At 72.1% G+C, this 113475-nt stretch carries 110 protein-coding genes (2 of these 110 cut by a window edge); 60 read left to right on the forward strand and 50 right to left on the reverse strand.

Annotation, left to right across the window (positions count from 1 at the left end; genetic code table 11):
* Positions 1-339 precede the first annotated feature (339 nt).
* A complete protein-coding gene (locus F4692_RS07555; protein WP_179619085.1) occupies positions 340-1161 on the forward strand; it encodes a calcium-binding protein in 822 nt (273 codons plus the stop codon).
* Positions 1162-1332: 171 nt separating this feature from the next.
* Here F4692_RS07555 and F4692_RS07560 read toward each other — a convergent pair whose 3' ends face one another.
* Positions 1333-1821: an ATP-dependent zinc protease family protein gene (locus F4692_RS07560; protein WP_179619086.1), complete on the reverse strand. Its 489-nt coding sequence runs from the start codon at positions 1819-1821 to the stop codon at positions 1333-1335.
* A 41-nt stretch (positions 1822-1862) separates the two neighbouring features.
* On the opposite strand from F4692_RS07560, the gene F4692_RS07565 reads away from it, so the two are divergent.
* Positions 1863-3053 carry a RimK family alpha-L-glutamate ligase gene (locus F4692_RS07565; protein WP_179619087.1) on the forward strand — a complete coding sequence of 397 codons (1191 nt, stop codon included), beginning with the start codon at positions 1863-1865 and terminating at the stop codon, positions 3051-3053.
* 3 nt (positions 3054-3056) lie between these two features.
* On the forward strand, positions 3057-3683 hold the full coding sequence (locus F4692_RS07570) for a hypothetical protein (protein ID WP_179619088.1): 627 nt from the start codon (positions 3057-3059) through the stop codon (positions 3681-3683).
* Positions 3684-3992: 309 nt separating this feature from the next.
* Here F4692_RS07570 and F4692_RS07575 read toward each other — a convergent pair whose 3' ends face one another.
* The 3 genes from F4692_RS07575 to F4692_RS07585 form a co-directional block, all read right to left on the reverse strand.
* Entirely contained in the window at positions 3993-5714 is a 1722-nt protein-coding gene (locus tag F4692_RS07575; protein WP_179619089.1) for a hypothetical protein, read from the reverse strand.
* A gap of 177 nt (positions 5715-5891) precedes the next feature.
* Positions 5892-6308: a hypothetical protein gene (locus tag F4692_RS07580; protein ID WP_179619090.1), complete on the reverse strand. Its 417-nt coding sequence runs from the start codon at positions 6306-6308 to the stop codon at positions 5892-5894.
* Positions 6305-6664 carry a hypothetical protein gene (locus F4692_RS07585; protein WP_179619091.1) on the reverse strand — a complete coding sequence of 120 codons (360 nt, stop codon included), beginning with the start codon at positions 6662-6664 and terminating at the stop codon, positions 6305-6307. The genes F4692_RS07580 and F4692_RS07585 overlap by 4 nt, the downstream gene beginning before the upstream one ends.
* Before the next feature lie 102 nt (positions 6665-6766).
* Here F4692_RS07585 and F4692_RS07590 point away from each other — a divergent pair, with 102 nt between their 5' ends.
* Genes F4692_RS07590 through F4692_RS07600 form a run of 3 tightly spaced genes read left to right on the forward strand, consistent with a single transcriptional unit; the run spans position 6767 to position 9521 of the window.
* A complete protein-coding gene (locus tag F4692_RS07590; protein ID WP_179619092.1) occupies positions 6767-7366 on the forward strand; it encodes a DUF4956 domain-containing protein in 600 nt (199 codons plus the stop codon).
* Positions 7363-8142 carry a VTC domain-containing protein gene (locus tag F4692_RS07595; protein WP_179619093.1) on the forward strand — a complete coding sequence of 260 codons (780 nt, stop codon included), beginning with the start codon at positions 7363-7365 and terminating at the stop codon, positions 8140-8142. Before F4692_RS07590 ends, F4692_RS07595 begins: the two co-directional genes overlap by 4 nt.
* Positions 8139-9521: a CotH kinase family protein gene (locus F4692_RS07600; RefSeq protein ID WP_179619094.1), complete on the forward strand. Its 1383-nt coding sequence runs from the start codon at positions 8139-8141 to the stop codon at positions 9519-9521. The genes F4692_RS07595 and F4692_RS07600 overlap by 4 nt, the downstream gene beginning before the upstream one ends.
* Here F4692_RS07600 and F4692_RS07605 read toward each other — a convergent pair.
* From F4692_RS07605 to F4692_RS07625, 5 genes are read right to left on the reverse strand one after another with little or no spacing between them, the layout of a single operon-like run.
* Positions 9511-10221: an EcsC family protein gene (locus F4692_RS07605; RefSeq protein ID WP_179619095.1), complete on the reverse strand. Its 711-nt coding sequence runs from the start codon at positions 10219-10221 to the stop codon at positions 9511-9513. The genes F4692_RS07600 and F4692_RS07605 overlap by 11 nt on opposite strands.
* A 58-nt stretch (positions 10222-10279) precedes the next feature.
* Positions 10280-12592, reverse strand: a complete 2313-nt coding sequence (locus tag F4692_RS07610) for a heavy metal translocating P-type ATPase (protein WP_179619096.1) — start codon at positions 12590-12592, stop codon at positions 10280-10282.
* A complete protein-coding gene (locus tag F4692_RS07615) occupies positions 12582-13517 on the reverse strand; it encodes a hypothetical protein (protein ID WP_179619097.1) in 936 nt (311 codons plus the stop codon). Before F4692_RS07615 ends, F4692_RS07610 begins: the two co-directional genes overlap by 11 nt.
* Positions 13514-13717 (reverse strand): heavy-metal-associated domain-containing protein, encoded by a 204-nt coding sequence (locus tag F4692_RS07620; protein WP_179619098.1) that lies wholly within the window; start codon positions 13715-13717, stop codon positions 13514-13516. Before F4692_RS07620 ends, F4692_RS07615 begins: the two co-directional genes overlap by 4 nt.
* A gap of 34 nt (positions 13718-13751) precedes the next feature.
* Positions 13752-14054, reverse strand: coding sequence for a metal-sensitive transcriptional regulator (locus F4692_RS07625; RefSeq protein WP_179619099.1), 303 nt, complete (start codon positions 14052-14054; stop codon positions 13752-13754).
* 187 nt (positions 14055-14241) lie between these two features.
* Between F4692_RS07625 and F4692_RS07630 the strand changes: the two genes are divergently transcribed.
* Positions 14242-14886 carry a response regulator transcription factor gene (locus tag F4692_RS07630; RefSeq protein WP_179619100.1) on the forward strand — a complete coding sequence of 215 codons (645 nt, stop codon included), beginning with the start codon at positions 14242-14244 and terminating at the stop codon, positions 14884-14886.
* Here the strand turns inward: F4692_RS07630 and F4692_RS07635 are convergent.
* Positions 14846-15646: a glycerophosphodiester phosphodiesterase family protein gene (locus F4692_RS07635; protein WP_218858357.1), complete on the reverse strand. Its 801-nt coding sequence runs from the start codon at positions 15644-15646 to the stop codon at positions 14846-14848. The genes F4692_RS07630 and F4692_RS07635 overlap by 41 nt on opposite strands.
* A 125-nt stretch (positions 15647-15771) precedes the next feature.
* The gene (locus F4692_RS07640; RefSeq protein WP_179619101.1) at positions 15772-16158 is read right to left on the reverse strand and encodes a tetratricopeptide repeat protein; all 387 of its coding nucleotides are present in this window, start codon (positions 16156-16158) and stop codon (positions 15772-15774) included.
* A gap of 146 nt (positions 16159-16304) precedes the next feature.
* Between F4692_RS07640 and F4692_RS07645 the strand changes: the two genes are divergently transcribed.
* From F4692_RS07645 to F4692_RS07655, 3 genes are all read left to right on the forward strand, one after another.
* Positions 16305-17477, forward strand: coding sequence for an LLM class flavin-dependent oxidoreductase (locus tag F4692_RS07645; RefSeq protein WP_179619102.1), 1173 nt, complete (start codon positions 16305-16307; stop codon positions 17475-17477).
* The gene (locus F4692_RS07650; protein ID WP_179619103.1) at positions 17474-18133 is read left to right on the forward strand and encodes an FMN reductase; all 660 of its coding nucleotides are present in this window, start codon (positions 17474-17476) and stop codon (positions 18131-18133) included. Before F4692_RS07645 ends, F4692_RS07650 begins: the two co-directional genes overlap by 4 nt.
* A gap of 167 nt (positions 18134-18300) precedes the next feature.
* Entirely contained in the window at positions 18301-20028 is a 1728-nt protein-coding gene (locus F4692_RS07655; protein WP_179619104.1) for a tetratricopeptide repeat protein, read from the forward strand.
* Here F4692_RS07655 and F4692_RS07660 read toward each other — a convergent pair.
* Positions 19983-20615 carry a metallophosphoesterase gene (locus tag F4692_RS07660; RefSeq protein WP_179619105.1) on the reverse strand — a complete coding sequence of 211 codons (633 nt, stop codon included), beginning with the start codon at positions 20613-20615 and terminating at the stop codon, positions 19983-19985. The genes F4692_RS07655 and F4692_RS07660 overlap by 46 nt on opposite strands.
* Before the next feature lie 1118 nt (positions 20616-21733).
* Between F4692_RS07660 and F4692_RS07665 the strand changes: the two genes are divergently transcribed.
* A complete protein-coding gene (locus F4692_RS07665; protein ID WP_179619106.1) occupies positions 21734-22396 on the forward strand; it encodes a hypothetical protein in 663 nt (220 codons plus the stop codon).
* A 232-nt stretch (positions 22397-22628) separates the two neighbouring features.
* Here the strand turns inward: F4692_RS07665 and F4692_RS07670 are convergent, their stop codons facing one another.
* From F4692_RS07670 to F4692_RS21760, 3 genes are all read right to left on the reverse strand, one after another.
* Positions 22629-23183 carry a hypothetical protein gene (locus F4692_RS07670; RefSeq protein ID WP_179619107.1) on the reverse strand — a complete coding sequence of 185 codons (555 nt, stop codon included), beginning with the start codon at positions 23181-23183 and terminating at the stop codon, positions 22629-22631.
* A gap of 136 nt (positions 23184-23319) precedes the next feature.
* Entirely contained in the window at positions 23320-24012 is a 693-nt protein-coding gene (locus F4692_RS07675) for a TIGR02391 family protein (protein ID WP_179619108.1), read from the reverse strand.
* The gene (locus F4692_RS21760) at positions 24009-24449 is read right to left on the reverse strand and encodes a toll/interleukin-1 receptor domain-containing protein (protein WP_308645210.1); all 441 of its coding nucleotides are present in this window, start codon (positions 24447-24449) and stop codon (positions 24009-24011) included. Before F4692_RS21760 ends, F4692_RS07675 begins: the two co-directional genes overlap by 4 nt.
* Before the next feature lie 602 nt (positions 24450-25051).
* Here F4692_RS21760 and F4692_RS07685 point away from each other — a divergent pair.
* The 3 genes from F4692_RS07685 (at position 25052) to F4692_RS07695 (ending at position 27461) form a co-directional block, all read left to right on the forward strand.
* Positions 25052-26437 (forward strand): HNH endonuclease signature motif containing protein, encoded by a 1386-nt coding sequence (locus F4692_RS07685; RefSeq protein WP_179619110.1) that lies wholly within the window; start codon positions 25052-25054, stop codon positions 26435-26437.
* The gene (locus tag F4692_RS07690) at positions 26430-26801 is read left to right on the forward strand and encodes a PRC-barrel domain containing protein (RefSeq protein ID WP_179619111.1); all 372 of its coding nucleotides are present in this window, start codon (positions 26430-26432) and stop codon (positions 26799-26801) included. The genes F4692_RS07685 and F4692_RS07690 overlap by 8 nt, the downstream gene beginning before the upstream one ends.
* Positions 26802-26924: 123 nt before the next feature.
* A complete protein-coding gene (locus F4692_RS07695; protein ID WP_179619112.1) occupies positions 26925-27461 on the forward strand; it encodes a VOC family protein in 537 nt (178 codons plus the stop codon).
* Between the two features lie 13 nt (positions 27462-27474).
* On the opposite strand, the gene F4692_RS07700 is transcribed toward F4692_RS07695, so the two are convergent.
* Positions 27475-30186: an ATP-binding protein gene (locus tag F4692_RS07700; RefSeq protein ID WP_218858358.1), complete on the reverse strand. Its 2712-nt coding sequence runs from the start codon at positions 30184-30186 to the stop codon at positions 27475-27477.
* Between the two features lie 202 nt (positions 30187-30388).
* Here F4692_RS07700 and F4692_RS07705 point away from each other — a divergent pair, with 202 nt between their 5' ends.
* Complete coding sequence (locus F4692_RS07705; RefSeq protein ID WP_179619113.1) at positions 30389-31246, forward strand: class I SAM-dependent methyltransferase; 858 nt, start codon at positions 30389-30391, stop codon at positions 31244-31246.
* Between the two features lie 28 nt (positions 31247-31274).
* On the opposite strand, the gene F4692_RS07710 is transcribed toward F4692_RS07705, so the two are convergent.
* Genes F4692_RS07710 through F4692_RS07720 form a run of 3 tightly spaced genes read right to left on the reverse strand, consistent with a single transcriptional unit; the run spans position 31275 to position 34140 of the window.
* Positions 31275-31913 carry a hypothetical protein gene (locus F4692_RS07710; RefSeq protein ID WP_218858359.1) on the reverse strand — a complete coding sequence of 213 codons (639 nt, stop codon included), beginning with the start codon at positions 31911-31913 and terminating at the stop codon, positions 31275-31277.
* A 12-nt stretch (positions 31914-31925) separates the two neighbouring features.
* Complete coding sequence (locus tag F4692_RS07715; protein ID WP_179619114.1) at positions 31926-33449, reverse strand: SDR family NAD(P)-dependent oxidoreductase; 1524 nt, start codon at positions 33447-33449, stop codon at positions 31926-31928.
* 40 nt (positions 33450-33489) lie between these two features.
* Positions 33490-34140, reverse strand: coding sequence for a response regulator transcription factor (locus F4692_RS07720; protein ID WP_179619115.1), 651 nt, complete (start codon positions 34138-34140; stop codon positions 33490-33492).
* A gap of 63 nt (positions 34141-34203) precedes the next feature.
* Here F4692_RS07720 and F4692_RS07725 point away from each other — a divergent pair, with 63 nt between their 5' ends.
* From F4692_RS07725 to F4692_RS07740, 4 genes are read left to right on the forward strand one after another with little or no spacing between them, the layout of a single operon-like run.
* The gene (locus F4692_RS07725) at positions 34204-35091 is read left to right on the forward strand and encodes an ABC transporter ATP-binding protein (RefSeq protein WP_308645211.1); all 888 of its coding nucleotides are present in this window, start codon (positions 34204-34206) and stop codon (positions 35089-35091) included.
* Positions 35088-35726 (forward strand): ABC transporter ATP-binding protein, encoded by a 639-nt coding sequence (locus tag F4692_RS07730; protein WP_179619117.1) that lies wholly within the window; start codon positions 35088-35090, stop codon positions 35724-35726. The genes F4692_RS07725 and F4692_RS07730 overlap by 4 nt, the downstream gene beginning before the upstream one ends.
* 56 nt (positions 35727-35782) lie before the next feature.
* Positions 35783-38080, forward strand: coding sequence for a hypothetical protein (locus F4692_RS07735; RefSeq protein WP_179619118.1), 2298 nt, complete (start codon positions 35783-35785; stop codon positions 38078-38080).
* Positions 38077-41166: an FtsX-like permease family protein gene (locus F4692_RS07740; protein ID WP_179619119.1), complete on the forward strand. Its 3090-nt coding sequence runs from the start codon at positions 38077-38079 to the stop codon at positions 41164-41166. Before F4692_RS07735 ends, F4692_RS07740 begins: the two co-directional genes overlap by 4 nt.
* Before the next feature lie 6 nt (positions 41167-41172).
* Here F4692_RS07740 and F4692_RS07745 read toward each other — a convergent pair whose 3' ends face one another.
* The 3 genes from F4692_RS07745 to F4692_RS07755 form a co-directional block, all read right to left on the reverse strand.
* Entirely contained in the window at positions 41173-41961 is a 789-nt protein-coding gene (locus F4692_RS07745; protein WP_179619120.1) for a response regulator transcription factor, read from the reverse strand.
* 189 nt (positions 41962-42150) lie between these two features.
* Complete coding sequence (locus tag F4692_RS07750; RefSeq protein ID WP_179619121.1) at positions 42151-42987, reverse strand: response regulator transcription factor; 837 nt, start codon at positions 42985-42987, stop codon at positions 42151-42153.
* Between the two features lie 192 nt (positions 42988-43179).
* The gene (locus tag F4692_RS07755; protein ID WP_179619122.1) at positions 43180-44088 is read right to left on the reverse strand and encodes a GNAT family N-acetyltransferase; all 909 of its coding nucleotides are present in this window, start codon (positions 44086-44088) and stop codon (positions 43180-43182) included.
* Positions 44089-44181: 93 nt separating this feature from the next.
* On the opposite strand from F4692_RS07755, the gene F4692_RS07760 reads away from it, so the two are divergent.
* Positions 44182-45936 (forward strand): DEAD/DEAH box helicase, encoded by a 1755-nt coding sequence (locus F4692_RS07760; RefSeq protein ID WP_308645212.1) that lies wholly within the window; start codon positions 44182-44184, stop codon positions 45934-45936.
* 108 nt (positions 45937-46044) lie between these two features.
* Here F4692_RS07760 and F4692_RS07765 read toward each other — a convergent pair whose 3' ends face one another.
* Positions 46045-46614 (reverse strand): YceI family protein, encoded by a 570-nt coding sequence (locus F4692_RS07765; RefSeq protein WP_179619124.1) that lies wholly within the window; start codon positions 46612-46614, stop codon positions 46045-46047.
* Between the two features lie 172 nt (positions 46615-46786).
* The gene (locus tag F4692_RS21065) at positions 46787-46912 is read right to left on the reverse strand and encodes a hypothetical protein (protein ID WP_257029728.1); all 126 of its coding nucleotides are present in this window, start codon (positions 46910-46912) and stop codon (positions 46787-46789) included.
* A 247-nt stretch (positions 46913-47159) separates the two neighbouring features.
* On the opposite strand from F4692_RS21065, the gene F4692_RS07770 reads away from it, so the two are divergent.
* Together F4692_RS07770 and glmS are read left to right on the forward strand one after the other, a co-directional pair.
* On the forward strand, positions 47160-47420 hold the full coding sequence (locus tag F4692_RS07770) for a hypothetical protein (protein ID WP_308645213.1): 261 nt from the start codon (positions 47160-47162) through the stop codon (positions 47418-47420).
* A gap of 15 nt (positions 47421-47435) precedes the next feature.
* A complete protein-coding gene (gene glmS, locus F4692_RS07775; RefSeq protein ID WP_179619125.1) occupies positions 47436-49259 on the forward strand; it encodes a glutamine--fructose-6-phosphate transaminase (isomerizing) in 1824 nt (607 codons plus the stop codon).
* A gap of 158 nt (positions 49260-49417) precedes the next feature.
* Here glmS and F4692_RS07780 read toward each other — a convergent pair whose 3' ends face one another.
* Positions 49418-50959 (reverse strand): glycerol-3-phosphate dehydrogenase/oxidase, encoded by a 1542-nt coding sequence (locus tag F4692_RS07780; RefSeq protein ID WP_179619126.1) that lies wholly within the window; start codon positions 50957-50959, stop codon positions 49418-49420.
* Entirely contained in the window at positions 50959-51549 is a 591-nt protein-coding gene (locus F4692_RS07785) for a TetR/AcrR family transcriptional regulator (protein WP_179619127.1), read from the reverse strand. Before F4692_RS07785 ends, F4692_RS07780 begins: the two co-directional genes overlap by 1 nt.
* Before the next feature lie 17 nt (positions 51550-51566).
* On the opposite strand from F4692_RS07785, the gene F4692_RS07790 reads away from it, so the two are divergent.
* The gene (locus tag F4692_RS07790; protein ID WP_257029730.1) at positions 51567-53150 is read left to right on the forward strand and encodes an FAD-binding oxidoreductase; all 1584 of its coding nucleotides are present in this window, start codon (positions 51567-51569) and stop codon (positions 53148-53150) included.
* A gap of 68 nt (positions 53151-53218) precedes the next feature.
* Here the strand turns inward: F4692_RS07790 and F4692_RS07795 are convergent, their stop codons facing one another.
* Positions 53219-53911 (reverse strand): pirin family protein, encoded by a 693-nt coding sequence (locus tag F4692_RS07795; protein WP_179619128.1) that lies wholly within the window; start codon positions 53909-53911, stop codon positions 53219-53221.
* 18 nt (positions 53912-53929) lie between these two features.
* On the opposite strand from F4692_RS07795, the gene F4692_RS07800 reads away from it, so the two are divergent.
* The 7 genes from F4692_RS07800 to F4692_RS07830 all read left to right on the forward strand — a co-directional run bounded on the left by F4692_RS07800 (position 53930) and on the right by F4692_RS07830 (position 61195).
* Positions 53930-55279: a GH1 family beta-glucosidase gene (locus F4692_RS07800; RefSeq protein WP_179619129.1), complete on the forward strand. Its 1350-nt coding sequence runs from the start codon at positions 53930-53932 to the stop codon at positions 55277-55279.
* Positions 55280-55395: 116 nt separating this feature from the next.
* Positions 55396-55539 (forward strand): GIY-YIG nuclease family protein, encoded by a 144-nt coding sequence (locus tag F4692_RS21070; protein ID WP_179619130.1) that lies wholly within the window; start codon positions 55396-55398, stop codon positions 55537-55539.
* A gap of 36 nt (positions 55540-55575) precedes the next feature.
* Positions 55576-55713, forward strand: a complete 138-nt coding sequence (locus F4692_RS21075) for a hypothetical protein (RefSeq protein ID WP_179619131.1) — start codon at positions 55576-55578, stop codon at positions 55711-55713.
* A gap of 108 nt (positions 55714-55821) precedes the next feature.
* Positions 55822-56865 (forward strand): sulfotransferase family protein, encoded by a 1044-nt coding sequence (locus tag F4692_RS07815; protein WP_218858361.1) that lies wholly within the window; start codon positions 55822-55824, stop codon positions 56863-56865.
* The gene (locus tag F4692_RS07820) at positions 56865-57818 is read left to right on the forward strand and encodes a glycosyltransferase family 2 protein (protein ID WP_179619132.1); all 954 of its coding nucleotides are present in this window, start codon (positions 56865-56867) and stop codon (positions 57816-57818) included. Before F4692_RS07815 ends, F4692_RS07820 begins: the two co-directional genes overlap by 1 nt.
* Positions 57815-59614 carry a glycosyltransferase family A protein gene (locus tag F4692_RS07825; protein WP_179619133.1) on the forward strand — a complete coding sequence of 600 codons (1800 nt, stop codon included), beginning with the start codon at positions 57815-57817 and terminating at the stop codon, positions 59612-59614. Before F4692_RS07820 ends, F4692_RS07825 begins: the two co-directional genes overlap by 4 nt.
* A gap of 3 nt (positions 59615-59617) precedes the next feature.
* A complete protein-coding gene (locus F4692_RS07830) occupies positions 59618-61195 on the forward strand; it encodes a glycosyltransferase family 2 protein (RefSeq protein ID WP_179619134.1) in 1578 nt (525 codons plus the stop codon).
* Positions 61196-61231: 36 nt separating this feature from the next.
* Here F4692_RS07830 and F4692_RS07835 read toward each other — a convergent pair whose 3' ends face one another.
* The 5 genes from F4692_RS07835 to F4692_RS07855 form a co-directional block, all read right to left on the reverse strand.
* The gene (locus F4692_RS07835) at positions 61232-62404 is read right to left on the reverse strand and encodes a nucleotide sugar dehydrogenase (protein WP_179619135.1); all 1173 of its coding nucleotides are present in this window, start codon (positions 62402-62404) and stop codon (positions 61232-61234) included.
* A gap of 84 nt (positions 62405-62488) precedes the next feature.
* Positions 62489-63511 carry a hypothetical protein gene (locus tag F4692_RS07840; protein ID WP_179619136.1) on the reverse strand — a complete coding sequence of 341 codons (1023 nt, stop codon included), beginning with the start codon at positions 63509-63511 and terminating at the stop codon, positions 62489-62491.
* The gene (locus F4692_RS07845) at positions 63484-64974 is read right to left on the reverse strand and encodes a WXG100-like domain-containing protein (RefSeq protein WP_179619137.1); all 1491 of its coding nucleotides are present in this window, start codon (positions 64972-64974) and stop codon (positions 63484-63486) included. Before F4692_RS07845 ends, F4692_RS07840 begins: the two co-directional genes overlap by 28 nt.
* The gene (locus F4692_RS07850) at positions 64958-65242 is read right to left on the reverse strand and encodes a hypothetical protein (RefSeq protein ID WP_179619138.1); all 285 of its coding nucleotides are present in this window, start codon (positions 65240-65242) and stop codon (positions 64958-64960) included. The genes F4692_RS07845 and F4692_RS07850 overlap by 17 nt, the downstream gene beginning before the upstream one ends.
* Before the next feature lie 78 nt (positions 65243-65320).
* Positions 65321-66055 (reverse strand): hypothetical protein, encoded by a 735-nt coding sequence (locus tag F4692_RS07855; RefSeq protein ID WP_179619139.1) that lies wholly within the window; start codon positions 66053-66055, stop codon positions 65321-65323.
* A 161-nt stretch (positions 66056-66216) separates the two neighbouring features.
* On the opposite strand from F4692_RS07855, the gene F4692_RS21080 reads away from it, so the two are divergent.
* Positions 66217-66348, forward strand: a complete 132-nt coding sequence (locus F4692_RS21080; protein ID WP_257029731.1) for a hypothetical protein — start codon at positions 66217-66219, stop codon at positions 66346-66348.
* Positions 66349-66351: 3 nt separating this feature from the next.
* On the opposite strand, the gene F4692_RS07860 is transcribed toward F4692_RS21080, so the two are convergent.
* Positions 66352-66948, reverse strand: coding sequence for a DUF998 domain-containing protein (locus F4692_RS07860; protein WP_179619140.1), 597 nt, complete (start codon positions 66946-66948; stop codon positions 66352-66354).
* Positions 66949-67018: 70 nt separating this feature from the next.
* Between F4692_RS07860 and F4692_RS21085 the strand changes: the two genes are divergently transcribed.
* The gene (locus tag F4692_RS21085) at positions 67019-67147 is read left to right on the forward strand and encodes a hypothetical protein (protein WP_257029732.1); all 129 of its coding nucleotides are present in this window, start codon (positions 67019-67021) and stop codon (positions 67145-67147) included.
* Positions 67148-67178: 31 nt separating this feature from the next.
* Positions 67179-68186 carry a beta-ketoacyl-ACP synthase III gene (locus tag F4692_RS07865; RefSeq protein ID WP_179619141.1) on the forward strand — a complete coding sequence of 336 codons (1008 nt, stop codon included), beginning with the start codon at positions 67179-67181 and terminating at the stop codon, positions 68184-68186.
* A gap of 887 nt (positions 68187-69073) precedes the next feature.
* Here the strand turns inward: F4692_RS07865 and F4692_RS07870 are convergent.
* Genes F4692_RS07870 through F4692_RS07880 form a run of 3 tightly spaced genes read right to left on the reverse strand, consistent with a single transcriptional unit; the run spans position 69074 to position 72380 of the window.
* Positions 69074-69820 carry an alpha/beta fold hydrolase gene (locus F4692_RS07870; RefSeq protein WP_179619142.1) on the reverse strand — a complete coding sequence of 249 codons (747 nt, stop codon included), beginning with the start codon at positions 69818-69820 and terminating at the stop codon, positions 69074-69076.
* Entirely contained in the window at positions 69817-71829 is a 2013-nt protein-coding gene (locus tag F4692_RS07875; RefSeq protein WP_179619143.1) for an NADPH-dependent 2,4-dienoyl-CoA reductase, read from the reverse strand. Before F4692_RS07875 ends, F4692_RS07870 begins: the two co-directional genes overlap by 4 nt.
* A complete protein-coding gene (locus F4692_RS07880) occupies positions 71826-72380 on the reverse strand; it encodes a PadR family transcriptional regulator (RefSeq protein ID WP_179619144.1) in 555 nt (184 codons plus the stop codon). The genes F4692_RS07875 and F4692_RS07880 overlap by 4 nt, the downstream gene beginning before the upstream one ends.
* A gap of 128 nt (positions 72381-72508) precedes the next feature.
* Here F4692_RS07880 and F4692_RS07885 point away from each other — a divergent pair, with 128 nt between their 5' ends.
* From F4692_RS07885 to F4692_RS07915, 7 genes are all read left to right on the forward strand, one after another.
* Entirely contained in the window at positions 72509-73678 is a 1170-nt protein-coding gene (locus tag F4692_RS07885; protein ID WP_306457369.1) for a CaiB/BaiF CoA transferase family protein, read from the forward strand.
* Between the two features lie 42 nt (positions 73679-73720).
* Positions 73721-75169 (forward strand): flavin-containing monooxygenase, encoded by a 1449-nt coding sequence (locus tag F4692_RS07890; protein ID WP_179619145.1) that lies wholly within the window; start codon positions 73721-73723, stop codon positions 75167-75169.
* A gap of 199 nt (positions 75170-75368) precedes the next feature.
* Positions 75369-76649: an ABC transporter substrate-binding protein gene (locus tag F4692_RS07895; RefSeq protein ID WP_218858362.1), complete on the forward strand. Its 1281-nt coding sequence runs from the start codon at positions 75369-75371 to the stop codon at positions 76647-76649.
* Positions 76650-76684: 35 nt separating this feature from the next.
* On the forward strand, positions 76685-77695 hold the full coding sequence (locus F4692_RS07900) for a carbohydrate ABC transporter permease (RefSeq protein WP_308645214.1): 1011 nt from the start codon (positions 76685-76687) through the stop codon (positions 77693-77695).
* Positions 77692-78510, forward strand: a complete 819-nt coding sequence (locus F4692_RS07905; protein ID WP_179619146.1) for a carbohydrate ABC transporter permease — start codon at positions 77692-77694, stop codon at positions 78508-78510. Before F4692_RS07900 ends, F4692_RS07905 begins: the two co-directional genes overlap by 4 nt.
* A complete protein-coding gene (locus F4692_RS07910) occupies positions 78507-79985 on the forward strand; it encodes a GH1 family beta-glucosidase (RefSeq protein ID WP_179619147.1) in 1479 nt (492 codons plus the stop codon). Before F4692_RS07905 ends, F4692_RS07910 begins: the two co-directional genes overlap by 4 nt.
* Positions 79986-79995: 10 nt before the next feature.
* Positions 79996-81030, forward strand: coding sequence for a LacI family DNA-binding transcriptional regulator (locus tag F4692_RS07915; RefSeq protein ID WP_179619148.1), 1035 nt, complete (start codon positions 79996-79998; stop codon positions 81028-81030).
* Between the two features lie 5 nt (positions 81031-81035).
* Here F4692_RS07915 and F4692_RS07920 read toward each other — a convergent pair whose 3' ends face one another.
* Genes F4692_RS07920 through F4692_RS07930 form a run of 3 tightly spaced genes read right to left on the reverse strand, consistent with a single transcriptional unit; the run spans position 81036 to position 82926 of the window.
* Positions 81036-81437 (reverse strand): arsenate reductase ArsC, encoded by a 402-nt coding sequence (locus F4692_RS07920; RefSeq protein WP_179619149.1) that lies wholly within the window; start codon positions 81435-81437, stop codon positions 81036-81038.
* Complete coding sequence (arsB, locus tag F4692_RS07925; RefSeq protein WP_179619150.1) at positions 81434-82528, reverse strand: ACR3 family arsenite efflux transporter; 1095 nt, start codon at positions 82526-82528, stop codon at positions 81434-81436. Before arsB ends, F4692_RS07920 begins: the two co-directional genes overlap by 4 nt.
* The gene (locus F4692_RS07930; RefSeq protein ID WP_179619151.1) at positions 82525-82926 is read right to left on the reverse strand and encodes an ArsR/SmtB family transcription factor; all 402 of its coding nucleotides are present in this window, start codon (positions 82924-82926) and stop codon (positions 82525-82527) included. Before F4692_RS07930 ends, arsB begins: the two co-directional genes overlap by 4 nt.
* Positions 82927-82957: 31 nt before the next feature.
* On the opposite strand from F4692_RS07930, the gene F4692_RS07935 reads away from it, so the two are divergent.
* From F4692_RS07935 to F4692_RS07955, 5 genes are all read left to right on the forward strand, one after another.
* Positions 82958-83383, forward strand: a complete 426-nt coding sequence (locus F4692_RS07935; RefSeq protein WP_179619152.1) for an ArsI/CadI family heavy metal resistance metalloenzyme — start codon at positions 82958-82960, stop codon at positions 83381-83383.
* A 214-nt stretch (positions 83384-83597) separates the two neighbouring features.
* Positions 83598-85115, forward strand: a complete 1518-nt coding sequence (locus F4692_RS07940; RefSeq protein ID WP_179619153.1) for a DEAD/DEAH box helicase — start codon at positions 83598-83600, stop codon at positions 85113-85115.
* 153 nt (positions 85116-85268) lie between these two features.
* The gene (locus tag F4692_RS07945) at positions 85269-86342 is read left to right on the forward strand and encodes an LLM class flavin-dependent oxidoreductase (RefSeq protein ID WP_179619154.1); all 1074 of its coding nucleotides are present in this window, start codon (positions 85269-85271) and stop codon (positions 86340-86342) included.
* Positions 86343-86384: 42 nt separating this feature from the next.
* Positions 86385-87533 carry a glutamate--cysteine ligase gene (locus F4692_RS07950; protein ID WP_179619155.1) on the forward strand — a complete coding sequence of 383 codons (1149 nt, stop codon included), beginning with the start codon at positions 86385-86387 and terminating at the stop codon, positions 87531-87533.
* 10 nt (positions 87534-87543) lie between these two features.
* Entirely contained in the window at positions 87544-88230 is a 687-nt protein-coding gene (locus F4692_RS07955) for a CPBP family intramembrane glutamic endopeptidase (RefSeq protein WP_179619156.1), read from the forward strand.
* Here F4692_RS07955 and F4692_RS07960 read toward each other — a convergent pair.
* The 3 genes from F4692_RS07960 to F4692_RS07970 form a co-directional block, all read right to left on the reverse strand.
* A complete protein-coding gene (locus F4692_RS07960; protein WP_179619157.1) occupies positions 88227-89117 on the reverse strand; it encodes an NAD(P)H-binding protein in 891 nt (296 codons plus the stop codon). The two genes, F4692_RS07955 and F4692_RS07960, sit on opposite strands and share 4 nt — an antisense overlap.
* A gap of 35 nt (positions 89118-89152) precedes the next feature.
* Positions 89153-90481, reverse strand: a complete 1329-nt coding sequence (locus F4692_RS07965; protein WP_179619158.1) for a cation:proton antiporter — start codon at positions 90479-90481, stop codon at positions 89153-89155.
* A gap of 88 nt (positions 90482-90569) precedes the next feature.
* Entirely contained in the window at positions 90570-91154 is a 585-nt protein-coding gene (locus F4692_RS07970) for a helix-turn-helix domain-containing protein (RefSeq protein WP_257029733.1), read from the reverse strand.
* Positions 91155-91223: 69 nt separating this feature from the next.
* Between F4692_RS07970 and F4692_RS07975 the strand changes: the two genes are divergently transcribed.
* The 5 genes from F4692_RS07975 to F4692_RS07995 all read left to right on the forward strand — a co-directional run bounded on the left by F4692_RS07975 (position 91224) and on the right by F4692_RS07995 (position 97705).
* The gene (locus tag F4692_RS07975; RefSeq protein ID WP_179619160.1) at positions 91224-92435 is read left to right on the forward strand and encodes an acetyl-CoA C-acetyltransferase; all 1212 of its coding nucleotides are present in this window, start codon (positions 91224-91226) and stop codon (positions 92433-92435) included.
* A gap of 111 nt (positions 92436-92546) precedes the next feature.
* The gene (locus F4692_RS07980; protein ID WP_179619161.1) at positions 92547-94769 is read left to right on the forward strand and encodes a 3-hydroxyacyl-CoA dehydrogenase NAD-binding domain-containing protein; all 2223 of its coding nucleotides are present in this window, start codon (positions 92547-92549) and stop codon (positions 94767-94769) included.
* An 80-nt stretch (positions 94770-94849) separates the two neighbouring features.
* Positions 94850-95548, forward strand: a complete 699-nt coding sequence (locus F4692_RS07985; protein WP_179619162.1) for an ABC transporter ATP-binding protein — start codon at positions 94850-94852, stop codon at positions 95546-95548.
* Positions 95532-97118 (forward strand): hypothetical protein, encoded by a 1587-nt coding sequence (locus F4692_RS07990; protein ID WP_179619163.1) that lies wholly within the window; start codon positions 95532-95534, stop codon positions 97116-97118. Before F4692_RS07985 ends, F4692_RS07990 begins: the two co-directional genes overlap by 17 nt.
* Before the next feature lie 53 nt (positions 97119-97171).
* Complete coding sequence (locus F4692_RS07995) at positions 97172-97705, forward strand: DUF6199 family natural product biosynthesis protein (protein WP_179619164.1); 534 nt, start codon at positions 97172-97174, stop codon at positions 97703-97705.
* Between the two features lie 27 nt (positions 97706-97732).
* Here the strand turns inward: F4692_RS07995 and F4692_RS08000 are convergent, their stop codons facing one another.
* Complete coding sequence (locus F4692_RS08000; protein ID WP_179619165.1) at positions 97733-98188, reverse strand: DUF4282 domain-containing protein; 456 nt, start codon at positions 98186-98188, stop codon at positions 97733-97735.
* 130 nt (positions 98189-98318) lie between these two features.
* Here F4692_RS08000 and F4692_RS08005 point away from each other — a divergent pair, with 130 nt between their 5' ends.
* From F4692_RS08005 to F4692_RS08050, 10 genes are read left to right on the forward strand one after another with little or no spacing between them, the layout of a single operon-like run.
* Positions 98319-99008 (forward strand): TetR/AcrR family transcriptional regulator, encoded by a 690-nt coding sequence (locus F4692_RS08005; RefSeq protein ID WP_308645215.1) that lies wholly within the window; start codon positions 98319-98321, stop codon positions 99006-99008.
* The gene (locus tag F4692_RS08010) at positions 99005-99784 is read left to right on the forward strand and encodes a TIGR03084 family metal-binding protein (protein ID WP_179619166.1); all 780 of its coding nucleotides are present in this window, start codon (positions 99005-99007) and stop codon (positions 99782-99784) included. The genes F4692_RS08005 and F4692_RS08010 overlap by 4 nt, the downstream gene beginning before the upstream one ends.
* Positions 99781-101520 carry an acyclic terpene utilization AtuA family protein gene (locus F4692_RS08015; protein ID WP_179619167.1) on the forward strand — a complete coding sequence of 580 codons (1740 nt, stop codon included), beginning with the start codon at positions 99781-99783 and terminating at the stop codon, positions 101518-101520. Before F4692_RS08010 ends, F4692_RS08015 begins: the two co-directional genes overlap by 4 nt.
* Positions 101517-102695 carry an acyl-CoA dehydrogenase family protein gene (locus tag F4692_RS08020; RefSeq protein ID WP_179619168.1) on the forward strand — a complete coding sequence of 393 codons (1179 nt, stop codon included), beginning with the start codon at positions 101517-101519 and terminating at the stop codon, positions 102693-102695. Before F4692_RS08015 ends, F4692_RS08020 begins: the two co-directional genes overlap by 4 nt.
* 31 nt (positions 102696-102726) lie before the next feature.
* Positions 102727-103197, forward strand: coding sequence for an SRPBCC family protein (locus F4692_RS08025; RefSeq protein WP_179619169.1), 471 nt, complete (start codon positions 102727-102729; stop codon positions 103195-103197).
* Positions 103198-103211: 14 nt separating this feature from the next.
* Positions 103212-104834, forward strand: coding sequence for an acyl-CoA carboxylase subunit beta (locus F4692_RS08030; protein ID WP_179620400.1), 1623 nt, complete (start codon positions 103212-103214; stop codon positions 104832-104834).
* A gap of 8 nt (positions 104835-104842) precedes the next feature.
* The gene (locus F4692_RS08035; protein WP_257029734.1) at positions 104843-106837 is read left to right on the forward strand and encodes an ATP-binding protein; all 1995 of its coding nucleotides are present in this window, start codon (positions 104843-104845) and stop codon (positions 106835-106837) included.
* 1 nt (position 106838) lies between these two features.
* Complete coding sequence (locus tag F4692_RS08040) at positions 106839-107999, forward strand: acyl-CoA dehydrogenase family protein (protein ID WP_179619171.1); 1161 nt, start codon at positions 106839-106841, stop codon at positions 107997-107999.
* 47 nt (positions 108000-108046) lie between these two features.
* Complete coding sequence (locus F4692_RS08045) at positions 108047-108424, forward strand: MmcQ/YjbR family DNA-binding protein (RefSeq protein WP_179619172.1); 378 nt, start codon at positions 108047-108049, stop codon at positions 108422-108424.
* Positions 108421-109575, forward strand: coding sequence for a heparan-alpha-glucosaminide N-acetyltransferase domain-containing protein (locus tag F4692_RS08050; protein ID WP_179619173.1), 1155 nt, complete (start codon positions 108421-108423; stop codon positions 109573-109575). Before F4692_RS08045 ends, F4692_RS08050 begins: the two co-directional genes overlap by 4 nt.
* On the opposite strand, the gene F4692_RS08055 is transcribed toward F4692_RS08050, so the two are convergent.
* A complete protein-coding gene (locus F4692_RS08055; protein WP_179619174.1) occupies positions 109533-110012 on the reverse strand; it encodes a cupin domain-containing protein in 480 nt (159 codons plus the stop codon). The genes F4692_RS08050 and F4692_RS08055 overlap by 43 nt on opposite strands.
* A gap of 7 nt (positions 110013-110019) precedes the next feature.
* Positions 110020-110481: a VOC family protein gene (locus F4692_RS08060; RefSeq protein WP_179619175.1), complete on the reverse strand. Its 462-nt coding sequence runs from the start codon at positions 110479-110481 to the stop codon at positions 110020-110022.
* Between the two features lie 10 nt (positions 110482-110491).
* Positions 110492-110938, reverse strand: coding sequence for a helix-turn-helix domain-containing protein (locus F4692_RS08065; protein ID WP_179619176.1), 447 nt, complete (start codon positions 110936-110938; stop codon positions 110492-110494).
* Between the two features lie 58 nt (positions 110939-110996).
* Positions 110997-112046, reverse strand: a complete 1050-nt coding sequence (locus F4692_RS08070; RefSeq protein WP_179619177.1) for a hypothetical protein — start codon at positions 112044-112046, stop codon at positions 110997-110999.
* 10 nt (positions 112047-112056) lie between these two features.
* A complete protein-coding gene (locus tag F4692_RS08075) occupies positions 112057-112632 on the reverse strand; it encodes an RNA polymerase sigma factor (protein WP_218858364.1) in 576 nt (191 codons plus the stop codon).
* 61 nt (positions 112633-112693) lie between these two features.
* On the reverse strand, positions 112694-113475 hold the 3' portion of the coding sequence (locus F4692_RS08080) for a DUF1295 domain-containing protein (protein WP_308645216.1). It continues 1 nt past the right edge of the window; the window shows 782 of its 783 coding nt (coding positions 2-783); its start codon straddles the right edge of the window (only 2 of its three bases are visible, at positions 113474-113475); it ends in the stop codon at positions 112694-112696.
* Positions 113473-113475, reverse strand: partial view of an SAM-dependent methyltransferase gene (locus F4692_RS21550; RefSeq protein WP_179619178.1) — the end only. 1308 nt of this gene lie beyond the right edge of the window; only the last 3 of its 1311 coding nucleotides appear in the window; its start codon lies off the right edge, out of view; its stop codon occupies positions 113473-113475. Before F4692_RS21550 ends, F4692_RS08080 begins: the two co-directional genes overlap by 4 nt.

Raw genomic sequence — 113475 nt, forward strand, 5'->3', positions numbered from 1 at the left:
GTTCCTTAGACAGCTCCACTCCACGCCCGGAGGTCTTCGCCTTCCAAGCTCATTCAGATCGTGTCGTCACACGATCTCGACCAACGTGCCCGATCGGTACACCTAGTGGCGGGCGTACGGCGCGCACGTGCGGAGGACGTGGCCCCTGGATCGATCGGATCCGGGCCGGGACCGCCACACGTGTCCGCGACATGGCCCTCGACGGTCGCGGTGAAGGGCAGCTTCTCGGACACGTGTGCGCATCTCCGCTGGATCTGGCACGTCCGGTGACGCAGCCCCGGCTCGGGTGGGCCCGGCGGCGTCCACCATGGACGCCCGCTCTCGGACCGGAGGACTCCCATGCGACCGCTGCCGCTCCTCGCGACCGGCCTAGCCGCCGGCCTGTGCGCCGCGCTGCTGCCTGCCACCCTGCTGCCCGCCGCCGCGCCGGCGTACGCCGAGGGGGAGACCTGCCTGGGGCGGCTCGCGACGGCCGTCGGCACGCCGGGCCAGCCGGAGCTGGTCGGCACCGAGGGGGACGACGTCGTGGTCACCGACGGCGCCGGCAGCGTCGCCACCCTGGGCGGGGACGACTGGGTCTGCGTGACCGACGTCCCCGGCGCCCCCGGGCGGACGATCTCGGTCGACACCGGCGAGGGGGACGACGCCCTGCTCGTCGAGCGGGTCGAGTGGCTCGGTGCGTCGCGGAGCTCGTACGTCGGCGGTCCCGGCAGCGACCTCTTGGCGCTCTGGGCCGGGGCGCGCCTCGACCTCGACCTCGCGTCGGGGGAGATGGTCACCAGGCGCTCGGGCCGGGACGTCCGGACGACCGTGGGCGGCTTCGACTCGACCTTCGTGGTGGCCACCGACCTCGCGCTGCACGGCACGCGGAGGGCGGACGACCTCCGGTTCCAGGCCTGCAGGGCCACGGTGCGCGGCCTCGCGGGGTCGGACGTCATCGCGCAGAACACCCTCGGCACGACCTTCCCGCAGCGGTTGCGCTGCCATCAGCGCGAGCGGAGCTTCCGTCTCCTCGGCGGCGGCGGTCACGACATCGTGCGGGGCGGCTCGGGCCCTGACCTGCTCGTCGGCGGCCCCGGCCGCGACGTCGTCTCCGGCAACAGCGGCCGCGACCGCTGCAGCGGGGAGAAGCTCAAGGCCTGCGAGGTCCGCCTGCGCTGACCGAGCGGCTCGCGCCGCACGTGCGGCGGGTTCGGCCCCTGGTGCGGCATGTCGAGGGCCATCACCGCCGCACGTGCGTACACGTGTCCACGATGCCGCCCTCGATCCGGGCGTCCGGGGGCAACATCTCGGACACGTGTGGATCCGGGGACCGGGACGAGCCCCGAGGCGCTACTTGCCCCAGTTCTTCTTCCGCACCGCCCGCCGCGGCTTCCCGCCGGCGTACGACCTCGATGCGTCGACGAGGAACCCGCGCTCGAGCGCCTCGCGGCCGATGAGCATCCGGAAGCCCATCTCGTCGCGGTTGCTCAGCGTCATCACGGTCGTGATGGTGCGCCCGGCGAGCGTGACGTCGAGCGCGACGGCGTACCTCTTCTCGACCTGGCCGTTGCTCGAGCGCACCTCGCGCACGTCGAGCACGGGCAGGCTGAGCTCGGCGTGGTCGTCGTCGGAGCGCTGCCAGGGGTGGATCGAGAAGCGCACCCAGTCGCGGCCGTCCTGCTCGAAGACCTCCAGGTCGAAGGCGTGGATGGACGACGACCGGGCGCCGGTGTCGATCTTGGCCTTCACCCACGGCACGTCGGCCTGGGGGATCGCGACCCACTCGCGCCAGCCGAGGACGACCTGCTCGGCGTCGGGCTGCTGCGGGTCGGTGGACACGCGCCCATCTTGGCAGGTGGGGCGTGCTTGTATGTGACCCCATGAAGCTCGCCATCCTGTCTCGGGCGCCCCGGTCCTACAGCACGCAACGGCTGCGCACCGCCGCCCTCGACCGCGGCCACGACGTCAAGGTGCTCAACACGCTGCGCTTCGGCATCGACCTCTCGGGCGACGAGCCCGACCTGCTGTTCCGCGGCAAGCAGCTCTCGACGTACGACGCGGTGCTGCCGCGCATCGGCAACTCGATCACCTACTTCGGCACCGCCGTGGTGCGGCAGTTCGAGCAGATGGACGTCTACACGCCCAACACCAGCTACGGCATCGCCAACAGCCGCGACAAGCTGCGGGCCACGCAGATCCTGTCGCGCCACGGCATCCCGATGCCGGCGACGACCTTCGTGCGCGACCGCGCCGACGTGATCCCGGCGATCGAGCGCGTCGGTGGGGCGCCGGTCGTCATCAAGCTGCTCGAGGGCACCCAGGGCATCGGCGTGATCCTCGCGCCGACCATCAAGGTCGCCGAGGCGATCATCGAGACGCTGCAGAGCACCCGGCAGAACGTCCTCATCCAGCGCTTCGTCAAGGAGAGCAAGGGCCGCGACATCCGCGCCCTCGTCGTCGGCGACCGTGTCGTGGCGGCGATGCGCCGGGTCGCGCAGGGCGACGAGTTCCGCTCCAACGTCCACCGCGGCGGCAGCGTCGAGCCCGTCGAGCTCGACGAGGAGTTCGAGCGCGTGGCCGTCCGGTCCGCCCAGATCATGGGCCTGCGCGTCGCCGGTGTCGACATGCTCGAGGGCCGCAAGGGCCCGCAGGTGATGGAGGTGAACTCCTCACCCGGCCTCGAGGGCATCGAGGCGGCGACCAAGCTCGACGTCGCCGGTGCGATCGTCGACTACATCGACAACCAGGTCGCCTTCCCCGACATCGACGTACGCCAGCGCCTCACCGTCTCGACCGGGTACGGCGTGGCCGAGATCGCGGTCCACGACGGCTCCGACATGGTCGGCAAGAAGCTCGGCGACTCCGGCCTCGACGAGCGCGACATCACCGTCCTGACGCTGCACCGCGGGCCGCAGGTGATCCCCAACCCGCGCAACAAGACCGTGCTCGAGGCCGAGGACCGGCTGCTGTGCTTCGGCAAGCTCGAGGAGATGCGCTCGATGATCCCGGACCGGAAGCAGAAGCGTGTGCGCAGGCTGATGAAGAAGCACCTGCCGCCAGAGAGCTCGTAGGGGATGGCCCTCCTCGACGCCGACGCCGGCCTCCTCGTCACCGCTGCCCCCGGCACCGCCAGCACCGCACTGCGCGAGGCTCTCCTCGCCCGCCCGTCCGTCACCGAGGTCCCGGCGAGCGGTGAGGTCCGCGCGGCCGGGATCGACGTCAAGCACGCGACCGTGGCCGAGCTGGTCCGCGCCGGCTTCGTCGAGGCGGACCACGGCCGGCGCATCGTGACGACGACGCGCAACCCGTTCGACTTCTACGTCGCCGAGTACGAGCGCACCCGACGTCGGTGGGTGCACGAGCTGCCGGACCCGGAGTCGTGGGTGCACCAGACGCCCGGTGCGGTCGCGCGCATCGTGGACGCGGTGACGCTCGACTTCGACGCCTGGATTGCGAAGGTCCTCGCCGAGCCGGGACCGCGGCGGATCAACCGCGGCCACGTCGACGAGGCCGACGTCGTGCTGCGGATGGAGCACCTCGAGCACGACCTGCGCGAGCTCGCCGGCGTCGACGTCGCCGTCCCCGCGACCAACGTGACGGACCGGGAGCGGGCGTACTGGCGGGCGTACGACGTCGCGAGCCGCAGGCTCGTCGAGGCCGCACACGCGGACGACCTGGCGCGGTTCGGCTACGTGTTCTGATGAGGACAAGGAGGATGCCACTCCTGCTCCTCTCAGCAGACATGCGGCGTCCGTGCACGGCCTCCGTCTAGGAGCGGCCCCGTCGGGCAAGTCGGCGCCACCGGTGCATCCAGCCGCCTGAGGCAGCAAGGTCATCACGAAATGCGCCAGACGTGATGAACTTGATCATCGGCTCGATACTCCCCGCTGGCAGCGAGGGGAATGGTCGCGGGTCCATGAGCGGCGGCATGGACCACTCGCCGATGGACTCATCTCCCTCGGTCGGCTCCGGGAACTCTGCCCGCGGCGATCGTTCAGAGGTCATCCCGCTCAATCCTCGTCGCTCGGATCGTCTTGACCGATGATCATCCCGTAGATCAACGACCTGCGTCCCCACGAGAAGAGCAGGGCGAAGGTGTTGCAGATCGAAAGGATGAGAAGTAGCGCCCACCCTCCTTCGAGCCCGATGAGAGCAAGGTCCTGCACCTGGCCCCCCAACCACCCGGAGCTCGCGAACACGCGGCTTGGGAAGCCTGACATGACGCCTCCGAGCGACAACCCCAGTGCGCCGAGTGCGGCGGCCGTCGAGATGACGGCAGTGATGATGTTGCCGAGTCTCGCGCCGAGGATTCCCCCCGCCACGATGGTTTCCCGCTGTAGTCCCAACCACGAGCTGGCGGCGATGGGTGCTGAGAGGAGCACGGACATCAGGTCGGCATCCGAGGCCGTCGCATCCTGGTTGGCGATCACATAACCGGCGCCCGCGATGAGGATGGTGCTGGCGATGGCCACGACGGCCGCGTCGCCGACCGAGCCCGGTGTCCGCTCGAAGAACGTGAGGCTGGCGGACAATCGGTCTTGCTGGATCCTGCTCGTGCCCCCACGGATGTAGACGTGGGCATAGCGCTGGCCCCGTCGCCTTCTGAGCCGGACGTAATCCCCGTGCTGCCCGACCACGAACTGTTCGGTCTTCGAGGTGTCCTCGGACCGCACGATCCCATGCCTGGCCAGGTAGGTGTTTCGCGGACCCATGAACTCCATGTGATAGCTCGACGTCCGGGCAGCGTTCTGCAAACTGATCGTGTAGGAGTTCGGCCGAACTCCCAAGAGTGATCGCATATGTCCCAGGATCGCCGTCGTCGAACCGAAACCAGACGGCGTCTGCAAGTCATGGATCCGGCGGTAGCTGACCGAGATCGAGTAAGGCCCCTTGTCGCTCACTCCGGCCGGGATCATGACGATTTGGCAATAGTGGCGTGAGAGCAGGTCGACGATGGCCACCACGACGTCCGCCATGAGCACGTTTCCAAGGTCAGTCCGCATGGTTGAAAGCCAGGCCGCTCGATCGTTCATCTCGCGCCGCACTGTGTGTTGGTCGTTCTGCGCCTTTCGGGTGGCGGGACGTGCCAGAGCAGCCATCACCAGGCGGCGGTGGTTGTCGCGGTAGGAGCGGGCAGCGGATGGTCCGCATGCAGAAACGAGGCGGTCCAAGACGGCGGCGATCAGCGCGAGGCCGTCCTTGAATCCGAGGAGGGGAAGGTCTGTCCCGTCCTGACCGGACACTCGCAGGTCGTCGATGAGACGGCCCTTCTTCAAGACGTTGATCGGAACATACGTGTCGACGGACGACTGGCCACTACGTCGAGCGAGGTGAGCCGTGCTCTGGAACTCGAGTGCACGCGTTGCGGGCGAGATCCGTTCATGCAGGCGTGAGATGACGTGCTGCGGGGCGAGGAGACATTCGACGAAGAACGCGACCTGCTCGTCTCGAAGTTGGGGTGCCATCAAGTCGTCCACGTCGCTGTCGGTGGCAGCGTGCGGCGACGGCGAGACGGGCCGGTCCGCGGGAGGCTTCCTGATCCTCATCTCCCTGACCGTCACGGGGATGGCTACCCCGTACGCGAGCAGCCCGGCGGCAAGGAGTCCCCACGCAACAACGGACACGTCGAGCGCCGCCGCAATCGTCAGTGAGCCGAGAAGCAACACAAACCCCGCCACCACCAAGATGCCGTGCACGCGCTGCAGATGTGACCAGCTCACTACCTTCTTCACGACTTCGTCTCCGCCCCGTGCGCCGTCGACGGTCAGCTCATCACCTCTCGTGCCGGAGGCGCGGCATGCTCAGTCTCACCGAGCGCTGTGGGCGCCGTCGTCAAAGGTTGCGTCAAGATGTCGTCGATCCGCGACGCCACCCAGGGGTGCCGCGCACCACCATGAGGCTCTGTTCGGCTACGCGTTCTGAGGGCGCGTCCGCCACAGCCACGCCAACCCCACGAACGGCAGCACGAGCGGCAGCCAGCCGTACCCCGCCCCGTAGTCGGACCACACGGTCGCGTCGGGGAAGTACTCGGGGTCGAGGAGGGTGAGCGTGCCGACGGTGAGCACGCCGACGAGCTCGAAGCCGACGGCGGCCCAGGCGAGGCGGCGGGGCGAGGGGCCGACCTCGGCGAGGCCGAGGGTGGCGGCGACGTAGACGAGGGCGGCGACGGCGGAGAGGGCGTACGCGAGGGGGGCCTCGGACGCCTTCGTGCCGAGCTGGACGAGGGAGCGGGCGGTGGCGGCGAGGGCGAAGACGCCGTAGACGGCGATCAGGGCGCGACCGAGCCCGGACCGGGTCGAGGCGGAGCGGGTCGGACGGTCGCTCACGAGGGCCACACCTGCATCACCCGGACGACGACGAAGGCCTGCGCCAGCCCGGCCACGAGCAGCACGGCGGTCGCGCCTCGGCTCTGCTCGGCGAGCGACCAGACGAATCCGGCCGGCAGCAGGACGAGGCCGGCGACGAGGTAGCCGAAGAGCGTCACGAGCGCGCCGCCGTGCAGGTCGACGCCGCCGACCTGCACGGCGGCGACCACGAGCGTGACCAGTGTCGCGGCCTCGATGACGGCGGCGAAGCCGAGCAGGCCCCAGTCGGGCGTGCGGTCGAGCACGACGTAGACAGCGACGACGGCGGCGAAGAGCAGCGAGCCGACGAGCAGCACGAGGGGCAGGGATCCGTCCACGAGGGTCGATTGTCCCAGAGCCCACCGCACGCGCCGCACCCACAGGCCAGCCACAGGATCGCGGCAGGTGGACGACAGGTGAACGGGCGAGCGTACGTCCCCATGAACCCCACCTACCTGCTCGCCGCCGTCGACGTCGTCGCCGTGCTGGTGCTCGCCCTGGCCGTCTACTACCCACGCCATCGTCGAGCCGACCTGGTGACCGCCTTCGTGGCGGTGAACGTGGGCGTCCTCGCCGTGACGATCGTGCTCGCCAGCAGCGCCGCGACGGTGGGGCTCGGACTTGGGCTCTTCGGCGTCCTCTCGATCATCCGGCTGCGCTCCGACGAGCTCGGGCAGCACGAGATCGCGTACTACTTCGCCGCCCTCGCCATCGGTCTCCTCGGCGGCCTCGGCACGAGCGACGTGGCTCTCTCGATCTCGCTGATGGCGGGCCTGGTGCTGGTGCTCGCCCTCGCCGACAGCCGCCTGCTGCACGCCACCGGCCTGCGCCAGACCGTCGTCCTCGACTCCGCCGTCACCGACGAGACGGACCTCGTCGCCCGCCTCGAGCTGCTCCTCGACGCGCGGGTCACCCGCGTCACGCCGATCCGCGTCGACCTGGTGAACGACACGACGACCATCGAGGTCCACTACGCCCACGCGTCGGCGCCGGCCATCCCGCAGGCGGAGCGCCGCCAGGAGCCGGCGGTCACGCGATGACGGGCACAACCGCCGTCGACGACCTCCCGTCCGTCACCCTCGCCGAGCTCAACGGCGCCGCAGAGCTGCTCACCCGCGTCGACCGGAAGTACGTGATCGCGGCCGACGAGCTCGACGCTGTGGTCATCGGCGTCGACGGGCTGCGGGTCCTGGAGATCGATGGTCGCCGCACCTCGCGCTACGAGTCGACCTACCTCGACACCGTCGGGCTCGACAGCTGGGCCGCCGCCGCGCACCGCCGGCGCCGGCGCTGGAAGGTCCGCACCCGGACGTACGCGGACAGCGGCGAGCGCTGGCTGGAGGTGAAGACCCGCGGGCTGCGCGGAACGACCGTCAAGGAGCGGCTGCCCCACGACGGCTCGCACATCGACGGTCCGGCGGAGGCGTGGGTACGCGACCGGCTCGCCGCGGCGTACGTCCGCGACGTCGACCCCTCCGGCCTCGTCGCGACGCTCCACACCAGCTACCGGCGTACCACCCTGCTCCTCGCCGCCGGCGCCGGCCGCGCGAGCGTCGACCGCGACCTGCGCTGGGTCTCCGGCTACGGCACCGCCGAGGTCCGCGACGTGCTCGTCGTCGAGACCAAGTCGGGCACGCCCCGACCCGGGTCGCTCGACCGGCGCCTGTGGGAGCTGGGCCACCGGCCGGTCCGCATCTCCAAGTACGGCACCGGGCTGGCCCTCCTGACCCCCGACCTCCAGCGCAACCGCTGGCACCGCGTCACCTCGCAGCACCTCGCCGGCCACCTCACCCTCGACGAAGGAGTCCTCGCATGAGCAACCCCGCCCACCGGATCGCCACCCTCGCCGTCCTCGCCTCGCTGACCCTCGGCGGCTGTGCCGTCGGTACGTCCGACGAGCCAGGGGTCACGACCTCGGGCGTCACCTCCGCGAGCCGGGAGGTCGCCGAGGGCTCGGGCGTGTGGGACGAGTCCGAGGTGCACGACATCGCGGTCGACGTCGACCAGGACGCGTTCGCCGCGATGGTCGACACCTACCAGCAGACCGAGGAGAAGGAGTGGCTGGAGGCCACGGTGACGATCGACGGCGAGGAGTTCGAGGGCGCGGGCATCCGGCTCAAGGGCAACTCCTCCCTGCGCGGGGTCAGCGACGACAGCGACCCGACCGACCTGCCGTGGCTGATCCGGCTCGACACGTTCGTCGACGACCAGTCCCTCGACGGCTGGAGCGAGCTGGTCGTGCGCTCGAGCTCCAGCGAGACCGCCCTCAACGAGGCCGTCGCGCTCGACCTGCTCGCCGAGGCGGGGCTCGCCAGCGAGCACGCCGTCGCGTCGTCCTTCAGCGTCAACGGCGCCGACGCCAGGCTGCGGCTCGTCGTCCAGAACCTCGACGAGGACTGGGAGGCGGAGAACTTCTCCACCGAGGGGCTGCTCTACAAGGCGGAGGCCGGCGGGGACTGGTCCTACCGCGGTGACAACCCGGACGCCTACACCGACGTCTTCGACCAGGAGACCGGCGACGACGACCTCACCCCGCTCATGGACTTCCTCGACTTCCTCAACAACAGCAGCGACGAGGACTTCGCGGCCGAGCTGCCCGAGCGACTCGACGTGCAGGCGTTCGCCCGCTACCTCGCCTTCGAGGAGCTCGTCGACAACTTCGACGACATCGACGGGCCCGGCAACAACGCGTTCCTGCGCTGGGACGCCGAGAGTGGCGGCTTCACGGTCGTCGCGTGGGACCACAACCTCGCGTTCGGCGGCGGCGGCCGCGGGGGCTTCGGCGGCTTCGGCGGCGGCGGAGACTTCCCCGAGGGCGAGCGGCCCGAGGGCGAGCGTCCCGAGGGCGTGCCGACCGACGTCCCGGAGGGCGAGCGTCCCGAGGGCGCGCCGACCGACTTCCCGGAGGCGGAGCGTCCCGACGTCGGCGAGGGCGGGCCCGGCGGCGGAGGCCGGGGCGGCGACCTCGGCGGACGCTCCAACGTGCTCGTCGAGCGCTTCACCGCGGTCGAGGAGTGGGCCGACCTCGTCGAGGAGCAGAAGGCCGTCCTGGCGGCGGACCTCTACGACAGCGGCTACGCCGGTGAGGTCCTCGACCGGTGGGTCGCCGTCCTCACAGAGCAGGCCGGCGACCTGGTGGACGCCGACACCGTGCAGACCGAGGCCGACGCCATCCGGGACAAGCTCACGGCGTGACGGCGGGGAACTCCTTCATCGCCTGGTCGGCGATCTTCTTCATCATGAACCCGTCGATCCCGCCGCCGACGACACCGCCGGCGAGGGGGAGGCCGCGGCCGAAGCGGGAGAGGACCTTCTCGCTCACCCCGCGCATCAGCCGGAACCCGACGGCCTTGTTGACGACCATCAGCGCGGCGGGCGGCAGGCCGCGCAGGGCGTACGTCGTCACCGTGCTGCCCGCCGACGTCATGCCGACCTTCTTGAGCACCTCGTCTGAGTCCGAGCCGACGAGGGTGAGCAGCACGGCCGTGCGGACGCGCTCGTCGTCGAGGTCGTAGCCGCGCAGGCTGGCGATGCCGCCGACCATGCGGGTGGCCTGGAGGTAGAACTCCGCGACGTTGACCGGCAGCGACACCGGCATCGTGACGAAGCCGCCGAGACCGGTCAGGAACCCGCCGGCCGCGCCGCCGAGCGTGCTGCGCCGCGCGATGGCCGCGATGGCCTTCTCGGGGTCGCCTCCGGCCTTGGCCAGGGCCTCGTCGGCGGCCGTACGCACCGGGCTGAGCGGCCCGCGCCCGTCGAGCCCGACGTCGAGCAGCATGTCGACGAGCCGGTCGATCGCGCCGGGGTCGGGACGCGGGTCCTCCGCCGCCTCGAGCGCGGACTTGGTCGTGGCGGCCTCGCGGCGGCCCGCGGGGAGGAGGTCCTTGAGTCCCATGGCCACACAGTAGGAGCGCCGCCCCAGCGCACGCTCCCCCCGCAGCGGTGTAGCGGGGTCACACCGCGGAGCGGAAGCCCCGCAGCCGCAGGCTGTTGGTCACGACGAACACGCTGGAGAACGCCATCGCCGCGCCCGCGAGCATCGGGTTGAGCAGTCCGGCCGCGGCGAGCGGCAGGGCCGCGACGTTGTAGGCGAACGCCCAGAACAGGTTGCCCTTGATCGTCGCGAGGGTGCGGCGGGAGAGCCGGATCGCGTCGACCGCGACGAGCAGGTCGCCGCGCACGAGCGTCAGGTCGCCGGCCTCGATCGCGACGTCGGTGCCGGTGCCCATCGCGAGGCCCAGGTCGGCCTGGGCGAGCGCGGCCGCGTCGTTGACGCCGTCGCCGACCATCGCCACGACCTTCCCCGCGGCCTGAAGCCGTTGCACCTCGGCGACCTTGTCGGCAGGCAGGACGTCCGCGACGACGGTGTCGATGCCGACCTGGGCGGCGACGTGGCGTGCCGCGGCCTCGTTGTCGCCGGTGAGCAGGATCGGCTCGAGACCGAGGTCGCGCAGCCGACGGACCGCCTCGGCGGACGTCGGCTTCACCGTGTCGCCGACGACGACCACGCCCCGCGCCTGTCCGTCCCAGCCGACAGCGACGGGCGTACGCCCCTCGTCCCGGGCGCGCTCGACCGCGGCAGCCAGCGACTCCGGCAGGTGCTGCGACCAGTCGGCCAGCAGGCTCGGCCGTCCGACGACGACCGCGTGCCCGTCGACGACGCCCTCGACGCCGAGGCCCTCGCGGTTGGCGAACCCCTCCACGTCGGGTATCTGGGGACGTTCTGGTCGGGCTCCGGGCTCGATCCCGTCCATTTCGTCCCTAGATACCGAGGAAGGCGATGACGCGGCGATCGCCCGCCCGATCGGGTGCTCGGAGGCCGACTCGAGCGCGGCGGCGAGACGGCGTACGTCCTCGACCGACTCGCCCTCGGCGGCGACGACCTCGTGCACGGTCATCTCCCCGGTCGTCACCGTCCCGGTCTTGTCGAGCACGATCGTGTCGACGCGGCGGGTGGACTCGAGGACCTCCGGACCCTTGATGAGGATGCCGAGCTGGGCGCCGCGGCCGGTCCCGACCATGAGGGCGGTCGGCGTGGCCAGGCCGAGGGCGCAGGGGCAGGCGATGATGAGGACGGCCACCGCGGCGGTGAAGGCGGCGGTGGCGCCGCCGCCGGCCCCGAGCCAGAAGCCCAGCGTGGCGACGGACAGGCCGATGACGACCGGCACGAAGACGCCGGAGACCCTATCGGCGAGGCGCTGCACCTCGGCCTTGCCGTTCTGAGCGTCCTCGACGAGTCGGGCCATCCGGGCGAGCTGCGTGTCGGCGCCGACGCGGGTGGCGCGTACGACGAGCCGCCCGCCGGCGTTGACGGTCGCGCCGACGACGGCGTCGCCGGGGCGTACCTCCACGGGGACGGACTCGCCGGTCAGCATCGACGCGTCGACCGCGGAGCTGCCCTCGACGACCTCGCCGTCGGTGGCGACCTTCTCGCCGGGGCGTACGACGAACAGGTCGCCGACGACCAGCTGGTCGATCGGGACCCGCACCTCGCTCCGCCCGCCGGAGGCGTCGTCGCGCAGGACGGCGACGTCGCGGGCTCCGAGCTCCATGAGGGCGCGGAGCGCGGCACCGGCGCGCCGCTTGGACCGGTGCTCGAGCCAGCGCCCGGCGAGCAGGAACGTCGTCACGCCGGCCGCGGCCTCGAGGTAGATGTTGCCCGCGCCGTCGGTGCGGTCGATCGAGATCCGGAACGGGTGGGTCATGCCGGGCTCGCCCGCGGTGCCGAGGAAGAGGGCCCACAGCGACCAGCCGAAGGCCGCCAGCACGCCGACCGAGACCAGCGTGTCCATGGTGGTCGCGCCGTGGCGGAGGTTGGTCCACGCGGCGCGGTGGAAGGGCCAGGCGCCCCACACCACGACGGGCGCGGCGAGCACGAGCGAGGCCCACTGCCAGTAGGTGAACTGCCAGGCGGTGACCATCCCCATCGCGATGACCGGCACGCTGAGCACCGCGCTGACGAGCAGGCGCTGGCGCAGCGGGTCGGGCTCGGGCGCGTCGTCCGGCGTGCCCGGGCCGTCCGCGGACGGGGGCGTCGGCAGCGCGGCGGCGTAGCCGGCGGCCTCGACGGTGGCGAGCAGGTCGTCGGTCGAGACCGTGCCGGGGTAGCTCACCTTCGCCTTCTCGGTGGCGTAGTTGACCGTGGCCGTCACGCCGCCGAGCTTGTTGAGCTTGCGCTCGATGCGGTTGGCGCACGACGCGCAGGTCATGCCGGTGATGGCGAGCTCGACGTCGGTGGTCGCGCCGGTGGTCGCGTCAGTGCTCATGGCTGCCCTCCTCGTGGTCGCCGGCCGGGACGCCGCCGGAGTCGACGGCGAACTCGGCGGTGCGGACGGTGCCGCGGTGCTGGAAGTCGAGGTAGAGCCGGTACGCCCCGGGCGTGGGGAACGCGGTCGCGAAGTCGATCCCCGGACCGGGCCCGCCCGCCTCGGGGTGGACGTGGAGGTAGCCCAGGTCGCCGGCCCGGATCGCGACGAGGTGACCGAAGGCGCCGAGGTAGGGCTCGAGGTCGGTGACCGGCTCGCCGTCGAGCTCGATGCGCGTCGTGAGCACCGTGGTGGCCCCCGGCGCGGTGTCGCCCTCGAGGGTGACGGTGTAGGTCCCCTGCCCGGTGCGGACGGTCGCGGTGCGGGTCTCGGTGACGGCCTCGGCCGGTGCGAACTCGCCCGCGACCGCCAGGTCGTCGGCGAGGGTGACGCCCTCCCAGCCGGCGGGCGTGAAGTCGGCGATCACCCGCCACGTGCCGGGCGTCAGGCGTACGTCCACCGACCAGGTGCCGCTCGCGCGGTCGAGGGTCGGGTGGACGTGCTGGAAGCCGGTGAGGTCGCGGCGGACCACGACGAGGTGCAGGTCCTTCTCGTGCTCCTCGGTGTAGTCGAGGAGCCGACGCCCGCTGGAGGTGAGGACCTGGAAGTCGAGACGCGTACGCCCGGCGCGCGGGGTGTGGTCGGCCAGCGCGAGGGTGAACCCGTCGGCCTGCGCGGTGAGGCCCGAGACGTCGGCGACCTCGGAGGCGTGCGCGTCGGGGCCGGTCGTCCCGTTCAAGCGCTCGAGTCGGTGCCCTGAGTGCTCGCTAGCGCTCGCAGGCAGGTCACCGATCTCAGGTCCCACCAGGCGCCCCCCGCCCCAGGCGACCGCGAACGCGGCGGCCAGGGCCGCGGCGAACGCGGCGACGCGCTCAGGGGTGCTCATGCCATCGCGTAGCCGGCCTCCTCGACGGCGGCCCGGACGGCCGACTCGTCGAGCGGGGTCGTGCTGGTGACGGTGACGGCTCCGGTCTCGACGACGACGGCGACGTCCTCGACGCCCGCGATCTCGGAGATCTCCTCGGTGACCGACGCGGCGCAGTGCCCGCAGGTCATGCCGGTGACGGTGTAGGTGGTGGTGGTCATGGGTGGGTCTCCCTCTGGCGTGTGACGGGAACGGTCAGGACCTCACGAGGCGGGCGATCGCCTCGGAGGCCTCCTTGAGCTTCTGCTCCTGCTCGGCCCCGCCCTGGCGGGCGGCGTCGACGACGCAGTGCGCCATGTGGTCGTCGAGCAGCGACAGCGCGAGGGCCTGCAGCGCCTTAGTGGCCGCCGAGACCTGGGTGAGGATGTCGATGCAGTACTTCTCCTCCTCGACCATGCGCTGGATGCCGCGCACCTGGCCCTCGATCCGACGCAGTCGCTTGAGGTGGGCCTGGACCGCCGCGTCGTTGCCCTCGAGGTGGCCGTGCTGCTCGCTCATGCGGCAATGATACCCCTAGGGGGTATACGTTGCCGGGCGAGGCTCACCCCTGCGGGTGAAATGTGGTGGTGCTGGCACCACCTCGACCGGGTTTCGGACTCCCGGGGGTACTGTCGCGAGTGACGGTCGGGGGGTCGTCGAGGAGCGGGTGGTCCGCTCCTCCTTGACGACGTGTGGGGACCGACACATGGACATCCGTATTGCGCTGCTCGGCGGCGACGAGCTGGTCAGGCGGGGCCTCGACAGCATGCTCCGCACCCTCGGTGGCTTCGAGCTCGGCTCGGTGAAGGACCGCGAGCGTGCACCCATCGACATCGCCCTCGTGGAGACGTACGGCTCCGCTCGCGGCGACATGACGCTGCAGCGCGCCGTGTCCGACCCGCACATCCGGCGGGTGGCGGTCTACACCTGGAACCACCACCCCGGCCTGGCGCACGAGTCGCTCGGCAACGGCGTCACCGGCTACCTCGCCAAGGGCCTCAGCGCCGCCCAGCTCGGCCGCGCGCTGCGTGCCATCCACGTGGGCGAGGTCGTCGTGTCTCCGGTGCTGCCCGCGCTGCCGACCAAGGAGCTCCGCTCCACCACCGAGCTCGACCTGCTGACGGTGCGCGAGCGGGAGACGCTCGCACACATCGCCACCGGCAAGAGCAACGACGAGATCGCCCGCCAGATGCAGATCTCGCTCAACTCGGTGAAGTCCTACATCCGCAACGCCTATCGCAAGACGGGCGTGCAGAGCCGGAGCCAGGCCGTCCTCTGGGCGGTCTCCCACGGCCTGGGCGCGGAGGCCCTCACCGGGGTGCCGGCTGGGGCCGGCAGCCCCCGCGCCTGACCTGGGGCGTCCACTGGTCCCGCGCGATCAGCACCTCGCGCAGCACGTCGGGCCGGTCGGTGATGATGCCGTCGACCCCCATGTCGAGCAGGCTGCGCATGGTCGCCGGGTCGTCGACGGTCCACACCACGACCCGGATGCCGAGCTCGTGCGCCCGCGCGATCACCCGCTCGGAGTGGATCGGCAGCCGGCCGAGCCGCAACGGCACGTGCGCGAAGGCGCCTCCGGTGACCCCGAGCGGGCGTACGCCCCCGCGTGAGCACGCGATCAGTGCGGTGAGCGAGCGCCAGCCGAGGGCGGTGGTCACCCCGGGTGCCTCGTCCTGGAGGCGCCGCAGCCACCGGCTCCACGCCCCGGCCACGAGGACCCGCTCCGCCCAGCCCGGGTGGGCGCGCAGCAGCCGCGCCATGGGCCCGATCGACGCCTCGTCCTTGAGGTCGATCGCGAACCGGGCCCGGGGGAAGGCGGCCATGGCCTCGGTCAGTGTCGGGACCTGGTCGGTGCCGCCCACGCGCAGCCGGCGCAGGTCCGCGAGGTCGAGGTCGGCCACCCTGCCAGGGTGACCGGTCAGCCGCGCGAGGGTCGCGTCGTGGAAGCAGACCACGTGGCCGTCGCGGGTCGTGTGCACGTCGGTCTCGAGATAGGTGAGGCCGAGCGAGGTGGCGCGCCCGAAGGCGGCCAGCGTGTTCTCCGGGGCGAGCCCCATGCCCCCGCGGTGCGCGATGGCGAGCGGGCCGGTGTGGTCGCCGTAGCTGGTCACGACGTCAGGATGGGTGCTTCCGCCGGGGCTTGTCGCGCCCGGACGGCGCCGTGGAGCGACTGTTCACCGAGGCTTCTCGTGCGCGTGCGGAGGACGTCGGTCCACGTCCTCCGCACACGCAGTGATCAGCTCCGGTAGCCGCCCAGCAGCTCGGCGAGCCGCAGGTGCGGCCGCGCCTCGTCCTTGCGCCCCTGGCGCTGGAGGGAGCGCCCGAGCAGCAGGTGGGCGTACGGCTCGTTGGGGTCGTGCTCGAGCAGCTCGGTCGCGACCCGGATCGCGCCGTCGAGCTGCGCGGAGTGGAAGAGCGAGCGCGCCAGCAGCAGGCGTACGTCGGTCAGCTCGTGCACCACGTCGCCCGGGTCCTCGAGCAGCTCGGTCAGCATCACGGCCGCCTCGCGGTAGGCGCGCTCCTCGAAGAGCGCCTGCGCCCGCACCCACCGGTCGTGGGTGGAGTCCTGGAGCAGCCCCGCGTGCCCGCGCAGCAGGTCCTCGAAGGGGGTGAAGTCGATCATTCGTCGCTCCTCTCGGGCGGTTCCTGTCTCCGAGCGTGCGCCCGGACGTCGGTGCAACGTGGGAGGGGGTGCGGCGATTCCGCGGAATACTGGGACCACCATCCCCGTTGGAGGTCGTACAACCTTCAACCACATCGGAGGACACCATGCAGTTCGGCATCTTCAGCGTCGGCGACATCACGCCCGACCCGACCACCGGCTCGGTGCTGTCGGAGGGTGAGCGCATCGCCTACATGACGCGCCTCGCGCTCAAGGCGGAGGAGGTCGGACTCGACGTCTTCGCGACCGGCGAGCACCACAACCCGCCGTTCGTCGTCTCCTCGCCGACCACCCACCTCGGCTTCATCGCCGCCCAGACGGAGAAGCTGCTGCTCTCCACGAGCACCACGCTCATCACCACCAACGACCCCGTGAAGATCGCCGAGGACTACGCCTTCCTCCAGCACCTCTCCGGCGGTCGTGTCGACCTGATGATGGGCCGCGGCAACACCGGTCCGGTCTACCCCTGGTTCGGCAAGGACATCCGTGACGGCATCAAGCTCGCGGTGGAGAACTACCACCTGCTCCGCAAGCTCTGGCGCGAGCCGGTCGTCAACTGGCAGGGACAGTTCCGCACCCCGCTGCAGGGCTACACCTCGACGCCGGCGCCGCTCGACGGCACGCCGCCCTTCGTCTGGCACGGCTCGATCCGCAGCAGCGAGATCGCCGAGCAGGCCGCCTACTACGGCGACGGCTTCTTCCACAACCACATCTTCTGGAACAAGGAGCACACCGAGCAGATGGTGCGCCTCTACCGCCAGCGCTTCGAGTTCTACGGCCACGGCGCCGCCGACCAGGCCTACGTCGGGCTGGGCGGGCAGGTCTTCATGGCCTCGAGCGAGGCCGAGGCCAAGCGGGTCTTCCGCCCCTACTTCGACAACGCCCCGGTCTACGGCCACGGTCCGTCGCTGGAGGACTTCTCGCAGATGACGCCGCTGACCGTCGGCACCACCGAGCAGGTCATCGAGCGCACGCTCGGCTTTGCCGACTACGTCGGTGACTACCAGCGCCAGCTCTTCCTCCTCGACCACGCGGGGCTGCCGGAGTCGCTGGTGATGGAGCAGCTCGAGATGCTCGGCACCGAGGTCGTGCCCGTGCTCCGCACGGAGTTCGAGCGCCGTCGCCCGGCCCACGTGCCGAGCGACCCGCCCACCCACGCCTCGATGGTGGCCGCCGGTCCGGACGCTGCGTTCCACCTCATCGAGCCTGCCCGCGAGCGGGTCGAGGCGATGCAGGCCGAGGCGCAGGCCCAGCAGCAGGCCGCCGGGGCCACGGCATGACCCGTCGGATCGTGGTCGTGACGGCGGGACTGACCGTCCCGTCGTCCACCCGGCTCCTCGCCGACCAGCTCGCCGAGGCCACCACGGCCCAGGTGACGGCCCGCGGTGAGGGGCTCGACGTCCAGTTCGTCGAGCTCCGCGAGATCGCCGGCGAGCTCGCGCAGTTCATGGTCACCGGTGGCGTCCCCACGCCCCGGCTGACCGAGCTGCGCGAGCAGGTCGCCTCCGCCGACGGGCTGGTCGCGGTGACCCCGGTCTTCAACGGGAGCTACAGCGGGCTGTTCAAGATGTTCTTCGACGCCCTCGACAAGGACTCACTGACCGGTACGCCCGTGCTGGTCGCCGCGACCGCCGGGTCCGCCCGGCACTCGCTGGTGCTCGACCACGCGCTGCGGCCGCTCTTCGCCTACCTGCGCGCGATCGTCGTTCCCACGGGCGTGTTCGCGGCGACCGAGGACTTCGGCAGCCTCGGCCTCGCGGACCGGATCACCCGCGCCGCGGCCGAGCTCGCCGCGCTGGTGCTGAGCCAGGGTGGCTACGGCGTCGGCGGGTTCGCCCCCGACCTCGCCGCCCGGCCCCGGCGTACGTCCGGCAACGACGTCGCCGAGGTGACCCCCTTCGGGGACCTGCTGCGGGGGCACACCGGCAACGACTAGAGCCGGGGGAGGGACGCCGTGGTGGGGTAGGGGTTTGTCGAGGTGGTGCGAACCGCCCACTATGACGCGACGAACGCGAACTGATGATCGGCATCAGCCTTCGCGGTCGTCAGGCGTCTGCCGTGCCCTAATCTGTGCCGGTGTCTTCAGCGCTTACGGGGTATCGCGTGTTCCTGGCCTCACCGGGCGGCCTTGAGGAGGAACGTCGCGCCGTGCGCGACGAGATCGAACGTTTCAACCAAGACTTCATGCACGAGGCGCTGGCGGCGTTCTCCGCTGAAGGCTGGGAGAGAGTGCCTGGCGGCAAGCGTCGGGCCCAAGAACTGATCAACGAACAGCTGCGCCAATGCGACTTCATGGTTTTGATGCTCTGGAACCGGTGGGGCACTGCGCCAGACGTCGAGGGCCCCCACACGTCTGGAACAGAGGAAGAGTTTCGTCTTGCAAGCCAGTTGATCGAGTCTGCCGATCATCCCATGCGCGACGCGCTTATCGTCTTCAAGGGAGTTCCAGAGGCGCAGTTGAGCGACCCCGGTGACCAGCTCAAACGAGTACTCGCCTTCAAGAAGGAGTTGGAAGAATCGAAGGATTGGCTTTACAAGACCTTCGATTCGGTGGACGAGTTGCGCAGCGAGGTCCGCTCTCGGCTGCTGTCGTGGGCCAAGCTCACGAGCGGTGATGAGACTTCCACTCGCGAGCCGGAGACCGCCCAAGATGTTTCACATCAGTCGAACGGTGGCGGTACAGAAGACGAGCCTCCAGCCGACATGCTGGGGCGCGCGGAATCGTTCGCAGCACGTGGACTCGTGACGCAGGCCGAAGCTGCCTATGCCGGAGCGATTGCAGACGACGACGTAGACGCCTTAGAGAGTTACGCCAGATTCTTGAGGAGGATCGGGAGGCCGAGCAGATCCTTGGAGATCGGAAAACGGACGATTGAGGTTCTTGCTCAGCGCCCGGACACCCCCGAAACCTCTATACGCACGTCAGGGGTGATGGCCAGCATTGGCATCACACAACGAAAGCTCGGGAGGCTTCGCGAGTCCCGCTACTCGCTCACCGAGGCTGTGCAAGCAATTCGCGGAACGACAGAATCTGAAGTCCGATCGCTCGCCTATGCACTCGACAACTTGGGGATCACTGCGATGCGTAGCGGCGACTTGCCTTCGGCGCGCGAGGCATTCCAGCGGTCGCTCGAATTGCGATCACGCGTGAGTGACGCTCGAGGTAGGGCCGAGACCCTGCTGAACCTGGCGCGCTTGGATCGGCGCGTTGGCGACGGCGCTGAGGCTTCGCGGCGTTGCGACGAGGCCCTAGCGTTGCTAGACGCCGAGGAACACAGGGGAACCTACGCCGCGGCATACGCCCTGCTTGGTGAGCTCCGCGAGGCGGCGGGCGATCTGTCGGGGGCGGAAGCGGCCTTCAAGGAGGCCCTTGCGAGCAACGAAGCGTCGGGCCATCCCGCAAGCATTGCGCTCTCCGTGCTGCAACTCGCTCGATTGTTGTTGGCGAAGGGGGACGTCATAGAAGCGAAGCGCTTGGCTGAGCGAGCCAACGACGAGAACACCCACGCAGCCAACCGCGAGGGCGTTGTTGCCAGTCAGCATCTGCTTGGGCGGGTGGCTCTTGCCGGGGGCCGCATCGGTGAGTCAATAGGCCTGCTTCAAGATTGCGTCGTTGCGTACACGCAGATAGGCAATCCCACTGGAGAAGCCTGGGCCAGCTTGCACCTCGGCGAGGCCCTCCGGGCCGCGGGTCTCGAGGCCGAAGCCCAAGAGTCGGTCCGTCGTTCGAGTGTCATTGCGGAGGCCACAGAGAATGCGGCGCTACGTGCGTCGATAGCCGAGTTTCATGATCGTGAGCTTGATACGACCTCGCCTACCTCAGACACCTGAACGTAAGTTCGGTCTGGCACAAAGAGGGCGGTCAGTCTCCCGTTAGGCAACGTTCCACAGCCCGTGTCGATCGCGGCATGACGTTCGCCGATCCACGGAGCACCGCTGCGCTGCGGTTGATGGCCATACACGTGATAGTCAGATGCGGGCGCGTCAGTGGGGCGGTCGTTCGGTCGATGGGTCACCAGCAAGCCGCCGCCGCGGAAGTGCGGCGTCATACTCTTGAGAAATTGGCGATGTTCGTAGGGCACGGCCGCGCGCAGTGCCTCAAGAACGTCTCCGGTCGGCGTGGGTACGTACGAGCGCACCGTCGCAGCACCGCCAATACGCAAGAAGGGCGAGAGCGGACCTGCCTCAAGCGCATTTTGAAAAGCCAGGTCATGATTGCCAGCCACAAAGACCGACTGATGACGGCCCGAGAGCTTAACCAGCAGATCGATTACTCGAGAACTGTCTGGACCCCTATTCACATAATCGCCGACGAAAACGTACTTGCTCACGCGGCCCTCGAGGCACTGCAATAGCGCGTCCAGGGCCAGCGCATTGCCGTGGATGTCACCGATCACTGCCAGTTCGTACTCATTCATAGCAGGACCTTTGGCAGCTCGGAATAATCCAACGAATCGCCGTCCTCGTCTGCTGCACGTATAGCCAGCGTGGCCAGATTTCGATCTGAGTTCCAGAAGCCTATTGCGAGCGACTCAAGTGAATCGAATCCATGATCTGGAAGTGGCCCTACGATTGCCACGAGCCTCGCTGTGATTTCTTCGAGCAGTTCGTAGGTAGGCGGGCTTGTTAGCCGCGGATCCGATGCCAACAGGGTCGTCAGGCGAGGCTCGCCGTAAAGCGCGGCCAACTCCCGCACGGAAAAGCATGTCCGACCTCGCTTCATTGCGCTGGCGTAGACGGCGGTCCGAAGGAGGTACCGCGCGAGTCGTACCAACCCGGCCGCGTGGGCTCGACTCTCCGAAATCGGCTGGTTCAGAATCGTTGCGTAGCGTCGCACGCGGACGAGCAACTCCAGAGGATCGGCCGGCGCCAGGTCCTCGATGATTGCACTGAGACTACGCTCGGATTCTAAGAGAATCCGTCCATCTCGTTTCAGATGGGTGCCAAAAAGGGTCGTGCTGGCGCTCCGCAATTGCTCGGGTGTGTAGGAGCTCACGGAGGCTAAACCGGTTTTGAAGGTTGGAGAGTTCCAATCCGTAGTTAGTCGCAACAGATCAAAGTCGGAACTAGGTACGAAGTCCCCCCGTGCGCGACTCCCATAGAGAAGCAGGCCAGACGTCTGGTCGCCGATGCGGTCTAGGACGCTCGCGATGTCGCGTGGCGGCAAGTCCAGAGTAGCGAGCGCGTCGCCCAAAGCGTCCCGGCTGAGATCCACGCTCCGCAGCGTATCTGCTAGCACCGACAGGTCCCCCTTCCCTCTGAAGCCCTCGGTTCAACCCCAGCCGGGCTCAACAGTTCCGAACCGCAGACCGCCGTGTCGAGCACCCGCGTCCCTTCGCCGCGAGCCGGGGGCATCGGTTCAATCGTCCAGCGCGAGCGTCAATCGCTCTGGATCAGGTGCACCTCATCGTCGGATGGGTGGAAAGGCGTAGTCCCAGCCTCGAAGGGGAGGGTGGCGCATAGCTGGTCTCATCGGCACCGCTGTAGGAGCCGCTCGACCGCCTCGCGCAAACGAGGACTGGCCTAACCTCAGTGCATGCTCGCCGCCACGATCGTGCTCGTTGTTGTCACCGCCATCTACGCCTTCCTGACCTACCGAATCGCGAAGGCAACTGAGACCGCTACGGGGCACGCGAAGGATTCTGCTGAGGCCTCGGCGCGAGCGGCAGCCGTCGCCATGGCCGGTTTGACAATTTCTTTCGGCCTCAGGCCCCAGTACCGCTTCGAAACTGGATCCGAAGAGCATAAGAGACTCTTGGAACATCGAACTCTGAACCTGGGTGTGCGGCTCACGAACCACGGAGCGAACGTCCACATCCACGATGTGACGCTTGTGACCTATTACCGAGCGACTGCGAGCGGCCCGCCGCGCAATGAGGTTGCAGCGGAGGGCCCGACAATGGAATCTCTCGTGCACGAAGGAACCAAGGAGCCGCCGCTGCCTCTCTTTAGGGGCGACTACCGGGACTATTGGTCTCCGACGACATGGGTGCCGCTGAGGTACGTGGCTGGGCTCCTGGTGGAGGTTTCATACTCGCTCGATGGCGACGACGCCATGACTCGTCGGGTCGAGTGGGCCGGCATCTGGGGCGATGACTTTGATTTCCTGGGAAGCGACCCCAAGCGGTCTGAACGCGAGATAAGTAGGACGGCCAACTACAGCACGATAGTGCCGTCAGGAGAGTCGAGACACTGGTGACTACCGGCGGACGACGCCCCGTTCGTCTGGGGGCTCGTCGACAGCGGCTAGTTCACCCTCGACGAACACGACTGCCCAGAGCATGCGGGCCCTCCACGACTACTACGCACAACCGGCACCCGCTCGGGCGATCGGCGGGTGGCTTTCACTCCTCAACCTCACGTCACCAACAATGGTTTTCTCTGGTCGATCGTTGGCAAGCTCGTGGCCAGTAGCCCACGCCGCCGCGATCTCACTCCGGCGCGGCAGCGTTCGCCAATCTCGCCAAACGGTCCCTGACCCGTTCGATGTCGTGCTCACCGAGGCCGAGCGACAAGAAGACCTGTCCCGCGAGGCCGTACGCCTGTACGCTCGCGGCTTGAAAGATCTCCGTCGCGCGATCCAGGTCGTCGACCATTGCTTGCATTCCGTCGGCGGATCCGAAACCCAGGCCGTTTTTGCGGAACCAACCATGAGCCAGACGGTTTCGGACGCCCAGCGCGTCTTTGAGTAAGTTGTCGAGGGGCGTAGTGAGCCCCGGGTTCTCGCGCAAGCGCGCAAGTAGTTGCCCAGCCGTGCGACGGTAGAGCTCATCCACGAGCTCGTTGAACGCGTTTGCGCCGTCACGCGTCTGCGCCTGAGCGTGCTGAGCTGTCACGCTCGCCGTGATCAGGGTGATCATCCCGTGCTCGAAGGCATGGGCGTGAAACATGGCAAGGCCGTACCTCGCGTACACCTCCTTCTCGCGCGAGTCATCATCGGGCAGGTCGGCAATGCGGTCGAAGCCGCCTGAACGTTCTGCGTCCATAAGCGCATGGTGCCCGACCGCCGGCCAACTACTCGACATGGGTCAAACCGCCGCTTGCTGGCCCCCGACTGGCTGGACATACACGACTTGGGGTTGCGCGTCCCTGCCCGTCAAGACCCGCGTGAGGCGTGTGCCGCTATACGGCCGGCGGCGTCCGCTGAAGCAACCTCAGCAGCAAGTCCGCAAGGAGGACTGCCTCAGCAGCTACTGCTGGATCGTCGTAGGTCACCGTGCGGTGGCTGGAGGGGTTCTTGAATACCCCTATTGCGCCTGCAAAGAGCGAGCTCAGCGCGTCCTGTTCGCCAGCCTCGGCCTGCGCGTCGGACAACGGTCCGCCGGGCTTGAACGCTTGTCGCATCAGTTTGACGCCTAGGTCACCAGCTGTCATCGCCGCCTTGCTTCGAACTTGCTCCTCGACCGCCCTGAAGGCTGCGAAGACGGCTTCCTCATAGTCACCCTGAAGAAACTGCCTCTTCGCTTTCGCCAGGTCCGGCAACAAGTCGACCTCCAGCCGCTGGGCGGCATGCAGTCGAGCCAAACCTAGCTCCAATGCGCGTCGCCCTTCCTCAGTGACGCGGCGAGCATCGGGTGAGGTCTGGCCGGGGAGCATGGACACAAAGGCGTGAGCGTTGAGCCATGCCCACGCCTCCGCGAAACGATCCATGAGGCCGTGAGCAGAGGTGATGTCCCTGTGACTTTGGGACGCCCCATTCATCCAATTCTGCTGGTTCCAGCCGTTGCCCTGCTGAAAGTTCGCCAAGACCAGGAGTGCCAGGTCGGGCAGGGGCAGGGCACGCAGTTCCTCAGCGGTGTGATCCCATAACTTCACGAGGCGTCCGTGACGTCGAGGCTGACCAACTCTGCGATCTTGGTGGCGATGACGTCCATCGAATCATCTGCGGTGTCCAGTCCGTTCCGCGAACCAAGCAGCGGGCTGACCCGTCTAATTTCCTCGTAAGTTGTGCCATGAACGACAGGGATCAAGAGGTCGCGAGCCAGAAGCTCAGATAGCTCCTTGTCGGACACCCCGCCGCCGTCTACGCGCTTGAGGAAGGACGGCGTGATTAGGGCGAGGCCGACGCGCGAGCGCGCCAGGCCGCGGTCGATCTCGCGCATGAATGGCTGGCCAAGCAGGATGTCCTTCTCGCTGAACCAGACCGAGACGTTCTTTGAGACCAAGGCGTCATGCAGTTCCGTGGCAGTGGTCTGCCGGTCGTCCCACGCGTGGCAGAGGAACAGGTCCCGAAGGTCTTCTTTGACCCCCACGCTCTCCACCGTGGTGCGGTAGCGGCTGAGGGCCTGGACTTGGTCGGATGTGTAGGTAACGGTCGAAGTGCTCGAGGACCAGCGCGGTCGGGTAGAGCCCGTCCTTCCGCCGCTCACGCCTCCACCGGCGCCGGTCGCGCGAGGAGCCGGATGGCGGTAGTTGATCGGCGGCGGGTAGTAGGACTGCGACCTGCCATATCCATGGACAGGGCAGTCGGCACCGCCCCCGCGGATGTGGCCTAGGACTGGCGCGGTGCACCCACCGCTGTATCGACTCATTCTTTGAGTCTAGGAACGACCTCCGACATTCAACGGGGCTGCTGCACCAACTGGTGCCTGTCGGACGTAGCCCATTCCGCCGCCATCGGGCTACGGTGTCCCGAAACTTAAGCCATCGAACACATTGACGAATAGTGTCGCTCAGGGGTAGGATCGCGGTTACGTCCTCAGCCCCCGGGCCACCGTCCAGACGGTGCGCATTCCCGGTTGTGAAGGGGCGAGTTGCGAGGGTGAGTGATAGCTCGGTTCCCGGGCCTCCAGGAGCGACGACCGTTGTCAGTCACGCGTGCGCGTGACGACCCGTCGTCGAGAGGAGGCCGACCGTGACCGAGCAGGCGTTGCACCCGATCGTGGCAGCGGCCACCGACGTACGGTCCACGTTGAAGTCCGTGGCGGACGTCAACCCGACGTTCATGACGACCGCTGACAAGGCTGCCGCGCTCGTCGAGCTCGTCCGGGCGGAGTCACAGGTGGCTGAGCTGCGGCTGCGCATCCTGGGCGACGCCGGCGACCTCGCGCAGGAGACCGCGGCGAAGGACGCGGCAGGGTGGCTCGCGAAGGAGACACGCACCCGCTTCGCGGACGCCCGCGCCGACCTGGCCCTCGCGGGCGCGCTCGACCGTGACCGGACTCTCGTGGCTCGAGGGATGCGCGACGGCTCGGTGACGCTGGCGCAGGCGCACGTCATCCACCGAGCGCTCACCGCTCTCCCTGCGTCCATCGATGCGGACACGGTGCTGAGCGCCGAGGCGCACCTGGTGGCACAGGCCGCAGTGTTCGGGCCGAAGGAGATCGGCCGGATCGGACGTCACATCCTCGACGTCGTCGCCCCTGAGATCGCCGAAGCCTTTGAAGCCGCCCGGCTGGCCGACCTCGAGGGCCAGGCTGCCGACCGGATCCGCCTCACCATGCGCCGCCTCGGCGACGGCACCACCCGCATCTCCGGTCGGGTCCCTGACGCACTCGGCACGAGGTTCGCGACCTACCTCGAGGCATTCACCAACCCGCGCAGCGGCAGGCGTGACCCCGAGGCCGACAGCGAGGCCGGCGCGTCCGCCCGGGTCACGCGGGCGCCGTACCCCAAGCGCCTCGGCCAGGCGTTGGGCCAGCTCCTCGAGGCGATCGACCCCCGTCGCCTGCCGCTCCACGGTGGCGACGCGACAACGGTCGTCGTCACGATCCCGCTCGCCTCGCTCAGGGCCGAGCTGGCAGCCGCCGACCTCATCGGCTCGGGACTCGTGCCCGGTGACGACTTGACCGGCGACCGGCTGACGGCTTCCGAGGTACGCCGACTCGCGTGCACCGCCGCGATCCTCCCGGCCGTCCTCGGGGGCGACGGCCTCCCCCTCGACCTGGGCCGCAGCCGTCGGTTCTTCAGCGCCGCCCAGCGCAAGGCCCTCCTCGTCCGCGACCGGACCTGCCGCGCCGAGGGGTGCGACGTCCCGGGCGTCTGGTGCGAGGCCCACCATCGCCGGGACCCGTGGTCCGAAGGCGGGCGCACCGACCTCGCGGACGGCGAGCTGCTCTGCAGTCATCATCACCATCGGGTCCACGACCCCCGGTTCCGACTCGAACGTCTCGCCAACGGAGATGTGCGCTTCCACCGACGTGGACGGGCACCCCTCCCCGCGGGTGGTGTCCGGGGCGGGGGCGGCGTGGTTGCGTCGAGGGTCCGGCACGACCAGATCCTGGGAGGCGCACATGAATGACACCATCTGGAGCTATCGCGACAGTGAATGGAGCGAGGACCGCGACCTCGTCGGCTACGAGGTCGAGGCCGACGGCGGGAGCATCGGCAAGGTCGCCGCGGCGAGCACCGAGACGGCCGCGCAGTGGCTGGTGGTCGACACGGGGTTCTGGATCTTCGGCAAGCAGCGCGTGATCCCCGCCGGCGTCGTCGTGGGCATGGACCACGACGCCCGCCGCGTGATCATCAGCATGAGCAAGGACCAGGTGAAGGCGGCTCCGGACTACGAGGAGTCGGAGTGGGCTGCCGAGGACGCGCGGGTCAAGCACGCGGAGTACTACGGGACCTACGCCGAGCGCCGCCCCGACGTACCCCATCAGGGGTAATCCACCGGACGTCCGCCCCTCGGGTGTGCCTCGTCGGTGTCCCTGGGTGGTGTGGTGTGCGGGCACACGCACCCCTGGGGAGGGAACGATGAGCGACGCACGCGCGGACGTGGGAGTCCGGCGATGATCCTGACCGGCCGGAGCGCACCGGCGACGCCGCACCAGCCCGGTCCGCTCCTCCCGCGACCGAGACCCGGGTCGCTGCGGTGGGAGCACCTGTACGCCACGGGCGAGGCCGCGTCGTCGGTCGTGGCGAACCCCCACCTCGGCTTCGCCGACGGCAGGGCCCGTGAGGCGATGGAGCGCTACGCCTCGGTCCTCGGTGGGGACCTGAGCGTGACGTCGTACACCGACCTGGGCAGCGACGGACCGCTCGGGGACCTGGTGGGCCACGCCCTGCTCGTCACCCCGGGTGGGATCGTGCTCACGGGCGCCGACGTCCAACCAGGGACGCAGGTGCAGGTCGGCGACAGCGTCGCCGTCAGCCTCTCGGGCTCGGCCGAGGACGCCGAGCAGCTTCGCGGGTGGTTCGACGCGCTGGCCGAGGGCGGGCAGGTCCGCCAGCCCCTCGCGGCCGCCGCGTGGGGGCACGAGGTCGGCATGCTCGTCGACCGCTTCGGCATCGCATGGGTGGTCACCATCGCGGGGCCCGGCGCCTGACGCCGGTCCGGCCTCAGTCCAGGCCGAGCTCGCCGGCACGGACCAGCAGCTCGCGGCGGTTGGCCACCTGCAGCTTGGCGAGGATCGCCGAGACGTGGTGCTCGGCGGTCTTGGTCGAGATGAAGGTCTGCGCGGCGATCTCGCTGTTGGTGTGGCCGCGCGCCACGAGGCGGGCCACCTCGAGCTGCCGGTTGGTCAGGCCGCCGGGGTTGGCGCGGGTGGACTCGATCGGCCGGCTGGGGACGCTGGCCAACCCGTCGCGACGCAGCTCGCGACGCAGCCGGTCGGCGGTGCCGATGGCGCCGAGTCGGTCCAGCAGCACCACGCCGCGGACCCGGTCCTCGGCGTCCGGGGAGTCGGCGTACGCCATCGCCTCGTCGAACACGTTGCCCGAGCGCTGCCACCACGTCGCGACCTCCGCGGTGCGACGCTCGAGGGACGCCCGGTGCGGCACCGGCAGGTCGGGCCCCGGCTCGACGGCGATCCCCACGCGCCGCAGCCAGAGCACCAGGTCGCCCACCGGCCAGACCTGGTCGGCGGTGCACAGCGCCGGCAGGTGCTCGACGGCGAACGTCGTCACCCGGTCGTCGGGCGTCCCGCTGAGCCACATCGCCTCGGCGAGGCAGCTGAGGACGGGCAGGTAGCGGCCCGGCTCGTCGAGCGTCCGCGCGAGCCGCCACGCCTGCTCGAGGTGCGGTGCGGGGTCCTGGTCGCCGACCCGCAACGCGGCCGTGGCGAGGGCCACGTGCGGCCAGATGGAGCCGTCGCAGGCACCGCTCGCGAGCACCTCCTCCGCGTCCTCCCGAGCGGCGCTCCACCGACCCGCGCGCGCGTGCAGGATCGCGCGCAGCGACAGGTGCCAGAGGGTCGCGTTGCGCAGGTCGCGTCCGTGCGTGTGCACGAGCGTCTCCTCGACCACGCGCTGCATCGTGCGCAGCTCGCCGCGGTCCATGGCGTGGATCGTGAGCATGATGTAGCCCCGCCACGCCGTCTCGTCCCAGCCGTGGCGGCGGGCGGTGCCGACCAGCTCCGCGACCCGCTCCCGGGCGCCGGGCTCGCCGCAGATGCACGCCACGCCCTCGACGAGCAGCCGGCCAGCGAGCACGTGCTCCTCCGACCCGGCCGCAGCGCCCGCTTCGGTCGTACGCCGTCCGCAGGCCACGGCACGTGCGAGGTCGCTGTTGACCAGCGCGACCATCCCCGCGTCGGCGTGGACCCGCGCGACCGTCTCGGGGGAGTCCAGGCCGTCCGCGAGCTCCTGGGCCTGGGCGGCGTGACGGTTGCTCGAGGCCCGCCGCCCGGACTGGTACTCCAGGACGTTGAGCACGGCGTGCGCCTCCGCGACCCCGTCGAGCCGCCCGGCGTCGCGCCACAGCGGGATCGCGGCGCGGGTGGCGGCCGCGGACTCCGGGAGCCGCGCGGTGACGTAGAGCTGCTGGGCGAGCTGCATGAGCAGCTGCGCGCGCTCGAGTGACGGCGCCCCGCCGGGAAGGTGGTCGAGCGCGACCTCCAGGAAGGCTGCCGCCTCGGCGTTCGACCCTGCCGCGACGGCCTCGGACGCGGCCTCGCGGGCGTGGACGAGGGTCCGCGCCGCGTCGCGGGCCCCCAGCGCGTGGTGGGTGAGGGTGGCCGGGCTGGGCAGGTCGACCTGCTCCAGCGACACCAGCAGGCGGTGGTGGAGGCGGGGCGCGCCCCCGGGCGGGATGGTGGTCTCCACCGCCTGGCGGGCGAGCTCGTGGCGGAAGGCGATGCCGTGCTCGGTGCGGACGAGGAGCGTGGTGCGGTCGAGGCGGCGCAGCTCGTCGAGGTCGACCCCGACGAGCGGGAGCAGGCGGTCGTCCAGCCCGTCCGGCGAGCACGCGATGAGCTGCAGCGTCTCCAGGTCCTCGGGCTCGAGGTCGGCCGTACGGGCCAGGATCGTGTCGCGGACGGAGTCGGGCAGGGGACGGTCGGGCTCCTGGGCGACCTGCGCGACGTAGAACGGGTTGCCGCCCGTCAGCGCATGCACCCGCACCGGGTCGAGCCCGGATCCGTCCACCGCGGTGGCGACCCCGTCGACCGACAGGGGCCGCAGGGCCAGGGTGCGCAGGCCGTCGAGGGCGGCGAAGTCGCCGAGCAGCCGGCGTGCGGGGTGCCGCGGGCCGATCTCGAGGTCGCGATAGCTCACCAGCACCGCGACCGGGACCGTCTCCACCCGGCGTACGACGTGGCGCAGCACGTCGGTGGACGCCGCGTCGGCCCAGTGGAGGTCCTCGACGACGAGGACCGTCGGCTCGGCGGCGAGCTCGCGGAGGACGGCGCCGGCGGTCTCGCTGAGGTGGACCTCGTCCGCGCTGGCCCGGGCCAGCAGGTCGGCCATCCCGAGGTCGCGGAACGGACCGAGGGGCCGGGGGGTGCCGAGGGGGTCGCACTGCCCCCGCAGGACCCTCAGCCCCGCCGCCTCGCGCACCACCGCCGCGATCGCCGACGACTTGCCCGTGCCGCTCTCGCCGGCCACGGCGATCCCCACGCCGAGGCCGTCGCGCACCTGGCGTACGCCCTCGCGCAGCACGTCGAGCTCGCGCTCGCGCTCGAGCAGGCGTGGCGCCTCGCTGTGGTGCATCGTCAGGGCCACCTCCCTCAGCGCCCCGGGCGCGTGGTGGGCGGCGCGACCGGGGTCGGACACGGCCGAGAGTAGTCCTCGACGGCCGTCCCCGACACCGTCGCGCTGGTGCTGCTGGGCCATGGGTCGACGCTAGGGGCGACGGGTCCCCGGCACATGGGGGAGCGCCCCCCATCTGCGGGGCGTGGTGGGGGTTCGGGGTGCCCGCATGGGGACCGCGGACGGCACACATGCGGGGGCGGTGCCGATGTGGGACGGCGCCGGCGCGACCGAACCTGATGACCGGTCCGGCGCCCGCCGGTCCCTCTCCGCAGAAGGACACACGATGACGAACACGCAGACGAACACGCAGGCCCACACCCAGGCCCACACTGACCCCACCCCGCTCCAGCAGCTCAAGGCGGCACAGCACCTCATCTGGAACAACGGCGACTACGGCAAGATCGCCTGGCTCACCGTGCCGCTCGCCGCCCACCTGCTGGAGGACACCGGCGTACGGCCGGGCACCTCGGTCCTCGACGTCGCCACCGGCACCGGCCACGTGGCGATCGAGGCGGCCCGGATGTTCTGCGACGTGACGGGCATCGACTACGTCGAGAGCCTGGTCGACGTCGCGCGCCGTCGCGCCGCCGCCGAGGCGCTGCCGATCGCGTTCGAGGTCGCCGACGCCGAGGAGCTGCCCTTCGCCGACGCCTCCTTCGACGCCGTCGTCTCGGCGATCGGCGTCATGTTCACCGCCGACCACGACCGCGCCGCCGCGGAGCTCGTCCGCGTCTGCCGGCACGGCGGGCGCATCGGCGTGGCGAGCTGGACCGCCGAGGGGTTCATCGGCCGCCTGCTCAAGACGGTGACGGCGCACGTCCCGCCGCCGGCCGTGGCGCTCCCGCCGACCCGGTGGGGCAACGAGGAGGTCGTCCGCGAGCTGCTGGGCGCCGGGGTGCGCGACGTGACGTCGTCGACGCACGTGGTCACGCAGCGCTTCGTCTCCGCGGAGGCGTTCGCCGACTTCATGCTCACCTGGTACGGCCCGACCTACACCGCCGCGCAGAAGCTCGACGTGCAGGGGAGGGCGGCCTTCCGCGACGACCTCGTCGCGCTGGGTCGTGCGAGCGACCGCGCCACCGACGGCAGCTTCGCGGCCGACTGGGAGTACCGCGTCGTCACCGCGACGCGGGCGGGCTAGCCCCACTCAGGGGGCGGCGGGACCGGCGTCAGGCCTCCCACGCCGGGCCGTCGCCCCCGAGCCGCGCGACGAGCGCGCGCCCGACGTGACCGGCGTTCGCGCGGCGCACGCCGACGGGGACGTCCGGGAGGTTCTCCTCCCAGTCCAGCAGCGGTGAGCCGCGCAGCTGCGGCATCCGCGCCGGTCGGCCGAAGAAGAACGGGTGCAGGTGCGCCCCGCCGTCGCCGTAGCGACCGACGTGGCAGCGCCCGACGCTGGGGAGAGACTCCACGGCGGCCGCGACGGCGACCATCAGCACGCCCATCTCGGCTGCCAGGTCGTCGGGCAGGTCGGCGAGGTCGTGGTGCGCGCGGGGGCGGAGGATGAAGGCGACCGGCAGCTTCATGGCGACCTCGACGAGCTGCCAGCGCTCGTTGCTCCACGCCACCGCCGCGGCGTGCTCGGGGGTCGCCGGCTCCTGGCACGGGCAGTCGAGCGGGTCCTCCCCGCGGCGATCCGGCTCGACCGCCTCGAGAGGCTCGAGCGGCTTGATCCGCAACCCGTCGAGCTCGTAGGGGTAGACGAACCAGCCGGGCATCTCCTCGACCCGGACCGCGAGCCGACCCTCGGCGTCGGTGGCCGCGGCGACGCGGGCGTAGTAGTCCTCGATCGACTCAGGCTCGCTCATGGGGCGAGTGTGTCACCACGCGGCGGGCTGGTAGTCCTTCAGGAAGCAGCCGTGGAGGTCCTCGCCCTGCTCTCCGCGCACGATCGGGTCGTAGACCCGGGCGGCGCCGTCGACGAGGTCGAGCGGTGCGTGCCAGCCCTCGGCGGCGATCCGCAGCTTCTCGTGGTGGGGGCGCTCGTCGGTGATCCAGCCGGTGTCGACGGCCGTCATCAGGATGCGGTCGGTCTCGAACAGCTCGCCGGACGACGTCCGGGTCATCATGTTGAGCGCGGCCTTCGCCATGTTGGTGTGCGGGTGGCCGGAGCCCTTGTAGCGGCGTCCCCCGAACTGGCCCTCCATGGCCGAGACGTTGACGACGTACGCCCGGCGCGCCCCGCCCTGCACGGCCGCGCGCAGCGACGGGCGGAGGCGGGAGTTGATGAGGAACGGCGCGATCGAGTTGCAGAACTGCACCTCGAGGAGCTCCAGCGGATCGACCTCGTCGAGCACCTGCGTCCAGGAGTTGTTGTCCTGGATGTCGGGGATGAGGCCGCCGGCGTCGATCGCCGTCCCCGCCAGGTGCGCGTCCAGCGACGCGCTGCCCGCCTTGAGGGCGAGGGCGGTCAGCGAGGCGGCGTTGTGCGCCTCGAGCGCGTGCTCGGGGGTCTCGCCGTCGTGGTGGGCGACCGCGGTGGCCGACAGGGCGCCGGCGATCGCGGCGGGGTGGGCCTCGGAGATCCGGTCGAAGGTGACCATCTCCGGCAGCGCGTCCACGCCGAGCGACTCGGCGGTCGGCAGCGGGGCGTTCTCGCCGTCGATGAGGTGGGAGTACGCCCCCGGCAGGCGGCGTACGGTCTGGCAGGCGTTGTTGATGATGATGTCGAGCGGCCCGTCGGCGGCGACGTCGTCGGTGAGCGAGATGACCTGCGTGGGGTCGCGCAGGTCGATGCCCACGACCTTGAGGCGGTGCAGCCAGTCGGACGAGTCCTCCATCGCGGCGAAGCGGCGCACCGCGTCCTTGGGGAAGCGCGTGGTGATCGTCGTGTGGGCGCCGTCGCGGAGCAGCCGCAGCGCGATGTACATCCCGATCTTCGCCCGCCCGCCGGTGAGCAGCGCCCGCTTGCCGGTGAGGTCGGTGCGCTGGTCGCGCTTGGCGTGGCTCATCGCCGCGCAGGTCGGGCAGAGCCAGTGGTAGAACGCGTCGACCAGGGTGAAGTCCTGCTTGCAGATGTAGCAGCCGCGGGGGGTGATCAGCTCGCCGGCGAAGGCGCCCATCGTGGTCGAGACGAGCGGGATGCCGGCGGTCTCGTCGTCGATGCGCATCGGCGACCCGGTGGCGGTCCGCGCGATGATGTCGAGGTCGTGGCGCAGGCGCTCCTGCCGGATCTCGGCGCGGCGCTGCTTCTTGATGAGCTTGTACATCGACGACGCGGCACGCTTCATCGTGCGTACGTCGTCGTGGTCGGGCGGGAGCGCGGCCACCTCGCCCAGCACCTCGAGGGCGATGGCGAGCCGGTCGGGGTCGATGCCCTCCGTCGGGGTGTGCTGCTCGGTCACCGGGAGAGGGTAGGTCGTCCGCTGCGGGCGGCGTGAACCGTCACCGCTCCCGCGAGGGGGACCCGCTGATCCGGACACGGTCGGCACGCATGCCGTGCTCGACGCCCCACAGCACGGCCTTGGACCGCGAGTCCACGTCGATCTTGCGGTAGGCGGAGCGGATGTAGGACTTGATCGAGTTGAGCGAGAGCAGGGTCCGCTCGGCGATCTCCTGGTTGCTGAGCCCCATCGTGATCAGCGACAGCACCTCCGCCTCGCGAGCCGTCAGGCCCTCCTCACGCCCCGGCCAGTCGCCGCCGACGAGCGACGAGCGTCCCCGCGAGGGGGACACCACCAGCTGGCCGGCGGCGATCGCGGCGAGAGCGTCGACCAGCCGGGCGGCGGGCAGGCTCTTGGAGAGGTAGCCGCGCACGCCCTGGCTGAGGGTGTCGCGCGTCAGCCACGGCTGGAAGTTCCACGTGTAGACCGCGACCTTGCGGACCTGCGGGTTCTCGACGAGGTGGCGGACCGCGGGGCCGTTGCCCTGGCCCACCCCGAAGGTGTCGTAGAGCGCCACGTCGACCGGCTGGCCCACCGGCCTGCCCGCGACCAGCTCGACGACCTCGACCCGGTGACCATAGCTGCGCATCATCGCGTCGAGACCGCGGACGACGACCTCGTCGTCGTTGACCAGCGCGACCCGGATGACCATGCGCTCAACGTACTGCGGTTTATGTATCTTGAACCGGTTGTCCGGGAGAGTTGGGGGGGAATCGTGCGGGAGAGCACGGCCACGGTCGAGGAGACCCGCACGGGAGGCCTCGGGATCCGGTGCGAGGGTGTCGTCCACCTCTACAAGACCTTCGGCGGGCACGACGTCGTCGCGCTGCGCGGCGTCGACCTGACCATCCGGGCCGGCGAGCGCGTCGCCTTCCTCGGGCCGAGCGGCTCCGGCAAGTCCACCCTGCTCGCGCTGCTCGGCGGGATCCAGAAGCCCAGCGCCGGCAAGATCTACCTGGGTGAGGAGGAGGTCTCCCGGATGGGCGAGCGCTACCTCGCCCGGATCCGCTCCCGCCAGGTCTCCACGATGCTCCAGGGCGCGACGCGCAACCTGCTGCCGTACGCCACCGCGCGGCAGAACATCGCCTTCGCCCGCCTCTCGCTCCCGGGGAGGGCGCGCGACGACGCGCTCGCCGACACCGAGCTGCTCGACCGCGTCGGCCTCGTCGACCAGGCCGACCAGGTCGTGTCCACGATGTCCGGCGGCCAGCGGCAGCGGCTCGCCCTCGCGTGCGCCGTCTCCACGGCCCCGCGGCTGCTGCTCGCGGACGAGCCGACCAGCCAGCTGAGCCACGCCGACCGCGACCACGTGCTGCACCTGATCCACTCGCTGGGCGACGACTTCGGCACCACCATCGTCGTGGTCACCCACCAGCCGGAGGTGGCCGCGACCTTCCCGCGCACCGTGACGATGAAGGGCGGCCGGGTCGGCGCCGAGGGCCACGGCGGGTCCGAGTACGCCGTCGTGGGCGAGGACGGCGTGCTGCACCTCCCCGGCCACATCGCCGCCGAGTGGCCGCCCGGCACGCTCGTCCGGTTCGAGGACGACGAGCAGGGACGCATCATCGTCACCCGCGCGAGCAGCGAGGGGAACGCACAGTGACCGAGCTCAGGCTCGACGCGATCACCTACGTCAACGGGCGCACGCTGCTCGACGACGTCAGCGTCACGTTCCCGGCCGGCAAGGTGACGGCGCTGTCCGGGCCCAGCGGCTCGGGCAAGACGACCCTGCTGTCCATCGCCGGCGGGCTGCTCCAGGCCACGTCGGGCACCGCCGAGCTCGACGGCCGGCCCCTGTGGACCGGCAGCGGCGACCCGCTGCCGGAGGTGGCGTTCGTGCTGCAGGTCTACGGCCTCGTCCCGATCCTGTCGGCACGGGAGAACGTCTCCATCGCGTTGCGCGCCCGCGGGGTCGCCCCGGCCGACGCCGACGAGTCCGCGGAGGCCGCCCTCGCGCGCTTCGGCATCGCCGACCTCGGCGAGCGCCAGGTCGAGGAGCTGTCGGGCGGGCAGATGCAGCGCGTCGCCTGCGCCCGCGGGTTCGTCGTCGGGGCCGACGTCCTGCTCGCCGACGAGCCGACCTCCGAGCTCGACGAGGGCAACCGCGCGATCGTGCTCGCCGAGCTCCGCGAGGAGGCCGCCCGGGGTGCCGTGGTCGTCGTCGCGACCCACGACCCGGCCGTGGTCGACGCCTGCGACCTGCACATCGCGCTCGACGAGGGCCGGGTCGTGCAGTGAGCCGAGTCCTCCGGGGTGCCTGGAGCCGCCGGGGTGGGCTCGGGACGCTCGTCGCGATGACCGCCGTCGTGGTCGGCGGCTCCGTCACCGTCCTCCAGTTCGCGGAGACGGCCGGCACCTCCCGCTGGCTCACCGCACCACTCCTCCTCATCGGGGCCGTCGCGGTCCCGAGCATCGGCGCCGAGCTCGCCGCCGCCCGTCGCGAGGAGATCGGCCTGGCCCGGCTGCGGGGCATCCACGGGCCGCGGCTGTGGCGGCTCCTGCTCACCGAGCCGTTCCTCGCGATCGTCGCCGGCACCGCCGTCGGCCTCGCGATCGGCGCCGCGGGCACCGTCGTCACGACGGGTCGCTGGCTCGACGACGCCGCGCCCGCCCTCGGCCGTCCGGCCCTCCTGGCCGCCGTCGCGATCGCGGCCGCCGGGCTGCTGATCGTCGGCACGTCCGCGGCCGCCGCGCTGCGCGAGCCGCTGGCCGTGCAGGTCGCAGCCCGCCGGCGCCCGCGCCGCGCGACGACGCTGGCGATCTTCCTGAGCCTCCTCGTCCTCGTCGGAGCCGGCGTCGCGGCGTACCGCAGCCGCTCCTCCGACGGCGAGCCGGACCTGCTCGTGCTGCTCGGCCCCGCGCTCGTCGGCCTCGCCCTCGGCCAGGTCGCGATCTGGCTCGTACGCCTCGCCGCGCGCGGGCTGACCCCGGTGACCGAGCGGCGTGGGCTGGGTGCGTTCCTGGCGGCGCGACGCCTCGCCCGCGCGGACGACCTGGTCACGCCCGTGCGCCTCGTCGTCGCGGCCGCCGTCGTCGGGTCGCTGGCGCTGAGCGGAGCGGTCGCCGTCAGCACGTGGACCGACGAGCAGGCCGCCGTCGAGGTCCCGGGCGCGCGCACCATCGTCGCCACCCCCCTCGGCGCGATGGGCGCGGTCGACCTCACCGAGCGGGTCGACCCGGAGGGCGAGCACCTCATCACCACGGCCATCGTGCGCAACGAGACCCGCCTGGCCGAGCGCCGTGCCTACGTCGACGCAGCCCGGTGGGCCGCCGTCGTGGGCGACTTCTACGACGGCACGCCCGCGCGCGCCGCGTCCGACGCGGTCCCCGGGCTCGACACCGGGCTCGCGCCGGTGCAGGTCGCCGGCGACCGCCTGGCCGTGACGCTCTCCGGCATCCGGGTGCCGCGGGAGCGCTCCTTCCGGGGGCCGGACGGCGGGGACGTCCTGGTCGGCGGGGGCCGGGCGGTGATCACGCTCGACTACGTGACGTCCGCCAACAACTCCGGCGCGGTGAGCGCCACGATCGACGTCCCCACGGACGGGACCCCCGTCAGCCGATCGGTCCGCGTGCGCGACTGCGCCGACGGCTGCGTCGTCACCGGGATGACCGTCGACCGCGACAGCCGCGGCCTCATCGACGGCAGCGACTTCGTGATCCTCGTCCGCGAGCTCGGGCTCGGCGACGCCGACCTGCTCGCCCAGTCCTGGGCACCCGACCAGGGATCGATCCGGTCGGCGGTCAACAACAACTTCTTCCGCAACTACCAGCTGCCGGAGAAGATCGTGGTCAACCGGGCCGACGGCCTCCAGGTCGCGATGCTGCCCGGCGCCCCGCTCGACCTCGACATCGACCTCGGCGGGTCCGAGGTGCCGGTGATCGCCGCCGACGAGGACGCGCCGCAGGCCCTCGACCTCGGCGGCGACGACCGCACGACCGACGTGGTCGGCGTGACCCGGTCGATGCCGCTGCTCGGCACGATCGGCACCCTCGCCGACATCCGCACCGCCGCCGTCGGGTCCGGCCCGACCGTCCCGTCCGCCGAGGTCCAGGTCGTCGCCCGCGCCGGCACGCCCCGGTCGGTGCTCGACGAGGTCGCCGCCGCCACCGATGCCCGTTGGCAGTCGCGCACGAGCGTCCAGGAGTCGCTCGGGGACCGCTTCGGCGGCGCCCAGGCGGCGGCGTACGCCCTGACCGCCCTCGCCTGCGCGCTCGTGGCGCTGATCGCGCTCGGTGCCGGGGTGGCCCGCCACCTGCGCGACTACCGCCGCGACGTGGCGTCGCTGCGCGTCGTCGGCATCTCCGCCGGGACCGCGCGCCGGGCCGGGCGCGCCGAGCTGTTGAGCCTGACGGTGCTGGTGCTCGTCACGGTCGTCGCCGGCGGCTGGCTCGCCGTACGCCTCCTGCTCGCCGGGCTGCCCCTGCTCTCGATCCCGGTGGCCGGGCTCGCGCTCGACACCGCGCCGCACCTCGTCCCGCTCGCCGTCCCGGCCCTCCTCGCCGCGGCGGCGGTCGTCCTGGTGGGCGGCCGGGCGCGCAACGTGCGCGCGTCGACGACCCGACCCAGCCTGCTGCGGGAGGAGGACCGATGACCGCCAGGTTCGGGATGCTCGGCGCCATCCTGCGCGGCCTGCGGGCGCGGGCCCTGCTCAGCGCGGGCTCCGTGCTCCTCACCGCCCTCGCGGTCGCCTCCGCGGTGCTGGGACCGATCTTCGCCGAGGCGGTCACCAACTCCTACGTCGTGACGCGGCTGCGCGAGGCACCCCCCGCGCTCACCGGTCTGAGCCGCGTCTTCACGCCGTCCTCCCCGGAGCCCGCGGCCGACGCCGTGCGCGACGCCGTCGCCGCCACCGAGTCCCTCGACGAGGGGCCGTGGGGGACCACCGTCCCGATCGTGCAGTCCGAGCGGCTGATGGCCCTGCGCGGCGCGGTCGAGTTCTGGTCGCGCGCCGACGCGTGCGAGACCCTCGAGGTCACCGGCCGGTGCCCCGAGGCCGACGGCGAGGTGCTGCTCCTGCAGAAGGCTGCGGAGCAGAAGGGCGCCGAGGTCGGCGAGGAGCTCGACCTCATCGACTTCGAGCCCGGGGGGCTCAAGGGACTCGGGCTGCCCCGGCCCGCCCTCACGACCGTCACGGTGGTCGGCACCTACACCACGCCGACCGACGCCGCCGACTGGCTCGTCCCGAGCCGGCTGACCTCGACCAACGAGACGGTCAGCGACAAGCCCGGTGGCGGCTACACGCCGTACTCCCCGGGGCCGATCCTCACCACGCCCGGCACCGTCGAGGCGATGGGCGACTGGACCGTGCGCGTCGACACCTTCCTCGACGTGCCCGCCGACATCACCCCGGCCGAGCTCTCCGTCGCCGCCCGGTCGGCCGCCGCCATCCCCGACGACACCACGGTCGAGGTCGAGGGCGGCACCCTGCGTGACGACGGCACCAACGACCTCGCCGCGGTCGTGGACGAGACGGAGTCCCAGCAGGCCACCGCGCGCAGCTCGATCGCGCCGGCCGTGCTCTCCCTCGTGCTCGTCGCCCTCGCGCTGCTGATGCGCCTGCTGAACGCCGCCAGCGAGCTGCGGGTGCCCGAGCTGGCGCTGGCGTCGCTGCGCGGCGTCACCGCCCGGCGCCTGTGGGGCCTCGGGCTCGCCGAACCGGTCGCGCTGCTCGTCATCGCCACGCCCCTCGGGGTCGCGCTCGGCCTCGGCAGCGGCCTGGCGCTCGCGCGCGCCTGGCTGGTCCCGGGCCTGCCGCTGCCGGTGCCCGCGCTCAGCTGGCTGGCGGCCGCGGCCGTCCTCCTCGCCGCCCTGGCCGTCGCCTGCGTGGCCATCGGGCTGGTGGTGCGCGAGTCGCTGGCGTCCCAGCTCGCAGGCGTACGCCGTCCCGTCGCCGCACGACGCTGGTCGGTCGTCGCCCAGCTCACCCTCGTCGCCCTCGCGGCGACCGTGCTGCTCAGCAAGCTCTCCGACGGAGGCGGCGGGGACCCCGACGTCACCGACCTGCTCCTGCCGGTGCTCCTCGCTGTGGTCGCCGGTCTCCTCGCGACCCGGCTGACGGCCGTGCTCGCCACCTGGTGGACCCGTCGGTCGCGGGGCCGCTCGCTCAGCGGCTTCGTCTCCTCGCGCGCCATCTCGCGACGCCAGGAGGGGACGCTCGTCATCCTCCCGATCACCGCCGCGATCGCCGTCGCGGTCTTCGGTGCGGGTGTCTACGACTCCGCCGCGACGTGGCGCACGAGCGTCGCCGCGACGGTCTCGCCGGCGCACACGACCTGGCACTCCCCGGTCAGCTACGCCGAGACGCTCGAGCTGACGCGCCGCATCGACCCGGAGGGCGAGTGGGTGATGGCCGCCGGCTCGGTCCTCAACCCCGGCGCCGCCTTCTCCGTCGTCGACGCCAGCCGGCTCGCGAGGGTCGCGACGTGGCCGCCGACGTGGAGCCCCGGGCTCGACGTCGACCAGGTCGTCGAGGAGATCGAGCCCCCCGGCGAGGTGCCGACCTTCTCCGGACGACGCATCTCGGTGACCGTCGACAACGGCGCGCAGACCGACAAGCCGCTGGCGGTGGAGGTCCGCTTCGGCCGCCGCGACGGCATCCCGCTCAAGGTCTACCTCGGGCCCTACGGCCCCGGGGAGTCGACCCGGTCGGCCCGGGTGCCCTGGTGCCGCGACCTGCCCTGCCCGATCGAGGGGATGACGCTCGGCGGCGGCGCCGGCACCAACATGGAGATGTCGGGCACGGCCTCCGTCGTGGCCATCGAGGCGGACGGCGAGCCGGTCGCGGGGGCCATCGACGGTGCCGACTGGGTGCCGACACCCGACCCCGCCGTCCGCACCGCGATCACCGACCTGCGGGTCTCCGGCGGCGAGCTGGTCCTCGACCTCGACACCGGCGACTCCGTCGGCATGGCGCGCCTGACCTCGGGCGGCATCGTCGAGGCGCGTCCCGCGCTGATGGGTCCGAAGGTGCAGCAGACAGCGCTCGCCAAGCTCGACGAGGGCTTCGGCCTGATCCGGGTCGACCCCGTCGGGGAGATCGAGGGCATGCCGTTCGTCGGACCCGCCGGCCTCCTCGTCGACTACTCCTCGTTCATCACCGACCGGCCCGTCTACAACAGCAACCTCGACACCCGGGTGCTCCAGCGCGACGGTGCACCCGCCGAGGTGACCGACGCGCTCACCGCGGCGGGCCTCACGATCGAGACCACGCTCGCGCAGGAGCGGCGCGTCCTGGACCAGAGCGCGTACGCCCTCGCCCTGCGGCTGTACGCCGTCGTCGCCGCTCTCGTGCTCGTGATGGCGCTCGCCGGGCTCTTCGTCAGCGCCGCCGTGCAGCTGCCGGCCCGGCGCCGCGACGCCGCCGCGCTGCGCGTGGTCGGCGTGCCGAGGTCCTCGGTGATGGTGGCGGTCGTGCGCGAGCTCGCGGTGGTGCTCGGCAGCGCCGCGGTCGCGGGCATCCTGGCCGGGTCGCTGGCGCAGTACGTCGTGCTCCGCACGATCACCCTGGGCTACGCCGAGGGGCTGCAGACCCCGGCCCTGGTCGCCGCCATCTCTCCGTGGCGGCTGGTCGTGCTGGCACTCATCGCGGCGGCCGTGTTCGGCGCGGTCGCGCTGGCGAGCGCGACGATGACCGTGCGTGGCGCCCGCGGCGCGACCCTGCGCGAGTCGGCCAGGTAGGGCCGGTCAGCCGCAGCAGGGGTCGAAGCGGAAGCCCACGCCGCGGATCGTGCGGATCCACTCGTTGCCCGCGCGCGCCTTGCGCAGCTTGCGGCGCAGGTTGGCCAGGTGGACGTCGACGACGTGCGTGCTGTCCGGGACGAAGTCGCTGGCCCAGACGGCGCGCATGAGGTCCTCGCGCGGGACCACCACGCCCGGGTTGCTGACCAGGTGTGCGAGCAGGTCGAACTCGGTGCGCGTCAGGTCGAGCTCCGAGCCGTCCACGCGCACCTCGCGGGCACCGCGGTTGAGGGTGAGGTCGTCGCAGCCGAGCGGGTCGGTGGGCAGGGGCTGGGGCTGCGCGGGCTGCGCCTCCGCGACGGCCGTCCGCGGGACGGGCGGGACGACCGTGCCGGCTGCCGGACCGGCCGACGGTGCCACGTCGGTGGAGCGCGGGCGGCGGAACAGCGCGGCGACCCGTGCCTGCAGCTCGCGGATCGAGAACGGCTTGACCAGGTAGTCGTCCGCGCCGACCTCGAGCCCGATCAGGCGGTCCACCTCGGCCGTGCGACCGCTGATCACGATGATGTAGCAGTCGCTGACGGTGCGGATCTGGCGGCAGACCTCGACGCCGTCGATGTCGGGCAGCGTCATGTCGAGGGTGACCAGGTCGGGGCGGCCCTCACCGATCAGGGTCAGCGCGTGCGCACCGGTCTGGGCGACCTGGACGTCGAAGCCGGCCAGGTCGAGCAGCTTGGAGATGGCGTCGCCGACATCGCGGTCGTCCTCGACGACCACGGCTGTGCGTGCGTTCATCATCAGTGCTGCTCCCAAGTTGATTCGTCATCTACCCGGCCGCGCCCTCGTCGAAACCTCGGACGGACGGCGGCGGGCACGGGCGACCCGCTGCCGATCGTAGGCGGCAGCGGGTAGCCGAGAGGTCGATCGCCGCAGGCGCGGCCGCCCGCGTGCGGGCGTGTGGCCGGGACGTCGTGCGGAGTCCGCTCAGAAGTCGAGGCCGCGGGCCCAGTCCTCGGAGTCGATGCGCGCCACCAGGTAGGGCCCACCGCCGGCGCGCCGGTCCTGCGGACCGCTGCCCTCGCGGTCCATCCGGTAGCCGATGCCGCGGATCGTGTGGATCCAGGTGGCGTCGGAGTGGCGGCGCAGCTTGCCCCGGAGGTTGGCGACGTGCACGTCCACGAGGTGGTGGTCGTGGGTGAGCGCGCTGCTCCAGATCGCCAGCACCATCTCCTCGCGGGTGCAGACCCGGGAGAGGTGGGTGGCGAGGTACTCGAGGACGTCGTACTCGATGCGGGTGAGCTCGACGATGGTGCCGTCGACCTGCACCTCGCGCCGCGCCGAGTTGATCACGAGGCCCGCTCCCGCGGAGATCGTGCTCGGCTCGTCGGAGGGTTGCGAGGGGCTGGGCACGTGCGGCGCGGCCTGGCTCGCGGGCTCCTCGGCCGCGGCCCCGGACCGCGGGCGGCGGAAGAGGGCGGCCACGCGGGCGCGGAGCTCGCGGGGGGAGAACGGCTTGAGCACGAAGTCGTCGGCGCCCACCTCGAGGCCGATGAGCTTGTCGACCTCGTCGGAGCGCGCCGACACGATCACGATGTAGCAGTCGCTCGTCTCACGGATCCGCCGGCAGACCTCGATGCCGTCCATGTGCGGCAGGGTCAGGTCGAGCGTGACCAGGTCCGGCGGGTCGGCGGCGGCGGCACTGACCGCCTCGCGGCCGTCGCGCGCCGAGGTCACCCGGAAACCCGCCCCCTCCAGGGTCTCCACCAGCGCCGACGAGATGTCCGGATCGTCCTCGACGACCAACGCATGTAGCTCTTGCACGTCAAACCCCCACTGAAGCGAAGGCAAGGGCCCCACGCCCCCGCCGTGGCGCCACCCGATCGGCGTCAGTTGATGTTAGTGCCACCAACCGTCCAGACCTAGCGAAGTTCTGTCCTGTGGATTTCCTGTCTAGACCACCTGTTTTGACGGATTCCTACGGTCTTGAGAGGTCCCCACCGCGTTTTCCGTGGCTCACGAGAGGTCGATCGCGCGATTGACCCAGATGCTGTCTGCGACCATCCCCACCCGTTCGTAGAGGCCGAGGGCTCCGGTGCGCGAGTCGGTGCTCAGCTCGGACGTCGTGGTGCCGTGCGCCCGGGCCTGGGCGAACGAGTCGACGAGGAGGACCTGGGCCAGGCCGCGGTTGCGCTGGTCGGCCCGCACGGCGAGCCGGTCGACGTACCCCGTGCGGCCGTTGTCCGACACCAGCACGAGCGAGACGCCCACGACGTCACCGTCGGGGTCGACGACGACCCGGAGGTTCCAGGGCTCGAAGCCGGGGCGTCCCGTCGTCGTCGCCTCGAAGTCCTCGAACGGCTCGCGGTCGCGTGCGGACCACTCCAGGAAGGCGTCCTCGAGCACGTCGTGCACGGCGCGGAGCTCACCCGGCTCGGCCGTACGCACGGCGTAGCCCGCGGGCAGCTCGCGCTCGGGGATCGTCGCCCCCTCCGGCAGCTTGAGCACCCAGCTCGTCCAGCGGACCCGGAATCCCAGCCCCTCGAGCAGCCGGTCGCCCGGCGAGCCCTGCGGCACCGGCATGCCGATGACCGGCGAGCCGAGGCGGCGGCCGAGGTCCTGGAGCCAGGTGGCCAGCCACGTCCCGATCCCGCGGCCGCGGTGGCTGGGCAGCACGGCGGTGTCGGCGCGGTCGACGCCCATCAGCTCGGCGTACGCGACGAGGGTCTCACCGTCCCAGACGCCGATCGAGCGGCCGGCGAGGTCGTGGCTGGGTCTGGCCCAGTCGCTGACGATGTCGGCCTCCTCGATCGCGACCTCGCCGATGTCCGCCTGCTCCTGCGCGGCCATGAGGACGAAGACGGCGTGGGCGTCGGACTTCTGGAGCGGGCGCGTGGTGAGGCCGCCGGGAACGGGATCGGGCATGGCAGGAGTGTGCTTGCTCACGTGGCGGCCTGTCGCGTGGTTATCCGCGCCCGCGGAATGACGCGTTCACCCGTGAGGCCCTACCGTTGGAGGGTGAGTGAAGAGCACCCCGACCCGGCCACGTCCCAGGGGCCTGACCAGACGTTCTCCGACCTCGGCCTCGCGCCCGAGGTCCTCAAGGCGCTGGCCGACGTGGGCTACGAGACCCCCTCGCAGATCCAGGCGCTGACCATCCCGCCGCTCCTCGAGGGCCGCCACGTGGTCGGCCTCGCCCAGACCGGCACCGGCAAGACCGCCGCGTTCGCCCTGCCGATCCTGTCCCAGCTCGACTTCTCCCAGAAGACGCCGCAGGCGCTCGTGCTGGCGCCCACGCGCGAGCTCGCGCTGCAGGTGTCGGAGGCGTTCGAGAAGTACGCCGCGCACATGAAGGGCGTCCGGGTCCTGCCGATCTACGGCGGCCAGGGCTACGGCGTCCAGCTCTCCGCGCTACGCCGCGGCGTCCACGTCGTGGTGGGCACCCCCGGCCGGATCATGGACCACCTCGAGAAGGGCACGCTCGACCTCTCCGAGCTCCGCTTCCTGGTCCTCGACGAGGCCGACGAGATGCTCAAGATGGGCTTCGCCGAGGACGTCGAGACGATCCTGGCCGACACCCCCGACGACAAGCACGTCGCGCTGTTCTCCGCCACGATGCCGGCGCAGATCCGCCGCATCTCGAAGAAGTACCTCGCCGACCCGGTCGAGATCACGGTCAAGAACAAGACCACGACGTCGTCCACCATCACCCAGCGCTACCTGATCGTGTCGTACCCCCAGAAGGTCGACGCCCTCACGCGCATCCTCGAGGTGGAGAACTTCGAGGGGATGATCGTGTTCGTCCGCACCAAGAACGAGACGGAGACGCTCGCCGAGAAGCTGCGGGCCCGTGGCTACTCCGCGATGGCGATCAACGGCGACGTGGCCCAGGTGCAGCGCGAGCGCACGGTCAACCAGCTCAAGGCCGGCAAGCTCGACATCCTCGTCGCCACCGACGTCGCCGCCCGCGGCCTCGACGTCGAGCGGATCAGCCACGTCGTCAACTACGACATCCCGACCGACACCGAGTCGTACGTCCACCGCATCGGCCGCACCGGCCGCGCCGGGCGCAGCGGCGACTCGATCGCCTTCGTCACCCCGCGCGAGCGCCACCTGCTCCGCGCCATCGAGAAGGCCACCCGCCAGCCGCTGACCCAGATGCAGCTGCCGACCGTCGACGACGTCAACGCCACCCGGCTCTCGCGCTTCGACGACCAGATCACCGAGGCGCTGACCCAGCCCGAGCGGATCGACTTCTTCCGCGACGTGGTCTCCCACTACGTGAACGCGCACGACGTGTCCGAGGTCGACGTCGCCGCGGCGCTCGCCGCGGTGATGCACGGCGAGCAGCCGCTGCTGCTCGACCCGGAGCCCGAGCCGCGCCAGCGGTCCTTCGAGGAGCGCGGCACCCACGCCGGCAAGGCCGACCGTGGCCCGCGCGAGTCCCGCAGCGGCGCGCCGATGGCGGCGTACCGCATCGAGGTCGGCAAGCGGCACAAGGTGGAGCCGCGCCAGATCGTGGGTGCCCTGGCCAACGAGGGCGGCCTGTCGCGCGGCGACTTCGGCTACATCTCCATCAAGCCGGACTTCTCCGTCGTCGAGCTGCCGGCCGACCTGCCCGCCGGCACCCTCGACCGCCTCGCCGGGACGCGGATCTCGGGCAAGCTCATCGAGATCAAGCCCGACAACGGCCCCTTCCGCGGCCGCCCCGGCGGTGGTCACCGCAAGGGCGGCTCGGGTGGTGGCTACAAGGGGAAGCGACCGCGCGACTGAGGGTGGATCCCTCCAGGCATCTCGGGTGCGAAGCAGGTACGCCGAAGCCCCGCCGGCTGCTGCCGACGGGGCTTCGATGGGTGCTCTGCTCGCCTGGGCGAGCGCGGCTCAGGCGCTCTGGATCGCCGAGACGTCGAACTCGAGCTTGATCTTGTCGGAGACGAGGACGCCGCCGGTCTCGAGCGCGGCATTCCAGGTGAGGCCCCAGTCCTTGCGGTTGATGGTGGTCTCGCCCTCGAAGCCGACGCGGACGTTGCCGAAGGGGTCGCGGGCCGAGCCGGTCTGCTCGAACTCGATGGTGACGGGCTTGGTGACGTCCTTGATGGTCAGGTCGCCGGTGATGGTCCAGTCGTTGCCGTCGCGCTTCACGTCGGTGGAGGTGAAGGTGATGGAGGGGTAGGTCTCGGCGTCGAAGAAGTCGCCGGACTTGAGGTGGCCGTCGCGGTCCGCGGTGCCGGACTCGATCGAGGCGACGTCGATGGAGAGGTCGACCTTCGAGGCCGACGGGTTGGCCTCGTCGATGGTCGCGGTGCCGTTGAACGAGCTGAACTGGCCGCGCACCTTGGTCACCATCGCGTGCCGCGCCACGAAGCCGAGACGGCTGTGGGTCACGTCGAGGGTGTAGTCGCCGCTGATGTCGTCGATGGCGGTGGTGGGGGCGTCGAAACCGGTGGTCATGAGAGAACTCCTGGGAGAGAGCGATGATTGGTAGAACTTTCAACCATCCTAACGGATCGGGTCCCGGATGCATTCCCGATCAGCGTGATCTTTTTCCGGCACCCGTGAAATGGGAGCGAGCCACGCCCCCAGCCGGGGCGTGGCTCGATCGTGGCGTCGTGCTGGTGCGCTCTCAGGCGGCCTGGGTGGAGACCGCCGGTGCGACGGACCAGCGTGCCTCCATGCGGGTGCGACCCGACGCATCCGTGACGGCGACCCAGCTGCACTCCGGGGTCCCGGACATCGACTGCTTGCTCATGTGACACCTCCCGTTCACTTTCTGTTCACCCAAGATAGCACATCCCCACTGACGCACCACCGCCTCGCTCATGGACCAGCGGCTCCCCACCACTGGGAGGCGCTGCGGCTCACCAAGGCCGCCGTTCTCCTCCACCGACGGGGAACGGTCACGAGAGAACAAGCGCGCCGAGACGCGGCGGTTGCACTTCTTGCCCGATTTCGGGCAGGAACTTGCCGTTCGTATATCTGGGGTTCATGCTCGTCCGGTGCCCGACCCCGCGCTCGTCGCCCACGTCGTCGCCACCACCTCGCTGACGCCGGGTGAGGCGACGAGGGTGATCGAGGACGTGGTCGCCTTCCACGCCCAGCCCGTGGAGGCGTACGTCCGGATGCGCCACGCGCAGCTGAGGACGTACGGCGCACGGAACCCCGAGATCTTCGCGCGCATCGCCGAGGAGCTCGCCGAGCGCGTGGTCGCGCCGCCGGACCTCTCCGAGCGGCAGCTGCGCCGGATGATCTACGGATAGGGAGAACCCACCCACATGTGCGGAATCGTCGGCTACATCGGCCGCCAGGAGGCGGCCCCGGTCGTCCTCGAGGGACTGACCCGGCTCGAGCACCGCGGCTACGACTCGGCCGGCGTCGCCGTGCTGGGCGGTCGCGGGATCCGGGTCGCCAAGCAGGCCGGCCGGGTCCGCGACCTGACCGGCGCGCTCCCGAAGCGGTTCGCCGGCACCACGGGCATCGGACACACCCGGTGGGCGACCCACGGACCCGCGACGGACCTCAACGCCCACCCGCACACCGACTCCGCGGGCCGGGTCGCCGTCGTGCACAACGGCATCATCGACAACTCCGCCGCGCTGCGGGCCGAGCTGACCGACGCAGGCGTCGAGCTGGCCAGCGACACCGACACGGAGGTGATCGCCCACCTGGTCGCGCGCAGCGACGCCGACACCCTGGAGGGCAAGGTCCGCGACACGTTGCGCGCCGTCGTCGGGACGTACGGCCTCGCCGTGCTCCACGCCGACTTCCCCGACCGCATCGTCGTCGCGCGCAACGGCAGCCCGCTCGTGGTCGGGGTGGGTGACAAGGAGATTTACGTCGCCTCCGACCTCGCCGCGATCGTGCGCCACACGACGACGGTCGCGATGCTCGACGACGGTGAGATGGCGACCGTGACGGCGGCCGGCTTCACCACCATGCGCCACACCGACCTCACCTCGACCGGCAAGACGGCGGCCGAGGTCGACGTCGACGCTGCGGCGTACGACGCGGGCGAGCACGAGTCGTACATGCGCAAGGAGATCCTCGAGCAGCCGACGACCGCCCAGGCGGTGCTGCGCGGACGGCTCGACGAGCGCTTCGGGACCGCCCACCTCGGCGGACTCGACATGGACGCGCGCGACCTGCGCGCCGTGCGGCGGGTCAAGATCCTCGGCTGCGGCTCGGCCTACTACGTCGGCCAGATGGGCGCGGCGCTCATCGAGGAGCTCGCCCGCATCCCGGCCGACGCGGAGGCGGCGAGCGAGTTCCGCTACCGCGACCCGGTCATCGAGCCGGACACGCTCTACGTCGCGGTGAGCCAGTCCGGGGAGACCATCGACACCCTGCTCGCCGTGCAGGAGGTACGCCGCAAGGGCGGGCGCTGCGTGGGGCTGGTCAACGTCGTCGGCTCGGCGATCGCCCGCGAGTGCGACGGCGGCATCTACCTCCACGCGGGGCCCGAGGTCGCGGTCGCCAGCACCAAGGCGCTGACCAACATGTTCCTCGGCTTCGCCCTGCTCGCCCTCCAGCTCGGCCGGGTGCGTGACCTCTCGATCGCCGACGGCAAGCGGCTCGTCGCCGGACTCGAGAGGCTGCCGGGCCAGATCGAGGAGGTGCTCGCGGGCGAGGACGACCTGGTCGAGGTCGCACAGCAGCTGGCGGAGGCGCGCAGCCTCTTCTTCATCGGTCGCGTGCGCGGCTTTCCCGTCGCCCGCGAGGGCGCGCAGAAGTTCAAGGAGATCAGCTACCGCCACGCCGAGGCCTACCAGACCTCCGAGCTCAAGCACGGCCCGCTCGCGCTCATCGACCCGGAGGTCCCGACCGTGGCGCTGGTCCCGGCCGACGAGCTCGCCGAGCGCAACATCGGCGCGCTGCACGAGATCGACGCACGGCAGGGCCCGCTGGTCGTCGTCACCCACCCGGAGGTCGACCTCGGGGAGATCGCCGCGCGCCGCATCGACGTCCCGCGCAACGAGCCCGAGCTCGACCCGATCCTGCTGACGATCCCGCTCCAGCTGCTGGCGTACCACGCCGCGCTGCACCTCGGCCACGACATCGACAAGCCGCGGAACCTCGCCAAGTCGGTCACCGTCGAGTAGCCCACGGGCCCGGAGATGGACTGGGCGCCCCTTGCCGCATGGGGTCGGCAAGGGGCGCGCCGTGGAGAACCTTCCCACCCGCCCGACGTCCTGTCCGAGCTTCCTCCGAAACTCGGGGCGATTTTGCTGTCGCCTTGATCACCCGTGGTCGAGAGGGCTCACGCCGGTGTGCCGGACGAGGCCGTGGCGAGGGTCAGTGCACGTCTCGCGAGCGGCTCGGCAGCCGCCCGGTCGGGCGCGACGAGCCCCACGCGGGTACGCCGGTCGAGGAGGTCGTCGATGTCGTGCGCGCCCTCGTGGGTGAGCGCGAAGACGAGCTCGGCGAGGGTCACCGGGACCTCGTCGGAGAGCGGGGCCAGCACCTCCTCGTCGCCCAGCCCGGTCACCTCGCGGGCGTCCGCCAGCACGAGCGGCGCCTCGGTGCCGAACCGCCTGACCAGCCGGGGCGGCGCGTCCACGCGCCGCAGCTCGTCGGGCGAGGCAGCGCCGAGCAGGGGGAGCGAGGCCGTACGGCAGGGGCCGGCCTGCAGGCGTCCCGCGTCGACGAGCGCGTCGAGGGTGTCCTGCGCCATGCGCCGGTAGGTCGTCAGCTTGCCACCCACCACGGTCGTCACGCCCGACGCCGAGGTGAGGATCGCGTGCCGGCGCGACAGGTCGGCCGTCGCGTCGGTGCCCGCCACCTCCAGGAGCGGACGTAGCCCGGCGTACGCCCCGACGACGTCGTTGCGCGTCGGCGGGCTCGTGAACGCGGACGCCACGACCCCCAGCAGGAAGTCGACCTCCTCCTCGCTGGGGACGGGCACGTCCGGCACGGGACCCAACACGGGCTCGTCGGTGAGCCCGACGTAGATCGTGCCGTCCGGCTGCGGCAGCACCATCGCGAAGCGGGAGGTCGTCCCCGGGATCGGCACCATCACGGCCACGCGGGTGTGGGGGAGCGCCGAGCCGCGCAGGACGAGGTGGGTGCCCCGGCTCGGGCGCAGCCGCACCTGGTCGTCGAGGTCACCGGCCCACACGCCGGTCGCGTTGACGACGGCCCGGGCCCGCACCGTGCTCCGCGCGCCGGTGAGCTCGTCGCGCAGCTGCACGGCGGCTCCGGTCGCCGCGGTCACCCGGGCGCGGGTGCGGACGTGGGCGCCGAGGGACGCTGCGGTGCGGGCCACGGTCACGACGAGCCGCGCGTCGTCCTCGAGCTGGCCGTCCCAGGCGAGCAGCCCGCCGCGCAGGGTGTCGGCGCGCAGGGCGGGCGCGAGGCTGAGGGCCTCGGTCGCGTTGAGCCGGCGTGGGCGGGGGAGCGTACGCGCGGGGGTGCGGGCGGTGCGCCGCAGCGCGTCGCCGGCGTGGAGGCCGCCCCACGTCAGCGCGGTGCGAGCGCGGGTCATCGCGTCGTTGACGGGCGTGAGCATCGGGAGCGGGTGGACGAGGTGCGGTGCGGTGACGTCCATCAGGATGCCGCGCTCGACGGCGCTCTCGCGCGCGATGCCGAGCTGGGCGCGGGCGAGGTAGCGCAGGCCGCCGTGCACGAGCTTGGACGACCAGCGCGACGTGCCGAACGCGAGGTCGTGCGCGTCGACGGCCAGCACAGAGAGGCCGCGACTGACCGCGTCGAGCGCCACCCCCGCGCCGGTGATCCCGAGTCCGACGACGACGACGTCGACCTCGTCGGGGGCGCCGCCCAGGCCGGCCGCGATGCGCGGCATCAGGGTTCCAGCGTCCGGGTGACGAGGCGGGCGTACTCGCCGTCGAGGTCGTCGAGCCCGATCTCCGCGTCGGTCATGGTCATCGCAGAGAACACGAAGCCGTGCCCGGCGAGGGTCAACGTGCGGGCGAGCAGCACGGGGTCGCCGTCGCGGATGGCGCCGGCCTCCTGGCCGGCGCGGATCTCGGCGGCCAGGATCTCGATCAGCGCCTCCTGCGAGCGCCCGCGGCGGTGGAGCAGGTAGGGCAGCATCAGGTCGGGGTCGAGCTCGACGATCCGGACGAAGAGCTCGTTGTCGCGCAGCGCGCGGACGGTGCTGAGCGCGGCGGCGGCGATCCCCGCGGGCGTGGTCGTGTCGGCGGCGGCGACGCGGGTGGCCGCGGCGACGCCGACCCACTCGCGGGTCATCAGGTCGCCGAGGAGCGAGCCCATGTCGGACCACGCCCGATAGATCGTCATCCGCGAGACGCCCGCCCGCCTGGCGACCTCGGTCAGGGTCGTCCGCCGCCAGCCGACGTCGAGGATGCAGTCGCGGGCGGCGTCGACGTAGGCGTCCAGGCGGGCGTCGGGGGTGTGACGAAGTGACGTCATGTGTCACACTGTAACGCATGACGTCCGAGACGCCCACCGTCGAGATGCACCCCTCGCGCTGGGGCGACCCCGCCGCCGCCGCGGAGCTCCCCGAGTCCGCGCTCGCGCTGGTCGACCTCGCCTTCGGCCTCCAGGACCGTCCCGCCGTGGCGGTCGCCCACCCGCCGGAGGGCGGGCTCGCGCCCGCGCTGGTCGACGAGCTGCGCGGACTGGTCGGCGGCGAGCACGTCCTCGTCGACGACCAGACCCGCGCGCTGCGTACCCGCGGCAAGTCGACTCCCGACCTCCTGCGGGCCCGCGCCGGGGACCTCGCCGATGCCCCCGACGCGGTCGTCCGCCCGGACGGCCGTGCCGAGGTGGAGGCGGTGCTGGCCTGGGCGGCCCGGCACCACGTCGCCGTGGTCCCCTTCGGCGGCGGCACCTGCGTCACCGGCGGGCTCGCCGCCCGTCGTGACGCCTTCGCGGGCCTGGTCAGCCTCGACCTGGTCCGGATGAAGCGGCTGCTCGCCGTCGACGAGGTGTCGATGACCGCCACCCTCGAGCCGGGCCTGCGCGGACCGGAGGCCGAGGCGCTGCTCGCCGCCCACGGCCTGACGCTCGGGCACTACCCGCAGTCGTTCGAGCACGCCTCGATCGGTGGCTTCGCGGCGACGCGCTCGAGCGGCCAGTCGAGTGCGGGCTACGGCCGCTTCGACGCGATGGTCGTCGGCCTCACGGCGGCGACGCCCACCGGGACCGTCGCGCTCGGCTCCTCGCCCGCCAACGCCGCCGGGCCCGACCTGCGCCAGCTGCTGCTGGGGTCGGAGGGCGCGTTCGGCGTCATCACCTCGGTCACCGTCCGGGTGCGGCGCGCGCCGGAGGTGACGGCGTACGAGGGCTGGCGCTGGCCGTCGTTCACCGCGGGCGCGGAGGCGATGCGCACCCTCGCCCAGTCCGGCCTGCTGCCGACCGTGCTGCGCCTCTCCGACGAGTCCGAGACCGCCATCAACCTCGCCGACCCGTCCTCGATCGGCGGCACCGACGACGCCGGCTGCCTGATGATCACCGGCTACGAGGGGACCCCCGAGCAGGTGGAGGCCCGACGCGCGGCGGTGTCCGCGGTCCTGACCGGGCTCGGTGCGACGGCGCTCGGCACGGAGCCGGGGGAGACGTGGGTGCACGGCCGCTTCGACGCGCCCTACCTCCGCGACTCGCTCCTCGACCACGGCGTGCTCGTCGAGACGCTGGAGACGGCGACGTTCTGGTCGAACCGCGAGCGGTTGTACGCCGACGTGAGGGCCGCGCTCACCTCGTCGATTGGCGACGGCGCGCTGGTGCTGTGCCACGTCTCGCACGTCTACGAGACCGGCTGCTCGCTCTACTTCACCGTCGCCGCCCGGCAGGCCGAGGACCCGATCGCCCAGTGGCAGGCGGCGAAGGCGGCGGCCAGCGACGCGATGATCGCCGCCGGGGCGACGATCACCCACCACCACGCGGTGGGCACCGACCACACGCCGTGGCTCGCGCAGGAGATCGGGGAGGTCGGCGTACGCGTCCTGCGGGCGGTCAAGGCGGAGCTCGACCCGGCGGGGATCCTCAACCCGGGCGTGCTCATCCCCTGACCCCCGTGCCGGTGGTCCGCATCATCCGTCACCCACCTGCCGGCTCGTGGCATGAAGAGTGATGCGGACTACCCGGCGGGGGTGCCGAAGGACCACACCAGCAGCTCGGACTCCTCGGCGGCGGTGACGGTCCGGCCGGGCTCGTCGGTGAGGCGTACGGCGTCACCGCCCGCGAGGCCCAGCCCCTCGAGCGTGACCGCGCCCGTGGCGGCGAACACGTGCTGCACGGGGTCCTCGGGGAGGGTGACGACCTCGCCGGGGGCGAGCCGCGCGACCTGGAGGCGGGCCCCGACCGTGCCGACCGGGAGGCCGTCCCCGCCGGCCACCACCACGAGACCGGAGCTGAGCCGCGGCGCCTCGCCCGTGGCGTACGACGGCCGCGTCCCGGGCTCGCTGGGCGTGAGCCACGCCTGGACGAACCGGCAGCGTCCCGACCCGGGATCGGCGGCCTCGCTGTGGCGGATGCCCGAGCCGGCCGAGAGCACCTGCGCGCTCCCGGCCTCGAGGACGTGCCGCGCGCCGGTCGAGTCGGTGTGCACCAGTGCGCCCTCGAGCACCCACGTGACGATCTCCAGCTCGGAGTGCGGGTGCTCGGCGTATCCCGCGCCCGCGTCGAGGAGGTCGTCGTTGTGGCACACGAGCGGTCCGAAGCCGAGGTTCGCCGGGTCGTAGTGGGGTCCGAAGGAGAAGGAGTGCCTCGTCACACGCCCCGGGGCGGTCTCCGACGACCTGTCCGATCCGGCGTACAGGGCACTGCTCATGCCGATATCTTCGCGGATGTGCCTCCCCCGCATGACTTCCCCCTGCTCCCACCCGGTTTCCGGTTCGGGACCAGCACCGCGAGCTACCAGATCGAGGGTGCCGCGACCGAGGACGGGCGCGGGCCGAGCATCTGGGACACGTTCTCGGCCGAGCCGGGGCGGATCGCCGACGGCAGCACCGGCGCGGTGGCGTGCGACCACTACCACCGGGTGGACGAGGACGTCGCGCTGATGCAGGAGCTGGGCACGGGGGGCTACCGCTTCTCGATCGCCTGGCCGCGGATCCAGCCGACCGGGCGCGGACCCGCCAACGAGAAGGGCCTGGCGTTCTACGACCGGCTCATCGACACGCTGCTCGCCCACGGCCAGCAGCCGATGGTCACGCTCTACCACTGGGACCTGCCGCAGGCGCTCGAGGACGACGGCGGCTGGCTGAACCGCTCGACCGTCGACCGGTTCGCCGAGTACGCCGCACTCGTGGGCGAGCGGTTCGCCGACCGCGTCGAGCACTGGGTGCCGGTCAACGAGCCCAACGTCGCCTCGATCCTGGGCTACGGCCTCGGCACCCACGCGCCCGGCAAGTCGATGCTCTTCGACTCGCTGCCGGCCGCGCACCACCTGCTGATGGCCCACGGCCGCGCCGCGATCGAGCTGCGCCGGGCCGGCGCGACGTCCATCGGCTGCGCGAACAACCACGCGCCGATCTGGCCGGCGAGCGACGACGACGCCGACGTGGGCATGAGCAAGATCTTCGACGCGCTGTGGAACGGCATGTTCCTCGAGCCGATGCTGCTCGGGCGCTACCCCGTCGACCTGATGCCGCTGTTCGAGGAGTTCATGCTCGACGGCGACCTCGCGACGATCCGCCAGCCGCTCGACTTCTACGGCGTCAACTACTACAACCCCATGAAGGTCGCCGCGGCCGACGAGGACTCCGACGTCCCCTTCGACCTCCGTGAGGTCGTCGGCTACCCGACCACCGACGTCGGCTGGCCGATCGTCCCCGACGCGCTGCGCGAGTGGCTCGTGATGTTCCGCGCCCGCTTCCGCGCCGCGCTGCCGCCGATCATGATCACCGAGTCGGGGTGCAGCTACAACGTCGGCCCGGACAAGGACGGCGTCGTCGACGACCAGGCCCGCATCGACTACCTGCGCGCCCACGTCAACGCCGTCTCGGAGGCGATCACCCGCGGCGTCGACGTACGCGGCTACTACACGTGGTCGCTCATGGACAACTTCGAATGGGCCGAGGGGTTCACCCAGCGCTTCGGCCTCGTGCACGTCGACTACGAGACGCTCGAGCGGAGGCGGAAGAAGTCGTTCCAGTGGTACGCCGACCTGATCAAGGCGCAGCCGCAGCACCTGTGAGACGAGTCCCGTCCCTCGTTGGTCGAGGAAGGACGGAGTCCTGTCACGAGACCCGGTCATCCACATATCCGCAGGCTGGCTGGCGGACGGGCCAGGTGTGCACGCAGGCTGAGTGGGTGCCCCACGTCTACATCCTCCAGTGCTCCGACGGCAGCTTCTACGTCGGCAGCACGTGGGACCTCGAGCGCAGGGTCAGCGAGCACAACCTCGGCCTGGGCGCGGCGTACACCCGCCGGCGCCGTCCCGTCACCCTGGTGTGATGCGGCGACTGCGAGCGCGTCGAGGACGCGTACGCGATGGAGAAGCGGATCCAGGGCTGGTCGCGGGCCAAGCGGCAGGCGCTGATCGACGGCCGGACCGATGACCTCACCCCGTTGTCCAGCAGGAGCTGGGCTGCGCGGCAGGCGCGCCGTGGATCGGGCGACCAGGGCTGAGGGGTTTCGTGACGGTCGCTGCGCGACCTCCTCAACCAACGGTGGTCGGGAACCGACCTCCTCAACCAGCGGCTCGCGGCGATCTGCGCCACCGATAGGCTCAGGGACGTGAGTAGTCGACGGGTGGTGTTCGTCGTCGGCTCGGGCCGCAGCGGCACGAGCACGATGGCGGGGACCCTGCGCACCCTGGGCCTCCACGTCCCGCAGCCCGAGGTCGTCGCGGACGCCACCAACCCCAAGGGGTTCGGCGAGCCGCGGTGGGTCGTCGACCTCCACACCGAGCTCCTCGCGCGCAGCAACGTGCAGGTCTCCGACGCCCGACCGCGTGCCTGGCTCGACACGGGCACCACCAGTGGCGACCACGCGACCCGGGCCCGGGTCGCGACCTGGCTGGAGGAGCAGCTCGCGGTCGGCGACGAGCTCGTGATCAAGGACCCGCGCGCGGCGTGGTTCCTCGGCCTCTGGCGCGCGGCGGCCGACCGCTGCGGCGCCACCTCGTCCTACGTCACGATGCTCCGCCCCGTGACCGAGGTGGTCGGCTCCAAGCAGACCTACTACGGCCAGGTGGGCGCCGGGTCCGACCAGGGTGCCGTCACCCGCACCGCCGCGTGGGTCAACATGATGCTCCACACCGAGCGGGCGACCCGCGGCCAGCAGCGGGCGTTCGTCCGCTACGGCGACCTCCTCGACGACTGGACGCAGCCGGTCTTCGCGCTGGGCGAGGCGTTCGACCTGCAGGGTGTGAAGACCGCGATGGCTGTCGACATCGCCGAGGTCCACAAGTTCATCGACCCCTCCCTGCGCCGGGTGACGATGACGTGGGACGACATCGGCGTCCCGGCCCGGCTGCGCGAGCTGGCCGACGAGACCTGGCAGGCGCTCGACGGGCTCGCCACCGACGACTCCGCCTCCCTGCAGGAGACCTGCGACCAGCTGCGCGCCGCCTACGCCGAGCAGTACGCCGAGGCCGAGGCGTACGCCCACTCCACCGTCGTCGCCCAGCGGCGCGCGGCCGCCGCCGAGGCGCGTCGCGAGTCCGGTCAGCCGGCCCGCAGCGGGGCGGACCGGGTGCCCCACGCCGTACGCGCCCTGGTGCCGCCCGTCGCGCGCCAGCGGCTCCGCAGGGCGATCGGTCGGGAGCGAGAGGCCTGATGCCCGACATCGCCTCGCTCGAGCAGGACCCGGCGTACGACGTCACCTGGCCGTGGACGTCCGGCGAGCCGCTGGTCCCCGGGCTGACGTGCGTCTTCCGGGTCCGCAACGAGGCGCGCAACCTGCCGTGGGTGCTGCCGCCGGTCCTCGACGCGGTCCAGCACGTCCTGCTGGTCGACAACGGCTCCGACGACGGCACCTCCGACGTGGCGCGCGCCGTCGCGGAGCAGCACGGTGCCGCCGACCGGCTGACCGTCCTCGACTACCCGCACCGGGTCGCGCGCGCCGGCGGCGAGCACCTCGCGACGCCGGCGACCAGCGTCCACTCGCTGACCCACTTCTACAACTGGTGCTTCTCCCACGTCCGCACGACGTACTCGATGAAGTGGGACGGCGACATGGTGCTCACCCCGGAGGGCAGCGGCATCCTGCGCGACCTCTCGTGGCAGCTCCAGGCGACCCGCGCGATCGTCGCGATCCCGCGCCACCCGCTCACCGTCGTCGACGAGTCGACCGGGTGGCTGGACCTGTCGCTGCGCTTCCTCGAGCCGTGGGTCTACCCCATGGGTCCGGACACCACGTTCGTGAAGGCCTTCGACTGGGAGCTGCGCGAGCAACCGGCCGGTGTCGAGCGGATCGTCCTCCAGCAGGGGCTGGTGGTCGAGGTGAAGTGGCTCGACGCCGACGAGTACGCCCACTGGCGCCGCGACGGCGTCGACTTCACCAACACCCGGCTCTACCGCAAGCTGCGCGAGTTCGAGGTCGACGAGGCGATCCGCAACGGCGACCCGGAGGCACTCGGCGGGCTGGTGAAGGTGACCGCGCCGGAGGGCGTCCACATCATCGACCACGTCAGCCGCGACTGGCTCTGGCGCCAGCCGCGACCGCTCGTCCAGCACTCGCTGCCCACCTCCCTGAAGCACCGAGCGTCGAAGGAACACGTGCGCCCGTGACCCATCCGCTCCACGACCTCCGCCTGCCCGGCCCGACGCTCGTCCTCGTCGACGACTCCGACGGCCTGGCCCTCGACGCCCTGCACGGCATCGAGGACGTGCCCGGCATCGTCAGGCCCCAGGTCGTCATGCTGTCCTCGCTCGACGGCCCGCTGAAGGGGTGGGGGTCGGTGCTCGTCGTCGCCGCCGACCGGTCGCGGCTGCGGCGGATGGCCAGCGCCGTGCCGCTCCTCGGGCAGTGCAAGGCCGTGGCCTGCTGGCTCACCGACGCGCCGACCCCGTGGGTGCTCGTCCCCCGTCCGGAGTGGCCGCGCCTGGTCCACCTCGCCGCCCGCGAGGCCGGCGACCGCGGTGTGCTGACGGTCGTCCGCTTCGCTTCCGGTGCGCGCGCCCAGGTCGTCGTGATGGAGATGGCCCGGCAGGCCGCCGGTCCCGGTGACGCCACGCACGGCGGGCTCGTCGTGGCGTACGCCGGGCGTCCCGCCGCGCCCGGCCTCGACGCGCGCTCGGTGCTGCTGGCCGACGTCGCGGGCGCCGGTGCCGCCGAGAGGGACGTGCCCCCCGACGTCGTCGTGGCCCGTCGCGGCTCGGCGGCCGACGTCCCCGACCACCACGTCATCGACCGTGCCCCGACCGTCGTGACCGACCCCGGACCCGAGCCGGTCGACGAGCGCGTCTTCAACCCGATCGGCTTCCGCAAGGACTGGGACCACCCGGTGGTCGACCTCGCGCGGCTGGTCACGGGGTCGGGTCGAGGTCCCGTCACCGAGGACGTGGTCGCGGCCGCGCGCGCCTTCCAGGGCGTACGCCTGCCCGCCGACACCCGCACCGCCGACCTCCTGGCCCTCGCGGTCTCCGGGGTGCCGGTGGTCACCGAGGGCGTGCTCGACGTCGCCCCGCCGCTCGCGGCCGCGCTCGACGCGGAGGTCGACCTCGACGACCCGCTGCGGCGCGAGGAGCACAGCCTCGCGGTGCGCCGCGCGGCGTTCGACCACCACTCCACGCTGGCGTGGCGCGCCGCGCTCGCGACGCGCGCCGGCGTCCGTCACGTCGGCCTGCCGCCGGTCAGCGCGCTGCTGGCGACCAAGCGCCCCGACATGCTCGAGTTCGCGCTGCGCCAGGTGGCCCGGCAGCGGGGCGCGGAGGTCGAGCTGGTCCTCGCCGCGCACGGCTTCGAGCCGGACCGCGAGGCCGTACGCGCCGCGCTGGGCGACCGGCCGCACCAGGTCCTCACCTTCGACGGGTCGGAGTTCTTCGGCGACGTCCTCACCGCCGCGGCGCGGGCCGCGTCGAGCGAGGTCCTGCTCAAGGTCGACGACGACGACTGGTACTCCCCCGACGCGGTGCACGACCTCCTCATGGCGCGACGGTTCTCGGGCGCCGACGTGGTCGGGATGCCGTCGGAGTTCGTCTACCTCCACGCCAACGCCGAGCGCGGCGACCTCACGGTCCGGCGCAACCACCCCTCGGAGGTCTTCGCGCGCTTCGTGGCGGGCGGGACGCTGCTGCTCGACCGCGGCCTGCTCCGCTCGCTCGGCGACTTCCGCCGCGTCCGCAGGTTCGTCGACGCGCAGCTGCTGTCGGGCGTCGAGGCGGCGGGCGGTCGGATCTACCGCACGCACGGCCTCGGCTACGTCCTGCGCCGCACCGGCGCGGGACACACCTGGCAGCGTGACGACGAGGAGTTCCGCCGACCTGACATCGTGGCCTCGGAGTGGAGCGGGTTCCAGCCCAGCCGGGCGCTGGAGGTCGACCCGCTCGATCGTCCCGACCGGGACGCGACGGGGGGTGCGTAGGCCATGGCCCGACAGCCGGTGGTGCGCCACAACGACTGGGGGTCGCTGACCCCGCCCGCACTGGGCGAGTGGGAGCCGACGATGCCCGTCACCGTCGTCGTCCCCACGTTCAACTACCAGCAGAAGCTGCCGTACGTCCTGGCCGGCCTCGCCGCGCAGTCCTACCCCGCGCACCTGCTCGAGGTCCTCGTCGTCGACGACCAGAGCACGCCGCCGCAGGAGCTGCCCGAGGTCCGCCCGGACAACACCCGGCTCATCCGCGTCGAGGACGGGTGGGGTCGCGCCAACGCCTGCCACCTCGGCGCGCACCAGGCCGACGGCGCCATCCTGCACTGGTACGACGCCGACATGCTCGCGCACCGCGAGGAGGTCGAGGCGCACGCGCGCTGGCACCACCTCGTCGACTACGCCGTCCCCGGCGGGCACAAGCTCTTCGTCGACCCGACCCCGCTCTTCGACCTCGACCCGGGCCTCGTGCGCGACCGGGTCGCCGCCGGCGGGGCGGCCGACCTGTTCCCCGGACAGGAGCACGAGAAGCACCAGTGGGTCGAGGACTACTGGGCCAAGACCGACGACCTGCGCACGGCCGGGCCGCGCGCCCAGCGGTACCACATCGGCATGACCGGCTCGGTGACCAAGGCGCTCTACGACGACTCCGACGGCTTCGACCTGACACTGCGGCTCGGCGAGGACATGCACCTCGGCCACTCCCTGGCCCAGGCCGGTGGCGTCTTCGTCGTCGACCGCGAGGCGAGGAGCTGGCACCTCGGCCGCTCGCAGGTGCTGCGTCGCGCCGAGCAGGTCAACCGCTTCAACGACCCCTACCTCGCCGACCTGGTCCCGACGATGCGGCCCAAGCGCAACAAGCGCGGGCGCACCTACCAGGTGCCCTACCTCGAGGTCGTCCTCCAGGCCGGTCCGGCCGACGAGACGATCCGCGTCGTCGACTCGCTGCTCGACGGCGACGTGCCGGACCTCCGGATCAGCGTCGTCGGGCCGTGGGGCACCGTCCACGAGGACCGCGTCCAGCCGGTCGAGGACCCGGTGCTCGAGACCCGGCTGGTCCACCGCTCCTACCTCCACGAGCCGCGGGTGCGGCTGGTCGAGTCCGCGCCCGCCACCTCCGACGCCGAGTTCGTGCTGACCCTCCCCGACGTGACGATGGCCCCGCTTCCGGCGGCCGTGTCGGCGCTGCTCGACGACCTCGAGCGCACCCACCACGGCGCCCGCGTCCTGGCGTACGCCTCGGGCACGGCGGCGCGGCTCGAGCGTACGTCCGCGCTCGCCCGCGTCGCCCGCCTGGCCGACGAGGGGGACGACCGCGAGACCCTGCTCGACGAGTCGTTCGGCGTGAAGACCTATCCGGCGAGCGACGTCGGCTGGGTGCCCGTCGCCGAGCGCGAGGTCGAGCGGTTCGTGCTCGGTGCCCGCCCGCCGATGGACCCGGTCAGGTCGGAGAACAAGCTGCGCCGGGCGCTGGCCAGGGCCGCCGAACCGTCCGCTGCCGCCGAGGTCCCTGCCCCGCCGGCCGCCGAGCCGGAGGCCGAGCACAGGCGGGGGCTGTTCGGCCGCCGTCGCTGACCGCGCCGTCGACCACCTTCGTGGGTCGGTCGGCGGTCAGCCGGCGCCGAAGAGGTCGCGCGTGTAGACCTTGTCCCGCACGTCGTCGAGCTCCTCGACCAGGCGGTTGGCCACGATGAGGTCGGCCCGGGCCTTGAACGACGCCAGGTCGCGGGTGACCTCGGAGCCGAACCAGAGGTCCTCCTCGAGCTCCGGCTCGTAGACGACGACCTCGACGCCCTTGGCCTTGAGCCGCTTCATGATCCCCTGCACCGACGACTCGCGGAAGTTGTCCGAGCCGGCCTTCATGATGAGGCGGTGGATGCCGACGACCTCCGGCTCGCGGTCGAGGATGTCGAAGGCGATGAAGTCCTTGCGCGTGGTGTTGGCGTCCACGATCGCGGAGATCAGCGTCTGCGGCACGTCGCTGTAGTTGGCCAGCAGCTGCTTGGTGTCCTTGGGCAGGCAGTAGCCGCCATAGCCGAACGACGGGTTGTTGTAGTGCGTGCCGATGCGCGGGTCGAGCCCGACGCCGTCGATGATCTGGCGCGAGTCGAGGCCGCGTGACAGCGCGAAGGAGTCGAGCTCGTTGAAGTACGCCACGCGCATCGCGAGGTAGGTGTTGGCGAAGAGCTTGATCGCCTCGGCCTCGGTCGGCTGGGTGAAGAGCACGGGCACGTCGTCGGCGTCCGCGCCCTTGAGCAGCAGCTCGGCGAACGCGCGGGCGCGTGCGGAGTCCTCGCCGACGACGATGCGGGCGGGGTGCAGGTTGTCGTGCAGCGCCCGGCCCTCGCGGAGGAACTCGGGGGAGAAGATCACGTCCGCGATCCCGAGCCGGGCGCGTACGTCCTCGATGTAGCCCACCGGCACGGTCGACTTGACCACCATCGTGGCGTGCGGGTTGATCCGGTGCACGTCGCGCATGACCGCCTCGATGGAGGACGTATCGAAGTAGTTGGTCACCGGGTCGTAGTTGGTCGGCGTCGCGATGATCACGAACTCCGCGCCGGTGTGCGACTCCTCGGGGTCGGTCGTGAAGGTGAGGTCGAGGTCCTCCTCGGCGAGGAAGCGCGAGATGTCGTCGTCGTGGATCGGGCTCTCGCCGTTGCGCAGGCGCTCGACACGGCCCTCGTCGAGGTCGAGTCCGACGACCGTGTTGTGGCGGGCGAGCAGGACGGCCATGGACAGGCCGACGTAGCCGAGTCCGGCGACGGAGATCTTCGTGGTCACGCGGTCAGTCTGCCGCACCTCGGCGGTCGGGACGTCATGAGAACTGGGCGTCCTGGTGAGCGGGCGGTGTCAACCCGGCGCGCCTCACTCCGCGATCGGGGTGAGGTCGCTCGGCAGGACCGCGGGCACCCCGCCGGAGTGACGGGGGAGCCGGTTGGTGTCGGCGAGGCAGGCCGAGTTCTGCAACGGCTCGACCTTCTCGAGGCCGACCGGGTCGGGACCCCCGATGACGGGCAGCGTGAGCCGGAGGTCGACGCCGTCGCTCGTCAGGCTCGCACCGAGGACCGCCCAGCCCTCGTCGTACGCGCGGGCGAAGGTGGCGAGCGTCGTCCCGCCGCCCCCGCACGCGGCGTACGTCAGGGTCCAGCCGTCGAGCCGCCCGGCGAGCGTGCCGAGGTCCGGTGCGGTCGTGGTGGCCTCGGCCACGGGTGCGAGGCGCCGGTTGACCCCGGCCTCGAGGCGTGGTGCGGAGACCCGCAGGCCGAGGGCGCGGAGCGCCGGGTCGCCATCGACGGCGTCGACGAGCCGGGAGTCCTCGGCGTCGCCCCACGCGGCCGTGGTGTCGTCCTCGGCGGACGCGTCGCCCAGCGGCCGCGACTGGATCGGCGGGGGCTCGAAGGGTGGGGAGGTCGTGTCGAGACAGGTCCGCGCGATCGGCTCCGGCGTGGGCCAGGTGCGGTCGAGGTGGTGGCGCGCGACGACCTCGACGGCGGCCCGCGCGCCGTCGCCGTCGGGGGTGACGACGAGCTGGGCGAGGGCGTCGCCGGTGGGCGAGGTGAGCGCGACCTGGACCGTGTCGCCGCAGGTGCTGGAGGTGCGGACCCAGCCGACGGACTTCGCCCAGTGCAGCTCCGACTGCGCCGCGGCCGCGACGTCCTTGGCGTACGACGTGGTGCGCCGGGCGACGAGCCGCACGACCTGCCCGTTGCTGCCGAGTGCGGGTCCCGCGACCCGGGCCGCCGTGGGCGCGACCCACGGGTCGGCCCACACGGACCGCGCGACCTCGAGGTCGCGCGCGTCGGACCCGATCGCCGGGTCCCCGCTGCACCCCGACAGCAGCGCGACCCCGAGCGCCAGGCTCAGGAGGCCGGCGTGACGGCGAACCACGGCTCGTCCCACCCGGAGACGCCGAGGTCGCCGCTGGTGAAGTCGTCACGCGACACGGTCTGCTCCCGACCGGACGCGGGGTCGAAGATCGTGAGCGAGTCGCCGTCGCTGCCGGTCACGAGCACGACGTGGCCCGGGCGCGTGGTGTCGCCGACGTAGAGCGGGACGTTGTGCCCGTTCTCGACCGAGTCGGCGATGTGGTCGTAGGTCGCGCCCCGGTCGCTCGGCGCGACGGTCTCGACGTCGTACTCGGTGCCGGGCACGCCGCTGCCACCGTCGCTGGACATCTCCGCCGCCACGGCCCACGGCTGCGTGCCGGCCGCCTGCGGCCACGGGAACTGCAGGTCCCCGTCGCGGTCCTTCAGCGCGTTGGTGCGGTCGTGCATCGCCAACGACTCGTCGGCGAAGCGCTCCTCCGGCGAGCGCGGGTCGGTCTGGCCGGTGACCGGGTCGTAGCCGGTCTCCATCCAGAGCGCGTACGCCGGGTCGTTGAGCATCCGCGACATGACCAGGCTCGAAGAGCCGCAGGTCGTCTGGTCGGGCTGGGAGTAGGAGCCGTCGGTCGGCGGGTCGAGGTCGTCGAGCTCGCCCGGGCTCATCGTGTGGAGCCTGGCGAGGTAGTTGGCGAGCGCGGTGCCGGTCAGGCCGGACGCGACGCCGGCCATGATCCAGGCGGCCTCCTCGTCGCTCCGGGCTCCGGCGAGGGCGTCGCGGACGGCCTGCTGCTCGTCGGGGGAGAGCCTGCCGAACGCGTCGTCGTACTGCTCCAGCGTGGCACCGGACAGCGGCCCGTCCTCGTCCTCCCAGCCGTTGACGAGCGCGACCGGGCTGACGCCCTCGGGGAGCTCGTCCGGCAGGTCGATCTCGTCCATCGCGGTGCGGATCGCGTTGCGGGCCACGCGTACGGCGTCGCGCGCGTCCTCGTAGGCGCCGATCGCCTCGCGGATCGCGTGGGCGACCCCCTCGACGATGCCGCGCAGGTAGTCGACGAGCTCCCACGGGAGCAGGTCGCCCCACGACAGCTGGAGGTTCTCCCGGAGCGCGTCGTCGGCGCGGCGGTGCCGGTCGCGGGCCTTGGTCATCGACTCGGCGAGCACGTCGAGGGCCGTCGCGACCCCGCGGGCCGCGGTGGGGACCGTGCCGGTGCGCGTGCCGAGGCGCCGCATCGACGTGCGGAAGCCGTCGCCGGAGGTGCCGTCCCAGGCGGTCGCGTCGATGGCGGTGCGGCAGGCCTCGAGCTCGTCGACGGCGTTGTCGGCCGAGGTGGCGATCTTGCGCCACGCCGACGCGGCGTTGGCGAGGTCGGCCGGGTCGGGCGCGGGCTGCTGGGTCGCGACCTGGACCGCCTCGGCGACGGCGTCGACGATCGTCTGCGCCGCGTCCCAGGGGGGCCAGAGGTCGATGTCCTCGACCCGGGCGACGACGTCCCTCAGCCGCCCGATGGCGTCATCGAGCAAGCCCATGGAACTCTCCCGCCGAGTTGCCGTCGCTCGCCTCGAAGTCGGCGATGCACTGCTCGGTGTTGACGTGGTGCTCGGCGATCACCCCGAGGACCACCCGCAGCACGCCGTCCATGTCGCCGGCGGCGTCGGTGAGCGTCGCGGCGAGGTCGGCCATGTCGTGCCCGGCCGCCTCGGCCGTGCGCCCGATCGCGTCCTGCACCTCGGCGTGCGCGTTGTCGCCGTACTGCCACCCGACCCGGACTGCCTCGGGGTTGAGGATGATGGTCATGCGAGCCCTCCCTGTCTGGGAGGAGGGTTCCCCTCGGGGCCGCGTCCAAACAAGGACCGGCCCCGAGGGCGTACGGCCTCAGCCGCGGTCGGAGGAGTCCCCGGTCACCACGACGTAGAAGCGCTTGCGCGTGTCGGGCGTGGTCACGCTGCCGTCGCTGTTGCGCGGGCTCACCACGAGGTGGTTGGTGTTGCCCGTGCCGGGCGGCGCGCAGTTGACCACGTTGGGCTGGCACATCGCGGCCGAGATCTCGCCGGAGAACTCCGGGTTGGCGTCCTCGCCGAGCGCGCGTCCGTTGGTGATCCCGTCGCCGTTCTGGTCGACGGTGTTCTGCAGGGCGACGACGGCCAGGACGCCGTTGTTGGCGAGGTTCTCGCCGGCGTTGATGTAGACGTTGCCGTTGGCGCGGAGGCCGGTGGTGTCGGCACCCGCGGGGGCGAGGGTCGGGTAGGCCGCGGTCACCGTGAACCCACCGGACTGCGCGACGATGGCGCCGGTCGCGTCGACGAGGGCCCAGCGTCCGACGCCGGCCGGGCCCGCGGGACCGGCCGGACCGGCGGGAAGCTGGCCGGCCTTGAAGTCACGGGCTCGCAGCGAGCCGTCCTTGACCTGCTTGCCGCCGATGGTGCCGTTCTTGATGTCCTTGCCCTGGATCGTGCGGTTCTTGATGTCCTGGGACTGGATCGAGTTGTTCTTGATGTCACCCGAGCCGATGAGGCCCGTGGCGTAGGACGTTCCGGTCGAGGCCACGACCAGTGCCATGACCGAGACGGCCATGGACGGGGACGGGCGGCGGAGTGCGGGGAGGCGCATGGGTCTTGACCCTTCGTCGACGACGCCGCCGGGACCGACGGCTTGCCACGGGGTTCGGAGTGAGCCGGGTCACGGATGTGCGACTTTGGTCTGATCCTCGGATGAGAGTCCTCTCATCGAGATCTCATCGACCGCTTGGCCCGCACTGTCAGGGTTGCGGCATGGGCATGGGAAAGAAGATCGCCGCACTAGGCATCGCGAAGAAGGTCTACGACGAGGCGCGCAAGCCGCACAACCAGGCCAAGATCAGGGCCGCGGTCGCCAAGGTGCAGGAGCGGCGCCGACCGCGCTGAGGCTCAGCGCCGGGGGCGGTACGCCCAGGCGTACGCCGCGAGCCCGCCGAGCACCGGCCACAGCGCGGCGCGCTCGAGCGCGCCCGCGGCCCTGCCCTCGCCCGACACGATGAAGCCGACCGCGGCCGCCGCGGTCAGCACGCCCGTGACCGTCAGCGCCCGACCGAGCCGCGGCCGCTCCGCACGTACCCGCGCGCCGAGCAGGACCAGGGCGAGCGGCTGCGCGACGAAGAGCGGCGTCGCGGCGAGCGCGTGCAGGGTCGCGTCCTGGTCGAGCGGTGCCAGACCCGTCGCGAACGAGCTCGCGCCGGACACGACGAGCAGCGCGGTCACCCACGGCCCGAGCGGCCTCGCGAGCAGCAGCGCGCCGCCGGCCAGCGCGACGCCGTACGCCATGAACGACCCGTTCATCACCTCGTGCCGAGGCGAGGCGTAGCCGTCGGTGATGCCGACCTCGCCCAGCTTGCTGACGGTGTCGGAGACGAAGCTGTAGCCCCCGGTGACGGCCGCGGCCGTGACCACCTCCGTGGCGACGTACGTGGGGCGCAGCAGGAAGAGGATCGCGCCGAGGCGGGCGGCACGGGAGGGGGCGTCGGGCACGGCGCCACCGTAGCCGCACACCCTCATCGGGGGGTGGAGGAAGAGGCGCCGCGCGGCGTAGACCGGATGCATGACCACCACACCGAACGAGCCCCTCCCCGATCCCGAGGTCGTCCCGTCGGGTGACCCGGGCGGTCCCGGCCCCATCGACCCGGGCGACCCGCCGCCGCCGGCGACGGAGCCCGAGCCGCTCCCGTGACCCTGCTGGCGCCGGTGCCTATCCTCGCGACATGACGATCCAGCAGCCCACCGACCTGGTCCACGCCGCGATGCTCGGCCTGGGCGTCCACCGCCCGGAGAGGGTCGTCACCAACGACGAGATCTGCGAGGTGCTCGACTCCTCCGACGAGTGGATCCAGACCCGCTCGGGGATCCGTACCCGTCGCTTCGCCGGCGAGGACGAGACGCTGATCGGGATGTCGATCTCCGCCGCCGAGCGCGCGCTGGCCGCCGCCGGCGTGGGGGCCGAGCAGGTGGGCTGCGTGATCGTCGCGACCTCGACCCACCCCGAGCACACGCCCGCCTCCGCGCCGCAGGTGGCGACCGCACTGGGCATCACCGCGGCCGCGTTCGACATCTCGGCCGGGTGCGCGGGCTTCTGCCACGCGCTCAACCTCGCCGCGTCGATGGTGCGCTCGCGCGCCGAGGAGCACGTCCTCGTCATCGGCGTCGAGCAGCTGAGCCGCTTCATGGACCCGACCGACCGCGGCACCGCCTTCATCTTCGCCGACGGCGCGGGTGCCGTGGTGGTGGGACCGTCGGACGCGCCCGGCATCGGCCCGACCGCCTGGGGCTCGGACGGCTCGCAGGCCCACGTCATCACGCAGACCCCGAGCTGCCTCGGCGGCCACTCAGCCGCGGAGGGCCTCGACCACCCCGTGGTGCAGATGGAGGGCACGGCCGTCTTCCGGTGGGCGCCCTTCGCGATGGCGAAGGTCGCGCACGAGGCGCTCGACCTCGCCGGGGTCTCCGTGGACGACCTCGACGCCTTCATCCCGCACCAGGCCAACCTGCGCATCACCCAGACGCTCGCCAGGAACATCCAGCTGCCCGACTCGGTCGCCGTCGCCACCGACGTCGTCGACGCGGGCAACACCTCCGCGGCGTCCGTACCCCTCGCGATGGAGGCGATGCTGCGCCAGGACGAGGCCTCCGTCGGCGACACCGCGCTGCTCATCGCGTTCGGGGCGGGGCTGAGCTATGCCGGGCAGGTCGTGACGCTGCCGCCGTTGGGCTGAGTCGAAACGGCTCGCGTCGGGGTTCGGCGCCGCCGTACCCTCGACTCCTCACCTCACCCCTGGGGTGACCGGGCTCCGCAGGCTCGACCTGCGCGGCGACCGGGATCCGTGAACAGTGGTCCGACCACATCGGCAGGGGTTCCCGGTGGGCCGGCGGTCGTCGGCCCACCGGTGTCGGCGCACGTGCGGCGGTCGTGGTCCTTGGCCGGCCGGTCCGGGGGCGATATCGCGGACACGTGCGGCGGTTGTGGCCGTTGGTCGGCCGGTGCGGGGGCGACATCTCGGACACGTGCGGCGGTTGTGGCCGTTGGTCGGCCGGTGCGGGGGCGGCATCTCGGACACGTGCGGCGGTTGTGGCCCTCAGCCGGCCGGTGCGGGGGCGACATCGCGGACACGTGCGGCGGTTGTTGCCCCCGGATCCCCCGGTTCGGGGGCGGCATCTCGGACACGTGTGGCGGTTGTGGCCCCCAGATCCCCGGTCCGGGGGCGACATCGCGGACACGTGCGGCGGTTGGCCCCTCAATCTTCAATCCGGGGGCGACATCTCGGACACGTGCGGCGGTTGTTGCCCCCGGATCCCCCGGTTCGGGGGCGGCATCTCGGACACGTGTGGCGGTCGTGGCCCCCAGATCTTCGGTTCGGGGGCGGCATCTCGGACACGTGTGGCGGTCGTGGCCCTCAGCCGGCCGGTTCGGGGCGACATCTCGGACACGTGGGCGGTTGTGGTCCTCAGCCGGCCGGTTAGGGGGCGGCATCTCGGACACGTGCGGCGGTTGTGGCCCCCAGATCCCCGATCCGGGGGCGACATCGCGGACACGTGCGGCGGTTGTGGCCCCTCAATCTTCGATCCGGGGGCGATATCGCGGACACGTGCGGCGGTTGTTGCCCTACGCGCCGCCGGCCAACCGGTCCGCGACGACGGCCCACACGTCCGGGTCGACCCCCATCCCGATGTGCCGCGAGGAGACCTCGACGTGCTCGACCCGGGGCGAGGCGTGGTCGAGGCAGGCCTGCCAGGACACGATGCCGTCGCGGCGGGAGTACATGACCGTCAGCGGCACCCGGATCGGGGACTCGGCGTCCAGCCGCCGGGTGATCGCCTCGACGTCGTCGGGACCGGGACCGACGAGGCGGGCGACCGTCGTGTGCGCCGGACCGGCGACGGGCGTCCCGTACGTGACGACCCGCCGGACCGCGTCGGGGTGGCGGCGGGCGACCTCGCGGGCGATGACGCCGCCGAGGCTCCATCCGACGAGCGAGGCGGGCGCGCCCGAGGCGTCGACGAGCTCGAGCAGGCGCTGCGACAGCCGTTCGACGTCACGACGGGGGTCGCCGGTGTTGGTCCCGAAGCCCCAGCCGCGGGCGTCGTACCCGAGCCGTCGCAGGTACGCCCGCAGGGGGGCGCCCGACAGCTCGGGGGCCCGCCAGCCGGGGATGTCCACCACGAGGTGGCCGTCCCCGCGCGGCGCCGCGGCGAGGCGGGGGAGCGCGCCGGCGAGGCGCAGGGCGTCCAGGCCGGAGCCCAGCTCGCCGAGGGCGGTCCACGTCGACGGCGGTCCGGAGGCGCGGTCGAGACCGGCCACGTCGCGCACCCGGGCCCGCGACCGCACGCCGCTGGTGGACAGGAGGTTCACAGCGCGGCCACGACCTCGGTGCCCTGCTTGATCGCCCGCTTCGCGTCCAGCTCGGCCGCGACATCCGCTCCGCCGATGAGGTGGGCGTCGCGTCCCAGCCCGTCGTAGAGACTCCGGACCGAGTCCTGCCCGGCGCACACCACGATCGTGTCGGCCTCGATCACGCGGGAGACGCCGTCGACGGTGACGTGCAGTCCGTCGTCGTCGATGCGGTCGTAGGTCGCACCGCTGACCTGGGTGACCCGCGACTGCTTGAGCACCGCGCGGTGCGCCCAGCCCGAGGTCTTCCCGAGGCCGATGCCGATCGGGGTGGTCTTGCGCTGCACGAGCGTCACCTCGCGCGCGGGCGTACGCGGCTTGGCCTCGGTCAGGCCACCCTCGTGCAGGGCGGGGTCGCCGACGCCCCAGTGCGCCATCCAGTCGTCGAGGTCCTCCTCCTCGTGGGTGAGGAACACGCTGACGTCGACGCCGATGCCGCCGGCGCCGATCACGGCCACGCGGTGGCCCGGGGTGACGGCACCGCTCAGCACGTCGGCGTACGACGCCACGCTCGGGTGGTCGATGCCGGGGATCTGCGGGATGCGGGGCTCCACGCCGGTCGCGACGACCACCTGGTCGAAGCCGGCGAGGTCGTCGGGGGACGCCTCGGTCGAGAGGCGTACGTCGACGCCGAGGACCTCGAGGCGGCGGGTGAAGTAGCGCAGGGTCTCGGCGAAGTCCTCCTTGCCGGGCACGGCCATGGCCAAGCGGAACTGGCCACCGAGCGCGGGTGACTTCTCGAAGAGCGTGACCGCGAAGCCGCGCTCCGCGGCGCTCGTGGCGGCGGCGAGGCCCGCAGGACCGGCGCCGACGACGGCCACCGTCTGGGGGCGCAGCGTCGGCATCAGGACCAGCTCGGTCTCGTGGCAGGCGCGCGGGTTGACCAGGCACGAGGCGCGCTCGTTGCTGAAGACGTGGTCGAGGCAGGCCTGGTTGCAGGCGATGCAGGTGTTGATCTCGTCGGCGCGCTCGTCCATCGCCTTGGCGACGAAGGCGGGGTCGGCCAGCAGCGGACGGGCCATCGAGACGAGGTCCGCCTCGCCGGCCGCGAGGATGTCCTCGGCGAGCTCGGGGGTGTTGATGCGGTTGGAGGCGCAGACCGGGACGTCGACGACCTCCTTGAGGCGGGCGGTGTGCGAGCGCCACGCACCGCGCGGGACCTGCGTGATGATCGTCGGCACCCGGGCCTCGTGCCAGCCGATGCCGGTGTTGAGGACCGTCACGCCCGCGGCCTGCAGGTGCAGCGCCAGCTCGGCGGTCTCCTCCCACGTCTGGCCGCCCTCGACGAGGTCGAGCAGCGAGATCCGGTAGACGATCGGGAAGTCGTCGCCGACGAGCTCGCGCGAGCGGCGTACGACCTCGACCGCGAAGTGCATGCGACGCGTGGCCGAGCCACCCCACTCGTCGTCGCGGTCGTTGGTGCGGGCGGCGAGGAACTGGTTGATGAGGTAGCCCTCGGAGCCCATGATCTCGACGGCGTCGTAGCCGGCCTTGCGGGCCAGGGCGACGCTCTTCGCGAAGGCGGTCGCGGTGTGGTCGACCTCCTTGCTCGACATCGCGCTCGGCTTGAACGGCGTGATCGGGGACTTCTTGTCCGACGCGCTCTGCGACAGCGGGTGGTAGCCGTAGCGACCGGCGTGCAGCACCTGCAGCGCGATCGCGCCGCCGGCGTCGTGGACGGCACCCGTCACCCGCTCGTGGCGCGCGGCCTGCAGGCGGTTGGTCATCTCGGACGCGAACGGCTTGAGCCAGCCGCGCTTGGTGGGGGCGTACCCGCCGGTGATGATCAGCCCGACCCCGCCGCGGGCCCGCTCGGCGAAGAACGCGCCGAGCTTGTCGATGTCCCACGGCCGGTCCTCGAGGCCGGTGTGCATCGAGCCCATCACGACCCGGTTGCGCAGCGTCAGCGCGTCCGGTCCGGTGCCGAGCGTGAGCGGCTCGAGCAGGTGGGGGTAGCGGGGGTGCGTCACGGTGTCTCCCTGGTGTCGTCCTGCTCGTGGGCCTGCAGGTAGTCGGTGATCCAGTCGATCCAGAAGCGCTCGAGGCCGATGCCGCCGCGCAGCACCAGCCAGCGGTCCTTGGGGCCGGCCTCGAGCCCGTCGGGGTCGGGGAACTGCTCGCGCTCCATCTGCTCGTACTGCGCGAGGCGGGTGGCGTGGTCGGCGCGCGCGTCGCGCAGGTGGCCCGCCAGCGCGGCGCGGTCGCCGTACGACGCGCCGCGCATCTTGACCGCGAGCTCGGAGCGGAACGCCTCCATCGGGGTGGGGGCGGCCAGCCAGTCGGCGAGGACCGTACGCCCGAGCGCCGACGGCGTGTGGACCCGCTTGTCGGGCCGGCCGTCCTGGGGCACGACCTCGACGGTCACCCAGCCGTCCGCCTCCATCCGGCCGAGCACGCGGTAGATCTGCTGGTGCGTGGCGTGCCAGAAGAAGCCGAGCGACGTCTCGAAGCGCCTCGTCAGCTCCAGCCCGCTCGCCGGTCGCTCGCTGAGCGCGACGAGGAGGGCGTGCTCGAGGGGCATGACGTCATGGTGCCCGACCTATGCAACGAGTTGCAAGGCGTGTGTCGCGAGTCACCGAACTTCCGGTGACTTCAGCCCCCGGGCGCCGCCCCTCGCGACCATGACAGCGGTGCTGTCATGATCGGTCCATGACGTACGAGCTGGGCCGGGGCACGGGGCCGCTGCGGGGCGTGAAGGTGGTGGAGATCGCGGGCATCGGGCCGGGGCCGCACGCGTGCATGATCCTCGCCGACCTCGGCGCGGACGTGGTCCGGATCGACCGACCCGGCGGGGGGACGTTCGCCGCGGGGCGTGCCGACCTGCTCAACCGGGGGCGCCCCAGCGTGGCGCTCGACCTCAAGCGGCCCGAGGCGGTGGCGACCGTCCTCGACCTGGTCGCGGAGGCGGACGTGCTCGTCGAGGGCATGCGACCGGGGGCGATCGAGCGCCTCGGGCTCGGCCCGGACGAGTGCTTGGCACGCAACCCGCGGCTGGTGTTCGCGCGGATGACCGGCTGGGGCCAGGCGGGCGCCTGGAGCCAGGTGGCCGGGCACGACATGAACTACGTCGCGGTCACCGGCGCGCTGCACGGGCTGGGCCAGGACCCGGCGCGACCGCACTTCCCGGGCAACCTGCTCGGCGACTTCGGCGGCGGCTCGACGTACCTCGTGATCGGCGTCCTCGCCGCGCTGCTCGAGGCGCGGGTGAGCGGGCAGGGCCAGGTCGTCGACGCCGCGATCGTGGACGGCACCGCCCACCTCAACACCATCGCGTCGAGCTTCGCCGCGATGGGTCTCGACACCGGGCGCCGCGCCGAGGGGATGCTCGACGGCGGCGTGCCCTGGTACGACCTCTACGAGACCGCCGACGGCCGCCACGTCACGGTCGGCGCCCTCGAGCCGCAGTTCTGGGCGGTGCTGGTCGATCGCATCGGGGTGGACCTGCCCGACCGCGACGACCCCGCCAACCGTGCCGCGATCCGCGACGCCCTGACCGCGCGCTTCAAGGAGCGCACGCAGGCCGAGTGGGCCGAGGTGTTCGACGGGACCGACGCCTGCGTCGCGCCCGTGGTGCCCCTCGCCGAAGCGCCCACCCACCCGCACCTCGCCTCGCGCGGCACCTTCGTGGCCGTGGAAGGGGTGACGCAGCCGGCCCCGGCGCCCCGCTTCTCCCGTACGCCCCCCTCGATCGGTCGCGCCCCGGCGCTGCCGGGAGAGCACACCCGCGAGGCACTGCAGGCGTGGGGCATCGACGGGGTGGACGCGCTCGTCGCGTCGGGAGCGGCGGTGCAGGCCGGCGGCGACCGCCCCGAGGTGTAACTCGCAGTTACGATCCGCCCCCGGATCGCCTACGCTCGAGTCGTGACTGCTGCCGAGCACGTCGACGTGCTGATCATCGGGGCGGGGCTGTCGGGCATCGGCGCGGCCGCCCACCTGGCCAAGGACCTGCCCGGGACGACGTACGCCGTCCTCGAGCGCCGCGAGACCAGCGGCGGCACCTGGGACCTGTTCCGCTACCCCGGCGTCCGCTCGGACTCCGACATGCACACCCTGGGCTATCGCTTCCGGCCGTGGCGCGGTGACACGGCGCTGGCCGACGGCGAGTCGATCCTGCGCTACGTCCGCGACACCGCGCGCGAGTACGGCGTGGACCGCCACGTCCGCTACCGCCACCGGGTGACCTCGGCGTCGTGGGACTCGCCGGCCGCGCGGTGGACCGTGACCGCCGAGGTCGGGGGCGAGACGCGCACGATGACCGCCGACTTCCTGTGGGCGTGCAGCGGCTACTACGACTACGACCGGGGCTACACGCCCGACCTCGCGGGCCGGGAGCGCTTCGGCGGCCGCATCGTGCACCCCCAGCACTGGCCCGAGGACCTCGACCTCACCGGGCAGCGGGCCGTGGTGATCGGCTCGGGCGCGACCGCGGTGACCCTGGTGCCGGCGATGGCGCGGGCCGGCGCGGCCCACGTGACGATGCTCCAGCGCTCGCCCACCTACGTGCTCTCCGTCCCCGGCACGGACGCGCTGAAGCGCCGGCTGACGAAGGTGGTCGGCGAGGGCGCGTCGTACGCCGTCACGCGCTGGAAGAACATCGCCGTGCAGTCGGCGCTCTACCGCGTGAGCCGCCGCAGGCCCCAGCTCGTGCGCAAGGTCGTCCGCAAGGCCAACGTCGCGCTGCTGCCCCCCGGCTACGAGGTCGACACGCACTTCAACCCGACCTACGACCCGTGGGACCAGCGGATGTGCCTGGTCCCCGACGGCGACCTGTTCCGTGCGATCAAGGACGGCTCGGCGTCGGTGGTCACCGACCGCATCGCCACCTTCACCGAGACCGGGCTCGAGCTCGTCTCGGGGGAGCACCTGGAGGCCGACGTGGTGGTCACGGCGACCGGGCTCAACCTCCAGATCTTCGGCGGCGCCGAGCTCGTCGTCGACGGCGAGGTCGTCCAGCCGCACGAGACGATGGCCTACCGCGCGATGATGCTCTCGGGCGTCCCCAACTTCGCCTTCACCGTCGGCTACACCAACGCGTCCTGGACGCTGAAGGCCGACCTCGTCGCGGAGTACGTCGTGCGGCTGCTGAAGCGGATGCGGTCCACCGGCTCCCGGTCGGTCGTGCCGGTCCGCGACGACTCGGTGGGCGAGGTGCCGCTGATGGACTTCGAGTCCGGATACGTCCAGCGCATGGTGCACACGCTGCCCCGCCAGGGCACGGTCGCGCCGTGGGCGCTGAAGCAGAACTACCTGTACGACGCGGTGACCATCCGGGGCGCCCGGCTCGACGACGGCGTGCTGCGCTGGGCCTGAGGGGCGCGTGTGGTGGGGGAATGATGGAAGCGCTCCCACCCATTGACGGGTGACTTTGGAGCGTACCGTTGACTTCAGTGTGTGACCCCGGTCATAGTGAGGCCCGGACGGAAGTGGAAGCGCTCTCACACCCCGCTCACGTCCACCTCCCGGTCGGGCAACCAGCCCGGCGCAGCAGCAGGACGGCAGGAGTGCAGTGGTGCAGACACCGAAGACCCGGCGGGTGCGACTCGCCCTGAGCGCGATGACGGCGCTCACCCTCGCGACGACCCTGGCCGCGTGCAGCGGCGGTGACGACGACGGCTCGGCTGCCGACGGCGTCACGACCATCAGCGTCGCGACGTTCAACGAGTTCGGCTACGAGGGACTCATCGAGGAGTGGAACGACTCCCACGACGACATCAAGATCGAGCAGGTCAAGGTCGGCACCTGGGACGACGCCAAGGCCAACCTGTTCACGAAGCTCGCGGCCGGGTCCGGCCTGTCCGACATCGAGGCCATCGAGGGCGACGCGATGCCCGCGATCATGGCCGAGAGCGGCGCGTTCGCCGACCTCACCGACCCCGAGCTCGAGGGCCGGTGGCTCGACTGGAAGGCCGAGGCCGGCACCAACGCCGAGGGCCAGATGATCGGCTACGGCACCGACGTGGGCCCCGAGGGCATCTGCTACCGCGCCGACCTGTTCGAGCAGGCCGGCCTGCCCAGCGACCGCGACGAGGTCGCGAAGCTCATGGGCACCTGGGACGACTACTTCGCCACCGGCGACACGTTCGTCGAGGCCATGCCCGGCACCGCCTGGTACGACTCGTCGACCAGCCTGTCGCAGGCCATGCTCAACCAGGTCGAGTTCCCCTTCGAGACCGACAACGAGACGGTCGACGTGGAGAACCCCGAGCTCGAGGCGGTCTACAAGACCGTGACCGACAACGTGGACCGCGGCCTGTCCTCCAAGATCGCGCAGTGGGGCGACGACTGGACCGCGCAGTTCCAGAACGACGGCTTCGCCACGATCCCGTGCCCGGGCTGGCTGATGGGCATCATCGAGGGCAACTCCGAGGGTGTCGACGGCTGGGACATCGCCAACGTGTTCCCCGGTGGCGGCGGCAACTGGGGCGGCTCGTTCCTCACCGTCCCGACGCAGGGCGAGCACCAGGAGGAGGCCAAGGAGGTGGCCGCCTGGCTGACCGCCCCGGAGCAGCAGGCCAAGGCGTTCGCCGCCGTGGGAGCCTTCCCCAGCCAGGTCGAGGCGCAGGACTCGCCGGAGGTCAACGAGGCCGTCAACGAGTTCTTCAACGACGCCCCCATCGGCACCATCACCGCCGACCGGGCCGCCGCCATCACCGTGCAGCCGTTCAAGGGACCGAAGTACTCCGACATCCTGACGGCCTTCCAGGCGGCGATCATGCGCGTGGACGACGGGTCGAAGGACCCCGAGGCGTCGTGGGAGCAGTTCCTCGCCGACGTCGAGGCGCTCGGCTGAGCCGACCTCTCCCACCCACGAGCGAACGGCGCGACGTGACCACTCATCTCCACACGCGGGGTGGCGACATCGACGAGATGTCGCCACTCCGGCCGGGGCACGGCCCCCGGGCCGTGCGGCCCGAGCCACCGCAGTGGCGGCAGCGGCTGAGCCGGGCCGACCACCGGTACTCCCCGTACCTCTACGTCGCGCCGTTCTTCGTGCTCTTCCTGGTCATCGGGATGTTCCCCCTCGGCTACACGGCGTGGGTCTCGGTCCACGACTGGAGCCTGCTGGGGGGCAAGGGCGACTTCGTCGGCCTCGAGAACTACCGCGAGGTCCTCGACAGTCCCTACTTCACCAAGCAGCTGGTCAACACGATCAGCATCTTCCTGATCTCGTCGGTGCCCCAGATCCTCATCGCCCTGGTGCTCGCCGGCCTGCTCGACAACCAGCTGCGCGGGCGGACCCTGTGGCGGATGAGCATCCTGCTGCCGTTCGTGGTGTCCCCCGTCGCGGTGGCGATCATCTTCGGGAGCCTGTTCGGCGACCGCTACGGCCTGGTCAACCAGGCGCTCAACGTGGTGGGGATCGACAACATCGCGTGGCACACCAACCGCCTGGCCAGCCACGTCGCCATCGCGAGCATGGTCAACTGGCGCTGGACCGGCTACAACGCGCTGATCTTCCTCGCGGCGATGCAGGCGGTGCCGCGCGAGCTCTACGAGTCCGCGGCGATCGACGGAGCCGGCCGCCTGCGCCAGTTCGTCTCCATCACCGTCCCGATGATCCGCCCGACGATGATCTTCGTCATCATCACCTCCACCATCGGAGGACTCCAGATCTTCGCCGAGCCGCGGCTCTTCGACGACACGACCGCCCGCAACGGCGGCAGCGACCGGCAGTTCGGCACGATCACCATGCTCGTCTACGACTTCGGCTGGCAGCTGCGCGACCTCGGGCGGGCCTCCGCGACCGCCTGGCTGCTCTTCCTGGTGATCTGCGTCTTCGCAGTCGTCAACCTCGTGCTGGTGCGCCGCATCGGGTCCCTCGGAGGTGAGCGATGAGCCGTCGACCCGGATTCCTCGTCTACGGCCTGCTGGCCGCGTTCGTCCTCGGCTCGGCCGCGCCGCTCTACTGGTCCTTCCTGCTCGGCTCGCAGACCAAGGAGGTCGCGGCCCAGGGCGTGCCTCCGCTCCTGCCGGGGGGCCACTTCATGGCCAACGCGCAGCGGGCGATGGACTCGATCCCGTTCTGGAAGGCGCTGGGCAACAGCCTCCTCGTCTCGACGGTGACCGCGTGCTCGGTCGTGTTCTTCTGCACCCTCGCCGGCTACGCCTTCGCCAAGCTGCGCTTCCGCGGCCGCGGGCCGCTGCTCGTCTTCGTCGTCGCCACCATGGCGGTGCCGACCCAGCTCGGCGTGGTCCCGCTCTTCATCCTCATGGCGGAGCTGGGCTGGGCGGGCACCACGTTCTCGGTGATGCTCCCGTGGCTGGTGACGGCGTTCGGCGTCTTCTTCATGCGGCAGTACCTCGTCGACGCCGTCCCCGACGAGCTGATCGAGGCCGCGCGGATGGACGGCTGCTCGCAGATCCGGGTGTTCCTCACCGTCGCCGTCCCCGCCGCCCGGCCGGCAGCCGCGATCCTGTGGCTGTTCACCTTCATGCAGGTGTGGACCGACTTCTTCTGGCCGCTCATCGCGCTGCCGCCCGACAACCCCACCATCCAGGTGGCCCTCAACCAGCTTCAGAGCGGGTACTTCAAGGACTTCAGCCTGGTCCTCGCCGGGACCACCCTGGCCACCATCCCGCTCCTGATCCTCTTCGTCCTCGCCGGGCGCCAGCTCGTGTCCGGCATCATGCAAGGAGCCGTCAAGGGATGACCATCCACACCAGCCCCACCACCACCGTCACCGGCCCGGGCACCGAGCCCGTGCGGTTCCCGCAGGACTTCGTGTGGGGGATGGCGACCGCGTCCTACCAGATCGAGGGCGCCGTGGCGGAGGACGGGCGTACGCCGTCGATCTGGGACACGTTCTCGCGCATCCCCGGCGCCGTGATGAACGACGACACGGGTGACGTGGCCTGCGACCACTACCACCGGATGCCCGAGGACGTCGCTCTGCTCGCCGACCTCGGCGCCACCTCCTACCGCTTCTCCGTCGCCTGGCCGCGCGTACGCCCGGACGCCGGCCCGGTGAACCCCGCGGGCCTCGCGTTCTACGACCGGCTGGTCGACCGGCTGCTGGCGCACGACATCGCGCCGTGGCTCACGCTCTACCACTGGGACCTGCCCCAGGTGCTCGAGGACGCGGGCGGCTGGACCAACCGCGACACCGCCCACCGCTTCGTCGAGTACGCCCTCGCGGTGCACGACGTCCTCGGCGACCGCGTCCGGACGTGGACCACCCTCAACGAGCCGTGGTGCTCGGCGTTCCTGGGCTACACCGCCGGCCACCACGCGCCCGGGCGGCAGGAGGGTGCGGCCGGTCTCGTCGCCGGGCACCACCTCATGCTCGGCCACGGCCTGGTCGTGCAGGAGCTGCGCAGCCGCGGCGTCGACCGCCTCGGACTCAGCCTCAACCTCACCGTGCCCGACCCGAGCGACCCGTCCGACCCGGTCGACGTCGACGCCGCCCGGCGCATCGACGGCCTGCACAACCGGTTCTTCCTGGACCCGATCTTCCGCGGCGCCTACCCCGCCGACGTGCTGGAGGACACCGCCGCACTGACGTGGCAGGACGCGCCGTGGACGGACGTGGTGCTCGACGGCGACCTCGCGACCATCTCGGCGCCGATCGACGTGCTCGGCGTGAACTACTACCACGGCAACGAGGTCTCGGGTCACCCGCGCACGGACGTCGTCGGCATCGGCGCCGACCACCCCGACCGGGTGGCGCTGTCGCCGTTCCCCGGCTCGGAGCACGTCACCATGCCGAGCCGCGGCCTGCCGGTCACCGACATGGGCTGGGAGATCCAGCCGGAAGGCCTCTACCGGCTGCTGCGCCGGCTGCACGACGACTACCCGCACCTGCCGATCTCGCTGACGGAGACGGGCGCGGCGTTCGCCGACGTGCTCGACGCCGACGGGCGGGTGCACGACCCGGACCGCATCGCGTTCCTCGACTCCTACCTCCGCGCGGTGCACCGCGCCATCGAGGAGGGCGTCGACGTGGCCGGCTTCTACCAGTGGTCGTTCTGCGACAACTTCGAGTGGGCCTTCGGCTACGCCAAGCGCTTCGGCCTGGTGCACGTCGACTACGAGACGCAGCGGCGTACGCCCAAGTCGAGCGCACGCTGGTACGCCGAGCTGGCCCGCACCGGAGCGCTGCCACCGGTCGACGTGCAGGGGGACTAGCGTGACGCGGGTGACCACGCCGCGGACCTCCCCCCTGTCCGGGTCCCCGACCCTGGACGAGGTGGCGCGGGTCGCCGGGGTCTCGCGGGCCACCGCCTCGCGGGCCATCAACGGCGGCCAGCGCGTGAGCGCGCGCGCCCAGGAGGCCGTCGACGAGGCCGTACGCACCCTCGGCTACGTGCCGAATCCCGCGGCCCGCAGCCTGGTCACCCGGCGCACCGACTCGATCGCGGTGCTGGTCCCCGAGCCGGACGACCGCGTCTTCTCCGACCCGTTCTTCGCCGGCACCCTCCGCGGCGTCAACCGGGTGCTGTCCGAGCGCGACATCCAGCTCGTCCTGCTCCTCGCGCGTCCGGGCGCCGACACCGCGCGCACCCTGCGCTACCTCACCAACCGCCACGTCGACGGCGCGATCGTGACCTCCCACCACCGCGAGGACCGGCTCGCCGAGCACCTCGCCGAGATCGGGCTGCCGTGCGTCTTCGGCGGTCGCCCGTGGACCGGCGGCGAGCGGGTCGCCTACGTCGACGTCGACAACGCCGCGGGTGAGCGCGAGGCCACCGAGCTCCTGATCGGGTCGGGCCGCTCGCGCATCGGCACGATCGCCGGCCCCCACGACATGACGGCGGCCGCGGACCGGCTCGCGGGCTGGCGCCAGGCGATGAGCGCCGCCGGCCTGGCCGACGACGCCGTCGAGCACGGTGACTTCACCGAGGCGAGCGGCGAGACGGCGGCGCGGGCCCTGCTCGACCGGCACCCCGACCTCGACGCGCTGGTCGTCGCCTCCGACCTCATGGCCGCCGGCGCCCTGCGCGTCCTGACCGAGCGCGGCCGCTCCGTCCCCGACGACGTCGCGGTCGTCGGCTTCGACGACCTCGGCGTCGCCGAGCGGACCACCCCGCAGCTCACCACGGTGCGCCAGCCCGTGGTCGAGATGGCCGAGCGGGCGACCCGACTGCTGCTCGAGCGCGTCGACGCGATGGAGGGCTCGCACCCGATGCGGGTCATCATCCCGCCGACCCTGGTCCAGCGCGCGAGCACCTGAGCGGCTCAGCCGACGCCGAGGGAGGCGAGCAGCCGCTCGACACGGCTGCGGATCTCGTCGCGGATCGGTCGCACGGCCTCGATGCCCTGACCGGCCGGGTCGTCGAGCGCCCAGTCCTCGTAGCGCTTGCCGGGGTGGAAGGGGCAGGCGTCACCGCAGCCCATCGTGACGACCACGTCCGACTGCTCGACCGCGGCGTCGCTGAGCAGCCTCGGCTGGTGGGAGGCGATGTCGATGCCGACCTCCGCCATCGCCTCGACAGCGACCGGGTTCACCGATCCCGCCGGTGCCGAGCCGGCGGAGAGGACCTCGACGCGGTCGCCGGCGAGGTGGCGCAGCCAGCCGGCGGCCATCTGGGAGCGGCCGGCGTTGTGGACGCAGACGAACAGGACGGTGGGAGTGGTCATCGGACGTTCTCCTCCACGGACGGGATCGGGGACTGGCGGGGGAAGAGGCGCTCGCGCAGGGCGAGGCTGACGTAGACGAGGCCGACCAGCACCGGCACCTCGATGAGCGGGCCGACCACGCCGGCCAGCGCCTGTCCGGAGGTGACGCCGAAGGTCGCGATGGCGACCGCGATGGCGAGCTCGAAGTTGTTGCCCGCCGCGGTGAACGCGAGGGTCGTCGTGCGCTCGTACGTCATCGAGAGCGCGCGCCCGAGCAGGAAGCCGCCGCCCCACATGAGCGCGAAGTAGACGAGGAGCGGCAGCGCGATGCGCGCCACGTCGAGTGGCCGGCTGGTGACCTGCTCGCCCTGGACGGCGAACAGGACGACGATCGTGAAGAGCAGCCCGACCAGGGCCCAGGGGCCGACGCGCGGCAGGAAGGCGGTCTCGTACCACTCGCGGCCACGGATCCGCTCGCCCCAGGTGCGCGAGAGCCAGCCGAGCAGCAGCGGCACGCCGAGGAACACGAGCACCGACCGCGCGATCTGCCAGGCTGAGACGTCCAGCGCGGCCTGCTCGAGCCCGAGCCACGCCGGCAGCGCCTCGAGGTAGAACCAGCCCAGGACGGCGAAGGCGACGACCTGGAAGACCGAGTTGAGGGCGACCAGCACGGCCGCCGCCTCGCGATCGCCGCACGCGAGGTCGTTCCAGATGACGACCATGGCGATGCAGCGAGCGAGGCCGACGATCACGAGCCCGGTGCGGTACTCCGGCAGGTCGGGCAGCAGCAGCCAGGCGAGGGCGAACATCAGCGCGGGTCCGAGCACCCAGTTGAGCACCAGCGACGCCGCCAGCATCCTGCGGTCGGAGGTGACGGTGTCGAGGCGGTCGCAGCGCACCTTGGCCAGGACGGGGTACATCATCACCAGCAGCCCGACCGCGATCGGCAGCGAGATCCCGTCGACCTCGACCGCGGACAGCACGTCACCGATGCCGGGCACCCATCGGCCGAGCAGGAGTCCGGCGACCATCGCGAGGCCGATCCACACCGGGAGGAGGCGGTCGAGGGTGGACAGCCGACCGACGCCCTCGCTGCCGTCAGCGGTGCTCACTCCCCCCCGCCGATGAGGGCGGCGACGTCGGCGAGGACCTCACGGCGCACGGCGTAGTAGACCCACACGCCTCGCTTGCTGCGATCGAGCAGGCCCGCCTCGTGGAGCACCTTGAGGTGGTGGCTGATCGTCGGCTGGGAGAGCTCGAAGGCGTCGTTGAGGTCGCACACGCAGGCCTCGCCGCCCTCGCTGGCCGCGACGATCGAGACCAGCCGGAGGCGTACGGGGTCGGCGAGCGCCTTGAGCAGCGGCGCGACACGTTCGGCCCGCTCGAGGGAGAGAGGCTCGCGGAGCAGCGGCGAGCAGCACGCGGCGGTCTCGACGGGGGTCAGGGTGAGTGGCGACTTCGACACACGTCGATATTGACAGATGTCGATGTCTGCGGCAACCTCGGACATCGACATTCATCGATATCGAAGGAGCACCGCCATGTCCCGCCTGCAGCTCGCGCTCAACGTCGACGACCTCGAGACGTCGATCGCCTTCTACTCCACGCTGTTCGACACCCAGCCGCACAAGGTCCGTCCGGGCTACGCCAACTTCGCGGTCGCGGAGCCGCCGCTCAAGCTGGTCCTGATCGAGGGGGCCGGCCCGGGCGGCAGCATCAACCACCTCGGGGTCGAGGTGGCCGACGTGGACGCGGTCGACGACGAGCTGACCCGTCTCGCCGTTGCCGGCCTCGCGACCACTGAGGAGCGCGACACGACGTGCTGCTACGCCGCGCAGGACAAGTTCTGGGTGCAGGGCGCCCCGGACGCAGAGCGCTGGGAGGTCTACACGATCACCGACGACTCACCCGAGACGGGAGCCAGCGGTGACGCGCCGGAGGTCACGACAGCGACCTGCTGCGCATGAGGCCGGCCGGGCGTCCGGGGTCACACGGCGCGGAATTCACGGGAACACCACCCGTCCCAGTAACGTTGACCTCACAGTCGCCCGGCCGGTCTTGCCCCGGGCGCAGGTCTCCCCGGCCCCGGTCGGGTGCAGCACCTCCCTCACTCTGAGGCACGTACGCACGACCATCGCGGTCGCGCTCACGGTGGCGAGACGCCAACCGAAAGAAACACACATGACCTTCGCCGACCTCGGCGTCCCGTCCTCGCTCGTCCAGATCCTGGCGCAGCAGGGCATCACCACTCCTACCCCGATCCAGGCCGCGACGCTGCCCGACAGCCTCGCCGGCCGCGACGTCCTCGGCCGTGGCCGCACCGGCTCCGGCAAGACGTACGGCTTCCTGTTGCCGCTGGTCGCCCGCCTCGACGCCTCCAAGCTGCCGGCCATGCCGCGCAAGCCGCGGGCCCTGATCCTGGCCCCGACGCGTGAGCTCGTCGGCCAGATCGAGGCCTCCCTCGCGCCGCTGGCCAAGGCGACCGGCCTGACCACGCGCACCGTCTTCGGCGGCGTCGGCCAGAACCCGCAGGTCACCGCCCTCAAGAAGGGCGTCGACATCGTCATCGCCTGCCCCGGTCGCCTCGAGGACCTCATGCAGCAGGGCTTCGCCGACCTGTCCGCCGTCGAGATCACCGTGCTCGACGAGGCCGACCACATGGCCGACCTCGGCTTCCTGCCCGGCGTGCGCCGCATCATGGACAAGACCCCGCAGTCCGGCCAGCGCCTGCTCTTCTCGGCCACGCTGGACAAGGCCATCGACGTGCTGGTGAAGCGCTTCCTGACCAACCCGGTGACGCACGAGGCCGACTCGGCCCAGTCGCCGGTCGCGACGATGAAGCACCACGTGCTGCACCTCAACCGCGAGCAGCGGGTGCCCGTGCTCGTCGACCTGACCAGCGCGCCCGGCCGTACGGTCGTCTTCACCCGCACCAAGTACGGCGCCAAGGCGCTCGCCCGCCAGCTCAACAAGTCGGGCGTGCCGAGCGTCGAGCTGCACGGCAACCTGTCGCAGAACGCCCGCACCCGCAACATGGAGGCCTTCCACTCCGGTGAGGCCACCACGCTCGTCGCGACGGACATCGCGGCCCGCGGCATCCACGTCGACGACGTGGCGCTCGTGGTCCACGCGGACCCGCCGGTCGAGCACAAGGCGTACCTCCACCGCTCCGGGCGTACGGCCCGAGCGGGCAACGAGGGCACCGTCATCACCCTGATGACCGACGAGCAGGTCCGCGACGTGCGCGACCTGACCCGCCAGGCGGGCATCAAGCCGGTCACCACCAAGGTCGACGGCCCGAAGCACCCCGTCCTCGGCCAGCTCGCCCCCGGCGAGCGGACCCTCGTGCCGGGCGGCCTCGTCGTCGAGGCTCCCGCGCAGCAGGGTGGCGGCGGTCGCTCGACCGGCGCCAACGCCCAGCGCAAGCGCGCCCGCAGGAGCGGCCAGACCAACGGCCAGTCCCGCCGCGGGAACCCGACCACCTACACCAGCGAGAGCGGCGGCCCGAGCTCGACCGGTGGTGGCGGCCAGCGCCGTCGCTCCGGCGGCCAGGGCGGCGGCCAGGGCGGCGGCCAGGGCGGCGGCCAGGGTGGCGGCGGCAACCGTCGTCGTCGCTCGGGTGGCGGCCAGGGCGGCCAGGGCGGCCAGCGCTCCGGCGGCAGCGGCCACAGCGCCGCGTCGTTCAGCGGTCGCCGCTGACGCTCCACCATGTGATGTCGACGAACCCGCACTTCCCTCGGTCAGCTGACCAGGGGAGGTGCGGGTTCGTCTGCATCCCATGGTGAAGCAGCGGCAGCGGGGAATGCGGCGGACGCCCGCGTCGTTCACGGTTCAACTACTCTGGAGGCTGACATGACTGACTTCGACTTCGACGTCCTCGGCACCCGCGAGCGCCCGACGCTCGGCCTCGACACCTTCGGCGACGCGCCCGTCGACGGCGCCCCGGCCAACCACCCGCAGACCCTCCGCGAGGTCGTCGCCGAGGGCGTGCTGGCCGACCGGCTCGGCATCGACTACCTCGGGCTGGGCGAGCACCACCGGCCCGACTACGCGATCTCCGCCCCCGACGTCGTCCTGGCCGCGATCGCCGGCCAGACCGAGCGGATCCGCCTCGGCACGGGCGTCACGGTGCTGTCGTCCGACGACCCGATCCGGGTCTACCAGCGCTTCGCCACGCTCGACGCGGTGAGCAACGGGCGCGCGGAGGTCCAGCTCGGCCGGGGCTCGTTCATCGAGTCCTTCGCCCTCTTCGGCCTCGACCTCTCGGACTACGACCGCCTCTTCGCCGAGAAGCTCGACCTCTTCGCCGCGCTCCAGTCCGAGCAGCCTGTGTCGTGGGAGGGCACGGTCCGTCCGCCGCTGGTGGACAAGCAGGTCCTCCCCACGACCGCGGCCGGGATGCTGCCCGCGTGGATCGGCGTGGGCGGCACCCCCGAGTCGGTCGTACGCGCGGCGCGCTACGGGATGCCGCTGATGCTCGCCGTGATCGGTGGCTCGCCCGCGGCGTTCGTCCAGCTCGCCGACCTCTACCGCCGCTCCCTCATCGAGCACGGCCGTCCCGAGCTGCCGATCGGCATGCACTCCCCGGGCCACGTGGCCGCGACCGACGAGCTCGCTCGCGAGCAGCTCTACCCCCACCAGGCCGAGCTGTTCACCCGGATCGGTCGCGAGCGGGGGTGGGGTCCGTACAGCCGGATCGCCTTCGAGCAGGGAGCGTCGCCGCAGGGTGCGCTGTTCGTCGGCTCCCCCGAGACGGTCGCGCAGAAGATCGCCTGGGCGGCCCGGACGCTGGGGCTCTCCCGCTTCCAGCTCAAGTACTCCGTCGGCTCGCTGCCGCACGACCAGCGCCTCGAGTCGATCCGGCTCTACGGCGAGGAGGTCGTCCCGCGGGTCCGCGAGCTGCTGGCCGCGGACCAGCCCGCCTGACGGGATGGGGCAGGCCCACCGGATCGCTGGTTGGATCGACGCATGCGCAGCGTCGGGGTGGAGGAGGAGCTGCTGCTCGTCGACGCGAGGACCGGTCGGCCACGCAACCTCGCCTCGGAGGTGATCCGCGCTGCCGGGGCGCGTGACGCGCGCAGCCCGGCGCCCAGCGACGACCGCGGCGGCTCCCTCGGCCACGAGCTCCACCGCACCCAGGTGGAGACCGACACCCCGCCGGTCGAGAGCCTCCCCGCCCTCGACCACGCCCTGCGCGCGTGGCGCGAGCGCACGCGTACGGCAGCGCTCGAGGTCGGCGCCCGGGTGCTGGCCTCCGGCACGTCCCCGCTCGCCGGTGACTCCGCGGTCGAGCGGAGCAGCCGCTACGACGCGATGCGGCAGCGCTACGGGTTGATGATCGCCGAGCAGCTGGTGTGCGGCTGCCACGTGCACGTCGACGTCTCGGGTCCCGACGAGGGCGTCGCCGTCCTCGACCGGATCCGCACGTGGGTGCCGCTGCTGCTCGCCGTGAGCGCGAACTCGCCGTGGGCGCAGTCGGTGGACACGGCTTTCGAGAGCTACCGCCACCCCATGCAGATGCGGTGGCCCAGCGCCGGCCCGACGCCCGTGCTGGGCTCGCCGGACGCCTACCGCCGCTACGTCGAGGCCATGCTCGCCACGGGCGTACCCCTCGACGAGGCCATGGTCTACACCGACGCCCGCCTCTCCGCCCAGCACCCGACCGTCGAGATCCGGACGGCGGACGTGTGCCTCGACGTCCGCGACGCGGTGCTCGTCGCCGCCCTGGCACGCGCCCTGGTCGAGACCGCAGCGCGGGAGGCCGAGGAGGGCCGCGGGCCCGACGACGTCCCGGCACCCCTGCTGCGGCTCGCGGGCTGGAAGGCCGGCCGGCACGGCATGACCGGCGAGCTCGTCCACCCGCCCACCGGCACGTCGCGGCCCGCGGCGGACGTGATGGAGACGCTCCTCGACCACGTCGGCGACGCCCTCCGGGACGCGGGGGACCACGACCACGTGGCGCAGGGCATCGCGCGGCTGCTCGAGGAGGGCACGGGAGCGCGGCGCCAGCGCGAGCTCCTCGGCGCCGCGGACCCGGACGACGACGAGGCCCTCGGCCGCGCGGTCGTCGCCCTGTGCCGGATCACCGCCGGCGAGCAGCCTTCCCCGGCTTCCTAGAGTGGTGGTCATGCGCACCTTCATCCGCCGGTCGTTGTGGGACGTCGTCCCGCGCGACCAGCGCGACACCGACGAGGCGCTGCGCCGCCGGCAGCTCGTCGCCGCGGCGGTCGTGCTCGTCGGCGCGGTCATCCTCGGCTGGTCCCTCCGGCTCGAGCCGGGCGGCAACCTGTTCTACGTCGCGGCCGTCGTGCTCGCCGGCGTCTGGGCGGCGGGTGCGTTCCTGTCCGGACGGCTCCACCTCGGCCGGATCTCCGGCGGCACCGAGACCTTCGTGCGCCCGATCCTCGCGCCGATCCTGCTGGGGCTGCTCCTCGTCGGGGTGTTCGTCCTCGGCGCCCTGGTGGTGCGCGAGATCCCCCCGCTCGCCGACTACGTCAGCTCGGTGCTGGCCTACGCCGACGAGGGGTCGCTGGCGGTGCTGGCCGTGATCACCTTCGTCAACGGCATCGCCGAGGAGCTGTTCTTCCGCGGTGCGATGTACGCCGCGATCCCGCGGTACCCCGTGCTGTGGACGTCGCTGGCGTACGTCGTCGCGACCCTGGCCACGGGCAACGTGATGCTCGGCTTCGCGGCCATCGTGCTGGGCGCGGTGTGCGGCCTCGAGCGGCGCGCCAGCGGTGGGGTGCTCGCACCGATCCTCACGCACATCACGTGGTCGCTGTCGATGCTGTTCGTGCTGCCGCTGATCTTCTAGCCGGCGGCGCGCTCCGCCAGCGCCCGGCGCACGGACTCGCGGTAGGACAGCGGCGTGCCCGGGACGACCTCGCGGATCGAGTCGTCGCGCACGATGACCTCGTTGGACATCGAGTCGATGAGGTTGCGGCCGGTGACGACGTCGACGTCCGTGACGAGCGCGAGCCAGCGCGAGGAGAGTCCGGGCGTCAGCAGCGGCACCACGACGATGGGCACCTTGCGGCCGTTCATCTCCTGGGCGGCGCCCTGCAGCATCTCGCGGTAGGTCAGCTGCTCCAGGCCGCCGATCTCGAACACCCGGCCGAGTGCGTCGGGGTGGTCGACCACCCCGGCGAGGTAGCGCACGACGTCGTCGATCGCGATGGGCTGGGTGCGGGTGCCGACCCACTTGGGCACGACCATCCCCGGCAGGTTCTTGACCAGCTGGCGGGTCAGCTCCCACGAGATCCCGCCGTGGCCGACCACGATGGCGGCGCGCAGCACCGTGACCGGCACGCCGTCGGAGCCGAGCAGCCCCTCGACCTCGCGCCGCGACCGCAGGTGGGCCGACAGCTCCTTGTCCTCGTCGCCGAGGCCGCCCATGTAGATGATCTGCCGCAGCCCGGCAGCGGCGGCGGCGGCACTGAAGTTCCTCGCGGCCTCGGCGTCCTTGCGCTCGAAGTCGGGGTCGTCGAGGGAGTGCACGAGGTAGATCGCGACGTCGACGCCTCGGAGCGCCGGACCGAGCGTGTCGGGGTCCATCACGTCGGCCCCGACCGGATCCCCCGGGCCGTCGTAGGACTCGGGGCGTCGCGTCATGGCGCGGACGTCGTGCCCGGCGTCGAGCAGGGCGGGGACGAGGCGGCGGCCGATGAAACCGGTCGCGCCGGTCACGAGGACGGTGGTCACAGGGCCACTCTGTCAGGGTGCCGGTGGGCGCGGCCTCATCCCTTCGTGGACGCCGTGCCCCGACGCGCGTCGAGGCGGGCCATCGCGGGCGTCGCGGTCACCCCGTGCAGCAGCACGGAGGCGATGACGGTGAAGGCGACGGTCGACCACAGCCACGGCTCGTCCGGCAGGTGCTCGTGGCTCGCGGCGTAGGCGAGGTAGAAGAGCGACCCGACACCGCGCACGCCGAAGAACGCGACCGCCGCCATCTCGCCGCGGTCCAGTCCTCCGTCGAGCCGCTCCTCGCGCGGCAGCACGGCCACGGCGATCCAGCCGGCGGCCGGGCGTACGACGAGCAGCAGGGCGAGCGAGACGACGATCCCGCGCCAGTCGAGGTGCTCGAGCAGGCCGCGGGTCATCGCCATGCCGAGCACGAGCAGCACGAGGAGCGTCAGCAGCCGTTCGAGGCGCTCGACGACGCCGTGCATCGCGCGCTGGTAGGCGTGCCCGCGGTGCGACGCGCGCAGCGTCATCGCGCAGGTGAAGACCGCGAGGAAGCCGTAGCCGCCGACCAGCTCCGCAGCGCCGTACGCCACCAGCAGCGCCGCGAGGGCCAGCATCGGCTCGCCGTGCTCGGCCAGCCGGAGCGTCGCCGCCCTGGCGCGGAAGGCCTGCCGGCCGAGCAGCCACCCGGCGGCGAGCCCGACGCCGACGCCGACCACGATCTTGCCGAGGACGTCCCAGCCGAGCCACGCGCCGGCGTCGGCGAGCCCGAAGCCGCCGGCCAGCATGAGCAGCGCGAGGTGGACGAACGGGAAGGCGAGGCCGTCGTTGAGGCCTGCCTCCGCGGTGAGGGAGAAGCGGATGTCGTCGTCCTCCTCCGGCCGGTCGTCCTCGGCGCCGTCAGGGTCGTCGATGTCCTCGGTCAGCGGCTCCCCGACCTGGACGTCCGAGGCGAGCACCGGGTCGGTGGGGGAGAGGACCGCGCCGAGGAGCAGCGCGACGGCCGGGGTGAGCCCGGCGACCCACCAGCCGAGCACGGCCACGCCGAGCACCGTCAGCGGCATGGCGACGAGCAGGAGCCGCCACACCGGCGACCAGGTGCGCCAGGAGGGCCACGACCGGACCTGCAGCTCGCGGTCGATGGCCAACCCGACGCCCATCAGCGCGACGAGGACGGTGAGCTCGGTGACGTGGGTGACCAGCGTGCGGTGGTCCTGCGGGTCGAGGCTGACCTCGCCGGAGAGCGGCAGCAGGCCGATGAGCATCCCCAGCGCCACCAGCACCATCGGGGGCGAGATCGCGATGCCCCGGGTGACCTGCGGCAGCACGATCGCCAGCAGCAGGGAGAGCCCGAGCAGGAGGTAGACCGTCGCGTCGGTCATCGCGATCGACGCGCGGCGCTGGGCGGGGGGAGGTTCACCTGTCCAGCCTTCCAGCGCGCCCGACTGCGCCGAACACCCCGAGGGGCGGTCAGCCGGGTCGCCGCACCGGCTTGCCGTCGTACTGCGCCTGGCTCTCGTCGATCGCCTGCTCGTAGGCCGTGACGAGGCCCGCGATCGTCAGCGGCTTGAGCCGGTGGATGAACTCGCGCAGCTGCTCGGCGGTGTAGCCGGCCTCGCGGAACTGCGGCCACACCTTGGTGCGCACGATCTCGGACAGCTCCTCGGCGACCTGGCGCCCGTGCGCGGCGTACACCTCGGCGACCGCCTGGGCCGCCTCGGGCGAGATGCCCATCCCGGACAGGTCGCCGGGGACGTCGACGTCGCGGTCGGTGGTGACCGGGGCGAGCAGCGACAGGTGGCGGGCGATGTCCGACGGCGTGGCCGTGGCCGGGATCTGCTCGACGTACTTCTCGATGGCCGACAGCGTGAAGCCGTGGCCCTGGAGCTCGCGGACCAGCTCGAGGCGCGCGACGTGGTCGGGCCCGTAGTAGCCCGACCGGCCGCGCCGCACGGGCGCGGGCACGAGGCCGCGCGAGGCGTAGAAGCGCACGTTGCGCGCGCTGACACCGGTGCGCTCGGTCAGCTGGTCGAGGGTGAGGAGGTCGCCCTCCATGTGTCGCTCCTGTCGTGACGGCGGGCACATCTGTTGGACTGTGACAGTAATGGTGTCACAATCGCTGGCATGGCAGAAGCATTCGTCTACGACCACATCCGCACCCCGCGCGGCCGGGGCAAGGCCGTCGGCTCCCTCCACGAGGTCAAGCCGGTGGACCTGGTCGTCGGACTCCTCGACGAGCTCAAGACCCGCAACCCCACCCTGGACCCCGGACGCGTCGACGACGTCGTGCTGGGCGTCGTGACCCCCATCGGCGACCAGGGCGGCGACATCGCCAAGACCGCCGCCCTCAAGGCCGGCTACCCCGAGACCGTCGCCGGCGTGCAGCTCAACCGCTTCTGCGCCTCGGGCCTCGAGGCCGTCAACCAGGCCGCCCAGCGCGTCCGCTCGGGCTTCGAGGACCTGATCATCGCCGGCGGCGTCGAGTCGATGAGCCGGGTGCCGATGGGCAGCGACGGCGGCGCCTGGGCGATGGACCCGGCCACCGCGCTGCAGACCGGCTTCGTGCCGCAGGGCATCGGCGCCGACCTCATCGCGACGATCGAGGGCTGGAGCCGCTCGGAGGTGGACGCGTACGCCGCCGAGTCGCACCACCGCGCCGCCAAGGCCTGGGCCAACGGCTACTTCGACGACGCCGTCATCCCCGTCAAGGACCTCAGCGGCGTCACCGTCCTCGACCGCGACGAGACCGTCCGCCCGGACACCTCCGTCGAGGGCCTGGCCGGCCTCAAGCCGTCGTTCGCCCAGATCGGGCGCGATGCGGGCTTCGACGACGTCGCGCTGGAGAAGTACCACTGGGTCCCCGCGATCGACCACGTGCACCACGCCGGGAACTCCTCGGGCATCGTCGACGGCGCGGCCGTCATGGCGATCGGCACCGAGGAGGTCGGCACGGCCCTCGGCCTGACGCCGCGCGCCCGGATCATCGCGACCGCGGTCTCCGGCGCCGACCCCACGATCATGCTGACCGGACCCGCGCCCGCCGCCCGCAAGGCGCTCGCCAAGGCCGGCCTCGAGGTCGACGACATCGACCTGTGGGAGATCAACGAGGCCTTCGCGGCCGTCGCGATGCGCTTCATGCGCGACATGGGCATCAGCCACGACGTCACCAACGTCAACGGCGGCGCCATCGCCATGGGCCACCCGCTCGGCGCCACCGGCGCGATGATCCTCGGCACGCTCGTCGACGAGCTCGCCCGCCGCGACCAGAAGCGCGGCCTCGCCACCCTGTGCGTCGGTGGTGGGATGGGGATCGCGACGATCGTCGAGCTGGTCTGAGCCCACCCTCCGTCGTCGCCGACGCCGGGTAGTCCAGTGGGAACTGGCTGCCCCGCCGGCTCGAACCCGACCACTTCTCACTGGACTACCCCAGCGAAGGACACGAACCACATGACTGACACCACCACCGAGACCGCCGTCCGCTACGACCGCGACGCCGACGGCATCGTCACCCTGACGCTGGACGACCCCACCGCCAGCGCCAACACGATGAACGAGATCTACCAGTCGTCGATGCAGGCAGCGGTGGAGCGGCTCCAGGACGAGCAGGACGACGTGACCGGAGTCGTGCTCGCCAGCGCGAAGAAGACCTTCTTCGCAGGCGGCAACCTCAAGTCGATGATGAGCGCCACGCCGGACGACGCCGACGAGATCTTCGCGATGGGCGAGGCGGTCAAGGCCAGCCTCCGCGCGCTGGAGACCTACCCGCGCCCCGTCGTCGCCGCGATCAACGGCGCCGCCCTGGGCGGCGGCCTCGAGATCGCGCTCGCGGCCAACCACCGCATCGCCGTCGACGACCGCTCGGTCAAGATCGGCCTGCCCGAGTCCACCCTGGGCCTGCTGCCAGGCGGCGGCGGCGTCACCCGCGTCGTACGCATGCTGGGCCTGCAGTCCGCGCTGATGGACGTGCTCATGCCCGGCACCCAGTTCGACCCGCAGGGCGCGAAGGCCAAGGGCCTCGTGGACGAGCTGGTCGCCACCCGTGAGGAGCTCGTGCCGGCCGCGAAGGCGTGGATCCTCGCGCACCGCGACGACGAGGACGCGGCGAGGAACCCGTGGGACCGCGCGGGCTACAAGATGCCCGGCGGCACGCCCAGGACCCCGGCGCTGGCGCAGTTCCTGCCCGCCTTCCCGGCGCTGCTGCGCAAGCAGACCAAGGGGGCGGTCTACCCCGCCCCGCGCGCCATCATGAGCGCGGCGGTCGAGGGAGCGCAGGTCGACTTCGACACCGCCTCGCGCATCGAGAGCCGCTACTTCACCAGCCTGGTCGTCAGCCAGCAGGCCAAGAACATGATCCAGGCGTTCTTCTTCGACCTGCAGGCGATCAACTCCGGCTCGCTGCGCCCCCAGGGCATCGAGCGCTGGCAGGCGACCCGGGTCGCCGTGCTCGGCGCCGGGATGATGGGCGCCGGGATCGCGTACTCCTGCGCGCGCGCCGGGATGGACGTCGTGCTCAAGGACGTCTCGCTCGAGGCGGCGGAGAAGGGCAAGGCGTACACCGCGAAGCTCAACGCCAAGGGCGTCGAGCGCGGGAAGATCACGCAGGCCAAGGCCGACGAGCTGCTCGCCCGGATCACGCCGACGGCCGACGCGGCCGACCTCGCCGGGTGCGACCTCGTGATCGAGGCCGTCTTCGAGGACCCGTCGCTCAAGGCGAAGGTCTTCGCCGAGGTGGCGCCGTACGTCGACGCCGACGCGCTGCTGTGCTCCAACACCTCCACCCTGCCGATCACCGAGCTCGCGACCGGCGTCGACCGGCCCGCCGACTTCATCGGCCTGCACTTCTTCAGCCCCGTCGACAAGATGCCGCTCGTCGAGATCATCCGAGGTGCGGAGACGTCCGACGTGGCGCTCGCCAAGGCGTACGACGTCGTCCAGCAGATCCGCAAGACGCCGATCGTCGTCAACGACTCGCGCGGCTTCTACACCTCGCGCGTCATCGGCACCCAGATCAACGAGGGCCTCACCATGCTGGCCGAGGGCGTGCACCCGGTGTCGCTCGAGCGCGCCGCGACGTCGGCCGGCTTCCCGGTCGGGCCGCTGCAGATCAGCGACGAGCTCAACATGGAGCTGATGGCCAAGATCCGCAAGGCCACCGCCGACGCCGCCGCCCGCGAGGGCGTGGACCTCGGCGACGACCCGGCGGGAGCGGTCATCGAGACCATGATCGGCCTCGGCCGTCCGTCGCGGCTCCGGGGCGCCGGCTTCTACGACTACGACGCGGACGGCCGCCGCACGTCGCTGTGGCCCGGGCTCGCCGAGACGTTCCCGGTCGCGGAGCAGCAGGTCCCGATCCGCGACGTGCGCGACCGGATGCTGTTCATCGAGGCGCTCGAGACCGCGAAGTGCTTCGAGGAGGGCGTCATCACCTCGGCGGCCGCGGCCAACATCGGCTCGATCATGGGGATCGGCTTTCCCGCCCTCACCGGCGGCGCGGCCCAGTTCATGACCGGCTGGCAGGCGCTCGACGAGACGGGCGCGGGTGTCGGTCCGGTCGGCCTGCACGCCTTCCTCGACCGCGCCGACGCGCTGGCCGACGCGTACGGCGAGCGCTTCCGCCCGGCGGCGTACCTGCGCGACCTGGCGGCGAGCGGCGCGGGCTTCCCCGCCTGATCCGCCCGGCTCCGTTGCAGCGGGGGGTCGAGTCCGCCGAATCCGGCCCGCGGACGCCCGCCCTCGGGGAGAATTCCCGGGTGACCCAGACCCCCGCCGTCGTCGTGCGCGACCTCCACGTCCGCTTCGGCGACGTCGAGGCCGTGTCCGGCGTCGACCTGACCGCCGACAGCGGGCGGGCGACCGCCCTGCTCGGGCGCAACGGCGCCGGCAAGTCGACGACGATGAAGGTCCTCGCCGGTGTCGTGCCGCCCACCTCGGGCGCTGTCACGGTGGCCGGCCACGACGCCGCCACCGACGCGCTCGGCGTCAAGCGGGTCGTCGGCTACTGCCCCGACGTCGGCGGCCTGGTCCCGCGCGCGACACCGTGGGAGCACCTCCAGCTCTCGGCGCGGCTGCGCCGCATGGGCGACTGGGAGCAGCGCGGTCGCGACCTGCTCGAGCGCTTCGAGCTCGGCGACGTCGCGCACCGGGTCGTCGGCGGGTTCAGCCACGGCATGAGCCGGCGGCTGAGCGTCGTCCTCGCCGCCCTGCACGAGCCGGCCGTCCTCCTCCTCGACGAGCCGTTCGACGGCGTCGACCCGCTCGGCGTCGAGGCGACCCTCGAGGTCGTGGCCGACGCCCGCGCCCGCGGCGCGTGCGTGCTGCTCTCCACCCACCTGCGCGACCTGGCCCTGGAGGCGTGTGGCGAGGCGATCGTGCTGCGCGGCGGCAACCGGGTGGCGGCGATGGAGGCGGCCGAGCTCACCGGTGAGGCCTACCGTGCCCTCCTCGACTGACATCCGGACTGACATCCGGACTGACACCCGGACGGACGCCCGGCTGGACACCTGGCTGGACGCCGCCCGCGACACCGGCCACCTCGTCGCCTTCCGCGCCCGGACCGTACGCCGGCGCCGGGCCGGTGCGGTCGGCGTCGTCGTGGTCCTCGCGCTGAGCCTCGTCTTCGCCGTCGCGCCGAGCGGCTTCGACCCAGCGAGCGTCGACTCGCCCACCGTGGCACGCGCGTTCGCCTCGATCCGCGGCAACCTCGGGGCCACCTTCGCGGGCTTCCTGCTGCTGGCCGTCGCGGCCTCGGTCGGCAGCGGCGGCGGCCGCGAGCTGCTGTCGCGCAGCGAGGCGGCGGTGCACCCGATCAGTCCGGTCACCGAGCACCTGGGCGCCCTGCTGCTCGCCCCACTCAACCTCGCCTGGCTGGTGCAGATGTGGGGCCTGCTGGCGATCACGGCGCTGGTCGCCTCGCCCGAGCACCTGCTCGGCGCCCAGTTCGTCGTGCTCGCCTGGGTCCTCGCAGCGACCGCCTTCGGACAGGCCGTCGGGTGGGCGGTGGAGGGCGTACGCCGGACCGCCCGCGGCGTGCTCGCCGTCCGCGTCGTCGGTGGCCTCGTCGTCGCGACCCTCGTCGGACTCCACCTCGCCGGTCACCTCGGCCGCGTGGTCGGTGCGCTGCCCACCACCTGGGTGGCCGCGACCGCGCAGACGAGCGGCTGGCCGCTCGCCGTCCTGGTCCTGCTCGGGCTCGCCGCGGTCGGCGTCGTGGTGGGCGCGCGCCCTGCCGCCTGGGCGCTCGGCCTGCCCCCGCGCGAGGAGCTGCGGGTCCAGTCCGGCGTGCACGAGGCCCGGCCCGCGCCCGAGCCGCGCTGGGGCTCGCCGGACCGCGCCCTGCTCCGGCGGCTCGACCGGGGCTCGGTGTGGCGCTCGGTCGGCATGCGGCGCGGCCTGCTGACCCTCGGCCTCGGACCGGGCCTGGTGGCGCTCGTCGCGGGTCTCGAGTGGGGCTCGGTGATGCTGCTCCCCGGCCTCACGGCGAGTGGCGCGGCGCTGCTGTTCGGCGTGAACGCGTGGTGCCTCGACGGCAAGGGCATGGTCTGGCGCGAGACGCTGCCGGTGTCCGCGGCGGACGTGTTCGACGTGCGCGCCCTGGTCGTCGCCGAGTGCATGGCGCTCTGCTCGGGCGTCACCGTCGTCCTCGCCCTGCTGCGCAACGGCCTGCCACCGCTCGTCACCGGCGTCGCCGTGCTGTCGTGCTGGCTCGTCGTCGTGGTCCAGGTGCTGGCGATCGTCATGACCTGGTCGATCCGCTCGCCGTACTCGGTCGACCTGTCCTCCCCGCGCGCGACGCCTGCGCCGCACGCGGCGATGGCCGGCTACGCGGGCAGGCTCTCGCTCGTCACCACGCTCACCGCGATGCTCTTCACGGGGCTGACGGTCCTGCCCTGGGCGTGGGTGCCCGCCGTGGTGGCGGTCCCGTTCGTGGCCTGGTCCTCGCGCCGCCTCGTCCGGGCCCGCCGCCGCTGGCTCGCGGACGACGAGCGGGCGCGCGTGGTGCTGACCGTCGCCGCGGTCTGAGCACGCCCTCGGCTGCCGGGTTTGCGGACCCGCCCCGCGGGTAGCCCACCGTCATGGCCGTCGTGTTGTGGATCATCGCGCTCCTGATGCTGCTGCTGACGGTCGTCGACCCGCGCCAGCTCTGGTACGCCACCACCGCGTGGCAGTTCAAGCACCCCGAGGCCAACGAGCCGTCCGAGGCCAGCTTCGCGATGGGGCGCGTCCTCTCCGGCATCTGCGCGGCGGGGTTCGGCGTCGCCGCCATCGCCACGACGGCCTCCGGCCTCGGTCCGCTGACCCAGGAGCGCCTCGACACCCTCGGCCGTGCGGCGGCGAGCGAGCTGAGCGGGGAGTACTACAAGTACGCATCACCGGGCGTCACCGCGATCGAGGACGCGATCGGTCGCGACGACGTCGTGGTCACGGAGGGACGCACGGTCACCGAGGACGCCGGGTTCGGTGAGTCCTACGGGATCCAGGAGTACTTCGCGCTGGCCGGCGCCGAGGACGACTCGGTCGCCGGTTGCCTGGAGGTGTCCTACGACGGCGGCCTCTTCCACGAGGGCGACATCGACGTCGACGTGTCCTACGGCTCCGGGTCGTGCTGAGGCCGCCCCCGCCGCCCCCGCGCCCGCTCAGGTCCGGGGCAGCCGCCGGTTGATGTCCTCGCTCATCCGGGTGATGGCCAGGTAGAACTCGCACATCATCCGGAAGAAGCAGAGGTAGAGCAGTCCCACGAGGGGACCGACGATGAGGGTGACGACGCCGAGCGCGGGGGAGTCGCCGAAGAAGCCGCTCAGGGCGAAGAAGATCGTCGCCAGGCCGATCGCCACCATGCCGATGATGTAGACGACCTTGATGATCATCGGCGTCACGAACGTCGTGAAGCTGGTGTCGAACAGGGCGCCGAAGAAGCCCTTGCTGCTCGGCTGCCCCGCCAGCGGCCCGCCGCCGTAGCCACCGCCGTACGAGCTGCCGCCGTACGAGCCACCGCCGCCGTACGAGCCGCCGCTCGGCGGCGGGGGCGGGGAGGAGGGCGTCTGGCCGTAGGGGGCGGTCGGCTGCTCGCCGTAGGGGTTCTGCTCGGTCATGGGTTCCTCCTGCGATGGTCGGTGGCTGCGCGGGACCTCCTGCCCCGGCTGGTCCTTGGCAAACCGGCTGCGGTCGAGGACATTTAAAGTCAGGCTTGACTGTTTGTTTGTGAGGCGGCAGGCTGGGCCCGTGCCCCCTCCCGTCCAGTCCGCCACGCGCGTGCCGCAGGCCGACCGCACCCGGGCGATGCGGGCGCGACTGCTGGAGGCGACGGTCGACCTGCTGGTCGAGCGGGGCTTCGCCGGCACCTCGACGACGCTGGTCTCCGAGCGGGCCGGGGTCAGCCGGGGCGCCCAGCTGCACCACTTCCCGACCAAGAACGACCTCGTCGTCGCCGCCGTCGAGCACCTGACCGAGCGCCGCGGCGCCGAGCTCGCCGCGGCGGTCGCGCACCTCCCCGAGGGCGGTCGCCGCACGCGCGCGGTCGTCGAGATGCTCGGCGACCACTTCAGCTCGCCGGTGTTCGCCGCCGCCCTCGAGCTGTGGGTCGCCGCCCGCACCGACGAGACCCTGCTCGCGGCCGTCGCGCCGCTCGAGCAGCGGGTGGGCCGCGAGGCGCACCGGATGACCGTCGTCGCGCTGGGCGCCGACGAGTCGCGACCGGGCGTGCGCGAGCTGGTCCAGGCGACCCTCGACCTGGTCCGCGGGCTGGGCCTGGCGTCCACCATCAGCGACGACTCGGCCCGTCGGCGCCGCATCCTCCACCAGTGGGCCGACGTCCTCGACGAGGAGCTCCGCGCACCCCACGACGTCTCCGGCCTCCCCCGCTCCGCCCCGCCGCCCGGCGACGCCCCGCGGACCCCGAAAGGAAGCGCATGACCGCCGTGCTGCAGCAGGTGCTCGCCGACCTCGCCGCGGAGGGCGAGCGGCTCGAGCAGGTCGTCGCCGGACTCGACGACGACGGCTGGCGTACGCCCACCCCCGCGTCCGGGTGGGACGTCGCGACGCAGGTCGCGCACCTCGCCTGGACCGACGGCGCGGCGCTCGCCGCGGCGACAGACAAGGACGCCTGGGACGCCCTCGTGCTCGGCGCGATCGCCGACCCGGAGGGCTTCGTCGACGAGCAGGCGCTGGCGCTCGCCCGGACCGCCGACCTCGTGGACCGCTGGCGCGACGGGCGTGCCGCCCTGCACGCCGCGCTGGGGGCGTACCCGCAGGGGCAGCGGATGCCGTGGTTCGGCCCCCCGATGTCGGCCGCGTCGATGGCGACCGCCCGCCTGATGGAGACCTGGGCCCACAGCCTCGACGTCCACGAGGGCCTCGGCGTGCCGGTCGTCGACACCGACCGGATCCGCCACGTCGCGCACCTTGGCGTGCGCACGCGCGACTTCGCCTTCGGCGTGCACGGCCTCGAGCCGCCGGCCGAGGCGTTCCGGATCGACCTCGTCTCCCCGTCGGAGGCCGTGTGGTCGTGGGGCCCGGAGGACGCTGCGCAGACGCTTACCGGCTCGGCGGGCGACTTCTGCCGGCTGGTCACGCAGCGGGTCCACCGCGCCGACACCGACCTCGTCGCCGGCGGCCCCGACGTCGAGCGGTGGCTCGACGTCGCGCAGGCCTTCGCCGGCCGGCCGGGCGAGGGACGGGCGCCGCGATGAACGGGCCGACCGCGCCGGCCGGCAGCATCAGGATCGGCAACTGCTCCGGGTTCTACGGCGACCGCCTGGGCGCCATGCGGGAGATGCTGGAGGGAGGCGGGCTCGACGTCCTCACCGGTGACTACCTCGCCGAGCTGACGATGCTGATCCTCGGCCGGGACCAGCTCAAGGACTCCTCCCTCGGCTATGCCCGCACCTTCGTCCGCCAGCTCGAGGACTGCCTCGGCCTGGCGCTCGAGCGCGGCGTGCGGATCGTCAGCAACGCCGGCGGCCTCAACCCGGCCGGCCTCGCCGACAAGGTCCGCGAGGTCGCGGCCGGGCTCGGCCTCGACCCGCAGGTCGCCCACGTCGAGGGCGACGACCTCCGCCACCTCGCCGAGGAGCAGGGCTGGGCCGACGCGCTGACGGCCAACGCCTACCTCGGCGGCTTCGGCATCGCAGCGGCCCTGTCCGCCGGCGCCGACGTCGTGGTCACCGGGCGGGTCACCGACGCGTCGCTGGTCGTCGGGCCGGCCGCCGCGCACCACGACTGGAGCACGACGGCGTACGATGAGCTCGCCGGCGCGGTCGTCGCCGGGCACGTCATCGAGTGCGGCGCCCAGGCGACGGGCGGCAACTTCAGCGGGTTCCTGTCCCTGCCCCACCGTGACCGCCCGCTCGGCTTCCCGGTCGCCGAGGTCGCCGCCGACGGCTCGAGCGTGATCACCAAGCACGCGGGCACCGGGGGCGCGGTCACGGTCGACACGGTGACCGCCCAGCTCGTCTACGAGATCCAGTCCACGCGCTACCTCGGCCCCGACGTCACGGTCCACCTCGACGCGCTGCGCCTCGAGCAGGCCGGCGAGGACCGGGTCGCGATCAGCGGCGTGGTCGGCGAGGCGCCGCCCGAGCAGCTGAAGGTCTGCGTCAACGAGCTCGGCGGCTGGCGCAACAGCGTGGAGCTCGTCCTGACCGGTCTCGACGTCGAGGCCAAGGCCGAGTGGGTGCGCGCGCAGCTCGGGCCGCGGCTCGGTGCCGCCGACGTGCACTGGTCCGCGGTGACGGCGCCGCCCGCGGACGCCGAGACCGAGGAGTCCGCCTCGACGCTGCTGCGGTGCACGGTCAAGGACCCCGCACCCGACCCCGTCGGCCGCGCCTTCACCTCCGCCGCCGTCGAGCTCGCGCTCGCGTCCTACCCCGGCTTCACGATGACCGCGCCCCCGGCCGCCCCGACCCCCTTCGGCGTCTACCGCGCCGCGTACGTCGACCGCTCGGCCGTGACCCACACCGTCGTCCACGCCGACGGTCGCCGCGAGGTCGTCGCCGACCCGGCCGAGGTCCTGCCGCCCCAGGACGCACCGGGCGCCCGGCCGTCGCCGTACCCAGGCCGCACCGACGTCCTCACCCGCCGCCTCCCGCTCGGCACCTTCGTCCACGCCCGCTCCGGCGACAAGGGGGGCGACGCCAACATCGGCCTGTGGGTCGCGCACGACGGCGCGGCGCAGGAGACGTACGACGCGCGGGTGCAGTGGCTGTTCAAGCTCATGTCGCCCAAGGGGATCGGCATGCTGCTCCCCGAGGCGGCCGACCTCGAGGTCGAGGTGTGGTTGCTGCCGCACCTCGGCGCGGTCAACCTCGTGCTGCACGGGCTGCTCGGCGAGGGGGTGGCGGCGTCCACGCGCTTCGACCCGCAGGCCAAGGGGCTCGGCGAGTGGCTGAGGTCGCGGCTGGTGTCGATCGAGGAGAGCCTCGTATGAGCGACCCGGGTCTCGTGACGGGACTTCGTCCCTCCTCGACCAGCGGTGAGGAGCGCGAGGCGCTGCGTCGGACCGCCGCCGAGTTCACGCGGCGCGAGGTCGTGCCGCACCTCCAGGAGTGGGAGGACGCGGGCGAGATCCCGCGGACGCTGCACCGCACGGCCGGCGACCTCGGGCTGCTGGGCGTGTCGTTCCCCGAGGAGGTCGGCGGGTCCGGCGGCGACCTGCTCGACTCGGTCGCGGTCCAGGAGGCGATGTTCGACGCGGGCGCGTCCAGCGGGCTGATGGCGGGCCTCTTCACCGGTGGCATCGCGCTGCCGCACCTCGCCGCGACCGGTGACGTCGACCTCGTCGACCGGTTCGTCCGCCCGACGCTGGCCGGCGAGACCATCGGGTCGCTCGCGATCAGCGAGCCCGGCGGCGGCTCCGACGTCGCGCGCCTGCGTACGACCGCCGTCCGCGACGGTGACCACTACGTCGTCGACGGTGCGAAGACCTTCATCACCTCCGGCGTCCGCGCCGACTTCGTGACGACCGCCGTGCGCACGGGCGGTCCGGGCCACGCCGGCATCTCGCTGCTGGTGGTCGAGAAGGGCACGCCCGGCTTCACGGTCGACCGGTCGCTGCGCAAGATGGGATGGCACTGCTCCGACACCGCCGAGCTCGGCTTCGTCGGCTGCCGCGTGCCGGTCGCCAACCTCGTCGGCGCAGAGGGCTCCGGGTTCGCCCAGATCGCCGACCAGTTCGTCGTCGAGAGGATCGCGCTCGCGGTCCACGGCTACGGCATCGCCGCGCGTGCCCTCGACCTCGCCGCGGCGTACGCCCGTGACCGGGCCACGTTCGGCCGGCCGCTCGTGGCCAACCAGTCGGTCCAGCACACGCTGGTCGAGATGCGGCGCCAGGTCGAGGTCGCACGCACCTACAGCCGCGCCGTCGCCGCCCGCCACGCCGCAGGCGAGTTCGTCGTGGCCGAGGCGTGCCTGGCCAAGCAGACGGCGGTGGACTGCGCGGCCCATGTCTGCGACCGCGCCGTGCAGCTGTTCGGGGGATCCGGCTACATGCACGGCACCGAGGTCGAGCGGCACTACCGCGACGCCCGGCTGCTCCCGATCGGAGGTGGCGCGGACGAGGTGCTGCGCGACCTCACCGCGAAGCTCATGGGGTACGCGTCATGACCCCCGACGGACCACCTGGAAAGGACTCCCGATGATCAAGCTCCCGTCCCTCGGCGACGAGGTGTCGGTGTGGATGGACGCACCGCCGGCGAAGGTGTGGGACCTCGTCAGCGACGTCACCCGCATCGGCGAGTTCAGCCCCGAGACCTTCGAGGCGAAGTGGACCCGCGGGTCGACGGGGCCGGAGGTCGGGGCGTACTTCGCCGGGCACGTGAAGCGCAACGGCGTGGGCCCGACGTACTGGTCGCCCTGCAAGGTCACGCGGTGCGAGCCGGAGCGGCTCTTCGAGTTCTCCGTCGGCACCGACGCCATCACGGTCAACAACTGGGGCTACCGGCTCGAGCCGAAGGACGGCGGCACGCTCGTCACGGAGTACTTCCGCCTCGAGCCGTCCCTGCCGACCCGCCTCTACTGGACGGTGCTCGGGGCGCTGCGCGGGCGGACCAACCGGCGCGGCATGCAGACCACCCTGGAGCGGATGAAGGCGGTGGTGGAGGGGTGAGCAACCGCGAGGCCATGCTCGAGGAGCTCGCCGACCTCGACGCGCAGCACGCCGTCGCGGTGGCGGGCGGGGGCCAGAAGTACGTCGAGCGCCACCACGCGCGCGGCAAGCTCACCGCCCGCGAGCGGATCGAGCTCCTCGTCGACCCCGGCTCGGCCTTCCTCGAGCTCTCCCCACTGGCCGGCTGGGGCTCGGACTTCACCGTCGGGGCGTCGGTCGTGACCGGCATCGGCGTCGTGGAGGGCGTCGAGTGCCTGATCAGCGCCAACGACCCGACCGTGAAGGGCGGGGCGTCGAACCCCTGGACGGTGAAGAAGATCTTCCGCGCCTCGCAGATCGCCGAGGAGAACGACCTCCCGACCATCTCGCTCGTCGAGTCCGGCGGTGCGGACCTGCCGACGCAGAAGGAGATCTTCATCCCCGGCGGCCGCCTCTTCCGCGACCTGACGAGGTCGTCGGCGCGCAAGCAGCCCACGATCGCGCTGGTCTTCGGCAACTCGACCGCCGGTGGGGCGTACGTCCCCGGCATGAGCGACTACACCGTCTTCGTCCGCGGCGGCGCGAAGGTCTTCCTCGGTGGCCCGCCCCTGGTCAAGATGGCCACGGGCGAGGAGTCCGACGACGAGTCGCTCGGTGGCGCGGAGATGCACGCGAAGGTCTCCGGGCTCGCCGACTACCTCGCCGAGGACGAGCACGACGCGATCCGGATCGGGCGGCGGATCGTGGCCCGGCTGAACCGGGGCCGTTCCTCGACTCAAGCGGGCACATGGCCGCTCATGAGGGGGAATACCGTGCGCCCAGCGACCACATCGGATCATCAGTGGACCACCGAGGTGGGGTTCGCCGAACCCGACGACGACCCCGAGACCCTCCTCGACCTGGTCCCGAGCGACCTCAAGGAGCCGTTCGACCCGCGCGAGGTGATCACCCGGATCGTCGACGGGACCAGCGAGCGCAACGGCCGGCCGTTCGACGAGTTCAAGCCGCTCTACGGCACCTCGCTCGTCACGGGCTGGGCACAGCTCCACGGCCACCCGATCGGCATCCTCGCCAACGCGCAGGGGGTGCTGTTCTCCGAGGAGGCGCAGAAGGCGACGCAGTTCATCCAGCTCGCCAACCAGAGCGACACCCCGCTGCTCTTCCTGCACAACACGACCGGCTACATGGTCGGCAAGGAGTACGAGCAGGGCGGGATCATCAAGCACGGCGCCCAGATGCTCAACGCGGTCTCCAACAGCAGCGTCCCGCACCTCAGCGTGGTCATGGGCGCGTCCTACGGCGCCGGCAACTACGGCATGAACGGCCGCGCCTTCGACCCGCGCTTCCTCTTCACCTGGCCCTCGGCGAAGTCCGCGGTGATGGGACCGGCTCAGCTCGCCGGCGTCCTGTCGATCGTCGCGCGCGCGGCCGCCGAGGCGAAGGGGCAGGCGTACGACGAGGAGGGCGACGCCGGCATGCGCGCCATGGTCGAGCAGATGGTCGAGGAGCAGTCGCTGCCGTACGCCCTGTCCGGGATGCTCTACGACGACGGGGTCATCGACCCCCGCGACACCCGCACCGTGCTCGCCATCTGCCTGTCCGTCATCAGCAGGACCGCCTGGACCGGCGGCAGGGGATTCGGGGTGTTCCGCACATGATCCGCAGGATGTTGGTCGCCAACCGTGGCGAGATCGCGCGACGGGTCTTCGCGACCTGCCGCCGGCTCGGGATCGGGACCGTCGCCGTCCACTCCGACGCCGACGCCGGGCTGCCGTTCGTCGCCGAGGCCGACCACGCGGTCCGGCTCCCCGGCAACGCCCCGGCCGACACCTACCTCCGCGCCGACTTCGTCGTCGAGGCCGCGCGGCGGTCCGGTGCCGATGCCGTGCACCCGGGCTACGGCTTCCTGTCCGAGAACGCCGCCTTCGCGCGCGCCGTCATCGACGCCGGCCTCACCTGGGTGGGGCCGCCGCCGGAGGCCATCGACGCGATGGGCGACAAGGTCCGCGCCAAGCAGATCGCGGAGCGCGCGGGCGTACCCGTCCTCTCGGCGCCGGACGCGCCGACAGCGGCCGACCTGCCGCTGCTCGTGAAGGCCTCGGCCGGCGGTGGCGGGCGCGGGATGCGGGTCGTACGCACCCTCGACCGGCTCGACGCCGAGATCGCGGCGGCGCGGGCCGAGGCCGAGTCGGCCTTCGGTGACGGCACGGTGTTCGTCGAGCCGTACGTCGAGGCGGGCCGCCACGTCGAGGTGCAGGTGCTGGCCGACGGAGCCGGTGCCCGGGCGCTGGGGACCCGCGACTGCTCGGTGCAGCGCCGCCACCAGAAGGTCGTCGAGGAGGCACCCGCCCCCGGGCTGTCGGCCGCGACGGAGCAGGCCATGTGCGCGGCGGCGGAGAGCCTGGCCGACGGCATCGGCTACCTCGGCGCGGGCACCGTCGAGTTCCTCCACGACCCGGCCACCGACCGGTTCTTCTTCCTCGAGATGAACACCCGCCTGCAGGTCGAGCACCCGGTGACCGAGCTGGTCACCGGCATCGACCTCGTCGAGCAGCAGGTCGCGGTCGCGGAGGGTCGCCGCCTCGACGCGGGACATCTGGGGACGAAGTGGTCGGAGATCCGACCCGGTGAGGACCAGATCGTCCCCAGGTACCCCGACGGGCACGCGATCGAGGTACGCCTCTACGCCGAGGACGCGGCGTACACCCCCCAGAGCGGTCGGCTCGTCACCTTCGACCTGCCGGGCGACGGTGCCTTCGGGCTGCTCGGCGCGAGCGGGGTGCGGGTCGACAGCGGCTTCGCGAGTGGCGACGAGGTGTCGACCTTCTACGACGCGATGCTGGCCAAGGTGGTGGCCTGGGCGCCGACGCGCGACCAGGCCGTCCGGATGCTCGTCGCGGCGCTGCGCCGGGCCCGGATCCACGGCGTCACCACCAACCGCGACCAGCTCCTCGAGATCCTCACCGACCCGGTGTTCGCGGCCGGCGAGATGACGACGACGTGGCTGGAGTCGCGGCCGACCCCCGCTGAGTCTCCCAGCGACTCACGGGCGGGCGTGGTCGCCGGAGCGCTGATGCTCGCCGCCGACGACGCCGCGCGGCGCACGGTTCAACGGGGCGTGCCGGCCGCCTGGCGCAACGTCGTCAGCCAGCCGCAGCGGACCACGTTCGAGGGCCACGACCCGGTCGAGTGGTGGGGCACCCGCGACGGGTTCGTCGTCGACGGGATCACCGTGCTGGAGGTCTCACCCACCCACGCGCGGCTCGAGGTGGACGGCGTCGCGACGGAGACGCGCGGACGAAGGTACGCCCCACACCCCGGCGCCCCGCGGGAGATCTGGGTCGACGGGCCGGCAACGTCCGTCCGTCTGCGCGAGGTGCCGCGCTTCACCGACCCGGCCGACACGGTGGCGAGCGGCTCGCTGCTCGCGCCGATGCCCGGCACCGTCGTGGCGGTGGAGGTCGAGCCCGGTGCGGAGGTCGCCGCGGGCGACGTCGTGCTCGTGCTCGAGGCGATGAAGATGCAGCACACCGTGACCGCACCGCACGCCGGCACGGTCAGCGAGCTCAACGTCGGGACCGGGTCGCAGGTCGCGTCCGGCGAGGTCCTGGCAGTCGTCGAGGAACACGTCGAGGAACACGTCGAGGAACAAGGGGAATGAGATGACCGGCTTCACCGAGTCCGAGGAGCGCCAGGAGCTGCGGCGCCAGGTCGCGAAGATGGCCAGCGGGTACGGCCGCGAGTGGTTCGTCGAGCGCGCCCGCGCCGGCGAGAAGACCACCGAGCTGTGGCTCGAGATCGGCAGGGCGGGCTACCTCGGCGTCAACATCCCCGAGGAGTACGGCGGGGGCGGCGGCGGCATCGGCGACGTGGCCGCGGTCTGCGAGGAGCTCGCGGCGCAGGGCTGCCCGCTGCTGATGATGGTCGTCAGCCCGGCCATCTGCGGCACGGTGATCGCGCGCTACGGCACCGAGGAGCAGAAGCAGCGCTGGCTGCCGGGCATCTGCGACGGCACCGCGACGATGGCGTTCGCGATCACCGAGCCCGACGCCGGCACCAACTCGCACAACATCACCACGACGGCTCGTCGAGACGGCGACGGGTGGGTGCTCAAGGGCCAGAAGATCTACATCTCCGGCGTCGACGAGGCCAGCAACGTCCTCGTCGTCGCACGCGCCGAGGATGCGAGGACCGGCACGCTCAAGCCGTGCCTGTTCGTCGTGCCGACGGACTCCCCGGGGCTGGAGTTCACCGCGATCCCGATGGAGATCGTCAGCCCGGAGAAGCAGTTCCAGGTGTTCATCGACGACGTCCGGCTGCCCGCCGACGCGCTCGTCGGCGACGAGGACGGTGGGCTCGTCCAGCTGTTCGCCGGGCTCAACCCCGAGCGCATCATGGCCGCATCCTTCTCGACCGGACTCGCGCGCCACGCCCTCGCCAAGGCGTCGGCGTACGCCAAGGAGCGCACGGTCTTCCGGGCACCCATCGGCTCGCACCAGGCAGTCGCCCACCCGCTCGCGATGGCGCACATCGAGAACGAGCTGGCCCGTCTGATGACCCAGAAGGCCGCAGCCCTCGTCGACGCCGGCGACGACATGGCCGCGGGCGAGGCCGCCAACATGGCGAAGTACGCCGCCGCGGAGGCCGCCGTCCACGCGGTCGACGCCGCCGTGCAGACCCACGGCGGCAACGGCATCACCCAGGAGTACGGCATGGCGGGGATGCTCGTCGCCGCCCGTGCCGGGCGGATCGCCCCCGTCAGCCGCGAGATGATCCTCAACTTCGTCGCGATGCACAGCCTGGGGCTGCCGAAGTCCTACTGAGTCGTCTGCGGGGTCCGGGTGTCGGTGTGCGGTGGCAGGATCTCCGCGTGGCCCTCGCCGACCGACCGCTCGTTCCCGAGGAGTGGGTGCTGCGCATCGACGCGGTGCTCGGGCGGCTCCCGCGCTGCGCGCAGGAGCCGGCGTGGACGGGCACCCGGTGGCGGGTCGGCGGCGCGACCGTGGCCCACGTCTTCGGCGGCGAGGACCAGCTGTTCCGGATCACCTTCCGCGGCGAGCCCGACGAGGTGGCGGCCTTCGAGCACATGGGTGATCCCTACTTCCGCTCCGGCTGGGGCGGCAACGCGATCGGGATGCTGCTCGACGACGACACCGACTGGGACGAGCTCACCGAGCTGCTCACCGACTCCTACTGCATCCAGGCGCCCGCACACCTCGCGGAGCAGGTGGCCAGGCCGGCCGGATGACCGCGGCACCCACCAGGCCGCGGTCGCAGGCGCGCGAGGGACGGCTCGTCGGGCTCGACGTCGCTCGGTGCGTCGCCCTCCTGGGCATGGTGGCCACCCACGTCCTCGACGCGCGCACGCCCGCCGGTGACCTCACGACCGCGCAGTGGCTGGCCGGCGGACGGGCGTCGGCCCTGTTCGCGGTGCTCGCCGGGATCAGCCTCGCGCTGATGACGCGCGAGCCCCTCCGCGGCGGTCCGCTCGCGCTCCGCAGTGCCGCGATCGTGGGCCGTGCCGCGATCATCGCGGCGATCGGCCTGCTGCTGGGGGGCCTCGACACCGGGATCGCCGTCATCCTGACCTACTACGGCGTGCTCTTCGTGCTCGGACTGCCGTTCACGCTGCTGCGGGTGCGGTGGCTGCTCCCGCTCGCCGTCGTCTGGGTGGTCGCGGCGCCGGTCGTCTCCCACCTGGTCCGCCCCGACCTGCCGGAGCGCGGCTTCGACAGCCCGGCCCTCGAGCAGCTCGGCGACCCCGGCCAGCTGGCGAGCGAGCTGCTCCTGACGGGCTACTACCCGGCCTTCCCGTGGCTCGCCTACCTCCTCGTCGGCCTCGTGCTCGGCCGCCTCGACCTGCGCGACCGGTCGCTGCTCGGCGCCCTGGCGCTCGGTGGCGTCGGCCTCGCGGTGCTCGCCACCCAGGTGTCGCGCTCCTTCGTCGACCCCCCGGTGGCCTCGGAGAACGCGACGGGGATGTACGGCACGACGCCCGCCGACGGCGACTGGGAGTGGCTGCTGCTCGTGGCACCCCACTCCGCGACGCCGTTCGACCTGGCGCAGACCATCGGCAGCGCCGTCCTGGTGATCGCCTGCTGCCTGCTCCTTGAGAGCGTGCTGCCGCGATCCGCCACGCGGGTTGTCGCGGTGCTGACCGGCGCGGGTGCCGCGACGCTCACGCTCTACTCGCTCCACGTGGTGATGCGCACCGACGCGATGTGGCCGCCCGAGGAGCCGTCCTCCTACGCCGTGCACGTCGTCGTGCTGCTCGGGATCGGCGCGGCGCTGCGGCTGGTGGGCCGGCGCGGACCGTTGGAGGCGCTGGCCGGCCTCCCGGTCCGGCTCGCCCGGCGTCAGACCCAGTGGTTGTCGTGCTCGCGCATGAACCGGTCGTAGGCGTCGCCGTCGAGGTTGCCCATGCCGGCGGCCAGCCCCTCGAAGTACGCCTCGCGCGGGGCACCCGGCGCGAAGTGGAGCAGCATCTTGGCGGCGCCGTCCTCGTTGCGGAACCCGTGGATCCCGCCGGCCGGGACGTGCGCGAAGTCGCCGGCGTGGCACTTGACCCAGTCCGTGCCGTCGTAGATGGTCACGGTCCCCTCGAGCACGTAGAACGACTCGGTGATCGTCCGGTGGAAGTGGGCGTCCGGGCCGCTGACCGGCCCGGCGAACTCCCACCGGTAGAGGCCGAAGGTGCCTGCGGTCTCGGTGCCCTGCGCGAGGTAGAAGACCTTGTTGCCGTTGGGGTACACGACCGCCGGCTCGATCCCCGCCCGCTTGACGTGGGCGGAGACCTCGCCGGAGTCGCCGTGGTAGGTCGGTGGCGGATAGCTCATGGGTCGATCATGCCCGCGCGGCGTCGTACCCCGCCTCGACCTCGGCGGGCGTCGCGTCGTTGAACTGGTTGATGCGGATCAGGTTGCCGAACGGGTCGCGGATGCCGAAGTCGGTCCCGTAGGGCTGCGTGACCGGCTCCTGCGTGATCTCCACGCCGGCGTCGCGGAGCGCGGCGTACGTCGCGTGCACGTCGCTGCTCACCAGGAACAGTCCGCCGAGCGCGCCCTTGGTGACGAGCTCGCGGACCTGCGCGGCGGTGGCCTCGTCGTGCTGCGGCCCACCGACAAGCTCGAGGAGGAGGGAGCTGTCCTGCCCGGGGACGCCGATGGTGAGCCACCGCATGAAGCCGAGGTCGATGTCGTCGCGGATCTCGAAGCCGAGGTGGGTCGTGTAGAAGTCGAGCGCCTCGTCCTGGTCGAGGACGGGCACGGAGCGGATGTGGAGGCTGGTGATGTGGTTGCTGGTCATGACGAGGACGCTAGTCAGCGTCGGCGCCGTCCCGCTTCTCCGAAACGACTGTCCCGCCCGACTGTCGCGGCCGGGTCCAGGTCGCGATGAAGCACGAAGGCACCGCGACGGGCAGGTGCCGTGCGCGGAACTCGGTCGGGGAGCACCCGACGACGTTGCTGAACGTGCGGCTGAAGGTGCCGAGGCTGGCGAAGCCGACGTCCCACGCGACGTCGGTGACGGGTCGGTCGGTCTGGCGCAGCAGCGTCATCGCCCGCTCGACCCGGCGCCGCTGCAGGTAGCGGTGCGGCGTCTCGCCGTAGACCTCCTTGAACACCCGGCCGAACTGCGACGCCGACAGGTGCGCGATCCGGGCGAGGGTGGGGACGTCGAGCGGCTCCGCGTAGCGGCGGTCCATCTCGTCACGCGCGCGCAGCATCCGACGGTGGGTGTCCTCCCGGCTCGTCAGCTCGACCATGGCCCGAACCTACGACAGGGGTACGACGGCCCGGCCCGCGGACCGAACGCTGCCGTGGTCAGGGCTTGCTGCCCTTGCCCCCGTTGCCGTGGCCGTTGCCGTTGCCGTTGCCGTTGCCGTTGCCGTTGCCGTGGCCGTTGCCGGTCGGCGTGGCGGGAGGCGTGGCGGTCGGCGTGCTCACCACGGTGCTGGGCGTGGCGGTCGGCGTGGGCGCCGCGGTCGGCGAGACGGTCTCCGTGGGCTTGGGCGGCTTCGTGGGCTTGGGCGGCTTCGTGGGCTCGTCCTTCGGGGTCTTGTCCGGCTTGTCCGGCTTCGGGGTCTTGGGACCCTTCGGCGGCTTGGTCGGCGCCGTCGTCGGGGTGGACGGACCCACGAGCTGGACGCAGTAGGTCGACACCCGGTCGGGACCGCCGGCGGCGTCGGCGAGCACCTGGGCGGCGGCGGGGTCGAGCTGCTGGCCCGCCTGCAAGGCCTCGCAGAGGTCCTCGAGGTCGGCCGGCGCGACGCCGGTCGTCGACGACGTCGGCGAGGGGGAGGTCGGCGTGGGCCTGCCCGGGCTGCTGGGTGGGGAGGCCGACGGGGACGAGGACGACGTGGGTCTGCCGGGGCTGCTGGATCCGGAGGAGGCGGAGGACGAGGGAGCGGTCGGGGAGCCCGAGGACGGGCTCTGGGTCGTCGACGACGGGTCCTCGGACGTGGACGCGGACGCCGGTCCGTCGTCGGTGTCACGTGTGGCGGGGGGCGCGGAGTCGGGGGAGCGGTCGCGCAGCGGCGCCGGGAGGAGGGGGAGGTCGGCCACCCCCGCGAGGGCGAACCCGCCGGTCGCGAGGACGACGACGGCCCCGGTGGCGACCACCGCGCGGGAGGCGGCCCGCCGCGCGGGAGCCGTGCGCGCGGTGCCTGCGGGGGACGAGGTCCGCGCGGCGTCCCGGGCGGCGTGGGCGGTCTGGAAGGCGGCGACGGCGGCGTCCTCGTGGCGCAGCTCGGCCGGCGTTGCGGGCCCGCGGGCCGCTTCGAGGGCCCGACCGAGCTCGCTGTCGTACCCCGCCGGGGCGTCGAGCAGGTGCTCGGCGTCGCGGCGCGACAGGCGGTCGTCGTGGTTTGTCATCTCACTCCCTTCAGCGTCTCGGTGCTCGCGCGTGTGACGGCTTGTCGGCGATGGTGCGCGCGAGCCTCTTGAGCCCGCGGTGTGCGGCGGCGCGCACGGCACCGGGGCGCTTGCCGAGGATCTGTGCGGCGGTCGCGGCGTCGAAGCCGAGCACCGTGCGGAGCACGATCGCCTCTGCCTGGTCGCGCGGCAGCGTCCGGATCAACGCCAGGACGGCCTCTGACCCGGCCAGGCGGAGGACGTCGCCCTCCACGTCGGCCGCGTCGGGCAGGTCGACGAGCTCGTCGACCGGCTCCGGCGACACCGGGCGGCGGCGGTGGTGGCGGAGGTGGTCGAGGGCGCGGTTGCGACCGATGGTCGTGATCCAGCCGCGGAAGCCGTCGGCGTCGCCGCTGAACCGGTCGAGGTCGCGGAAGGCCTGCGCCCACGCCTCGCTGGCGACGTCCTCGGCATCCGTCGGGCCGACGAGGACCGTCAGGTAGCGCAGCAGGGGTGGCTGGACGTGACGGTAGACGAGCCGGAACGCCGACTCGTCCCCTCCCTGCATGGCCTCGACCGCATCGTCGAGCCCCTCCTCCTGCGCCACCGCGGCATTGTCACCCGAGGGGGTGCCCGAGCGGGACAGAACCCCCGTACGGCTCGTCTCGTCAGGCGTCGCGGGAGCGCGGGGGACGGGGGAAGAACAGCGGGACCCGCGCGGCGTACTCGTCCCAGCCCTCGCGCTGCGACATCGTCCTCTCGAGCATCTTGGCGCCGGTCACGTTGCGGATGAAGAACGTCATCGCCGCCGGCGCGAAGATCGTCGCGAGGCCCGGCACCCAGCCCAGCGACACCGCACCGGCGAGCCACAGGCCCCACCAGACGCACGCGTCGCCGAAGTAGTTGGGGTGCCGCGTCCAGGCCCAGAGGCCGGTGTCGAGGATCTTGGGGCGGGACTCCTTGGGCTTCGCCCTGTAGGCGGCGAGCTGACGGTCCCCGACGACCTCGAAGAACAGCCCGACCGCCCAGACGGCGACACCGATCCACACGACCGGCCACCAGCGCACGTCGTAGGCGGCCGCGACCTGCAGCGGCGCCGAGACGATGAACGCGACGACGGCCTGGGTGAGGAACACCCGCCGCAGCACCGTGGCCGCACCGGCCTGCCAGCCCGGCCCTCCGAGCATCTTCTCGTAGCGTGGGTCCTCGCCGGCGCCGTGCGAGCGGCGCAGGATGTGCCAGGCGAGGCGGCCGCCCCAGACGGCGACGAGGAGGGCGAGCAGCCACGAGTGCCGGTCGGGCCGCACGAGGGCCAGCACCAGGGCGATCACGACGAACGACGTGCCCCACGCGACGTCGACCACGGCCACGCGGTCGACCCGCTTGCTGATCGCGGCCGTCGTGCCCATCACGGCGAGCGCCGCCGCGAGGGCGACGATCGTCGCAGTCA

The sequence above is a fragment of the Nocardioides cavernae genome, from assembly GCF_013410035.1.
GTDB lineage: Bacteria > Actinomycetota > Actinomycetes > Propionibacteriales > Nocardioidaceae > Nocardioides > Nocardioides cavernae_A.

Bases quoted from the DNA above. Each gene is read 5' to 3' on its own strand.
- F4692_RS07665 (WP_179619106.1), top strand. From the start codon at position 21,734: ATGCTCGCCGCCACGATCGTGCTCGTTGTTGTCACCGCCATCTACGCC.
- F4692_RS07820 (WP_179619132.1), top strand. From the start codon at position 56,865: ATGCCCGACATCGCCTCGCTCGAGCAGGACCCGGCGTACGACGTCACC.
- F4692_RS07555 (WP_179619085.1), top strand. From the start codon at position 340: ATGCGACCGCTGCCGCTCCTCGCGACCGGCCTAGCCGCCGGCCTGTGC.
- F4692_RS07710 (WP_218858359.1), bottom strand. From the start codon at position 31,913: ATGAGCGAGCCTGAGTCGATCGAGGACTACTACGCCCGCGTCGCCGCG.
- F4692_RS08030 (WP_179620400.1), top strand. From the start codon at position 103,212: ATGCTCGAGGAGCTCGCCGACCTCGACGCGCAGCACGCCGTCGCGGTG.
- F4692_RS07780 (WP_179619126.1), bottom strand. From the start codon at position 50,959: ATGCCGCGCATCGCGGCCGGCCTGGGCGGCGCCCCCGACGAGGTCGAC.
- F4692_RS08020 (WP_179619168.1), top strand. From the start codon at position 101,517: ATGAGCGACCCGGGTCTCGTGACGGGACTTCGTCCCTCCTCGACCAGC.
- F4692_RS07690 (WP_179619111.1), top strand. From the start codon at position 26,430: ATGAATGACACCATCTGGAGCTATCGCGACAGTGAATGGAGCGAGGAC.
- F4692_RS07950 (WP_179619155.1), top strand. From the start codon at position 86,385: ATGCGCAGCGTCGGGGTGGAGGAGGAGCTGCTGCTCGTCGACGCGAGG.
- F4692_RS07830 (WP_179619134.1), top strand. From the start codon at position 59,618: ATGGCCCGACAGCCGGTGGTGCGCCACAACGACTGGGGGTCGCTGACC.
- F4692_RS07700 (WP_218858358.1), bottom strand. From the start codon at position 30,186: ATGGCCCAGCAGCACCAGCGCGACGGTGTCGGGGACGGCCGTCGAGGA.
- F4692_RS07595 (WP_179619093.1), top strand. From the start codon at position 7,363: ATGACGGGCACAACCGCCGTCGACGACCTCCCGTCCGTCACCCTCGCC.
- F4692_RS21085 (WP_257029732.1), top strand. From the start codon at position 67,019: ATGACCACCACACCGAACGAGCCCCTCCCCGATCCCGAGGTCGTCCCG.
- F4692_RS08070 (WP_179619177.1), bottom strand. From the start codon at position 112,046: ATGACAAACCACGACGACCGCCTGTCGCGCCGCGACGCCGAGCACCTG.
- glmS (WP_179619125.1), top strand. From the start codon at position 47,436: ATGTGCGGAATCGTCGGCTACATCGGCCGCCAGGAGGCGGCCCCGGTC.
- F4692_RS07855 (WP_179619139.1), bottom strand. From the start codon at position 66,055: ATGCGCCTCCCCGCACTCCGCCGCCCGTCCCCGTCCATGGCCGTCTCG.
- F4692_RS07565 (WP_179619087.1), top strand. From the start codon at position 1,863: ATGAAGCTCGCCATCCTGTCTCGGGCGCCCCGGTCCTACAGCACGCAA.
- F4692_RS07645 (WP_179619102.1), top strand. From the start codon at position 16,305: ATGCAGTTCGGCATCTTCAGCGTCGGCGACATCACGCCCGACCCGACC.
- F4692_RS07920 (WP_179619149.1), bottom strand. From the start codon at position 81,437: ATGACCACTCCCACCGTCCTGTTCGTCTGCGTCCACAACGCCGGCCGC.
- F4692_RS21075 (WP_179619131.1), top strand. From the start codon at position 55,576: ATGGAGAAGCGGATCCAGGGCTGGTCGCGGGCCAAGCGGCAGGCGCTG.
- F4692_RS07745 (WP_179619120.1), bottom strand. From the start codon at position 41,961: ATGAACGCACGCACAGCCGTGGTCGTCGAGGACGACCGCGATGTCGGC.
- F4692_RS07935 (WP_179619152.1), top strand. From the start codon at position 82,958: ATGTCCCGCCTGCAGCTCGCGCTCAACGTCGACGACCTCGAGACGTCG.
- F4692_RS08025 (WP_179619169.1), top strand. From the start codon at position 102,727: ATGATCAAGCTCCCGTCCCTCGGCGACGAGGTGTCGGTGTGGATGGAC.
- F4692_RS07600 (WP_179619094.1), top strand. From the start codon at position 8,139: ATGAGCAACCCCGCCCACCGGATCGCCACCCTCGCCGTCCTCGCCTCG.
- F4692_RS07885 (WP_306457369.1), top strand. From the start codon at position 72,509: ATGACGTACGAGCTGGGCCGGGGCACGGGGCCGCTGCGGGGCGTGAAG.
- F4692_RS07970 (WP_257029733.1), bottom strand. From the start codon at position 91,154: ATGGAGGGCGACCTCCTCACCCTCGACCAGCTGACCGAGCGCACCGGT.
- F4692_RS07650 (WP_179619103.1), top strand. From the start codon at position 17,474: ATGACCCGTCGGATCGTGGTCGTGACGGCGGGACTGACCGTCCCGTCG.
- F4692_RS07845 (WP_179619137.1), bottom strand. From the start codon at position 64,974: ATGGGCTTGCTCGATGACGCCATCGGGCGGCTGAGGGACGTCGTCGCC.
- F4692_RS07620 (WP_179619098.1), bottom strand. From the start codon at position 13,717: ATGACCACCACCACCTACACCGTCACCGGCATGACCTGCGGGCACTGC.
- F4692_RS07975 (WP_179619160.1), top strand. From the start codon at position 91,224: ATGGCAGAAGCATTCGTCTACGACCACATCCGCACCCCGCGCGGCCGG.
- F4692_RS07910 (WP_179619147.1), top strand. From the start codon at position 78,507: ATGACCATCCACACCAGCCCCACCACCACCGTCACCGGCCCGGGCACC.
- F4692_RS07965 (WP_179619158.1), bottom strand. From the start codon at position 90,481: ATGACCGACGCGACGGTCTACCTCCTGCTCGGGCTCTCCCTGCTGCTG.
- F4692_RS07755 (WP_179619122.1), bottom strand. From the start codon at position 44,088: ATGCCCGATCCCGTTCCCGGCGGCCTCACCACGCGCCCGCTCCAGAAG.
- F4692_RS07930 (WP_179619151.1), bottom strand. From the start codon at position 82,926: ATGTCCGAGGTTGCCGCAGACATCGACATCTGTCAATATCGACGTGTG.
- F4692_RS07865 (WP_179619141.1), top strand. From the start codon at position 67,179: ATGACGATCCAGCAGCCCACCGACCTGGTCCACGCCGCGATGCTCGGC.
- F4692_RS07785 (WP_179619127.1), bottom strand. From the start codon at position 51,549: ATGACGTCACTTCGTCACACCCCCGACGCCCGCCTGGACGCCTACGTC.
- F4692_RS07740 (WP_179619119.1), top strand. From the start codon at position 38,077: ATGACCGCCAGGTTCGGGATGCTCGGCGCCATCCTGCGCGGCCTGCGG.
- F4692_RS07615 (WP_179619097.1), bottom strand. From the start codon at position 13,517: ATGAGCACCCCTGAGCGCGTCGCCGCGTTCGCCGCGGCCCTGGCCGCC.
- F4692_RS07880 (WP_179619144.1), bottom strand. From the start codon at position 72,380: ATGCCCCTCGAGCACGCCCTCCTCGTCGCGCTCAGCGAGCGACCGGCG.
- F4692_RS07905 (WP_179619146.1), top strand. From the start codon at position 77,692: ATGAGCCGTCGACCCGGATTCCTCGTCTACGGCCTGCTGGCCGCGTTC.
- F4692_RS07720 (WP_179619115.1), bottom strand. From the start codon at position 34,140: ATGGTCATCCGGGTCGCGCTGGTCAACGACGACGAGGTCGTCGTCCGC.
- F4692_RS07735 (WP_179619118.1), top strand. From the start codon at position 35,783: ATGACCGCCGTCGTGGTCGGCGGCTCCGTCACCGTCCTCCAGTTCGCG.
- F4692_RS07640 (WP_179619101.1), bottom strand. From the start codon at position 16,158: ATGATCGACTTCACCCCCTTCGAGGACCTGCTGCGCGGGCACGCGGGG.
- F4692_RS08035 (WP_257029734.1), top strand. From the start codon at position 104,843: ATGTTGGTCGCCAACCGTGGCGAGATCGCGCGACGGGTCTTCGCGACC.
- F4692_RS07955 (WP_179619156.1), top strand. From the start codon at position 87,544: ATGCGCACCTTCATCCGCCGGTCGTTGTGGGACGTCGTCCCGCGCGAC.
- F4692_RS21065 (WP_257029728.1), bottom strand. From the start codon at position 46,912: ATGAGCAAGCAGTCGATGTCCGGGACCCCGGAGTGCAGCTGGGTCGCC.
- F4692_RS08010 (WP_179619166.1), top strand. From the start codon at position 99,005: ATGACCGCCGTGCTGCAGCAGGTGCTCGCCGACCTCGCCGCGGAGGGC.
- F4692_RS07570 (WP_179619088.1), top strand. From the start codon at position 3,057: ATGGCCCTCCTCGACGCCGACGCCGGCCTCCTCGTCACCGCTGCCCCC.
- F4692_RS08060 (WP_179619175.1), bottom strand. From the start codon at position 110,481: ATGACCAGCAACCACATCACCAGCCTCCACATCCGCTCCGTGCCCGTC.
- F4692_RS07995 (WP_179619164.1), top strand. From the start codon at position 97,172: ATGGCCGTCGTGTTGTGGATCATCGCGCTCCTGATGCTGCTGCTGACG.
- F4692_RS08055 (WP_179619174.1), bottom strand. From the start codon at position 110,012: ATGAGCTATCCGCCACCGACCTACCACGGCGACTCCGGCGAGGTCTCC.
- F4692_RS07765 (WP_179619124.1), bottom strand. From the start codon at position 46,614: ATGACCACCGGTTTCGACGCCCCCACCACCGCCATCGACGACATCAGC.
- F4692_RS07850 (WP_179619138.1), bottom strand. From the start codon at position 65,242: ATGACCATCATCCTCAACCCCGAGGCAGTCCGGGTCGGGTGGCAGTAC.
- F4692_RS07980 (WP_179619161.1), top strand. From the start codon at position 92,547: ATGACTGACACCACCACCGAGACCGCCGTCCGCTACGACCGCGACGCC.
- F4692_RS07610 (WP_179619096.1), bottom strand. From the start codon at position 12,592: ATGAGCACTGACGCGACCACCGGCGCGACCACCGACGTCGAGCTCGCC.
- F4692_RS07940 (WP_179619153.1), top strand. From the start codon at position 83,598: ATGACCTTCGCCGACCTCGGCGTCCCGTCCTCGCTCGTCCAGATCCTG.
- F4692_RS08065 (WP_179619176.1), bottom strand. From the start codon at position 110,938: ATGGTCGAGCTGACGAGCCGGGAGGACACCCACCGTCGGATGCTGCGC.
- F4692_RS08015 (WP_179619167.1), top strand. From the start codon at position 99,781: ATGAACGGGCCGACCGCGCCGGCCGGCAGCATCAGGATCGGCAACTGC.
- F4692_RS08000 (WP_179619165.1), bottom strand. From the start codon at position 98,188: ATGACCGAGCAGAACCCCTACGGCGAGCAGCCGACCGCCCCCTACGGC.
- F4692_RS07625 (WP_179619099.1), bottom strand. From the start codon at position 14,054: ATGAGCGAGCAGCACGGCCACCTCGAGGGCAACGACGCGGCGGTCCAG.
- F4692_RS07590 (WP_179619092.1), top strand. From the start codon at position 6,767: ATGAACCCCACCTACCTGCTCGCCGCCGTCGACGTCGTCGCCGTGCTG.
- F4692_RS07795 (WP_179619128.1), bottom strand. From the start codon at position 53,911: ATGAGCAGTGCCCTGTACGCCGGATCGGACAGGTCGTCGGAGACCGCC.
- F4692_RS07705 (WP_179619113.1), top strand. From the start codon at position 30,389: ATGACGAACACGCAGACGAACACGCAGGCCCACACCCAGGCCCACACT.
- F4692_RS07695 (WP_179619112.1), top strand. From the start codon at position 26,925: ATGATCCTGACCGGCCGGAGCGCACCGGCGACGCCGCACCAGCCCGGT.
- F4692_RS07630 (WP_179619100.1), top strand. From the start codon at position 14,242: ATGGACATCCGTATTGCGCTGCTCGGCGGCGACGAGCTGGTCAGGCGG.
- F4692_RS07790 (WP_257029730.1), top strand. From the start codon at position 51,567: ATGACGTCCGAGACGCCCACCGTCGAGATGCACCCCTCGCGCTGGGGC.
- F4692_RS07670 (WP_179619107.1), bottom strand. From the start codon at position 23,183: ATGGACGCAGAACGTTCAGGCGGCTTCGACCGCATTGCCGACCTGCCC.
- F4692_RS08050 (WP_179619173.1), top strand. From the start codon at position 108,421: ATGACCGCGGCACCCACCAGGCCGCGGTCGCAGGCGCGCGAGGGACGG.
- F4692_RS07945 (WP_179619154.1), top strand. From the start codon at position 85,269: ATGACTGACTTCGACTTCGACGTCCTCGGCACCCGCGAGCGCCCGACG.
- F4692_RS07605 (WP_179619095.1), bottom strand. From the start codon at position 10,221: ATGGGACTCAAGGACCTCCTCCCCGCGGGCCGCCGCGAGGCCGCCACG.
- F4692_RS07660 (WP_179619105.1), bottom strand. From the start codon at position 20,615: ATGAATGAGTACGAACTGGCAGTGATCGGTGACATCCACGGCAATGCG.
- F4692_RS08040 (WP_179619171.1), top strand. From the start codon at position 106,839: ATGACCGGCTTCACCGAGTCCGAGGAGCGCCAGGAGCTGCGGCGCCAG.
- F4692_RS21080 (WP_257029731.1), top strand. From the start codon at position 66,217: ATGGGCATGGGAAAGAAGATCGCCGCACTAGGCATCGCGAAGAAGGTC.